Consider the following 115,343-nt stretch of genomic DNA (forward strand, 5'->3'; position numbering starts at 1 on the left):
AAAGACAAACCGTCGATGGCAGGACAGTGCGGTGCGGCGCCCGTGTCCCGTACGGCCTTCGCCGCGCGGCAGGAGCAGTTGAACCGGCAGATCACGCACGCACAGCGTACGACCCGCTTTCTCGAACAGGCACTGACCGCATTCGGCGAACTGAAAACCACACTCAGCCAGAGCGTGGCCGGAAGACACGGTGCGCGTGATGTGCTCCAGGAAACCCTGGGGCGAGCACAGGCGCAGTGGAGCACGCGGCACGCCGCCACCGGCGGAGCGCTGGCACAAGATCTATCGTTTCATGAAGACGGCTCGGCCCGGCAGGATTTTCATATTCGCGCCATGGACCTGCAGAGCCTGCACAACGAACGCCCTGAGTTGCTGACGGTCTACCCGCGCGGCACCGGCAAACCACCGGTGTCACTGTTGATCGATGGCGCCCACCGCTCGGCGCGCGAATGGGTCCGTCGCCTGGACCACACGCTAGCGGCTAGCGGCATCAGTGCCACGCTGGCCGAAGACAACGAGCCGACCTTCAGCACCCTGGAAAGCCGCTGGCCCGAATTGCGCGACCATCTGATGATTCAGGGGGCAGGCCATCGGTTCCCGGCCGGACGCCCCAGCCGTGCCACTGCGGAAATAGTGCCGCCGTTCATCGATCCAACGTCCTGGCAGATCGATGACACGGCAGGGCAACGTGCCGCACTACGCGGTGTGGTACAGGCTATCGACCGCCTGCAGCGAACCCGCGACAGTCTGGATCGACTACTCGCAGAGACTGACTCTGACATGCGCCATGACAGAGCCGCATTGGCTGAAGACGCGAAACACGCTGCCCCGGCCTTCGGCGAGGCGCTGGAGAAAACCAGTGACTTCCAACGATTCGCGACTATCGGCGCTACGTTGCGGGGCTTGAGTGAGCAGCGCGTGCGTGCGGTGAGTGTGTAAGCGGCTCAAATTCCGATAGCACGAGGCAGCACCATACGCACCTCGGTACCGCGCCCTGGCTGGCTTGTTACGGTGATCGAGCCACTGTGCCGCTCAATCACCGCCTTGACGAATGGAAGACCGAGCCCTACGCCCATATTCTCCTCGTGCCTGGTGGCGACCTGGAAGAACGGATCGAACAGGTGCACCAGATCGTCCTCGGCAATGCCGATACCCTGATCGGCCACACAAAGCCCCAATAGGTCCGGCCCGGCATAGGCGATTCGCACCGTGACACGTGTCCCCGGCGGCGAGTACTTGAGAGCGTTGTCAATCACATTGACGATGGCACGGATCAGCATGTCCGCATTCGCCATCGTCAGGGTCGTTTCCAATTCGCACTCGGGCCCCATCAGTTCGATGGACTTGCCCATGGCACGCGGCCAGAGCTGATCGACCGCCTCGGTAGCGAGATCCAGCAGATCGACCGGCCGGAACATGTCGTGATGGATCTGTTCCGCGCGCGAAAGTTGCAGAAAATCCTTGGCCACGCGCAGCGAGTAGTCAGCCTGGCGCCGCAGGTCTTCCAGGAAAGCCCGGTCCTGTGGTCCTGCACGCCGTTGGCCTTCAACCCGATCCTCGATCAACGAGAGAATGGTGGACAGCGGGCTGCGCAGATCGTGCGCGATATGACGCAAGGCCTTCTTGTCGTTCGCGACGCCTTTTTTGATGGCCGCGATGTCGATCAAACACACTAGAAACGAAGCATGCTCATCCGTCGCGTCGGGATGCAGCGTGGCGTCATCCACGGTGTAAGGTACATAAAGCAGCAAACGCTCCTCACCGCCCACCACGACTTCCACGCTGGCGCCTTCCCGATCGTGGCAGTGCTCGACCACCAGACGTTGCACTTCAGACAACGTAACGGCGTTTCCGCTTTCAGCTTGCTCAGACACACGGAGCATGTCCGCCGCGCGCGCGTTCCATACCGAGCTGCGGCCACCGGTGACCACGAACACTGGATACGGCAACTGGTTGAGCATGTTCACGAAGGTGCCTTGCCAGTTGCGGATCTCGCGCATCGCTTGACGCATATCCTCGATCGGGTCATGGCGAGCAGACGTCACCGGCATGCGCTTACCCGCCCCGGCCACACCGATCGCCGCGCTGATCTCGCGCAGTTTGCCAATCTCCTTGCGCAACAGATTCTGCGTACGGCGCAGGCGTTCCCAGGCGAAATGGGTATAGATCAGCAGGCAGGCCAGGGGCAACAGCCCTAGCGCCAGCCAGCGATGCGTGACCCCGAGCAACAGAATCGGGAACAGGAACATCAGGCCGCCCCATGTGAAAGCCGCCACATGCATCCACCATCCCGGAACCAGCAGGCAGATCAATGTCATGCCCAGCGCAATCGCGACATAAATCGGAACAGCCGCTACGCCACCGATCTCTCTGGCCATATTGCCGCGCGCTACCGCGTCGGCCATCAACGCATCGAGCATCGCGCGGGCTACCGGTTCGCTGCGCAGGGCAGACGTGTGATAGCCCGCATCCTCACCCATGGCATCGCCCACGAACACCATGCGGCCCGAAAAAACCGACGACGGTACGCGCCCGCTCAATACATCGGCCATGGAATAGCGCGGCACGCGCGCCGGGTTGCCCATCATGACCAGCACGGCCTCGTCCTCCGGACGCATGCCGCGTGCCGTCGCACTCGCATGCAAACGTGTGTCGGAAAGCTCGCTCGCGTACTCCATGCCACTCACTCGCAGCGCCTCCAGCACGATGTGCGGACAATCGCCCGCTGCTCCATGTACGTAGGGAACGAACCCACTCACCACGCCGTAGTGGCCCATCAACAAATGACGCTGCCCGCTGCCCGCGGCATGCGTATGTAAAGCCAGGGGAAGTGCCTCCGCGCCCTGCTCCATGGCGTCGCAGGCCATCGGCAATACGACCCGGCCGTTCGCGCCCACGGCCTCAGCCAACGCGCCGGTGTGCGCATCGGGGGCGAGAGGATAGTCCAGCGAAATGCTGGCCGCGCGATCCAGATACCGCAGCAAGCTCCGCGTGCGCTCGGTCACGCCGTCGGTGCCGTATTGGCGCAGGGTGCGGCCGTCAATCAGCACCACCGCCACCTGTCGCGAGCCATGGTGGCGAAACAACCTGGAAGATAGGTCAAACAGCACCTTGTCCAACGCACCGGACATGGTGGCGCCGAACGGATGGCCACTGAATGCAGCCAGCGCCAGCACACAGCCGATAAACAGGATTCTCGCCCTGGCCGTGCGAGATAGTCGGCGTACGAACTCTCGAAACGGCAACACGTCGAAGCCCTCGATTCAATATCAGTGCCGAGCGGGGAGCACCAGTGTAGGCGGCGGACTAATTCGCAAAGCCTGCGCGCGCATGCACCGACCGGCGGCCTGCCTGGGGCAGCTCCTCGAGCCGATAACCATGGTTGTATACGGTGGTGACCAGCATGCCGTTCTTCGAACGCAACTGCAGTGAACCGCGCAGCTTGCTGACATACGTGGCTACCGTGGCGTCGTACTTGCGGTCCGCCTCACCCCAGATCTCCTGGCACAGGGCGTCCTTGGTGACCACGCAGCCCACATGGCGGAAGAGATACATCGCCAGTTTGAACTCGCGCGCCGGCAAGGTAACCAGCTTCTGCCCATCCGCGCCGTCCACCAGGACGGTACGGGCATCGCTGTCCAGCGTGTAGCGCCCAACCTTGAGCCTTCGCTCAGCGTGGTCTTCCGGATAATACTTGCGCGCCTGGGCACGGATGCGCGCCACCAGCTCACCCTCGCGTGCAGGCTTGACGAGATAGTCGTCGGCACCACTGTCCAGCCCTTGCACGATGCTCTGCTCGTCGTCGTGCTGGGTCAGCATGATGATCGGCACCCTGGCATGGGAGCGGGTAGCGCGTGCCCACTTCAGCACGTCGATGCCGCACTTCCCCGGCACATCCCAATCCAGCAGCAGCATGTCCGCCGGTTCGTTTTCCAGCATGTCGACGAACTTGTTGCCGTCGTGACGGATCACGCTGTCGTAGCCGGCGCGATACAACCAGCCGGCGACGGAATGGGCTTGCTTCACGACATCTTCAAGAATGGCGATACGCACGGTGTCTTGTCCCTCTACGATGGCGAGCGACCGGTCAAGGGCATGGCCCCAGGTGGTCCGTTCTGAGGCGCCTCTTCGTCTGGCGCCCTACAGGCATAGGACAAGCGTAGATGGATTGGTCCTCCTTCCATATAAGAAGAACCTCAAAAATCGTATTAATAATTCCCCCTTCCGGAGAAGGTCAGGAACGGCCCTCAGCCAAGCGAGCCGACGATATTGACTTCCCGATTCTCGGGAATTTCGTTGTAAGACAGCACGTGCAGGCCCGAAGCGAACAACCGTGCATAGCGGGCCAGGATCGGGCGCAGCCGGGGAATGACCAGCAACAGCGGCGCCGTACCCTGCTGCTTCATCTGCTCGCGCACCGCCGGCATGTTGATCTGCAGTTGGGCCAGCACGTTGGGATCCACCGGATAGTTGTCCAGCGCGGCACGGCCAGCGGCCTGCTCCGCCCGGCCGAGGTCACCGAGCAGCATGCGTTCCAGGTCCGTGGTGAGGCTGAAGGCCTTTACTTCGCGCTGCGCGCCAGCCAGCCCGGCGACAATCTGCCGACGCAATGCGCAGCGCGCCTCGGCCACCAGAAGCATGGGATCCTTGGTGAATTCCGAGGCCTCCACCAATGTGGCGGCAATCGACTCGATGTCCTTTAGCGACACATGCTCGATCAGCAGCAGACGGAACACTTTGCGCAGCTGGCTATGCGTCATGCACTTGCCCAACGCCTCGCTCAGTGCGGGCGCGATCGCTGCCAGGCGCTCCAGCATGGCCGTAACGTTGTCGTAGCTGAACAGCTCCGACAGATGGTCATGGACCATCTTCGATACATGAGTGGCGATGACCGTGGCACCGTCCACCACTTGGTAACCCATGCCAAGCGCGTGCGCCTTCTGCGCGGGCTCGATCCAGATCACTCTCATGTCATAAGCCGGATCCACACCGGGAATGCCATCGAGCTCGCCATATACCGCTGGCGAAGGAATCGCCATCAGGCGATCGGCATGTATCTGCGACTGCGCCACCACGGTGCCGCTGATCAGGACCGAATATTGCGAAGGCGGCTGCCCCAGATCATCGCGGGCGCCGATGGGCGGTACCAGGAAGCCCAGGGTTTCGGACAGGTTCTGCCGCATGCCGCGCAAGCGCTTGGTCAACGTCGCGCCCTGCGCCTCATCGATCATGCCTACCAGCTTGTATCCCAGCGACACCGCGACCGGCTCTACATACGGCAGGCTGCTCCAATCCAAGGCCGGCTGATTTGGCGCCAGCAGCGCTTCCTGCACGTCGCGCGTGCCTTGATCCTCGTTAGCCGGCTGTCGGCGCACCATGCGCCAGCCGATAAAGCCGAGCAGCCCGGCGAAGGCGAGAAAAGTCAGCGCGGGCATCCCCGGCAGCAACGCCAGCAGAAACAATAGACCCGCGCCGCCGAACATGACGTTGGGGGAAGCCAGCAGCTGGCGGCTCAATTGCTGCTCGAAATCCCCGTCGGCACTGATACGCGTCACGATGATCGCCGCAGCGGCCGACAGCAGAAGCGCCGGTACCTGAGCGACCAGGCCATCGCCGATGGTCAACAGGCCGAAGAGACGGAACGCCTCGGCGGCGCTCAGATCGTGCATGCTCATGCCGATCGCAACGCCGCCGATCAGGTTGATGATCAGCACCAGGATGCCGGCGATGGCGTCGCCGCGCACAAACTTCGATGCGCCGTCCATCGCGCCGTAGAAGTCTGCCTCGGTGGTTACCTCCGCACGGCGCCGCTGGGCTTGCTCCTGGGTGATCAGGCCAGCGTTGAGGTCGGCATCGATGGCCATCTGCTTGCCGGGCAGCGCATCAAGCGTGAAGCGCGCCGACACTTCGGAGATGCGTTCGGAACCTTTGGTGACCACCACAAAGTTGATGATCATCAGGATCACGAACACCACCAGGCCAACCACGAAGTTGCTGCCGATCACCACATTGCCGAATGCCTCGACCACGTGACCGGCCGCGTCGGTTCCGTTGTGGCCATTGAGCAACACCGCGCGCGTGGAAGCCACATTGAGCATCAGGCGCATCAGCGTGGCGCCGAGGATCACCGTGGGGAAGGCCGAGAAGTCGAGCGGCTTCTTCACCGTCACGCTGACCAGGATCACCACGATGGCCAACGCGATGTTGAAGGTAAACAACACGTCCAGCAGCACCGGCGGCAGCGGCAGGATCAGCATACCGAGCATGACCAGCAACGCGATCGGCGCGGCGAATTTCTGCCGGCGCAAGCCGGCGAGTAGAGCAGTCATCGTATTCATGGCTGTCGTGGGTCGGAAAGGGAAACGGGAATATCCAGATCGGAAGGCAACGCGGGCGGTGCCGTGCGCAGACCGTGACGAAAAGCCTTGATCTGCAGCACGTAGGTGAGCACCTGCGCCACCGCGCGATACAGCACGACAGGAATCTGTTGGTTGACCTGGCTGCTGTGGTAGATCGCGCGGGCCAGCGGCGGCAGCTCCAAGACTTCTACTTTGTGGTCCTTCGCCACCTGGCGAATGAACAACGCCGTCTCTTCCAGGCCCTTGGCCAGCACGTAAGGCGCCTGCGCCTTGCTTTCGTCGTACTTGAGCGCTACCGCGTAGTGGGTCGGGTTGACCACCACCAGATCGGCATCGGGAACCATCTTGCGGATGCTCCGGCGCGCCATCTGGTGCTGCAGTCGGCGGATGCGGCTTTTCACCTCCGGGCGGCCTTCGTTGTTCTTGTGCTCTTCCTTGATCTCCTGTTTGCTCATGCGCTGCTCGCGCAGATACAGCAACTTCTGTACAGGCAGATCGATCAGCGAGAAGAAAATCAGCACACCACACAGCACCAGCACCGAGTCGATAAGCAGGGTGGCTCCGCCGTGCAGCGCATCGGCCATAGGAGCACCCTGCAAGCGCACGAAGGCATTCACGTTGGCGACGCACAGGTACCACAATACGCCGCCGATGACGGTCGCTTTGAGAAGCGTGGCGGCGAGTTGCGCATAGTGCTTGGCCGACATCAGCCGCTTAAGATTGGTCAGCGGATTGAGCTTGCTGAACTTGGGCATGAAACTTTTTGGCGTGAACACCCAGCCCCCGGGGATCACCGAAGCGGCCACCACGCACAACGGCACCGCCAGCAATGGCGTGACCATCTTGGCCAGCAGCCACAGAATGCTGGGGAACAGCATCGAACTCGCGTTGTGCACCCCATCCAGCCCGGCACCGTCGTAGCGCACCAGAGCCAGGACGAATAAGCGGCGGAAATCGCCCAGCCAGGTTGGCGCCATCGCGATCAGGATCTTCAACGCCACGTACAGCCCCACCGCCGTACCCACATCGCGCGAACGCGCGACCTGCCCCTCCTCGCGCGCCTTGCGGAGTTTCTGCGGGGTGGCCTTTTCGGTCTTGTCGCTCTGCCCGGCCCGGCTCATGTCGCGCTTCCCGCGACAGCCATGCCGTCGAGCAATTCGAGTACATGCGCCATCATCCGGCCGAAGTGTTCCGGCAACGCCGGCACCAGCGCCGTCATCAACAACAGGCCAAACACGGTCGTGATGGAAAAGCCCAGCGAGAACAGGTTGAGCGACGGCGCCACGCGCTGCAGAAAGCCCATGCCCATCTGGATCACCATGATGGCAAACACCAGCGGCAACGCCAGCATCAGCGCCACGGAAGAGACCCAGCCCACACCGTGAGCCAGCCGTTCAAGCGAGACGGCGGCCATGCCCACACCGCCGATCGGCCAGACATGAAAACTTCGCGCCAATACCTGGGTCAGCACCAGATGGCCGTCTACCGCGAAGAACAGCAGCACGAATAGCGTGTAAAGCAGGCTGGACATGGCATCGCTGGCGGTACCGTTGATCGGGTCGTTCATCACTGCCATGGACAGACCCATTTGCGCCGACACCAGTGTGCCCAGCACCAGCAACCCGGATAGCACCAGATGGAAAGCAAAGCCAAGCATGCCGCCGATCAGTATCTGCTCGGCCATCACCTCGACGCCCGCCACGGAGAACGGTTCCAGCGCGGGTAGCGGCGGCAGGCCGGGCTGCGCCACCACCGCCAGCGCGAGTGCGGCCAGCGCGCGCACGCGCATCGGCACCATCGCCTCGCCCAGCACCGGCGCCACCGCGAACGCCGCCAGAAAGCGGCAGAACGGCCACACCACGGTGGCAAAAAGCGCCGGCAGCCGGTGCATCAAGTCTTCCATGTCATCCCACTAGTTGGGCGGCGCGCTGGAAGATATTCACGGTGTACTGCATGAGCTTGTCGCTGACCCAATAGCCAGCCATGCCGATCGCCAGCAGAGTCACCAGCAGGCGCGGCAGGAAGCTGAGGGTCTGTTCGTTGATCTGGGTGGCGGCCTGGAACAGACTCACCAACACACCCACCAACAGCCCCGGCGTGATCAGCACTAGCACGATCAGGGTGACCAGGCGCAACGCATCGGCGGCCAGATCGGCGGCAACATCCGGCGTCACGGCTAGGCTCCCTTCACGCTGGTGATCAGCGTGTTGACAGTGAGCGACCAGCCGTCCACCAGCACGAACAGCAGCAATTTCAGCGGCAGCGATATCACCAGAGGAGAGAGCATCATCATGCCCATCGCCATCAGTACGGAAGCGACGATGATGTCGATCAGCAGGAACGGAATGAACAGCATGCAGCCGATCTGGAACGCGGTCTTCAGCTCGCTGAGCAGAAAGGCGGACAGCTTGACCACGAAGGAATGCTCCATCGGGTCTTCCACCTCAGGCGCATGGGCAAGCTTGGCGATCTGCGCCAGGGTGGTCTTGCTGGTCTGCGCCAGCATGAAGCGCGACAAGGGGTCTTCCGCGGTGTGCAAAGCCTCTTGCATGCTGATGCGATCCTGGTCGTAAGGCATCACTGCCTTTTCCCATACTTCCTGTGCCACCGGGCGCATGGTCAGCATGGTCAGTACCAGTGCCACGCCTGTGATCACGCGCTGCGGCAAGCCCTGCTGCAGACCCAGACCCTGGCGCAGCAAGGAGAGCACGATGGTGTAGCGCAGGAAACTGGTCATGGTAAGCAACAGCGCGGGTACCAGTCCGAGCAGCGTCATCAGGACCAGGATCTGCGTTTTAACCGCGAACGGTTTCTCGCCACCGGCATTTACGGTGAACTCGAGCGGTTCGGCCAATGCAGGCTGCGCCATCAGGCATCCAGCCATCAGCACGGCGAGGCCCAGCCAGGCGCTTCTGCGCAGCAGCGGCTTCATGAGGCCAATACCTCCAGATCGTCGAGCTCGACGATCTTCAGGCCATAGTTCTCGCCTGCCACTACTACTTCGGCGCGGCCGATGTGCGCACCGTTGACCTTGATCGCCAACGGCTCTCCAGCCAGGCGATCCAACTCGACAACGGAACCGTGCGCCAGTCCGGCCAGGTCGGCCAGCGGCAGTGTCGCGCCACCGACTTCCAGCGTCAGACGCACGGGGATCTTGCGCAGCAAACGCATGGAGGGCCCACGCGGGGACTCGCCGGATGCCACATCGGGCATGCCCTCCTCCAAGCCCAGATCGGCCAGGCTGAGGTCCATATCTTCCGCAGATTCGATGCTCATAAAGGGGTTTACTCGGCGTTTTCGAAAGAGGTCAGGCAGAGACTGCCGCCGTGTTCCGCCACGGCAGCCTGGAATAGCAAGGTGTCACCGACGAATACCTCGGCGGTGTCGGGCAGACGCACCGGCATCACGTCGCCGGTCTGCAGGCGCATCACATCGTCCAGAAACACTTCCTTGGTCAGCATGCGCGCCGACATGGCGACAGGCAGCCGTTCGGCCAGCGGTGTCTCGGTCTTGGCGACAGGTGCGGCAGTGACCCGGCGAGGCGAAGCGCTGGCGAAGATCAGGCCGAGCGAGGCATCGTCCAACGCGATTTCGAGAATGCCGCTCAAGGCCAACCTTCCCTCCTCGATCTCCATGCGGATCACGCGATCGCCTGTACCGGGCGTACGCTGCGGTGCCGGCGTTAGCCCACCCTCGGCCACCGTCATGGCGCAGCTGCGCAGCACTTCCAACAGAGCCAACCCGGTGGCTACGCCGAAGCGCTGCTCGGTTTCTGTCTCCGGCACGGTGGCGTCAACTTTCATCGCGCCCTTGTCGCCGTAGTGGTAACCAAGCATGGCCAACAACAGGCAACGGTCCATCCGTATCGCCAGGCTGCCACCGGGGGTACTGTAAGCGCGCCAGGCGGCGTCGCGGTGATTAGCCACATAAGAGCCGATACCTACATGCTTCACCACAAACGCCGCGCCATGACGATGATTGAAGCGCGTCGCCAAATGGCGCTCGAGCTGATGCCCCAGGCGCTGGTTAAAACCTTCAAGGAGATGAAATGGACGTCCCAGGGCGCACGGATCCAACAGGGTGTGCTGGCAGCTGGCGGCATGGCGGCGCTTGGAAATGGTCACGGCGGATCGACTCGATGGTTCGGCAGATCGCCATTCTCGGCCGCGGAAAGGCCGCGACTAAGCATTCTTAAAACAATCTGGAAACGTCCGTATCGGCTGTCGCCAAAGAAAAAAAACCGGCCGCGAGGCCGGCTGAAGGAACGGCGGCGTGATTGCCCCGTACGCCACCCGAGGAGTCATGCTTACCAGAGCACCGCCAGCAACCGCGGCAGCAATTGACACAGCACCAGGACTTCTTCGATATGCCTGGCGAAAGCGATGTTGTGTTGGAAGATGCCGCAGAACGCACAGATCACATCAGCTATTTCGCTCGCTTCCAGCGGAGGCCGCCAACTTCGCATACGGCCCCACCAGGTCGCGAGTTTCACAATGAAATCTGAAAGACGACAAAAAAAGGCCGGCCCTGCGGAGGGCCGGCCATCTGCCTCGTTGGTATCCGCGAAGGCTTACTGGATGAGCGACAGCACCATCTGGTTCATGCTGCTGGCCTGCTTGAGCATGGCCGTACTGGCCTGCATGAGGATCTGCTGCGAAGCCATGTTGGAGCTTTCGGAAGCGTAGTCCACGTCCATGATGCGACCGGTCGCGTCGGTCGTGTTGCCAACCATGTTGGCCAGGTTATTGCTGGTGTGCTCAAGGCGGTTCTGCACCGCACCCAGCGAGGAGCGCACAGCGCCTACCGCATCGAGCTGCGCGGCGATCTCGTCGATCTTGGCGTTCGCGCCAGTGGCCGTGGTGATTTCCGTACCCGGTGCGATGGGGGCAGCGGCAAACTGCGAACTCAGGTTACCGAGATCGGTGGACAGACCCGTGATAGCCGCGCTCACGTCAAAATCGAGCGTTTCAGCGCTGGTCGCACCGATCTGGAAGGTCACCGAGGAAGCGAGCTTGCCGGTTGTGGAATCAAGCAGCTTTTCGTTGCCATACGAAGTGTTGGAAATGATGTTGTACAGCTCCGAACCCAGCGCGTCGAACTCGGCCTGCAGCGCGTCACGGTCGGCGGCGGTCGACGAACCGTCGGCCGACTGCGTGGCCAGATCCTTCATGCGCAACAGGATATTGGTCACTTCGCTGAAGGCACCTTCAGCGGTCTGCAGCATCGAGGTGGCGTTCTGCGTGTTCTGCATGGCGACCTTCATGCCATTCGTCTGCGCCTGCAGACGGGTGGCGATCTGCAGGCCGGCGGCGTCGTCCTTGGCGGAATTGATGCGGTGACCGGTACCCAGGCGGGTCATCGAGGTCGAGAGGTTACTCTGGGTATTCGCCAGATTCTTCTGGATGTTCAGGGCGGAAGCGTTGGTGTGCAGGCTCAGCATGATCGTTTTTGCCTCTAAGAGATGATGAATTCGGTTAGGGATCAGATGCGACCTTGTCGGCCACGATCACCAAGAACGACCAATCATCTGCATGCATTAAATCGGATGGCTAAAATTTTTCTTGCCTTTCATCGAAGCCCCATTTATTGCCAACATGACGTCGCGCGTAAAACAGCTTCCAATCGCAAAACGACGCGAGGCGCGACCAGAAAGCAAGCGCTGTATCACCTGCTTTCTGCCGCACCTCGAACAGCCATGGCACCTATATAGAAGACGCCTCAGGACGTACCGGGCCGGATACGGCCCATCTTCTCGATCTGGCGTGCCACCTTTACCAGCTTGTCCTCGTAAGCCACATCAGTGGCATAGCCGCCCTGCACGAGTCCGCGTACGAATGCCCGCGCATCATGCCCGGCGTTCAATGCGCCGGCGTAGCGGGGATTGTCTTTGAGCAAACGCGTGTAGTCATGAAATGCGTGCGAATAGTCGTCGTAGGCCCGGAAGCGTTGCGGCAGACGTACCGCGCGACCTTCCACATATTCGGTAGTCTGACTGGCCACCGAAGCACCACTCCACAGGTTTCCCGCCTTGATGCCGAACACGTTGTACGCATTACGTCCATGCATCCGCACCGGCTGACGTCCCCAGTTGGATTCGAGTGCGGCATGCGCGACGACGAGATGAGGCGATACACCCAGCTCCGCCGCCGCCCGCTCGGCCCAAGGCGCGATGTCCTCGAGGAAGGCTGTACGGGTTGCTTCATCGACGGGCATGCCATCAACTTTTCCCATTGCCGTGGACTGGCCTGCAAGATAGGCACCCAGCCACGCCCGGCTGCCAGCACTCAACTGCGATGGCAATGCAGCAGCAGCCAGCGTCGTAGTCGACGAAGCCGGTGCGAAGCCGTTCACGATGGTGTCGCGGATCTCCGCGTGAAGCGCGCCATACATGGACGAAAAGCCGGCACCGCCTGCGGCGGACCGGCCCAGCGGCAGCGCGATATCGTCGGCGGCGCTGCCGACACGAAAGGCATGGAGGTCAAGCTGGCGCATAAGTATGCCGCTCCCCCTGCAGTACGCGCTGCATCGCGTCGTACTGGGAAGCCAATAGCTGGCCATTGCGGAGCGTCGCGGCCTTGCAGATCGTTGCCAACTCCTTCAGCTCTGTGCAACGCTGTTCTACCGCGCGATGCGCTACGGTGCCACGCGCCGCCGGAAGACGATTGGCCAGGGTGGAAGCCACCGTCAGCAACTGCGAGCGCTGGCGGCGCCGTCCCTCAAGGCAATGCACCTCTTGGGCGATAGCCTCGCTGACACAGGCCAACGAGGCGGTATCCAAACGCGTGGCGACCTGGAACTGCTTATCAAGCATCGACGACAGCCGCCGGTAGGCGCTGACTTCGCCGTCGAGCTCTTCAAGCGCTTGCTTCAGCATCACAGTCACTTATCTCCCGGATCCGTGCACGGACATGATCAAAGCCGCGACGCGATCCGCATCGAAACGGATCTCGCCACGCTGCATGGCTGCCTTAATCTCAGCCACACGGCCTACATCGAATTCTGGCGCCGTCTGGCGTACGGCATCCTGTGCAATCTGGAGCGTATCCAGCTGCTCGCTCGCACGCGAGCCGGCCTGCTCCACAGCCGCCGGCGGTGCCGGCGGCGAAACGGGTTTGGCCGCCTTGCCGGGTGCGTTCTGAACAGCAGTCTGATTGATGTTGTTATGGATCTGCATGGTATTTACCTTGCCCGTCGGGCATTCGAAGTAGAGAGGAGACCTCGGTGACCGTGCAAAACGACCGCCAGGCGGCTCTCTTTAAATGCCTCGCAGCGGACCCTAGACATCCCCGGCATCCATGGCCTTCGTCGTGTGCACAGCATCGACGCCGTCGATCAGGGGCTTGACCTCGTCGGGCGTACCGAACATCTGCACCAACTGGCGCGCCCGCTGCCTGGTAAGCAACAGGAATTCGATCCGGCGATTCAAAGCGGCGCGCGGATCGGCCATGTCCAATGGCGCCCTGTCAGCCATACCGACCACCTGCAACAGACGCTCAGCCGGCATACCGCCCTTGAGCAAACTATTGCGCGCGGCCATGGCGCGGTCAGCCGACAGATGCCAGTTGGAGCGCATACCGGGATCGCGGAACGGCACCGCATCGGTATGCCCTACTACCAGCAACGGATTGCCCACCTTGGCGAACAGTTCGCCCATTCGACGCATCAGTTCTTCGAAACGGCGCTCCGGAAGGGCACTACCCAGCTCGAAGATGCCGCGACGATGCGTGTCGTGCAGCATCACACGCAAGCCCGACGGCGTCATTACCGCCTGCAAATTGTTCTGCAGATTGGCATCACGTCCGAGCTTTTCCACTTCTGCGGCCAACTGTTTCAGTTCCTCGCCCGATTCGTAGCCGAGACGATCCGGACCGGACAGCTCGCCTTCGCGCGGTGGCGGCTGCGAGTTCAATGGGTCGACCACGCTGCGCTCGAGATGCGGCAGATCGCCGTCAAAAATACCGCTGCTGCGGTCGTAGATCGCACTGATGGCCAGCTTGATCCTGGTCTCCTGCTCGTCGCGCGCACCCAGCACCCACAGCACCATGAAAAGGCATAGCAAAGCCAGACAGAAGTCGGCAAAGGCCACCTTCCAGGTGCCACCATGGTCATCATGGTGGCCGCGGCGGGAGACCTTCTTTACGATGGTTTCCTGTTGCTTGCGGCCGGCTTTGGCGGGCGTCTCGCTCACGCCACCGCTCCTTCGAGCTGGTTGATCCACCCTTCCATCTGCACAAAGCTCGGCTTGCTGCTCAGCGGCACCAGACGGCGGCCCGCATCAACGGCGAGCAACGGCGGCTTGCCACCAGCATAGGCCACCAGCACCACTTTCACGCACTCCAACTCGGAGACCTCGTTCTTCACCACCTGCTGGATCAGGTTGCTCAATGGGTCGAGCAGGCCGTAGCACATGAACACGCCCAGGAAGGTACCCACCATCGCGGCGCCGACTTTGTGGGCAATGATGCCCGCGGTCGCGCCGTCGGCGACGCTGTTCATTGCCATGACCACGCCGAGCACGGCCGCCACGATGCCGAAGCCCGGCATAGCGTCGGAAATCTTGCGCAGCGAACGCGAGGGCTGCTCCAGATCGCCATGAATGGCCTCTAGCTCCTGGTCCAGCACGCCCTCGAGCTCATGAGCGCTGATCTTGCCCATCGCCATCAGACGGAAATTGTCCACGATAAAGGCCAGCAACTTGGGAGATGCGAGCACCATGGGGTAGCGTTTGAACAGCGAACTTTCGTGCGGCGCCTCGACATGCGCATCCAGCGCCTTGAGGTCGCGCCCCACCTGCAACAGTTCATACATCAGCATCAGCAACTGGCGCTCGAACTGATGCTTCTCGCTCGCCTTTCCGCTGCTGACGACCTTGCGCAGCTGGCTGACCAATTCCACCAGCACATGGCGAGGGTTACCCACCACCAGCGCGCCGACCGCGGCACCGATGATGATCATGATTTCGACCGGCTGCCACAGGATGGAAAAACTTCCGCCCATCAATAGGAAGCCGCCGAAGACGCACCCCAGCACAATAAAGATTCCGATGATCTGCTGCATGGTTGTTATCCTTTCGATGCGTATCAGTCGCGCGACAGAAATGCGCCCATCTTGGCCAGCGCGCGTTTGTTGATCTGGCAGATACGCGCGGCCGTGAGATCGAGCACTTCCGCGATCTGACTCAGACTCAACTCGTACTCGTAATACAGCTGGATTACCTGCTGCTCGCGAGGATCCAGCGCACGCAGCGCCTCCGCGAGGCTGGCCTGGTCGATCACCGACTGTTCCGGACCTGCCGTCGCACCTGCCATACCGCTCTGCGTGGCGAACAGTTCGTCAAAGCTGGCGAAGGCCTGAGCGTTGTCCGCCAACTCCAGACGGCCGTGCTCCTCCGGAGTGATCTCCAGTGCCGCGCACAATTCGGCGCGGCGCGGCTCACGCCCCAGCCGCCGGCGCAGCTCGCGCTCAACCTGGCGCAGCTTGTGTGCGGATTGCCTGGTACTGCGCGGGCGCCAATCCTGCCGCCGTAATTCGTCTAGCACCGCACCACGCACACGCACCGATGCATAGGGGCCGAAACCCTCATCGGGCTCGCCATAGCGTCGCAATGCCTCGAGCAGGCCGACAAGGCCGATCTGTTCCATATCCTCGTGGTCCAGTGCCGCTCCCGCCTGGGAGGCCAGGCTCCGCACGACACGTTTGACCAATGGCGCATAGGTAACCAGCCAATGCTGCTCTTGCGCCTTACTCATCGGTGCCGAAGTACGTTGGACACCCACGTAATCGGCCATACCGGCGGTACCCGCCATCGGCTCGGCGCCGCCGTATTTAATGCAGCTATCCATGCCGTGGCCTACTCGAGCATCTGCTTGCCGATCTGCACATCGTGGAACGGGACGGCAGATGGTGTGCCATAGACGCCGCGAAAGGCCGTCTGCAAGACATCGGTGAGTTCATCCACGCTCATCTCGCGAATGTCTTCCGCGGAGTAGTCGGCCAGCGCGCGATAGGCGGTACTGCGCAACAAGGGAAGGTGCTCCTTCACCTGCTTCTCCTTCTTCGCGTCCGTGTGGAACACCAGGTCCATAGCGAGATAGCGTGAGCGCGTCGTTTCGGGAACGCGTAGCATCACCACGAGTTGATCGAGCGTAACGAAGCGCGAATCGGGCAGGGCCACGATCGCATGTGTTTCACTGTGCTTGTTCGCGGAGACATGGTGCCCCTTGGCGAACGGACCCGCGCCAGTCATCCACGCGGTGCCCGCGCCCCCGGCGACCAGAGCCAGCGCCACCGACGCGGCGGCTGTAAGTTTGCCTTTCATGATGCGTAACCTCTCGATGCGATGAAGCGCTTCCATAACGCGCCGAACGTGTCGCCGTCGGAATCCGTGGCCAGTGCACGCCCCGGTTCGTCGCGCGCGCAATCCTGCCCGTCGCGCGACGACTGACCGCCCTGCCCACCTTGCTCGCCGAAACGGCTATGGTGGACCTGCACGGTGACCTCGCCGGGCTGGCGGCCATGCAAATCCTGGCGCAAGGCCTCGCAGATCGTTTGCAACTGCTGAGCAACCTCAGCGTGACTGGCGCTGATGCGAACATGCAGCGCACCAGCGTCATGAGCAAGCTCGATACGCACGCTTCCCGACAGGTGAGGATCGAGCTGGATCACCGCCTGCTGAATACCCTGACGGTGCAGCACCTGGATGCGCTCGCCCAGTACATTGATCAACCGCTGTTCTGGCGCATGGACTGCCTCGGTAGCTGGCAGCTTGCCCGACACCTGCGTAGGGCTGGCGGGCGACGACACAGCCAGCACGTTGATACTCAGATCGGCGATTGACGCGCTGACAACACCGCCTCCTGCTTCACGCGGGGTGGCATGCTGTCCAGGAGAGACCTGCACCCCCGCGGCATTCGGCGCGCCGGTGGCGATGCCTTGCCGAGGCGCCTGCCTTTCTAGATCGGTGGACACCACAGCCAGCGACGATGGACGGCCAGCCGCCAGCACCACTATCTGCGCCGCATCCAGTGGTCTGCCTCTGGGCGATTGAAGGGCCATAGCCTGGTCCATCGATGGCGAGGCGGCTTCCGCCGCGATGGATGATGCGTCGCGCGGTATCCATTGGTGCTCGGCGGGCGCAGTCTGCACATGGGGTATTGCAAGATTCGATTCGATGAAGACCCCGGGCACGGCTACCGGTGCCAGCCACGCCGTCATCTCATTCGGAAACTCCGAAGCATCGTCGCGCGGAAGTTCGTCGCCCGCATCGATCGGCATCATGACTTGAAGATCGGCCTCCATCGATAGCTCAGCACCGTCTGGCGGAGTGAACGGCAATGACACCATCATCCCGGACCGGGCCGACGCTTCAACATTCCCCGGCAGCCCAGCCAGCGGCGTGCCGACACATGCGTGCACGGCCATCGGCGGCGGCATAACGCGGAGCAGATTCATCGCGGCACCATTTCCATAGCATCGTCATGCATCGCATAGGCCATCCGCGCCGAGCGGTGGCGGTTAAAATCGTTCATCTCAGAAACCAGCCGCTGCCGCTCGACCGCAATCAGGTCCAGCGTGGCTCGCAGTTCCGCACGCGCGCGACCCAACGCACGGTACTCGGCGATACGCCATTGCGCCTGGCTGCTCAATTCGCTCGCCAATGCACGCAACTCGCGATCCACCTTGACCGCACTCAGCCAGTCACGCGACGCGGCGACATCGCGCAGGCGGTCGACATGGTGGTCCAGCCGTGTGGCGAGTGGAGCACGGCTCATGCGCTGCGATCCTCCACCTGTTGCCAGGCATCGCGGAGCGTCGATACCAGACCGATCACTTCGTCGACCACGGCGACATCGAGCTGGCAGCCCGCTTCATTGAGACGCAGAGTGCAATAGTCGTAGAGACGTCCGATCTGATTCACCGTATCGCCGCCCAGCTCGTAATCGAGCGAGCTGGTGAGTGCCGCGAACATATGGATGCATTTATTGATGCTATGACCTTTCTCTTCATAGCGTCGGTGCTCGATGTGCGCGCGGGCGCGCGCCATCTCATCGAGAAGGCCGTTCATCAGCACCAGCACCAGCTGCACCGGCGAGGCGCCGGCCACCTGAGCATGGAGGCTGGCAGCGCGGTAATTGCCGTAGCCGACATGATCCATGACTAGTTCTTTCCATTGCGGGGGGTAAGCGCCTCGAGCATCTCCATCGTGTATTTCATCTGCTGATCCACGACATAGAGGCGGTTGAACTGCGCGAGATAGCGCTCATAGGTACGAGTGTATTGATCCTCCAGCGTCGACTGACGCTTGCTCAAGAGATCCTGAATCTTCTTGACGGACTCCTCGCGGCTGCTGATCTGCCCCTTGGTGTCGAGCCATGCCGCCATGTACTTGTCGAACTTTCCGGTGAGGCTCTTATCGCCCTCGCCAAACAGCGCCTCAAGCCGGCTCGGATCGGCGGCCAGTGCCGCATTGAACTTGGTCGTATCGAGAGAAAGTTTGCCATCGCGATCGGCGCCGATGCCGAAATCCCTCAAGCCGACACTTCCTACCGTCTGGCGCAGGATGTCGTTGAGATTCAATTGCAAGGCCCGCACGCCAGCGTCGCCGGCCATCGGACCCGCACTACCCGGCGTTCCGTCGCCCGCGTAGCACAGCTCGTCCAGCACGCTCTTGAGCGCGTTGTAGGCATCGACGAAGGACTGCACGTTTTCTTGTGTCGCCGAGCTATCACGGCTGATCGAAAGCACCAGCGCCGGATCGCCGGCCTGCATGGCGGCGGTGAAGGTGATGCTGACATCCTGAATGCCATCGAAGGTATTGGAGCTCTGCTCGATGCGCGTGCCACCCTGCCCGCCGAGGTAGAACACTGCATTCCGTGCCGCGATCATCTCGCTGGCGCCACCCAGGGAACCAGCGAGGCTGCTATCGCCAATGCCGCTGGTATCCAGTGTGATCGCCCCGTCCGTACCGGTTTTGCCCGAGGTAAGCACCAATTGCTGCGAGCCGTTGACCGTCACCACCGACGCGCTGACGTTGCCTTTGTTGCCCGACGCTTCGTTGACCAGGCGCGCGATCTCGCTCGTCGTAATGTTGCCGTTGGCATCCGGCTTGGCCTTGGTGAGGTCCACGTCGAAACTGGATCCGTCACCGAGGTCGATCATCAGCACACCAGCCTGAGCGACATCCGTGGCCGGGATATTGCCAACGGCAAGCTGGTGCGCGGTGGCCAGCTGCTCCACAAAGAACGCATAACTGCCGGCTTGGGCCGAATCGCCGATCGAGACGCTGCCCAATGCCGGATTCGACAGGATGCCCTGGTATTTGATGATACCGCCCGACGAGGACAACCCTCCGAGCGCACTCTGGAACGCAGATAGCGCGCTGCGAAGTTTGCTGACCGCCTCGCTGGTCCGGGTTGCACTGGCCAACTGAGCGTCGAGCCGCTCAAAGGCATTGTGCATATATAGCTCGGAAAAATAGAGGGCATTTTCGCCCGGCTTGGTGGGATCGATAATCATGATTAGGCTTCGCTGGTTGGATGGTTTCAGGCCTGTAGGCGAGAGCGGGACCATGCCTGTGTCGCAAGCTGGTCCTGTTGTTTCTGTTCGCGCACGCGATGCTGTCTTTCCAGCAGAGCGCGCTTGTCGTGCAGCACGCGTCCCAGCCCCTCATGTTTGAGCGCAGCGATTGTCAGCGCGCCGCGACTCGCGGCAATGACGGTGTCGTGGTGCGCCAGGTCTTGCCGATGGCTGGCGATGAGATCCGCCAGCCATGCCTTGTAAAGCGCGCTATTGCTCGACAACACCGGGCAACCCTGATCAGAGGGCGCTGCCGCATGCAGCAATTGCTCCATGCGCGTCAGGTTGTTTTCGTAGCGTTTCCGCATCGCCTGCTGACCGGCCAGTTCGCCGGTCAGTCGTTCCACCTCGCGCCCACGCAGGTCGACCAGGCGCGCCAGACTATTCACGGTGCGCCCCATACTCATGCCAGCAAGGCCTCCAGCGAAGCGATGCAATCGGCGAACGGCGCAGCCTCGTGCATACCCTGCTGCAGGTAGGCCGCCAGACGCGAATGCAGCGCCACTGCCCGATCGGTCTGCGAATCCGCGCCGGCGACGTAACCGCCAAGCGGTATCAAGTCGCGCACCTGGGTGTACCGATTGAGCAGGTCACGCAGTTCGCGCACAGCCTCCAAGTGCTGCTCGCCGGCTACCAGCGTCATGCAGCGGCTGACCGAACGACTAACGTCGATCGCCGGATAGTGACCCTGCGCCGCCATCTCGCGCGACAACATGATGTGGCCGTCGAGGATGGCACGCGCGGTGTCCACCACCGGATCCTGCTCATCGTCGCCCTCGGCCAGCACGGTGTAGATCGCGCTCATGCTGCCTTCGCCCTCACCATTGCCGGCACTTTCCACGAGCTGCGGCAACAGCCCGAATACGGACGGCGGGTAGCCACGTGTAGCGGGCGGCTCACCCAGCGCCAGCGCCATCTCACGCTGTGCCATGGCATAGCGGGTCAGAGAATCGACCAGCAACAGCACGTTGCTGCCTGCGTCACGAAAGTACGCCGCGATGGCGTGGCATAACTCGGTCGCCATCAAACGCATCAACGGAGATTCGTCAGCAGGCGCAACGACCACAATGGCCTTCTTTAACCCTTCTGGCCCGAGCGCGTGCTCGATGAACTCACGCACCTCTCGTCCGCGTTCGCCGATCAGACCCACTACCACGACATCAGCCTCGGTCTGACGGGTAATCATCCCGAGCAGCACACTCTTGCCCACGCCACTGCCGGCGAACAGACCAACACGCTGACCGCGCCCAAGCGTGAGCATGCCGTTGATGGCGCGCACACCAACATCGAGCACTCCGGCTACCGACCTCTTGCGCATCGGATTGATGCGCGGCGGACGCAGATCAAGCGGCTGCTCGCCCTGCAACGCCCCGAGACCATCGATAGGCTCGCCAAGGCCATCCACAATGCGGCCCCGCCATGCGGGACCGATATGAGGGCGGCGCTCGCCGCCATCGGCGATCACGCGCGCACCGGCAACCAGGCCGGCCTGTTTTCGGAAAGGCATGAGATAGGACACGTTGTTGCGGAATCCCACCACGCGCGCATCCATCCATTCGCCAGAAGCGGTTTCGATGCGCGCGTGCTGTCCGGTCTCGAAGGCGTAACCGGTGGCCTCCAGCAAGATGCCCGATACGCCGCTGAGCCTTCCTACTTCACGAGCGACCGGAACGTCATCAAGTTTAAGCCCGGCGAGTGCGCGCATTACGCTTCTCCCTGCGTGGTCGCATGCAGTAGCGCGTGAACGCGCTCCATGCACGCGGCCAGGCGTTGCCCGCAACCAACATCGAGTTCGCGCTCACCGGCGGAAACACGACATTCGCCCGGCGCCAGTTGCGGATCGGGAGCAAAGCCATAACGCGCCACCTGCTCGGGAACCGCCTCCAGCACACGCGCGTACTCGGCTGGATGCAGGCGCACCTCAACCGTTTCGGAGGGCTTGGGCAACGTCGCCAATGCCTCGTCCACCAGGGCGATCCACTGTTCCGGGCGCGTGTTGAGTTCAGCGCGCACCACTTGCCGGGCCACCTCCTCGACGAGCTCGACCATCTGCTCACGCAATTCCCCACGGTACGCGTCCTGCAAGCGCGCAAAACCAGTGCGCATCGCTTCGAACGGTTCGCCCAGGGCATCCAAAGCGGCACGTGCTTCGCGCGCAACGCCGTCAGCCATGCGCCGAGATCCTTCCGTACGACCGGCCGCATAACCTTCGTCGTAACCGCCTTTGCGACATTCCTCCAGCAGGGCCTCGGTCAACGCCGGATCCTCGGCCTGCACGGCGACCGGTTCATGGATGCCTGCCTGCAGCCGCATGAGCGGTGGAAAAGCGTAACGTCGATAGGCCTTCATCAGACCACGTCCTCAGCGACCAGCTGCAAGGCGATCTCGCCTTCGGCCGCCAGCTCGCGCAACTGGTCCATGATCTCGCGGCGTACGCCTTCCACACGGCTGAGCGGCGCGGCAGGCGTGCGGCGCAGCATGTCGTCGAAAGCGCTGGCCTGCCGCTGGGGCATGGCGCGCATCAACGCATCCTGGAGGGCCGGATGGGCGCCCTTGAGGGCGATACCCCATTGTTCGAACGGCACCTGATCAAGGATGGCGGCAATGGTTTCGGCGTTCTGATGGGCCAGAATGCCAAACTCGTAGATATGGTTTTCCACGGCTGCGACGACATCCGGGTCGTGCGCGCGCAACAGCTCCACTACCTGGGCACGATCGCCCGGCATGCGATTGATGATCTCCGCGGCGCGCTGCGCGCCCTCCACCGCCGTACTCTGCGTGCCGAGGTTCTCGATGCATGCGTCGACCACGGCCTCCACGTCGCGCAGCAATTCGTGATCGATTTCTTTCAGGCGCGCAATCTGCAGCAGCACCAGATCGCAACTCTCCACTGGCAGGGCGTGCAGCACCTGGCTGGCCTGCTCGGCCGGAAGGAACGCCAGGAACATGGCCTGCATGCGCACATGTTCACGAGACAGGCGCTCGGCCAGCCACTGGGGCTGCGCCCATTGCAGGCGAGCTATCTTGGGCCCGATCACATCGCCGTAGATCTGGTTGAGCACGCTGTCGGCGATGACACCACCCAGCGCCATATCCAGCGAGCGCTGTAGGAACTGCCGCGAAGCACCACGCACGCTGCTCTGCTCACGGAACGCATCGAAGAACGTTTGCAGCGTGTCTTGCACGGCATCGACTTTCACGCCGTTCATGCGCGCCATCACCAGAGTGACGTCGAGCAGCTCTTCGCGCGACAGACATCGCAGGACCGCCGAGGCCGCCTCTTCGCCCATGCTGAGCAGGGTGATCGCGGCACGCTCGACGGAACTCAGTTCCGTCGCGGCCAGGGGCAGCCCGGTGCCGGTATTGATGAGCTTATCCATGTTTACGTATCCAGGGCTTGATGACGTCGGCTACACGGCTGGGAGCCTGCGCGGCGAGGATCTTCAGGTGATCGATCAGCACGTCAACGCTGGAACCCACCGGCGGCAGCCGGATGTCGTCTTCGTCCAGCGGAGAATTCACCGGAGCGGTAGTTACGCCCACGGCGTCGGGATCGGCTTCCGAGACGGCTTCGGTCTCAGCCGGCAGCTGCGGCTTCTGGTTATCTACCCACTGGCGCAGGATCCTGAGCAGCGGGCGCAGCACCAGGAGGAATACAAACAGTGCGAGCAACGCATAACCGGCATAGCCGCCCATGGTCAGCATGTGCTCGGGTTGCTTCCACCACGATAGCGGTGTCTCCGTCTTCGGTACCTGGAAATCCAGCGCCGAGACGGTGAGCTTGTCCTCGCGCGCCACATCCATGCCGATGCCGCTCTGCAGGATGGCCTCGATCTTGCCAAGTTGCTGCGGTGTCCATTCCTTGCCATCGGGTGCGGCTGCATTGCTGAGCACCACCGCCACGCTCACCCGCTTGATACGCGTAGGACTGCGCTTGATCTGCACCACGTTGCGGTCATAGACGTACTGGCGCGTGATGGCGTTGCGCTGCGAACGCGGACCAGCCTTCTCACTCGCGGCCGGCGCGTTGCCGGTGGGGGCCGGCCGGTTGGACAACGAGCCGGGTACGCCCAGCGCCATCTGGCTCGCGTCTTGTTCGTCGCGCGTGGCCTCGTTGGTAACCAGCGGCTTGTCCCCGTATTTTTCGTGTGTTTCCTCCACGCGATCGTTGTCGGTCTCCACCATCACGCTGGCGCGATAGTTCCCATCACCCAGGCTTTGGGCGAGCAGGTCGCGAATGTTGCGCAGCGTATCCTCACGCATACGTACGCCGATCTCGTTGTCGCCCACACTGGGATCGTTCGGATCGATGGTGGAAGAGAGGTAGTTGCCCGCCTGATCGATGACCGCTACACGCGCGGGGTCAAGGTTGGCGACGCTGCCGGCCACCATGCCCACAATCGCCCCTATCTGTTCCTTGCCGAGTTTGCGGCCGGGCTTGAGCGTCAGCACGACGGAGGCCGAACTCTTGTCGCCGTCGCTGAGGATGAACGACGAGGACTTGGCGATGGATAGGTGCACCCGGGCCGTTTCGACCGGCTCCAGGCTCATGATGCTCTTGACCAGCTCGCCCTCCAGGCCGCGACGGAAACGCACGTCCTGCACGAATTGGCTGACTCCCAGGGGATCACTCTTGTCGACCTGTTCCAGGCCGTCGGGCAGTTTGGCGACTACGCCCTTGGCGGCGAGCAGCATGCGCGCCTGCCCGAGCTTGGCGTCGGGTATCAGCACCTGGCCGCTCTGCGGGTGAATGCGATAGGGGATGTTCTCCGCATCGAGCACCGCCATGGTCTCGGCGGCGGAGACGTTCTCGCGCGCGCCGAAAAGCGGCTTGTAGCTGGCATCACTTCGCCATACAAACATCATCACCAACGCGGTGAGGCCAATGGCCAGCACGATCATTGGCAATAGCCTTGAGAGCCCCTTGGACGAAGGCAGCCGGGCTCCGGCGAACAGCCCCGAAGCTTTGGATTTGAGCTTGGCCAACATGATTCAGCCCGCCCCTCAGACTTGCATCTTGATGATGTCGTCGAACGCCGCCATCAGCTTGTTGCGCACCTGCATCATCATGGAGAACGAGAGGCTCGCTTCCTGGCTGGACAGCATCGCGCCGACGAGGTCGTCGCTCTGCCCGGTCTCGACCGCGGTGACTTTCGACTGGGCGTCGTGCTGCTGGCCGTCGATGTGCTCGACGGCATGCTTCATGGCCTGCGCAAAACTTGCGCTTCCGCCGCCTTCGGCGTCGGCGACAACGCCGGGCGTCAGGTTGGGGCGCGCGGCGGCGATCGCCTCGAGCATCGGGCTGGACAGTTCGATCTTCATGGGGAATCCGGGTGGCGGACAGGAAATGCCGCGCATTGTCCCGGCCGGGTCGGACCCCAGTAAGCAATCTCAAACGAATATCAAGGCCGGCGACGGCGCGTCACGGCGAGGGGCGTCCGGGATGGGCGCGGACGGCGGGAAGCTGGCTGGCGGTGGCGGCTACGCCATTAACGCCGGGAACACGGCCCTGGAAAAGCAGAAAGGCGCGATCCGTGGATCGCGCCTTTCTGATCGAAACTGGTGGGCGGTACAAGGATCGAACTTGTGACCCCTACCATGTCAAGGTAGTGCTCTACCGCTGAGCTAACCGCCCGAAGCTCGCGCCGGCATGCCGTGCGAGCCGCGCAGTATACGTGAGCCGTCATCCCCCGACAACTCCCCTGCCGGGCGGCCGGCGCCTCAGCGCAAGGCCTTTTCCCGCAGCTGGTGAATCTGGTCGCGCAGCCGGGCGGCGTCCTCGAACTCCAGGTTTTCGGCGTGTTTGTACATCTGCGCCTCCAGTCGCTTGATCATGGCGCTGGCCTGGTCGGCGCTGAGCGCGGCGTAGTCCGCACCTTGCTCGGCCACCGCACGGGCCCTCGCCGCCTTGGCACCACGTCCCCGAGAACCGCCCTCGCTGCGCGCGCCTTCCATGATGTCGGCGATGCGCCGCACCACCGACTGCGGCGTGATGCCGTGCGCCTCGTTGTAGGACACCTGCTTTTCGCGGCGGCGCGCCGTCTCGTCAATAGCAGCCTGCATGGAACGGGTGATGTTATCGGCATACAGAATCGCCTTGCCGCGCACATTGCGCGCCGCGCGGCCGATGGTCTGGATCAGCGAGCCGGTCGAACGCAGGAAGCCTTCCTTGTCGGCATCGAGGATCGCTACCAGCGACACCTCGGGCATATCCAGACCTTCACGCAGCAGATTGATGCCGACCAGCACGTCGAACTCACCCAGGCGCAGGTCTCGAATGATCTCCACGCGCTCGACGGTCTCGATATCCGAGTGCAGGTAACGCACCTTGATGTTGTGCTCGCCGAGATACTCGGTGAGGTTTTCGGCCATGCGCTTGGTCAGCGTGGTGACCAGCACGCGATCACCCATCGCCACCCGTTTATGTACTTCGCCAAGCAGGTCGTCGACCTGGGTACGCACCGGACGCACTTCCACTTCCGGATCGATCAGGCCGGTGGGGCGCACCACCAGTTCGACCACGGCGTCGCCCGACTTCTGCAACTCATAGTCGCGCGGCGTAGCGGAAACATAGATCGAACGCGGCGCTCTGCGCTCCCATTCCTCAAACTTCAGAGGCCGGTTGTCCATCGCCGACGGCAAGCGGAAACCGAACTCCACCAGTGTCTCTTTGCGCGAGCGGTCGCCTTTGTACATGGCACCCAACTGCGGCACGGTCACATGTGACTCGTCGACCACCAGCAAGGCATCGGGCGGCAGGTAATCGAACAGCGTCGGCGGCGGCTCGCCGGGACCACGGCGCGTCAGATGGCGCGAGTAGTTCTCGATGCCCTGACAGTAGCCGACCTCGGCCATCATCTCCACGTCGAAACGGGTGCGCTGGTCCAGGCGCTGCGCCTCGACCAGCTTGTTGTCCTTGTACAACTGCTCCAGGCGATCTTTCAGCTCAACCTTGATCGTCTCGATCGCGTTGAGCACGCTCTCGCGCGTACTGGCGTAATGGGTGCGCGGATAGACGGTGTAGCGCGGCACCTTGCGGATGGTTTCGCCGGTGAGCGGATCGAACAGCGAAAGATTCTCCACCTCGCCATCGAACAGCTCGATACGCAGCGCCTCAATTTCCGATTCGGCCGGGAACACATCGATAATTTCGCCGCGTACGCGATACGTGCCGCGCTTCAACTCCAGCTCGTTGCGCGAATACTGCAGCTCGGTCAACTGGCGGATCAGCGCGCGCTGATCAATGTGCTCGCCACGCGCCAGGATCAGGCGCAGTGACAGATAATCTTCCGGATCGCCCAAGCCATAGATCGCCGATACGGTGGCGACGATCAGCGAATCCTTGCGCGACAGCAACGCCTTGGTCGCGGCCAGACGCATCTGCTCGATGTGCTCGTTGATCGAAGCATCCTTCTCGATGAAGGTATCCGAAGCAACGACGTATGCTTCCGGCTGGTAGTAGTCGTAGTAGCTGACGAAGTACTCCACCGCGTTGTGCGGGAAGAACTCCTTGAACTCGCCATACAGCTGCGCCGCCAGCGTCTTGTTCGGCGCCAGCACGATGGTCGGCCGCTGAATCTTCTCGATCACATTGGCGATGGTGAAGGTCTTGCCGGAGCCGGTCACACCAAGCAGGGTCTGCGCGGCCAGGCCGTTCTCGAAGCCTTCGGTGAGGCGTTGGATGGCCTGCGGCTGGTCGCCAGAGGGCTTGTAGGGAGAAACGAGCTCGAAGCGGTCAGTCATGGCAGTCCACATGCGGTCGCGTGGGGTCATTTTAAATCGGGCCTGCTGACAGGGCGTGTCAGCAGAGCCTCACACCGTAGGACTGTGCAGTCTTGCAGGCAACGCCGCAGACGCTACCTAGCATCAGTCTCCTGCCCACACAGGAGTACTACCGTGAATCTCACGCATGGATGGCCCACCCGCCGCCAGTATCGAGGCGCCACGCTGATTGAGCAGATCATGGTGGTGGTTATCACCGCGATCCTGACCTGCGTTGCCCTGCCCTCGCTGCGGCGCCTGCTGGCCCGCCATGAAGTACGCACGGCGCAGACCAGCCTGATCGCCTCGCTGCAGCAGGCCCGCGCCCTCGCCGCGCAGACCGGTCGCCGCACTGTGGCCTGTCCTACGCGCGACGGCATGCGCTGTAGCGATGAAGCCTCGTGGGATGGCGGTTGGCTGGTCGGGTTTCGAGGCGACCAGGCCAACCAACTGGATGGCCCGCCGCAATACAGCCGCGTGGACACCGCCAGGCAACTGACTATCCAGAGCAACACTGGTCGTCACTACGTCCAGTTCCAGTCCAGCGGCTTTGCCGGAGGCAGCAACCTCACCGTGCTGATCTGCCGCCGCAGCGACCCCAGCCATGTGGTCAGCGTGAAGGTTTCGCAGGCCGGGCGTGTACGCGGCGGCGACGCGACCGCCGATGAAGCCGCACAATGTGCGGGCACCGGATAAATTCGCGGGCACGCTATCCCGCAAAAAAAACAAGGCCTTGCATCGCTGCAAGGCCTTGTCAGATATGGCGCCCGAAGTTGGACTCGAACCAACGACCCCCTGATTAACAGTCAAGTGCTCTAACCGGCTGAGCTATTCGGGCGGGGTGAGCTGCGTAGTTTGAATATTGGACGCCGGGCTGTCAAGCTACTGACAGCCCTGAAAATGATCCGAATTTGTTCAGCTGGTACGCACGCGATAACACGGTACGTAGGCGGCGCCGCCTGGCAGCTTCATCCGATGCTGGACCACGAACGCCTGCAGCAGCTCATCCAATGCACGCATGATGTCAGGCTGGCCGTCGATGTCGAACGGACCGTACTGCTCGATGGCACGCACGCCCTCTTCCTTCACATTGCCGGCGACGATGCCGGAGAAGGCGCGACGTAGGTCCGCCGCCAGTTCGTGCCGCGGGCGGTCGCGATGAATGGCCAGGCCGCGCATAGCCTCATGCGTTGGTCGGAACGGCATCTGGAACGAGAACGGGATATTGAGCGCCCAGTTGAAGAAGAAGGCGTCCTTATTGTCCAGACGGTGGTTACGCACCTTGTCGATACCACGCACCATCGCATGCGCCACGGCCGCCGGATTGTCGACGATGATCTGGTAGTACTGCGCCACACTGTCGCCCAGAGTCAGGCGCAGGAAGCGGTCGATCTGCTCGAAATAAGCGGCCGACTGCTTGGGTCCGGTGAAGATCAGCGGGAACGGGATGCCCGCGTTGTCCGGGTGCAGCAAAATGCCGAGCAGGTAGAGAATTTCTTCCGCCGTGCCCACGCCGCCCGGGAACACAATGATGCCGTGGCCGATGCGCACGAAAGCTTCGAGACGCTTCTCGATGTCCGGCATGATCACCAGATGATTCACGATCGGGTTCGGCGACTCCGCCGCAATGATACCCGGCTCGGTCACGCCGATATAGCGGTTATGGCGGCGGCGTTGCTTGGCATGGGCGATAGTGGCGCCCTTCATCGGCCCCTTCATCGCGCCCGGACCGCAGCCGGTGCAGATATCCATGCCGCGCAGGCCTAGCTGATAGCCCACCTGCTTGGTGTACTCGTATTCGTCGCGCGAAATCGAATGGCCGCCCCAGCACACCACCAGGTTCGGATCGATCTGCGCCTTGAGGATGCGCGCATTGCGCAGGATCTCGAACACTGCATGGGTCAGGCCCACCGTATCGTCCAGATCGAAACCGCCCTGCTCCAGCTGCGTGGACACATAGACGATGTCACGCACGACCGCGACCAGCAGCTCGTTGATACCGCGGATGATCTGCCCATCCACAAAAGCTTGCGCCGGGGCGTGGCTCAACTCGATCTTGATGCCGCGATCCTGCTGCAGCACCTGAATATCGAAATCCGGGAACTGCTCGAACATCGAGCGCGGATCGTCACTGATGTTGCCCGAGGTCAGCACCGCGAGCGCGCAGCGGCGCAACAGCGCGTGCAAGCCCGAACCGCTGGCATCGCGCAGACGGGCCACTTCATTACGGGACAGAATGTCCAGGCCACCGGCGGGCGAAATGCGCGCGCTGACGGTTGACTTGCCGGCCTTGCCGGTCTGAACGTCGTTCATTGGATCTCCTTCGGCCACGTTGTCCGTGGCAAAACACCGGACTCATGCTCGAGTCGGCCGGCTAGCTTCACTCCGGGGTGCCGTGCGGGTCAACCTCTCCCATAAAAAAGCCGGCGCCCTGAGCGGGCGCCGGCTCTCGTTCTTGCGAGAACAGCGTTGGCTTAGAACGTGTAGCGAACCGTCGCCAGCACGGACCAACGCTGGGTCGGGCCGTTCAGCTCGTCCGCACGCGGCAGCGGCAGCGGGCTGTAGTTGCCGGCGCTGTCCTTATAAGCCGCCTTGCTGATGTCGTAGATGTACTTGCCGTTGGCATCCACGCCAGCGAAGTCAGCCAGGTTGCGCGTCAGCGGGAAGCTGGCGCGGTGATCAACACCCCACTTCTTGTTCAGCATGTTGCCGAAGTTATAGATGTCAAGACGGATCTCACCCTTGTTGCCCTTGAAGATGCCCGGGATCTCCTGACGGAAGCTCAGGTCGATCTGGTTGATCCACGGGGCACGGGTGTCGTTGCGCTTGGCGATTTGACCCTGGTGATCACGCAGGTACTCGTTGTTCTCGATGTACTTCCAGAACGAGTCCTGCTGCTGCTGCGAAGTACCCGGAGCAAAACTGATGTCACCCTTGCGCGGGATGTACGCCAGATCCGAGACGAAGCCATCACCGTTGGCGTCGTTGCCGAAGCGCCAGCTGTACGGGGCACCGGAGTGGCCGTCGTAGAACGCGCTGACGCTGGTGGCGTAGTCACCAAAGAAGCGATGCTGCCAGGTCAGGGACGCGATCACGCGCTTCGGCACCGAGTAATTCGACGGGCTAGCGATGTTCTCGTTCGGATTCACCCACACGTTGTTGCTGTAGTTCGAGCGAGCCACGCTCGACGTACCCGGGTTCACCTCGGTCGCACGGCTCCAGGTGAAGCCAACCATAGCGGACCAGTCGTTGGAGAAGGACTTCTTCAACGAGAGGGCCAGGCTGTCAGCCTTGCCACGGCTGGTGTTGGCCAGGTTGATCACTGCATCGCCAAACGCCTGGTTCGATTTTGCACGAGCGGTGTTGCCGACCTGACCACCCTTCGGGTTCAGGTAATAGGTGTTGCGACCATCCGGCAGCACACCGGTCGGAGCGCCAATGTTCAGGTTCTGATACCAGATCGCATTGCGGGTCTTCAGGTGCTCGTAGTCAGCCGTGAACACCAGGCCGTACCACGGCAGCTCCTTGTCGAAGCCCAGCGACATCTTCCACACGCTCGGCAGCTGGAAGCCATCGTCGACCGTGCTGACCGCCATCTGCGCACCCTTGGCACCCGGAATCGGAGCCGAGCCAGCGTTCTGGTGGGCAGCGTCGCTGCTGAAAACGGGGTAACCCGCACTACCCGGCTTACAGGCGGCCGAAGCAGCAGAGTTCGGGCCACAGGCGAACTGCACCTGGGTGATACCGGAGTTCTGGTAGATGTTACCCAGCCACACGCTCGGCGGATTCGAAATGAACAGACCCGCGCCACCACGCAGCTGCGTCATGTGCTCGGTGTCGAAGGTGTAATTGAACGACATACGCGGCTGCACCTGACGGTTGCCGTTGATCGTGTAGTCGTTGCGACGACCGAAACCACCCGCCGCGGACACGCAATTGCTAGCCGTGATGGCCTGGCCGACCGGAGCCGAGTAGCACGGATTGAACAGCGGCTTGTCGCTGGTCATCGGGATATCGACACGGAAGCCATACTGCACGGACAGGTTGTTGTTGACCTGCCAGGTGTCCTGCAGGAACAGGCCGTACTGCTTCAGTTCGAAATTGGCGGCCACGTCATTCAGACCCAGACCAGCCGCAGGCGCGTTCAAGCGGTACAGATTGTACTTGCCGTTGATGAAGTCATTGATCGAGTTGAACTGGTAGCTGCCAAACGCGTTCTGCAGGAACAGGTTGTAGTACTTGCCACGCTCGAAGTCCGCACCAAACTTGACGGTGTGCTCACCCAGATAGAACGTGCCGGCGAAAGCCGCATTCAAGGTCTTCACGCGCAGGATGTTGGCCTGGCTGGAGTACTCCGTACCGAACTCAACACCCGGCGAGCTGGAGGTGCTGGTACAACCGGAAGTCGAGTTCAGACACACGGAAACGTCAGGCATGTTCTGGCCGTTGTACGGGCCACGTACCTGATTGAAATCCGCATACGACAGGGTGGTGTCGGTCGAGAAGATGTCGGACCAGTCGTCGTAGAAATGCAGCGCGTAGCTCTTGTTATCGACGTTGGTCTTGTACCAGCCGCTCGACAGCACGAGCACGTTGTTGCTGCCCGTGATGATCGGCTTGTTTTCCTTGGTCTGGCTATAGGTAAAGCTGGCGCGATGACTGTTCGTGATGTTCCAGTCGATCTTGGCCAGATAGCGCTTGTCCTGCAGGTCCGAACTGCCGCCACCCACACCACCGACATCACCGAAACCCTTGGCGCGGGCTGCGTTGACGATGTCGTTGACGTTCTGCTGGGTCAGACCGCGAATCTCGGTGGTCGCACCCGAACCCTGCACGCCGTACTGGCTCGACGGACCGATCTGCTTGCTCTTTTCGTACGAAGCGAAGAAGAACAGCTTGTCCTTGATGATCGGACCGCCCACCGTCGCACCGGCCGTCCAGGTACGACGATAGCCGCCGTACGGCTGACCGTTGTAGTCGGCGATCATGTCGTCACGGTTCTGGAACGCGTAATAGGTCGAACCGTGGAAATCGTTGGTACCGCTCTTGGTGACCGCATTGACGATTGCGCCAACACCGCGACGGGTCGCCACATCGTAGTTGGCAGTCGAGATGTTGTATTCCTCGATCGTATCCTGCGAGATCGGCGTGCCGAGCGTCGGCAGGCCGTTCGCATTCAGACCGAACGGATCGTTCGCGCTGACCGAGTCGACGGTGATGTTGTTGTAGCGGCTGTTCTGGCCGACGGCCGAAATCTCGCCGCGATCGCGATCGCTGATCACGATGCGGGGATCAAGACGAACGATGTTCTGGATCGAGCGACCCGGGGTCGGGGTGGCTTCGATTTCACGACGCGAAACGTTCGTGCTGAGACCCTTGTTGTCCGGAGTAAAGGTCTGCGACAAAGCGCTGGCAGACACCGTCACGCCCGACAGGTTCTGCGCTGCTTGTGCCGTGGCACCCACGGTCAAGTTGACTGCGGTGTCCTGCGCCAGCTGCAGATAGACATTGTCCTGCTCGGTCGCCGGCTGACCATCCTTCGACACCTTCACGTCGAACGGACCGCCCACGCGCAGACCCTGCGCAGCGTAGCGACCATTAGCGTCGGTGGTGGTGGTCTTGGTGGTGCCCGACGGCTCATGCACGATCTGCACGGTGGCGCCGGCTACCGGCTGACCATTGGCATCGAGCACGCGGCCGCTGATGGAGGACGAGGTGTCCTGGGCGATGGCGGGTACCGACATGGCCAGCATGGATGCGATGGCAAACGGCAAGACTTTGGCACGAATTCGGCTATTCACTGTGATTAACCCCTTGGGCGCGCAACGAAAATATTTACGAATCAGGAATCAAACGTGGCGATGCCCGGCACATGCCAGGCATTCATCGAAAGCTCTGTTTTGATTTCCCCGGAATGTTCTTGCTTGGTCCGAGCTTACTAAGCGGCGAGACCGCCCCGCCTGCCAACAAAGTGTTAAGCGGACTTTAACGACAGTGTAAGACAGTTCTATGACGAATTCACGTCGTTTTTATCTCTGCCCAGCCCTTTGTCATAAAGTGGCTCACTAGGCAAGCGGCGTGAAAACAATCACTTGAAGCCAGAGGTAGGCCTCTCCCCTACCTCCACCCCCAGCAACTCACCCCTAATGAGTCGCTGGGAAGTTAACTCAGGCTACCAGCCCGATCCTGCAGATGGGATAGGAAATGTGCCTAGGCTTTGCCGAGATAACGCGCACGCTTGGCCGGCTTGAGGGTAGCCAGATCGAGCATCACCAGGCCGTCGACGCAACCCGAGAAGCCCGGGTCCTCGCCGAAGTCGAGAAACTGCACGCCCTCGGGATCGACCAGGTCGACGTACTGGCGGTACAGCACCGGCAGACTGACGCCGAGCGCGTCCAGGTGATGCTTGAGCTTGCCCAGGCCAGCAGCGGGATCGAGCCCTTCCAGCGCATGGCGCACCACGTCGATCACTGCGGGGGAGATCACGAACGGCTGACGTGCAGCCGCCAGGCCGGGCGCTCCAAAGTAATGCTGATGCGCGGCTGCGATCCATTCGCGCGCTTCACGCGGCAGGCTTACCGACATGCTGACCGGACCAAACAAATAGCGCAGATCAGGGTGGCGCTGCAGATACAGGCCAATGCCCTGCCATAGCTGATCGAGCGCGCGCGAGCGCCAGTAAGCCGGCGCGATAAAGCTGCGCCCCAGCTCAAGCCCCTGCGCCAAACGTGACTCCAGTGCCGGCGAATAGTTGAACAAACTGGAGGTATAGAGACCGGCCATGCCGCGCTCGCCAATCAGGCGACCGCCATGACCGAACCGGTAGGAACCGACAATGCGCAACGCCTTGGGATCCCACAGCACGAGATGCTCATAGTGGGGATCGTAGGCATCCAGGTCGCGACGCGCGCCCGTGCCCTCGCCGACCTTGCGGAAGGTCAGCTCGCGCAGACGGCCAATCTCGCGCAACACCACGCTGTCCACGGCGCCCTTGAACAGCATGACCTGCTTGCCGTCATTGAGATCGGCCAGCTTCTCCGCATGCGTCGCCAGCTCGGCAACGACGCGTTCGGTCGGCTCGGGATGCGCCAGCGGCGCTTGTCCGCCAAAGATCAGACCGCGACGACGGCCGACGCGGTAAACATGCCGGCGCATCAATTTGGCGACCTGCTCGGTCGAGCCACCACTGCGCTGTTCCAGTTCGTCCGCACCGATCAACGCACCGACACTGAAACCGATGCGCCGCTTGATCGGCGCCACCGCTTCGCGCGGCAGCATGGCCGTGCTGAGGGGCTTGGCCAACATCGACAGGCCATAGAACATCGCGGAGTTGCGCGCGGCGACATGAATCGGCAGCACTGGTGTCTTGCTTCGCAACGCCAGGCGCGCGAAGCCGTCAGACCAGCGCCCGTCGCGCACGCCGTCGGCACGCACGCGCGATACCTCGCCAGCCGGAAACACAATCAATGCTTCGCCGTTGTCGAGCGCACGATAGATCGCGCGCATGCGCGAGGCGGCGCCTTTACCAAATACATCCACGTGCAACAGCACGCGATTCAACTGGGGAATCGAGGCCAGCCAATCGTTCGCCAGCAGGCGCACATCGCTGCGCACCGAGCCCACCAGCTGAAGCAGCGCCAGCGCATCGACCATGCCCAAGGGATGATTGGCCACGATCAACACGCCACCCTCGACCGGGATGTTCTCCCGCTCGCGAGGATTGACGTAATAACTAGCCCCCAGCACGTCGAGCGCGCGCTCGACGAAGTCGAAACCTTCGACGTCGCCTACCGCGGTGAGGACGCGATTGAAACCATCCTCATCCGCAAGCCGCCCCAACATGCCCGCCACGGGACGCATGATGCCGGGATGCTGAGCCAGCCATGGCAGACGTTCATTGAGGGTCTGTTCGACACTTAGCATGATCGTCTCCTTATGCTTTCGCCCATGCTCGCTGCGGATTATGACAGCAAGGTGATCGGCAAAGGGCAAGCCAACGCTTGCCCTACTACACGCGACGCCGTTTCAAACGGCCAGATGCAGATACGCGGCCACGCCACCGAGGAACATCTGCACGGACAAGGCGATCAGCAGCATACCCATCACCCTCTCAAGTGCAGTGAGAACGCTTTCACCTAACCAGCGGAACAAATAGGTTGAACAGAGCAGTATCACCGCCGTGGCCAGCCACGCGCCAAGCAACGCAATTGCCCAGTCCGCCGTGCGGCCCGGTTGCGTGTTGGTGAGCAACAGCAACGCCGCCATGGCCGAAGGGCCTGCCACGCCGGGAATCGCCATCGGCACAATGAAAGGCTCGCCTTCACCCGGCTTGCCGAAGATGCCGCCGCCATCCGCCGGCGGAAACACCATGCGAATACCGATCAGGAACAACACGATGCCACCGGCGATGCTGATCGACTCTTGCCGCAATTGCAGCAACTTCAGGATGAGCTGGCCGCCCATCAAAAAACCCAGCAGCACGCCAAGCGCGATCAGCAACTCGCGCACCATCACATAGCGGCGCCGCTTCGGCGCCACGTCCTTGAGCAAGCTGAGAAAGATGGGGATGTTACCGAGCGGATCCATGATCAGGAACAGCAGGATCGCCGCCGACAGCGTGGTCATCTGCGTTTCCATCTCAGCCCCTTGTGATGCGCATAAAACGAATGGCGTGCACGGTGCGCTCAGTCACTGCGCAGATCAAGCACAGTGCCGCGCGCCGCAACGGCCTGCGGACCGAGCAGATACACGGCGGCTTCTGCCGTGGCATCCGGCAGGGGCTGCTTGCTGGTGTCCTCACCGAAGTACGCCTCGCGGCGCAACGCGGTGCGCATCGGGGCCGGCAACAAGGCATGCACGCGCAACGGACTGCTCTCCGTCTCCTGATGCAGGACTTCAGCGAGCCGCTCCAGCGCTGCCTTGGACACGCCGTAGCCACCCCAGTGCGCCTTGCTCACCCGCTCCGGATCGTCAAGTACGAACACCACCGAGCTGTCGGCGGATTGGGTCAACAATGGCATGCAGGCCTGAGTCAGGGCGAACGGCGCCGACACATTCACGTGCAGCGCGCGCAGCCAGTCGTCCGGCTTGTGCATGGCGAGCGGCACCAGACCATTGAAACTCACTGCCGCATGCACGATGCCGTCCAGGCGGCCAAAGTCGCGTTCCAGTCCCTCGGCCATGTTGAGGTAATCATTGGGGGTAGCAACTTCCATATCGAGCGGATGGATCACCGGCTCGGGAAGCTGCTCGGCCACCATGGCGTCGTACAGCTGCTCCAATTGCCGTTTGCGCTTGCCGGTGATCACCACCGTGGCGCCGGCGCGTGAAGCCGCGCGCGCCACCGCGGCACCAAGGCCACCGTAGGCGCCCGTGACCAGCACCACGCGACCGGCCAGCGAGCCTTCGGCCGGCACCCAGCCGGCGGGCAGAAACGATGGGGCCAGCGTCATGCCTGTGCCGCTCCGCCAACGTCGACCACCATGCGCGCCAGTTCACCGGACGCCTTCAGGTCTTCGACGATGTCGCAGCCACCAATCAGCTCGCCCTGGATGAACAACTGCGGGAAGGTCGGCCAGTTCGCGTAGTGCGGCAGTGCGGCGCGCACTTCCGGGTCGGCGAGCACGTTCACTGCGTGGAAGTCCGCACCCGCCTCCTTCAACGCCTGGGCGGCGCGGCTGGAAAAGCCACACATCGGGAATTGCGGCGTGCCTTTCATAAAAAGCACGATGGGGTGCTCGGCCAGCACCGCCTTGATTCGCTCGTTAACGTCCATAGCTCGGGGTTTCATCATTACAATGCAGGCAGATCGGTAGTGTATCAGTCGTGCATCGGCCACCGTTCGCGGTCGCGTCGATCCGACTCCCCCCTTAGCCAACGCCCAGGAGCCACCACATGGCGATCGAACTCCCTCCTCTTCCCTATGAAAAGAACGCGCTTGAGCCGAAAATCTCCGCCGAAACGCTGGAGTATCACTACGGCAAGCACCATCAGGCCTATGTGACCAACCTCAATAACCTGATCAAGGGCACGGAGTTCGAGAACGCCGCGCTGGAAGACATCATCAAGAAGTCCTCGGGCGGCGTGTTCAACAATGCCGCGCAGGTCTGGAACCACACCTTCTATTGGAACTCGATGCGGAGCCCCAAGGATGGCAACGAGCCCAGCGGCAAGCTGGCTGACGCCATCACCAAGGCCTTCGGCTCGTTCGACAAGTTCAAGGAAGAATTCACCAAGTCGGCCGTGGGCAACTTCGGCTCGGGCTGGACCTGGCTGGTGCAGCGTCCGGATGGCTCGCTCGGCATCGTCAACACCTCCAACGCCGCCACGCCGATCACCGGCAGCGACAAGCCGCTGCTGACCTGCGACGTGTGGGAGCACGCTTACTACATCGACTACCGCAACCTTCGCCCGAAGTACCTCGAAGAATTCTGGACGCTGGTGAACTGGGACTTCGCGGCCAAGAACCTGGCCTGATCCCTGCGCAAATAAAAAGGCGGAGCCATCGTTGGCTCCGCCTTTCTGTTGCTTATGTAGGAGCGCACCCTGTGCGCGACAAGCCTACGAGATGGTCATTGCATCGCAGGTCGCCCACAGGGTGGGCTCCTACAGATGGCCGCCGCGCTCTTCAGCCTTCAGCCTTCAGCCGAGCTCGCGCACCGCCGGATCCACCTGCTGGTCGCGACCAAGCGCATGCGCGATACCACCCAGGCGCTCCACCATCTGTTTCGCGTTGCCCGCGCAAACGGTCGCATGTCCGACCTTGCGCCCGAGCCGCGGCTGCTTGCCGTAGTCGTGCCAATGCGCATCGACAGCAGATAGCACGGGCGCGGCATCCGGCAACTCGCCAATCCAGTTGAACATGGCCGACAAGCCGCGCGCCGCGGTGTCGCCCAGCGGCATGCCCAGCACCGCACGCACGTGGTTCTCGAACTGGCTGGTGAGCGCGCCTTCAATGGTCCAGTGGCCGGAGTTGTGTACGCGCGGAGCCATCTCGTTGCCGAGCAGCTGGCCATCCTTCACGAACAACTCCAGCGCGAACACGCCGACATACTCCAGGCGCTCAGCCAGCGTGCGCGCCAACTGAGTGGCACGCTCCTGCAAGGTGCCGACGTCCGGCGCGGGCGCCAGGCTCAGCGACAATACGCCGTCGGTATGCCAGTTTTGGGTTAGCGGCCAAGTACGGAAGTCGCCATCGCGACTGCGTACGGCGATCACCGACAGCTCGCGCTCGAACGGCACAAAAGCTTCCAGGATCAGGCCATGTGCAGACGCCTGCGCACCCAGAGCAGCCCAGGCTGCGTCGGCATCCGCCAGGCTGCGGAGGCGGAACTGGCCCTTGCCGTCGTAACCGAGCCGGCGGGTCTTGAGGATGGCCGGGGCACCGATGGTCGACAGCGCGCGATCCAGGTCGGCCCGCGTGTCGATCGCCATGAAGTCCGGCGTGGTCAGGCCGCAATCGCGGAACAGGGTTTTCTCGGCCAGGCGATCCTGCGCCACCGCCAAGGCACGCGGCGCGGGAAACACCGCTACGCGCTGCGCCAGCCAGTGCGCGGTCTCGGCCGGCACGTTTTCGAAATCGAAGGTGACCACATCGACCTCGCGCGCAAAGGCTTCCAGCGCGCCGTAGTCGGTCCAGTCCGCCGTAATCAGCGTGGCGACCTGTCCCGCACAGGCATCGGCCGCACTATCGACCACCAGCGTTTTCACCCCGAGCGGAGCCGCCGCCAGGGCCAGCATGCGCGCGAGCTGGCCGCCACCGAGAATGCCCAGCACAGGTTGACGGCGTGAGGTCACGAGCGCGGGTCCGGGTTATCGAGAACGGTCTGGGTCTGGCGTGCGCGATAAGCGTCGAGCGCCGCGGCCAGGGCCGGATCGTTCAAGGCCAGCACGGCGGTGGCCAGCAGCCCCGCGTTCACGGCGCCGGCGCGCCCGATGGCCAGGGTGCCTACCGGAATGCCGGCCGGCATCTGCGCAATGGATAGCAGCGAGTCCATACCATTCAGTGCCTTGGACTGCACCGGCACACCAAGCACCGGCAGGCGGGTCTTCGCCGCCAGCATGCCCGGCAGGTGAGCCGCGCCACCTGCACCGGCGATGATCACCTGGATGCCACGCGTCACCGCCTCTTCGGCATAACGGAACAGTAAGTCAGGGGTGCGATGAGCGGAGACCACCTGTACCTCGTGAGGCACACCCAGCTCGGTCAGCACGCTGGCCGCATGTTCCATGGTCTCCCAATCCGAACGGGAGCCCATTACTACGCCGACACGTGGCGGCTTGGCAGTCGAAGTCATGGTTCGGCCATCCAAAAGGGGATATTGTACGGACTTTCCGCGTTATCACACGACCCTGCGACCCATGGATAAGCGTCTGCTCGACATACTCTGCTGCCCGGTCAGCAAGACCCCGGTGCGGCTGCTCGGCAAGAGCGAACTCGATGCACTCAACGTCGCCATCGGCCAGGGTCAGGTCGACACCGTCGCCGGCATACCGGTGCGCGCCCCGCTGACCGAGGGCCTGATCACCATCGACCGCAAGGTGATCTACCGCATCGACGACGGCATCCCGGTAATGCTGCCCGAGGAAGGTATCGGCACCCCCCAGCTACGCGACTTCCCGGCCGCCGCCTGAGCCTGGCTCCACCCCGGAACCGCAATTTGATGCGGTTCACAGGATGCGGCGTATGCCAACCTGCGCATGACATGATCACGGATTTTCGCGTATCGTTTGTGCCATGCGGCCTGTAGGCCGCCATCGCGCGATGGACACTTCAGGGGTGTGGCGATGAAAGACGCCAGTGAGCCTTCCAATATCGTTAGCTTGAGCCAGCGCCTGGATCCGTCCAGCGAGCGTGGGGGCGCGCTCTTGAATACGGTGCGTGATATCGCCTCGCGGCGTCTGCAATTGTTGGTCAACGGCATGTTCGAGCATGTCGACGATGCGCTGTTCGATCTGGCCGAGAAGGCCGAGAACAATGCGGCCCAAATGCATTACTTCGACGGTATGCGCGAAGTGCGCAAACGCCGGCCGGCGGTGGAGCGCGCGTTTCTAAGCACCGTCACACGCGACATCGCGGACTTCGCGGCGCAGCAACGCCAAACCGCCAGCGGCGTGCCCTTGCCCATCGGCACGGTCGAGCTGACCCTGGTCGCCGATAACGAGCTGGAGGAATCGCTCGCGATCACCAGCATGATCGGCAAGAACGAAACGCGCCTGACCCGCGATCTGTTCGCGGTGAACCAGCGCCTGTCGGTCATCTATGGCGGCACCCGTATCGAGGACGCGAACAATCCGGTTGCGCCGGCCTCGCTCACCCAGGCGTTCCGCCAGGCGATGCGCGAGCTGTCCGCCGAGATGCGCGTCAAGCTGATCATCTACAAGCTGTTTGACCGCTACGTACTCGCTTCGCTGGACGAGCTGTATCAAGAGATCAACGCCGAGCTGGTTCGCGCGGGCGTGCTGCCGCAGCTACGCCACGAAGTGCTGCGCCAGCCGGGTGCGACACCAGGTAGCGCCGGTGAGGCCGTTGCCCAGGCACCGTCTGGCGTACTGCCGGACGATGGCGGGGCATCCGCGGAATTGCTGCAGACACTGCGCACCCTGTTCAGCGCGCGCCGCGGCGACCTGCCGGAGAATCTCCCGATCGGCGGGCCGCTGCAGGTGCCCACGGTTAATGAGCTGATCGGCGCGCTCAGCGTGCTGCAGAGCCAGGCCGCCACCGTCAGCAGTCCTCTGCCTATGCGCGGTGTCCAATCCACCGCCAGCGTGCTGCAGGAAGTAGCCCATCTCAAGGAGCAATTGCTCTCGCAGATCGGCTCGCTGCGCGGCGAGCGCCCTGGCCAGGTGGCCACCATGGACGAGGACACCATCGACCTGGTTGGCATGTTGTTCGAGTTCATCCTCGAAGACCGCAACCTGCCGACGGAAATGCAGGTCATGCTGGCGCGCCTGCAGATTCCTTATCTCAAGGCCGCCATTCTTGACCGCCGCCTGTTCGCGCATCGCCAGCATCCGGCCCGCCGGTTGCTCGACAGCCTGGCGGATGCGGCGAAGGGCTGGTCAGCCGAATCCGATCGCGACCATCGCCTGCACGACAAGGTGAAGTCCATCGTCGACAGTCTGCTGCAGGAATTCGACGATGACCTGAGCATCTTCGAACGTCTCAATACCGAGCTGCAGGACTTTCAGGATCAGAGCCGTCGCCGTGCCGAACTGGCCGAGCAGCGCGTAGCCGAATCCACGCGTGGCCGCGAGAAGCTGGAACAGGCGCGCCGCCGCGCTGCGCGGGAGATTCTCACACGCATCGGCGATCACTCGCTGCCGCCGCTGATCCACGGCATCCTGTCGCGCGCGTGGGCGAACTACATGGTGCTCACCATCCTGCGTCAGGGTGAGGAGTCATCCGAGTTCCGCGATGCGCTGCGTTTCGTCAACGACTTCATCGACAGCACCCGCGCAGCCCGCAGCATTGAAGAACGCCGCACGCTGCGGCAAATGCTGCCCGGCATCGAACGCTCGCTGCGCCGCGGCTTGGCCAATGTCGCTTTCCAGGAAAACGACATCGAGCGTCTGCTGGCGCAGCTCCATACCTACTACCGCCATCAGCTCGGCGAGTCCGTGCCGGCGGCGGAAGTACAGGCGGCGGAAGCCGCAGCCACTCTGCCTATTCCGGAGAGCATCCAGCCGATCGCCGAAAGCGAAGCCGCGCTGGATGCCATTGAGCCTGCGCCCGAGCCTGTCGAAGACACGCCGGAGCTGCGCATGGTGGCCGAACTGAAGCCGGGCACCTGGCTCGAGTTCGTCACCGAAGGCGAGACCCTGGAGCGCGCCAAGCTCTCCTGGATCAGCCCGATGAGCGGCCGCTATCTGTTCGTCAATCGTCGCGGCCTCAAGGTCGCGGACTACTCGCCCCATGAACTGGCCATCGAACTCGCCGCCGGACGCGCACGCGTATTGGAATCCACCGCCTTGTTTGATCGCGCGCTGGATGCCATTGTCGGCAAATTGAGCCAACCAGCGACGGCCTCCACCTCCGATACCGAATGACTTCTTTGCAGCCGCTTGCCCCACCGCCGACCGCACAGGTCCAGGCGGACATCGAACGTGCCTTCGCCGAAGACATCGGCGCGGGTGACGCCACTGCCGAACTGCTTCCCGCCGATGCGCGCGCCAGCGCCACGCTGACTTGTCGCGAAGACGCGGTAATTGCCGGCGGCGCATGGTTCGACGCCTGTTTCCGGCGACTCGATCCCAACGTCCGCATCGACTGGCAATTGGCCGATGGCGACCGCGCCGCCGCTGGCTCCGTGATCTGCCGGCTCGAAGGCATGGCCCGCGCCATGGTCAGCGCCGAACGCTCCGCCCTCAATTTCCTGCAACTGCTGTCCGGCACCGCTACCGCTACCGCCGCTCATGTGAGCGCGGTTGCAGGTACCGCAGTGAAGGTGCTGGACACACGCAAGACCGTGCCTGGTCTACGCATTGCGCAGAAGTACGCCGTCCGTTGCGGCGGTGGCCACAATCATCGCGTCGGCCTGTACGACGCCATCCTGGTCAAGGAAAACCACATCATCGCTGCCGGCGGCATCGCCCCCGCGGTGGAGGCCGCTCGCCGGCTGCACCCCACGTTGTTGCTGGAAGTGGAGGTCGAGAATCTCGACGAACTTCGGCAGGCGCTGGATGCCCGCGTAGACCGCATCATGCTCGATAACTTCACGCCACCGCTAATGCGCGAAGCCGTCAGCATCACCGCTGGCCGGGTGCCGCTTGAAGTTTCCGGCAATGTCGACCTCCATACCATCGGCGAGTACGCACGCACCGGCGTGGATTTCATCTCGGTAGGCGCCCTGACCAAGCACGTGCAGGCCGTCGATTTGTCGCTGCGCCTGCAGTTGGACTAAGAGTCCTTGCAGCGCCCGCCCGTCGCCCACACACTGCGGGCATGGGCAAGTTCTCCGACATGATATGGCTGTTGCTGCTGCTTGGCCTGATCGGCCTATGGCTGAAGCTCAGCCGCGCCCGCGAGCTGGCCATGGCCGAGGCACGCCGCCAATGCGAGCGGCATGGCCTGCAGTTGCTCGACGAGACGGTCGGCCTGCGTAGTCTGCGTCTGCGGCGCCTCGACGGACGGCACGTACTCGAACGCTGCTACACCTTCGAAGTGAGCATCGACGGCAATGATCGCGAACCGGGACGCTTGTGGCTGGTCGAGCGGCGATTGACCGGCCTTAGCTTGCCCACCATCGAAACACGCATTCCTGAGCCGAACAGCGCGACCCATGACACCAGCAATGTGGTTCCCCTGCGCAGATTGAGCCACGACCGGAACAGCGATCATCGCCTTCATTGAGGCGATGACGGGATAACCGCGATTACTTCACCACGCGCAGGAACGGCGCACCACGGCGCGGCTTGTCGCCGGCGTCGTCGCCATCGGACGGCGGCGTATCGTTCGGAGGCTCCGGCGCGGGCGGCGGCGTGTCGCCACCTTCGTCCGCTGGAAACATCATGCCCTGCCCGTTTTCCTGCGCATACAGCGCCAGCACGGCCTGCACTGGAATCAGGATGGAATGGCTCACGCCGGAAAAGCGCGCCTGAAAACTGATCCACTCGTTGCCGAGGTCAAGATTGGCCACCGCGCGCATGGCCAGATTGAGCACGACCTGGCCGTTCTTCACCACCTGCGGCGGCACGCGCACACCTTCGCGTGCTGCATCCACCAGCACGTAGGGCGTGAGGTTGTTGTCGGTGATCCAGTCGTAAATCGCCCGCAGCAGGTACGGGCGATTGGAACTCATCGGAACGTGTTGATCGTTATTACTCATACTTCCTAAGGCGACCTCAAGGTCGCATGGCCTTTTCTTCGGCCGTCATACTGCGCGCAAAACCCTGGCTGTGGAACAAGCGCTCGCCATAGTCGAGGATCGGCTTGCCCTCGCGCCCCAACTCCACCCCCAGCCAGGGCAGACGCCACACCACCGGCGCCACTAGACAATCGGCCAGGCTCATCTCCGGATTCAAGAAGAACTTGGCCGCTTTGAACAGCGGCAACGAAGCCAACAAGTGCTCACGCAAGCGCTTGCGCGCCGCGTCGGCCGGGCGGCCTCCGGCACGAATAGTATCGACCTCGGGCAACCAATCCAGCTCGATACGCAGGGTCGCCAGGCGCAGGCGCGCGCGCGACAACGGATCGATCGGCATCAGCGGCGGGTGGGGGTAACGCTCGTCGAGGTACTCGCAAACCACCGAGGTGCCATAGAGCGTGAGGTCACGGTCGACCAGCGTAGGCGTGGTGCCGTAAGGATTCAGATCGAGCAGGTCTTCCGGTGGCTTGCTCGGATCGACCTGCACCCGCTCATAGCTGACCCCTTTGGCCGCCAGCACCAACCGCGCGCGGTGACACTGGATGTCATCGGCAGTGGAGTACAGGGTGAGTACGGACCGCGAACGTGCGCTTTGAACCATGCGCTGCCTCCCCATCGACTAATCGCGGATGGCGGCATGAAGCCGCCACCCGCTGGCCACGGAGCGACGTCTTAGTGGACGTCCTTCCAATATTCCTTCTTGAGCGCGTACGCAAGCAGCGAGAAACCGGCCAGGAACAACAGCACCCAGATGCCATAGCGCTGACGCTGCAGGGCCGCCGGCTCCGCAACATACTCCAGGAAGCTGGTCAGGTCGCGGGTCGCCTGTTGGAACTGGGCCGGCGTGAGCTTACCCGGGCGGGACAGCTCAAGCTTCTCGACCACTTCGTCGCCGTCGACCTTCTTCATCTCGGCAGTCTGCAACCCCTGCAGTTCCCACAACGGGTTCGGCATGGAAGCGTTCGGGAACACCGTGTTGTTCCAGCCCACCGGGCGGGTCGGGTCGAGGTAGAACGAATTGAGGTAGCCGTAGACCCAGTCCGCACCCTTGGCGCGCACTTCCAGCGACAGGTCCGGCGGCGCCTTGCCGAAGAAGGTCGCGGCGGACTCTTCCGGCATATGCGAGATCACCGGCTCGCCGAACTTGGCGCCCGTGAAGTTCAGGTTGTCCATCACCTCTTTCTCGCTCAGACCGAGGTCTTCGGCGATGCGCGAGTAGCGGGCGTACTTCAGCGAGTGGCAGCCGACGCAATAGTTGAAGAACAACTTGGCGCCGCGCTGCAGGGAAGCCTTATCACTCACGTTGGTACCGGCCGAAGGCAATCCGCCCTCTTCCGAAGCCATGACCGTGGTGCTGCCGACCAACAGGCCAACCGCGAGGGCAATCGAGGAGATAGTGCGCTTCATCAGGGACTGCCGCTTAGTCATGGTCATACACCACCCGCTCCGGGACCGGCTTGGTCTTCTCGAGACCGCGATGCGTGTAGATCCACAGGAACACGAAGTAACCGAAGTAGACCGCCGTCATCACGCGACCGAACAGGTTCTCCCAGAAGGTCACGTCGATGTGGCTGCCGAACCAGGCCGGGATCACTTCCGCCACCACACCAGCGCCGACGGCACCCAGGGCGATGAAGGAGATCACGAACAGACCCAGTGCCACCTTGTAGCCCACACCGCGGTAGCGGATGGAGCGCACCTTGCCAGCGTCGATCCACGGCAGCAGGAACAGCAGCACGATCGCGCCGAACATACCCAGCACACCCCAGATCGCCGTGCTGAAGAACGACGGGATCATGCGCAGGATGGCGTAGAACGGGGTGAAGTACCACACCGGCTTGATGTGCGTCGGCGTCACCAGATTGTTCGCCGGCACGAAGTTGTCGTGCTCGAGGAACCAGCCACCGAAGGTCGGCGCAAAGAAGATGATGAAGGCAGCAATGAGCAGGAAGCAGCTGACGCCGAACAGATCCTTCACCGTGTAGTACGGATGGAAAGGAATGCCGTCGGCCGGCTTGCTGGCATCCCAACGGTTGCCCTTGGGACCCTTCTTGATCTCCACGCCATCCGGGTTGTTCGAGCCTACTTCGTGCAGCGCGGCCAGATGCAGCACCACCAGCAGCAACAGCACCAGCGGCAACGCGATCACGTGCAGCGCGAAGAAGCGGTTGAGCGTGGCGTCGGCAGGCAGGTAGTCACCCATGATCCATTCGACCAGGGTGTTGCCGATCACGGGCACCGTGCCGAACAGCGAGATGATCACCTTCGCACCCCAGAACGACATGTTGCCCCACGGCAGCACGTAGCCCATGAAGGCCTCGGCCATCAGCACCAGGAAGATCAGCATGCCCAGCAGCCACACCAGCTCGCGCGGCTTCTGGTACGAGCCGTACATCAGACCGCGGAACATGTGCAGGAACACCACCACAAAGAACAGCGAAGCGCCCGTGGAGTGCATGTAGCGGATCAGCCAGCCCCATTCCACGTCGCGCATGATGTACTCGACCGAGGCGAAGGCTTCCGCCGCGCTGGTCTTGTAGTTCATGGTGAGGAAGATGCCGGTGACGATCTGGTTGACCAACACCAGGATCGCCAATGAACCGAAGTAGTACCAAAGATTGAAATTCTTCGGCGCGTAGTACTCGGTCATGTGCTTGCGATAGGTCGGCGCCAGGTTCGGCGCACGCTCATTGACCCAATCGCCGATACGCGTGAATACGCTGGCCATCAGCCGGCCTCCTTCGGATCCACGCCAATCTGGATATGCGTGTCATCGATGAAATGGTACGGCGGGATCAACATGTTCTTCGGAGCCGGCACGCCCTGGTAGACGCGGCCCGACATGTCATAGCGCGACTTGTGGCAAGGGCAATAGAAGCCGCCCTTCCATTCCGGATCGAACGGCTCGGGCTTCATCACCGGCACGAAATCGGGCACGCAGCCCAGATGAGTGCACAGCGCGACCATCACCAGCCACTCGGGCTTGATCGAGCGGGTCTCGTTCTGCGCATAGGCCGGCTGCTGCTCAGCGGAGCTGCCGTTCGACTTGGCGTCGACCAGGCGAGCATCCTGGCCCGGCAAGGCGTCCAGCTGTTCTTTGGTGCGATTGACCACAAACACCGGAAGGCCTCGCCACGGATAGGTGACTTTCTGGCCTGCTTCGATCTTGCTGATGTCGATCGTGACCGGAGCTCCAGCGGACTTAGCTCGAGCGCTGGGTTCCCACGACTTAATGAAGGGCACGACTGCCGCGACGACTCCAACACCACCAACCACGGCCGTGGTCGCTGTGAGGAAGCGGCGGCGGCCGTGATCGACGACTTCGTTCGCCATCAGGCTCTCCGGTACTTTGCCATTGAGGTGCGACTTTAGGGGCCGCAAAAATCGCGTTAGTGTAGCGTCAGCCCCTGCCACGTACAATAAAACCGGACAGGCGCCTGCGTCGATCCATCCCCGCCACTCAAGCGCTTCGCCACCAGCCTCCCCACGACATGAAACATGCCGCCGGCACGCTCGCATTTATTGCCCGCTTCGTCATCCTCGGGCTGGCGGTGGCCTTCGTGGTCAGTCTGCTCTGGCCCGGCGTGGGCGATCGCCTGCGCGCCGGCATCGGGTTGCATCCGGCACAACCCGCACAGCGAGCCTCGGCAAGCCCTACCCGCTCAAGCGGCCCCGTCTCCTACGCCGACGCGGTAGCCAAGGCCGCGCCCTCCGTGGTCAACATCTACGCCAACAAGATGGTCACCGAGCAAGGCGTGCAGATGTACTCCGACCCGGTACTGCAGCGCCTGTTCGGCGGCCGTCCCACGGTCTATCAGCGGCGCGAGCAGAGCCTTGGCTCGGGCGTGATCGTAAGCGAACAGGGCTACGTCCTCACCAATAACCATGTGATCGCCAAGGCCGACGACATCCAGGTATTGCTGTACGACGGCCGCGTGGCGAAGGCGCAACTGGTCGGTGCCGATATCGAGACCGACCTCGCCGTGCTGAAGATCGACGTCTCCAATCCGCCGGTCATCCCTCTCGCCGAAGAGCACCCCGCCCGCACTGGCGACGTGGTGCTCGCTATCGGCAACCCGCTCGGCCTCAACCAGACCGTGACCATGGGCATCGTCAGCGCGATCGGACGACAGCTGAGCAGCGCCAACCCGGAAGAATTCATCCAGACCGACGCGGCGATCAACCTCGGCAACTCCGGCGGCGCCCTGGTCAACACCGACGGCGAACTGGTAGGCATTAATACCTTGCTGATCGGCAAGGCTGCCAATGCCGAAGGCATCAGCTTCGCCATCCCGGTGAATAGCGCCAAGAAAGTGCTGGACCAGATCGTCGACAGTGGTCATGTCGTGCGTGGCTGGCTGGGTGTCGACTACGCCTTCGTACCGGTGGCCGCCGACAGTGGCCTGCCCGCCGCCGCGCGTGGCGCGCAAGTCACCGACGTCTACCCGGGCGGCCCCGCCGCACTGGCAGGCATTCAACCGCACGACATCCTACTGCGCATCGGCGACAACGACATTGTCGATGCGGCCGATCTGCGCAAGCGCGAGGCAGCTATCAAGCCGGGCAGCAAAGTGGAAGTTTCAGGCCTGCGCAACGGCAGCCCGTTCCATGTCGAAGTGACGCTGGCCCAACGGCCGCCGATGACACCCACCGCTTCCACGGACAGCTAAAGCTCAACCCCGCCCCGGCCCCTGCGACGACGCCACCGGCGGCCGGATCGCCAGCCCATAGCGTTTGCGCAAGGTACCCACGCGTTCCACGTAAACGCGCGTTTCCGCATACGGCGGCACGCCGCTATAACGCTGCACCGCACCGGCACCGGCGTTGTAAGCCGCCGCCGCAAGTCGCTCATCGCCATTGAAGCTGCGCAACAGCAAGGCCAGATAGCGCGCACCGCCACGGATGTTCTGGCTCGCATCAAAGGCATCGCGCACACCCATATCGCCTGCGGTCGCCGGCATCAGCTGCATCAGCCCTTGCGCACCCTTCATTGACAGGGCACGCGGGTTATACGCGCTTTCGGCGTGGATGATCGCGCGCAGGAACGCTTCATCCAGCCCGAACTCCAAGCTTGCCGCGCGAATAGTGTCGGCATACGCCGTGAGGTTGAGCTGCACGCTGTCCCAATGGATAGGCGAATGCAGGTTGCAGGCAACACACGTTGATATATAGGTGAACAACATGGTGACTGCATGCCCACCCTGCCCGGCGGGCCGCAGGTTGGTGTATTCGACGCTACCGTCCGCGCGCGTCACTCGGTAGACCGCACCACGCAACACCTTGTCGCCCGGAGCCGTCGAAAGATCGGTCTGAGCTACCGCTTCGGGCACTCGCTTTGATTCGCTGTACGTCCATTGCCCAGGCTTGCCTGCCGGCGCGGCCGCATCGACCCGTTTGGCGGAAGTCACCACCGAGCCTTGCACATCGCTCAACGAGGCGACGGGCGGCGCATCCGAAGAAACCGGCCGCCCCGTGGTCTGCACCGCCCCTTGCACACCAGCGAGCGATACCACCGGCGTCGCCGGCGTCGGCTTGCGACGCGGCGCCGGGTCCACCACCGTCGCGATCTTCTGACATCCCTGATAACCCTGCGTGCTGTTGCTATACACCGTCTCGCCGGCCGAACCGGTACAGCGGAACAGGCCACCGGCGTGTGCCGGGGCCGCCGGGAAGCCAAGCAAAAGACCGCACGCCGCCCCCAGCCAGGCCAAGGCCAGGCCGGACCGATACATCCGTGAGGGCGAGCCGCCGATGCTCTCCCCCTGTGGCTCGGCGTCAGACATGGCGCGCAGTGTGCCGCCACCAGCCAGGCAAGCCAAGCACAGAGCTGCCGTTTCGTGCGCGGGGACAAACTTGCCTTCGGGCGAGCCCGGCAAGCCGCCATTGGCAAGCGCAAGTCCCTGATCCCGCTCGCGTCCGTTGCTGGCAGCCCGCCCCGGAGGCGCGTAAACTACGCGGTTCGGCGGCCATCGCCCCTTCTGTCTCGATTCCCGGTACCTCGCCATGAGCGGCAAGCTTTTCATCAAAACCCACGGTTGCCAGATGAACGAGTACGACTCGGCCAAGATGGCCGACGTGCTCAAGGCTTCGCACGGCCTGGAACTGACGCAGGACGAGTCGGAAGCGGACGTGATCCTGATCAATACCTGCTCCATTCGCGAGAAGGCCCAGGAAAAGGTCTTCAGCCAGCTCGGCCGCTGGAAGGAACACAAACAAGGTGGCAAGCCGGTGCTGATCGGCGTGGGCGGCTGCGTGGCCTCGCAGGAAGGCGACGCCATCCTCAAGCGCGCGCCGTATGTGGACCTGGTGTTCGGACCGCAAACCCTGCACCGCCTGCCCGAACTGATCGAAGCCAAGCGCGCCACCGGCAAGTCCCAGGTGGACATCAGCTTCCCTGAGATTGAGAAGTTCGACCGCCTGCCCGAACCGCGCGCGGAGGGTCCGACCGCCTTCGTCTCGATCATGGAAGGCTGCTCCAAGTACTGCTCCTACTGCGTGGTGCCCTACACCCGCGGCGAGGAAATCAGCCGCCCATTCGACGACGTGATCGTCGAAGTCGCCCAGCTCGCTGCGCAGGGCGTGCGCGAAGTGAACCTGCTGGGCCAGAATGTCAACGCCTATCGCGGCGCCACTTACGACGGCGGCATTGCCGACTTGGCCGTACTGATCCACGCCATCGCGCAGATCGAAGGCATCGGCCGCATCCGCTTCACCACCTCGCATCCGCTGGAGTTCTCCGACTCGCTGATCGAGGCCTACGCCAACGTGCCGCAACTGGCCAACTACCTGCACCTGCCAGTGCAGGCCGGTTCGGATCGCATCCTTACCGCGATGAAGCGCGGCTACACGGCACTGGAGTTCAAGCAGAAGATCCGCAAGCTGCGCGCGGTGCGCCCGGATATCTGCATCTCCTCCGACTTTATCGTCGGCTTCCCCGGCGAGACCGACGAGGATTTCGAGAAGACCATGAAGCTGATCGACGACGTCGGCTTCGACCAGAGCTTCTCCTTTATCTTCTCTTCGCGCCCCGGCACACCGGCCGCCAACCTCGCGGACGACACACCGATGGCGGTGAAGCACCAGCGCCTGGAGCGCCTGCAGTCCACCATCAACGCCAACGCCAGGAAGATCAATGAGGCGATGGTCGGCAGCGTGCAGCGCGTGCTGGTTGAAAAGCCGAGCCGCAAGAATCCCAACGAGCTCACCGGCCGCACCGAGAACATGCGCTACGTGAACTTCGCCGCGCCCGCGCGCCTCATCGGTCAGTTCGTGGACGTACTGATTACCGAGGCAATGAGCAATTCATTGCGCGGCCGCGTGGCGACCACGGAAGATCAGCAAGCCGCGTGAAACCCATCCATGTAGGAGCGCACCCTGTGCGCGACCTGACGCATCGCTTCGTCTGGCTCGCGCACAGGGTGCGCTCCTACCAATAGGTCGCTCTTCAATCCAATCGCTTGCGGAAGCGCAGGATCGCCGCGGTCATCATCACTGCGGTGAAGGCCAACAGCGCCAACACATCCACCCATAACTCCCATAGGCTGGCCCCGCGCAACATCACGCCGCGGATCAGGCGCAGGAAGTGCGTGAGCGGCAACACCTCGGCCAGCCATTGCGCCGCCTTTGGCATTCCGGCAAACGGGAACATGAAGCCCGACAGCAGGATTGACGGCAGAAAGACGAAGAAGGTCATCTGCATCGCCTGGAACTGTGACTGCGCCCGTGTCGAGATCAACAGACCCATCGTCAGATTCGCCAGGATCAACAGCCCCGCCGCCAGATAGACGTCCAGCAGACTGCCGCTGATGGGCACTGTGAACAGCCAGCGCCCCAGCGCCAGAATCACCGTGACCTGCACCAAACCAATGGCGATATACGGCAGCACCTTACCCACCATCAGCTCCGCGCTGCTCAGCGGCGTGGCGATCAGCAACTCCATATTGCCGCGCTCCCGCTCTCGCACGATGGCGATGCCAGTGAACAACACCATGGTCATGGTCAGGATCACACCGATCAAACCCGGCACGATATTGATCGCCGAGCGTCGCTGCGGATTATAGAAACTGACGATACTGATCGGCCCACCTTGCGGCGTACTAACCAGCGGCGCGCGCGCGTCCGGCATAGCACTGTCGATCGGAACCTGCGCCAATTGCGCCGCCGCGCTTTGCACTACGTTGTCGCTGCCATCGACCATGACCTGCGCCACCGGCCGGCCGTCGATGCGTCGCCGTTCGAAATCTGGCGGCACCGTCACACCAATGCTGATCTTCCCTCGGCGCAGCATGGCTACCAACTGCTCGGGGGTATCCACACTCGCGACCGGCGTAATCACACCGGTCGCCAACATATCCATCACCAGCGCGCGCGAGCCAGCCGTATTGGCCTGATCCGCAATGCCGGCATCCAGCCCGCGCAGATTGGTGTTGATGGCATAGCCAAACAACACCAGCTGGATCACCGGAATGCCGACAATCATCGCGAGGGTGACGCGGTCGCGGCTCAACTGCCGCAACTCCTTCACCACGATGGCCCAGAGCCGGCGCCAGCTCATGCCGCGCGCTCCTGTGATTCGCGCTTCTCCCGCGTCACTGCAACGAATACGTCTTCGAGATTCGGCGGCACGGATTGCATGACCGCCTGCGGATCAACCTTGGCAAGCGCGGAGCGGAGCGGAGCCAGTGCATCGTCGCCATGCGCATCGTTCACCAATACACGAAGGGCATGCCCCACTTGCGCCACACCGAGCACCTCCGGCAAATCCACCAGCACCCGTTGCGCGCGGCGCGGGTTACCGGAATCAACCACGAAGGTGCGCCCCGCCAGCGCGCCGGCAAGCTCAGTCGGCGTGCCATCCGCCACCAGTACGCCGCGATTGAGGATGGCCAGGCGATGACAACGCTCTGCCTCGTCCATTAGATGCGTGGAGACCAGCAGCGTGGTTCCGCCGTCGGCCAACTCGAACAGCTTTTCCCAGAAATCGCGACGCGACTCTGGATCGACGGCACTGGTCGGCTCGTCGAGGAACAACAATTCCGGATCGTGAATCACCGCACAGGCCAGCGCCAAGCGCTGCTTTTGGCCACCGCTCATGGTGCCGGCCAGTTGTCGCTCGCGGTCGCCGAAGTGGTACTGCTCGATCAACTCACTCACCCGAGCCGGCGTCCGCGTCTTCGGCACACCTTGCACTGCCGCCATGAATTCCAGGTTCTCGCGCACACTGAGGTCTTCGAACAACGAAAACTTCTGCGTCATGTAACCGATGCGACTGCGCAAGGCTTCCGCCTTCTGCGGAATACGCAGACCCAACACGTCGATCTCGCCTTCGCTCGGCGTCAACAAACCGCACAGCATGCGAATGGTGGTGGACTTGCCGGAGCCGTTCGGACCGAGGAAGCCATACACCTGACGGCTCTGTACCTCCAGGTTCACGTGATCGACTGCCACCAGTTCGCCAAAGCGTTTGGTCAAGCCTTGCGCCCGGATCGCAACGCTCGGTCCGTTGGCACTCATTGACCGGCCCCAGGGTAATCGACCCGTACCGGCAGCCCTACGGGGAGATCCGCGGCCTCAGGCCCAAGCGTCAATTCGGCCACATAACTCAGGCGCGCGGCGTCCTCACCAATCAGGGCGTAGTACGGCGTGAACTCGGGTTCGCTGCGGATCAGGCGGATTTTTCCCGCATAGGTTTTGTCACGGCCATTTACATGCACACGCAGCGTATCCCCCACATGCACATGGGCTCGCATCGGCTCTTGCACATAGATACGCGCATAAGGTGCATCACCGGCCAGAAGCACTGCCAACGGCGCACCGACGGGTGCCTGATCGCCAAGCTTGTAGGGAATGCTATCGACACGTCCCGCACGCGGCGCCACCACATCCAGCTTGCCCAGCAGCACCTTTTGCGCTTCGGCCTGCGCCTGCGCGGAAGCGAGCGCGGCTTCGCCCTGCGCAATCTGCTCAGGACGCGTGCCATGCAGCAGCGCATCGAGTGCAGCGCGGGCGGCACCTACCTGTCCGTCTGCGTTGCCCGCCGCAGCGCGGGCGCGATCGAGATCGGCCGCCGCCACATAGTTGTCTTTGCTCAGCGGCAGCAAGCGTTCGTAGTAGGCACGCGCATCACGCGCCTGTGCTTGTGCGGCAGCCAGATCCGCGCGCGCCTTGGCGATATCTTCTTGACGCGGCCCCACGCGCAATTCCAGCAGCGACGCTTGCTGTTGTTGCGCCTGGGCCAGAGCGGTGGCGAGTTCCGCCTGCGTATGCGTCGGATCCAACTTAAGCAATGACTGTCCGGCGACAACCTGCTCACCCTCACGCACACTGACCGCCACCACACGTTCGGCGGCAGGCGCAGGCAGGCTGATGCGGTCGTATTCCAATGTGCCCAACGCCTGCGGAGGCGCTTTTGAGCAAGCAGCGAGCATCGCCACGCAAACCAGCAACAGGATGCGAGTTACAACACGTGCGTTGCCCATCATGGGGAGCCTCCCGAATCACTCACACCAACGCCATCTTTCAGCAGCGCCAGCGTGTGGGTGATCATCGCCTGCGGCCCCAGGTCATCCGCCTGGAACACGCGCCGCCAGATCGGTGCACCCGCGGCGGGAAACAGGGTCAGGCCCACCATCGACACCACCAGCAAACGGGGATCGAGGGCCGGATTCAAACGGCCGGATGCCTGCGCCGCGGCGAACCGCTGCGCCAGCATCTGCGGAAGGCTGGGAATGAGTTGATTGAACAACACCTCGCGCAGCTCACCGCCCTCGCACAGCACTTCGCGCACCCACAGCGGCGGCAGCCACGGATGCCGCGCCACCACTTCACCCACGCCCTGCACAAACCCCGTCACCAGCTCCGCGGGATCGTCGCCGGCGGCGGCCAGATGCTGGCGCATCGACGCCAGCGCCGGCTGCAAGCGTTCTTCGATCAGCGCCTGCTTCAGTTGCGCCTTGTCGCCAAAGTAGTAGTGCAGCATCGCCGGCGTGACGCCGGCATCGGTCGCGATGGCGCGCAGCGGCGTCGCGCCGATCCCGTCGCGGGCAAAGCGCGCGATGGCGACATCCAGCAGATGCGCGCGCAGGTCGCGGTCTTCCCCGCTGGGCCGGCCGGCGCTGCGCCGACGAGAGGTGGCCTGAGTCTTCGGCTTGGTCATGCGATTAAATTAATTAAATGATTAATTACTTACAAGTGCCGCCCGATCCCCGCCATCCCGGTAGCCCTGGCACCTGCTGCGCGCTACTCTCGCGCGCCTATGACTGAGCTCAATCAGCGCGACTTCGCGCTCGACCCAGAAGACAACGCCCGCCTCGCCAATCTCTGCGGCCCATTCGACGAACATCTGCGCCAGATCGAACTGCGCCTCGGCGTGGAAATCGACCATCGCGGCAACCTGTTCCAGGTGATCGGCGAGGACGCCGCCGCCAAGGCCGCGGAGAAAGTGCTGCGCGCGCTCTACGCCGGCACGGAGAACGAATCGCTGACCGGCGCCAAGATCAACCTGCACCTGGCCGAGTCCGGCATCGACGCGATCACCGCGGATGCGGCGGAAAGCGCACAGGAGGTGGTGATCAAGGTCAAACGCGGGGTGGTCAAAGGTCGCGGCCCCAACCAGGCTCGCTACCTGCACGCGATCACGACGCACGACATCAGCTTCGGCGTCGGCCCCGCTGGCACCGGCAAGACGTATCTCGCGGTCGCCAGCGCGGTGGAAGCGCTGGAAGCTAATCGCGTGCAGCGCCTGCTGTTGGTGCGCCCCGCGGTGGAAGCTGGCGAAAAGCTCGGCTTCCTGCCTGGCGACCTGTCGCAGAAAGTCGACCCGTATCTGCGCCCGCTCTACGACGCGCTGTACGAAATGCTCGGCTTCGAAAAGGTCGCCAAACTGATCGAGCGCAACGTGATCGAAATCGCACCCCTTGCCTATATGCGCGGCCGCACGCTCAACGACTCTTACGTGATTCTCGACGAAGCGCAGAACACCACAGTCGAACAGATGAAGATGTTCCTGACCCGCATCGGCTTCGGCTCGGTGGCGGTGATCACCGGCGACGTCAGCCAGATCGACCTGCCGCGCCATGTGCGCTCAGGCCTGCGCCACGCCATCGAGGTGCTGCGCGGTGTGGACGGCATCAGCTTTACCTTCTTCACCTCGCGCGACGTGGTGCGCCACCCATTGGTGGCCAAGATCGTGCGCGCCTACGAGGCCTTCGAGCAGAAAGACGAGGCAGCGAAGTGAGCCCGGCTCGCAAGACGACCTCCGCTACCGCCAAACCGGCGTCCGTGCTGCAGCTCTCGGTCGGCTATGCCGTGGCGCGCGCCGGCGTGCCGTCCTCCGCCAGCTTCCGCCAGTGGGCCGAGGCGGCTCTGCGCGGCGCCCGCCGACGCAAGGCAACGGAATTATCGATCCGCATCGTCGACACCGACGAAGGCCGCGCCCTCAATCGCGACTATCGCGACAAGGACTACGCCACCAACGTGCTGTCGTTTCCGGCCGAACTGCCGCCGGGCATCGACCTGCCACTAATCGGCGACCTCGCCATCTGCGCCCCGGTGGTGGCCCGCGAAGCCACCGAACAGGGCAAGCGTCCGCGTGATCACTGGGCACACATGACCGTGCACGGCGTGCTCCATCTGCTCGGCTACGACCACATCGAGGACGCCGAAGCCGAGGCGATGGAAGCCCTGGAAACCCGCATCCTTGCAGGGCTCGGCATCAGCGATCCCTATGCCTGAGCGGGCATAGCCCTGGGCTTGAGCTCTGAATTGTCACGAATTTTCAGCTAGACTGGGGTTTCCGCCCGAGTTTGGGCTGCATTTACAAGAGTAATGAACGAGGACCCTGGCAGTACCAACGGCCCGGCCCACCGCAAGTGGTGGGATCGACTGGGCCATTTGTTTTCCGGCGAGCCGCGCAATCGCGAAGAGCTGATTGAAGAGCTGCGCTCCGCCCAGGCCAACGGCCTGATGTCGAACGACACCCTCACCATGGTCGAGGGCGCTATCAAGGTCACCGAGCTGAGCGTGGACGATGTGATGGTCCCGCGCGCCCAGATCGTGATGCTTTCCGCCGACGCCCCGCTGAGCGAGATCCTCGCCACTGTGGTGGAATCCGGCCACTCCCGCTTCCCCGTGCACGGCGATGACAAGGACGAGATCCTCGGCATCCTGCTGGCCAAGGATCTGCTGAAGTTCGTCGGCGACGGCAACAGCTTCAGCATCGCCACGATTCTGCGCCCCGCCGTGCTGATCCCCGAGGCCATGCGCCTCAACGTGCTGCTGGCGGAGTTCCGCCACACCCGCAACCACATGGCGCTGGTGGTGGATGAGTACGGCGGCGTCGCCGGCCTCATCACCATTGAGGACGTGCTGGAACAGATCGTGGGCGAGATCGACGACGAACACGATGACGAAGAAGAGCCCCAGCTGATGCACGAGCAGGCTGGCGGTGGCTGGCTGGTCAGCGCACTTACCCCGATCGCCGACTTCAACGAGCAGGCCGGCGCGTCGTTCTCCGACGAAGAATTCGACACCGTGGGCGGCATGACCACCTCCGAGTTCGGCCACCTGCCCGAAGTGGGCGAGGAAATCGCCATCGGCGGCTATCTGTTCCACGTCACCGAGGCGGACGATCGCCGCGTGCAGCAGTTCCGCGTTACCCGTCCAGCGGAAGACTGAGCCAGACCTCCGTCGTAAGGGACCCTCTGGTCTATCCACGCAGGCGTCACCATGGCTGTTTGCGCGCAGATCGCCGTTGCGCTGCCGAAGGCAGACTGGCCGTCTGTTGAGGCAGCGTGGCGGTGAGCTGCGCGCAAACAGCCATGGCCCTCACCTACGAAATTTTCAATGACAGGGTGATATCCAGCAAGGGCGCTACCGCTGCCGCGCGGCTCGACCTGACGGCCAGTCAGGCGCTTCGCCACGCGGCAGCGGTAGCGCCCTTGCTGGATATCATGACACCTGCGTGGAATAGACCAGAGGGTCCCCAGCGCTGTCGCGACGGAGGCCACTCCTGCAAAATGGTCGGACGCCTTAAACCGGAACGCCCGCCGATGAGCCTGACTGCTCGCATCCTCCTGTTGCTCGCCCTGCTGCTGGCCGCGCTGTCGCCAGCCCATGCCGGCGTGGCGAACGCACCAGGTGCGAATCTCGAAGTCTCGCTGATCACCTACGGTCCTGGCGAAACCTACTGGGAGCGCTTTGGCCACGACGCCATCGAGCTGCGCGATACCGTCAGCGGCGAAGCGATCAACTTCAACTACGGCGTGTTCGATTTCGACGAGCGCGGCTTCCTGTTCAACTTCGCACGCGGCCGCATGCATTACCTGATGGATGCAGCGCCGACCGAAATGGATCAGCGCTACTACATCGAATCCGGCCGCTCGGTAACGCGTCAGACGCTGGCGCTCACCGCCGAACAGGCGAGCGCACTGCGCGATTTCCTCCTGTGGAATCTGCGCCCGGAAAACGTGCGCTACGACTACGACTACTACGCCGACAACTGCACCACGCGTGTACGCGATGCGCTGAACCGCGCCTTGGGCGGCATCCTGCAGAAGCAGCTCGAAGCGCGCGCTGGCGGCATGACTTATCGCCAGCAAACCGCCCGCCTGATGAGCGCCCAGCCATGGCTGATGCTGATTCTCGATCTCGGCCTCGGCCCGTACGCCGATCAGCCACTCAGCGCCTGGGAGGAAAGCTTCCTGCCAATGGTGTTGCAACGCGAACTGGCCCACACGCAAGTCAGCGATGGCCAGGGAGGCACGCGCCCGCTGGCGCAGGACGACGGTCAACTGATCTCGCCCAACCGCCTGGACGTACCACCGGATCAGGCTCCCGACCTGCGCCTGCCCTTGGCACTTGCTGGTGTCGTGTTCGCCGCCCTGCTTATCCTCGCCGCCCGCTTCTGGCCCATCGGCCTCGCCTTCCTCGGCTCCATCTACCTCGTCGCCGCCGGTATCGTCGGCGTGCTGCTTCTGGTGCTGTGGACCCTCACCACCCACCACTCCGCCTGGGCCAACGCCAACCTGCTGCTATTCAACCCACTCGCGCTTGCGCTGCTGCCCACACTTTGGCGCACCCGTCGCGGCATGGCCGCTTCGCGCTGGGCCGACAAGATCATCGTGCTGCAACTGCTGGCACTGGTCGTGGCCGTGCTTCTGCATCTGCTGCCGGGCGTCGTGCAACAGAATCAGCCGTGGCTGCTGTTTGCGCTGCCGTGCTGGTTGGCTTTGTCGTGGTCGCTGCGACGGGGGCTGCGCAAACTCCACGTGTAAATTTGCAGCGAAACCAACGAAGTTCCTGCAGGCACTACCCTCGAATGTCACTTGCCCAGACAGCTCATTTAATGAGTCGTCGCAGAATCACCTTGTCCACTCGACAACTGATCCATAGCAAGCCGCTGCTCCACTGCCTTCCCTAGCGACTCGGAAAAACTTGCCGTCATGTGCTGCGAATCGCGGAAGACAATTTTTCCCTGCAGCTCTGCACGGCACACTCCATCGGGACAAACCAGGTCGTTCAGATCCATTGCCGTGGCGTTCCCATAACGGGAAGTGGCCCGTTGCAACCAATGAAAGACCATGTCTGCATGCGCATTGCTCAAAGGTGCGCTGCAAGTTCGCAGAGCGCTCAGCCACTTGGGACGCCCTTGATTCTCCGCGAGGCAATCTGGCCCATCAAAAGGCAGGCTAGGCGTGCCACGCAGCACATAAATGTGCCCAGAAACAGGACTGACAACATTCAGTACCCTGGAAGAACCTTCAATCCACTGCGATTCCGTAAACCCATTTGACGCGGCCGACCCAAGCAGAACTACATCCGGCTTGATCGCCGCCACCTGAGAAAGCGACGCAGCACGCCAAGCTGCGCACTCTGTATATTCGCGTCCAATTCGGCCATAGAAGAAAGATACGTCTACCATCGGACATGCCGACTTGGTCAGAACCAGTAGACGCCAATCAGGTCGATGGAAGGCACTTGCGACTGCCGGAAACCATTGACCAGCAATGCTATCCCCCATCAACACCGCCGTATGTCTAGCGTCCTCGGGTCCAAAAGCGCAGATATTCACCCGACTACTTTGATACCAATCGTCACACCCCTGCGAATAGATGATAGGCGCATCCATATGAGCCCTCGTAAATCGCTGCGTCGCGGGACTCACCATCTGATCGGACGCTTGGTTGAACCAATGAATGGAACCCACATTGGCTGCGACCATGATCGCAGCCGCCCCGATCAACGCTGCCCGCCGATGGGTTAGCCAACCCGACTGGTGACGAATCGGCGCCTCGATCACTACGTAGGAAGCTATAGCCAATACCAGCGAGACAAGCACCTCGACGGCTCGATAGCCAGGGCTGTTGACACCAAATGCAAAACGCCCAAGGAGAAGCACAGGCCAATGCCACAGGTACCAAGAGTAGGAAATCCTTCCAATCATCTGCATAGGCCCCCAGGACAATAGTCTCGAGACACCCGCCATAGAGCGACTATGTCCAGCAGCCAAAACACAGCCCGCCCCTATGGTTGGCAAAAGAGCCCACCATCCCGGATAGGACAAGTTGGCATTGAGCAATAGCCCTGCACCAACGATCAGACCCAAACCTGCCCACCCGGCCAGATACAACCCCTTATATTCGACATTGCCCACATAAGGGCCGACGTTGTTGTTGCCATCCCGTTGAAACTGCAGCCAAACGAGCGCCCCCAGAGAGAACTGCCATGCACGCATTGGCATCATGTAGAACGCCATCTGCGGCGACAGCTTGGTAAGCGCCACACATGACACGAAACTGACGAGAAAAATAATGAACATCGCCACTTTCAGCCGCGCAAAGTTTTTGCTGCCGCTTCTCCCAATAAAAATTGCCAACAACAAGGCCGGCCATAGCAGATAAAACTGCTCCTCAACCCCCAAGGACCAAGTGTGAAGAAACAGGTTGGACTCGCTTCCAGAAGAGAAGTAGTCCAGCTTGGCCAGCGCGAAATGGACATTGCTCAGCCAAACTGCCGCCATAGCAGCAGCACTTGCCTGCCCACGCTGCTCGACAGGCGCCAACAACTGCGCCGCCAAAAGACAGGTAACTAACAACATGACAAGAAGCGCCGGCAAAAGTCTGCGCAAGCGCCTCACATAGAAAGTCAAGAAATCGAGCCGATTGCTACCGACCATTTCCTGCACAAGCAAGCCTGTAATCAGGTACCCAGAAAGGACAAAAAAAACGTCTACCCCGACGAAACCGCCTGCGAGCCAGGGCACTCCGGCATGGGCGGCTACCACCAAGAGAATGGCGACGGCACGAAGCCCCTCAATGTCGCCACGAAAACCCAACCGATACTCTTTCGTCCCCATTGATCGACCATGCCCCTGTATTTTCGATCGGCTAAGACGGGATCTTATCCTTTCTGCCCTTGATGCAACTGGCAGAACATCACAACACCGACCCGGCTCCTGAGCCATCCATGCGAGCACTAGGCCTCCTCTGATTGCCCTTAGCTGCATGAAAACGGCATCATTCCGGTATGTCGCCACCCAATCTGTCCGCCTCGCCAGCCCCATCCGCCGAAACCGGCATGGTCGTCAACTGCGTCGCGTACAACAAACGCGACGGCGAGCGCATTGGCGACATCACGCTGGATGCCATCAGCGATGTGCTGAAAGAACCAGACACCTTCGTCTGGGTCGGGCTACACGAACCCGACGAATCGTTGTTGCTGAAGTTGCAGGAGGAGTTCGACCTGCATGATCTTGCGATTGAGGATGCGCAACACGCGCATCAGCGCACCAAGATCGAGACCTACGGCGATTCACTGTTTATCGTGGTGCAGACGGCGCAACTGGTGAATGGCCACATCGCCTTCGGCGAGACCCATATCTTCCTCGGCCCGCGCTATCTGGTCACCGTGCGCCACGGCGCATCGCTGTCGTATGCGCCGGCGCGACGCGCCTGCGAGCACACGCCCGACCTGCTCGCCATCGGCCCCAGCTACGGCCTCTATGGCGTGCTCGACTTCATCGTCGACAACCTGCTGCCGATCGTGCGCGAGTTCCGTGAAGAACTCCAGGAACTCGAGAAGGACATCTTTGCCGACACCTTCAACCGCGGCACGGTGCGACGTCTGTACGACATGCAGCGCGACCTGATGACCCTGCGCCTGGCTGCCGCGCCCCTGCAGGACATCATCAGTCAGCTGGTACGCATGCATCCGCATCTGATTCAGGACGAGCTGCGCGCCTATTTCCGCGACGTCTACGACCACGTGTTCCGGGTCAACGAATCCATCAGCGCCATGCGCGAAATGTTGGCAGCGGCGATCAGCGTCAACCTGTCACTAGTGACCTTCAATCAGAATGAAGTGATGAAGAAGCTGGCGGGCTGGGCCGCAATGCTCGCCGCTCCCACGCTGATCACCAGCTGGTATGGCATGAACTTCACGCATATGCCCGAGCTCAGCCAGCCATGGGCCTACCCATTGATCGTCATCGTCGTTGCCAGCGTCGTCGCGGGCATTTTCGTTGGATTGAAACGCGCGAAATGGTTCTGAGCAGCTCGCGATAGGCAAAAAAGAAAACGGCGCATCAAGGGCGCCGTTTTCTCATGCATGCCAGCTTACTTGCCGGCTTTCTTACCTGCGTCCTTCGCCGTCCACTGCTTCAGCCAGGCATTCACCGTCTCGTGCCACTGCACGCTGTTCTGCGGCTTCAGCACCCAGTGATTCTCGTCAGGGAAGTGCAGCAATTGGCTCGGAATGCCACGGCGCTGCAGCGCGGTGAACGCGCCAAGCCCCTGCGTATCCGGAATGCGGAAATCCTTGGCGCTATGGACAACCAGCATCGGCACGCGCCAGTCCTTCACATGATTGACCGGATTGAACTTCTCGTAGTTCTGCGGATGGTCATACTGCGTGCCGCCGTTTTCCTTTTCTTCGAACCACAGCTCTTCGGTGTCGTAGTACATGGCACGCGCATCGAACACACCGTCGTGATCCACCAGGCACTTCCACGGTTCGTTCCACACACCAGCCATCCAATACACCATGTAGCCGCCGTAGCTGGCGCCCAGCGCACAGGCGCGATCGCCATCCAGGAAGCTGTACTTGCCCAGTGCAGCCTTCCAGCCGGCCTTCAGATCATCCAGCGGCTTGCCACCCCAGTCGCCCGAGATGGAGTCTGTGAATGCCTGCCCATAACCCGTGGAACCATGGAAGTTGATGGTGACCACTGCGAAACCCTGGCCCGCATACGTCTGCGGATTCCAGCGGTAACTCCATCCATTGTTCATTGCACCCTGCGGGCCGCCGTGGATGATGAAAGCCACCGGGTACTTCTTGCCGGACTTGTAGCCCACCGGCTTGACTACGTAGCCCTGCACCGTTTCGTTATTCCAACCCTTGAAGGTGAAGAACTCAGCATCACCCGTCTGCGCGTTCTTCAGGCGCTGCTCGTTGTAGTGCGTTACCTGCTTGAGGCTCTTGCCGCGCAAATCGGCCACATACAGATCGGCCGGTCGCTTGAGGTCGTCACGCTCCACCAGCAGATGCGACTTGCCTAGCGCATAACCACCGACCGCACCACTGGTGACCAACGTGTCCACCTTGCCGCTCTCAACATCAATGGCAAACAAGGGATGCTGACCGTTGTCGTCGGCGGTTGCGTACAACGTCTTGCCGTCGTCCGAAATCTTCAGACCACCGGCAGAGCGATCCCAATTTGGGGCGACTTCGCGCTTCTGCCCGCTGCCGAGATCCAACGCCATGATGCCGAAACGGTCCGCCTCGGAGCCCGGCTCCTTCATGGCCAGGTAATACAGCGTTTTGCCATCCGGCGAAGGCACCGGGTACGCATCCCAGGCGAGGTTGGCTGCCGTGAGATTCCTGGGCGCAGCCGAACCATCCGCCGGCACACTGAACACGTCGAAGTTGGTCGACCACGGCTCGGTCTTGCCGGCAATGCGCGCATCGAAATACACCGTGCTGCCGTCTGGCGAGAAAGCGAACTCGTCATCGCCACCGAACGGTTTGCTGGGCACATCGCCATCGATACCACGACTCAACAGACGAGGATGCTCGTCGCTACCGCTCAAGTCGGTGATGTAGAGCTGCGCGCGGCGCCCATCGGCCCAGGTGTCCCAATGGCGCACGAACAGTTTGTTGTAAACGGTGCCAGTCGACTTGTCCGCTTCGCGGCCGTCGAGGCGCTCCTTGGTGCAGGCCAGATCGGCGCAATCGGTAAATACGTCGAACGTCAGCAAGGCCTGCTTGCCATCTGGCGAGAGCTTGAAACCGTTGACGTCGATCGGCACGTGGGTGATCTGGCTGGACGTGGCGGCCGTCTTGCCTAGCAGGTCCGACGTTGGCTTGTTCGAGCCCCAGCGCCATAACTGCGACACACCATCTTTTGCCGCCAGGTAGTAGACGGAACCGTCCTCCGCCCAGCGTGGCGAAGAACCCTTCTCCACGATCTTGACCGGCTTGCCGTTCGCCTGCTGCAGATCCAGCACGTAGATCGACGTAACGCCCTTATTGGCGGCGTAGTCGGTACTGCGCACGGTGTACAGCGCATAGCGCCCATCCGGCGACAGCTGCGGATCACCGACGCGATCCATCATCACCAGATCACGGATGGTGAAGGGGTGCGGCGCGTGGTTCTCGACCTCGGCCGCGACCACGGGGACAGTCGCCAGCGCGAGCGCCAGCGCGACAAACAGGGGCTTCATAAGCGGGATTCCCTTGGCGTTGCGAAAGCCAAGACGGTAAGTGCCCGTGCGGCGAGACGCAAGGAATAACGCAGCACGCCAGCGGCGCTTCCGGGCGGCCTGCCATCGCTATACTCGACTCTTTTGTGCCCGTGTGCCCATGACCGACACCGCCACGCTCGCCGCGACATCCGTAGCCACCGACCTTCCCGACGAGCTGTTCGGCCACCCGAAAGGCCTGTACGTGTGCTTCTTCACCGAGATGTGGGAGCGCTTCTCCTTCTACGGCATGAAGGCGCTGCTGGCGCTCTACCTGATCAAACACCACGGCTTCAGCGACGCGGAAAGCCTGTCAGTGCTCGGCGCCTATGGCGGCCTGGTCTATGCCACACCCGTACTGGGCGGGCTGCTGGCGGACCGGTATCTAGGCATGCGCAAAGCCGTCGTGCTGGGTGGCGTACTGCTCTGCCTCGGCCATCTCGGCATGGCCGTCGAAGGACACGCTGCAACCATCGGCGCAGATGGGACCGTGCATCGCGACCTGTTCGCGCTGAGCGTGTTCTATCTGTCGCTGGCCCTGATCATCAGTGGCGTCGGCTTTCTCAAACCGAACATCTCCACCGTCGTGGGCAAGCTGTATCCCGAAGACGATCCGCGCCTCGATTCCGGCTTCACCCTGTTCTATGCCGGCATCAACGTGGGCGCCTTGTTCTCCGCACTGATCTGCGGCTACCTCGGCGACCGCTTCGGTTGGGGCTACGGCTTTGGCGCCGCCGGCATCGGCATGCTCGCCGGATTGACCGTTTTCCTCACCGGCCAGAAGTACCTGCAAGGCCACGCCGAGCCGCCGAACCCGGAGGCACTGCGCCGTCGCCTGCTCGGGCCATTGAATGTGGAGTGGACTATCTACCTCTGCGCCGCGCTCGCGCTGCCTGTGTTGTGGGCGCTGATGCAACTGGGTAGCGCTGTGCTATGGCTGCAATTGCTGACCATGGCCGCATGGCTGAGCTGGCTCGGCTGGTATGTCACCACGCGCTGCACGCCCGTACAGCGACAGCAGATGCTCGCCTGCGTGTTCTTCGTGGCGATCTGCCTGCTGTTCTTCGCGCTGTATGAGCAGACCTACGGCTCATGGGTGCTGTTCAACGATCGCATGCTGACCAAGGACCTGTTTCCTTCGCTGGTGATTCGCGAAGGCCATCCGGTGCCATGGTCGATACTTCCGCTGCTGCTCAGCCCCTTCGTCGTAGCTGCGGCTCTGCGCATGCGCGCCGGCCCGATGCCTACATTCCTGCTGGGCGGCCTTACCTTGCTTGGCACCGTGCTTATCGTCCGAGACTGCATCGTGCTGCCGCAAAGTGCCAGCTCACTCACCTACCTCGGCGCACTCTTCATCGTGCTGCTATCGCCGATCATGGCGTGGCTATGGCCATTTCTCGAACGCCACGGGATGAACCCATCCAAGCCCGTTAAAAGTGCGATCGGGCTTGCCTTTGCCGGGCTCGCCTTCCTGCCATTGATTGCCGGTAACCAGACAGTGGGTGCTGATGGCCTCGGCAGTGTGTGGTGGATCGTGCTGGCTTATCTGCTTATCGAAATCGGCGAAGTCGCACTCTCGCCCATCGGCCTGTCAGCCGTGACGCAACTTTCCGTACCGCAGGTTGCCGGGTTGATGATGGGCGCATGGTGGCTGGGGACATCCTTCTCCGAACAACTTGCATCCATCTTCGGCAAGTTCGCGGCGCTGGATATACCGGCGGATGGGAGGATCGATATGGTGGTGGCGCAGGCGAAGTATGGGGAGCTGTTCCAGCATATGGTCTGGCTGGGACTAGGGGCTGCCGTGGTTGCGCTGGTTTTGACGCCGGTGGTCAGGCGGTGGATGCATGGAGTGAGGTAAGACCGGCAAACACTCAAGCCAGGCCTAGCCTAGAGCGTGCTTCGCATCACGAAATCCTATTGCACCTCTAACTCTAACCACTCAGCCAGCCCCCTTTCTTTCTCTTGGTACAAAACATGCCTTTCCCTTGTCGATACATACAGGGGACTGACATGTTGCGCCAACGTCTTGCCAAGGGCTTTACCTTGATCGAGCTGATGATCGTCGTGGCGATCATCGCAATTCTTGCCGCCATCGCGATTCCCGCGTATCAGGACTACGTCATCCGCGCACAAGTTACGGAGGGAATGGTGCTGTCTACTGGCGCAAAGGGGGCGATATGGGATTTCCTTTCCAATACTGGCCGCTATCCAGGCAACAACCAATCCGCTGGATTGGCTAACAACACGTCAATCAGAGGCGACTATGTGTCTAGCGTCGATGCTAGAGGTGGCGCTATTACCATTGAATATAAGGGGCCGAGCGCTAACGCAGCGATCCAAAACCAGCTGCTCATACTTTCTCCCATTAGCCAAGCGGGGAGTATTTTGTGGACATGCACTCGAAGCACGCTTGACCCTAAATACTTACCGACTGCTTGCCGGAAATAGTACGTAGGCAGATCAGTGAAAAGTGACCAAAAAGGTCACTTGCCGCCCATTCGCGACAACTCTTAGACGTGCTACAGGGTTCACGCTTTTTACGATAAGAATGCCTCTGCGAATAGGCTTGTGGGCTTTCGTGACCATGTGCACAATCCATACACCTATTGCTGTGAGGCAATACACCAGCGGTTGTCATGGCACATATGCTGCTTGAACATTCGCGAGCTTCCTGGTCGTTCCTGACCGCAATTGTGGGGTCCGATCCCGCCTAGGGGGATTCGGGACCGGGGCTCAGGGGGCAATTCAACGGTTAGCTAACCAAAATACAGAGGACCACCATGAAGAAGAACATCCAGAAAGGCTTCACCCTGATCGAATTGATGATCGTCGTGGCGATCATCGCGATCCTGGCCGCCATCGCCATTCCGGCTTACCAGGACTATGTGATTCGTGCACAGGTGTCTGAAGGTTCCGTGCTGTCCGATGGCGCCAAGACCGCCATCTCCGAGTTCTACAATAACAAGGGCTATTTCCCGAGCATCAATTCGTCGGCTGGTCTTGCCCTCGCAGCCCAGATCAATGGCAAGTACGTAAGCCAGGTCGATGCCTCGAGCGGCATCATCAAGGCAAAGTTCGGCAACCAGGCCAACAGCAAGATCAATGGCAGCGTTCTTGCGTTCTCGGCTATCACCGGAGCTGGCAGCATCTCTTGGAATTGCAAATCCACCAACGGTCAAACCAACGTTGACCCGAAGTACCTGCCGACCGCTTGCCGCACTTAATAGTCGCCTAGCGCCTGCATGATCCAAAGGGCCGCCTTGCGCGGCCCTTCTTTATTCGAGGTCGTGGATGTTCTCACTGCGCTCACTCCCCATCTTGCTGCTTATGGCCGGGCTGATCGCACTTGCGTCATGGGCCTATCTGCCTGGCCTGCATGGCGACTTCCTGTTTGATGATTACATCAACCTGCCCGCACTGGGTGCGGACGGGCCAGTTTCCCATTGGGCTACGTTCTGGCGTTATGTCACCTCAGGCCAAGCTGATCCAACGGGCCGCCCCTTGGCGCTTCTGAGCTTTTTGCTCGACGCGCACGACTGGCCTGCTGATCCCTACCCCTTCAAGCGCACCAATCTGCTGGTGCATCTGCTCAACGGCGCCTTGCTTGCCAGGCTGCTCTATCAATTAGGCCGATTGCATTTCGAGCCACTCCTCGAGAAAAAGAACCGCACCGACACGCGTCGCGTCGCGACGGCTGCTGTACTGGGGGCAGCCTTTTGGCTTCTACATCCTTTATTTGTTTCAACCACCCTATACATCGTGCAGCGCGAGGCCATGCTGCCGACCACCTTCACTCTACTGGGTCTGCTTCTATGGCTACATGGGCGCTCCACCCTATTAAGAGGACAGCGATATCTGGGCCTCGCCTGGATGGTCATTGGCCTTTGCGGCGGAACTCTGCTCGGCATGCTAAGCAAAGCCAACGGTATCCTGCTGCCCGCACTGGCCCTATTGATCGAGCATGTATTGCTGCAGGCCACAGGGATCGTCGACGCACAACGCCCATACAGCAACACACACGCCCCCTCATCGAGTAGCGATGCTGCCCCGCTGGGTTCAGTGCAGCAACTTCAGTTCTATCAACACGCCATGCTGCTGCTTGCGTGGTTTCCGACCGCGCTTATTGCAGGCTACTTGGTATACGCGGGCTGGTATGGCTTTACACAGGATATCTCGGCAGTCCGCCCTTGGACGTTAGGGCAGCGACTGCTGACCGAGCCACGCATACTCGTGGACTATCTCAAATTGCTGTGGCTCCCACGCCCTTTCACGGCGGGTCTGTTCAATGACCAAATCCGTGCTTCGACTTCACTCTGGGCGCCAGCAACAACGCTGCCTTCGCTACTCGTGATCTCGACACTGATTGCGGGCGCATGGCTATGTCGCCGACGCTGGCCGATCGTAGCTGTGGCTGTACTATTCTATTTCGTTGGTCAGTCCATGGAATCCAGCACGATTGCGCTGGAGCTCTATTTTGAGCATCGCAATTATCTGCCCGCGGCGCTGATGTTCTGGCCATTGGCGCTATGGTTGTGCAACGTCAAGCTATCCGCTTTTTACTCGTCAGCCTCACTCACGTATCCCATCTCAAACATTCAGCGCAGGCTGAAGATTGCCCTGACGGGCGTACTAATGATCTGTCTTGCCACCATGACGCATGCCAGCTCCGAGCTATGGGGCAATGGTCATGACCAGGCCCTACTATGGGCCGCGCTCAATCCAGATTCGCCACGCGCGCAGGCCAGCGCCGCCATGGCCGAAACTAATGCAGGCCATCCCGAACGGGCCGTCGCACGTCTTCGCCCCTTACTGGCCACACAGCCGGACCAAATCCAGCTTGCGCTGAACTTATTTTCCGCAGCTTGCCTAACAGGCCATGTGGATGTTGACACGCTAGATGCCACCACTAACGCCCTGCGTACTACTCGCGATACTGGCAGCCTGCTGACTAGCTGGTTCGAACGAGCGATCGATCAATCCAGCCAACCGGCTTGTCCCGAACTGACGTTGACAACAACTACCCGCATGCTGGAAGCCACACTATCCAACCCGAACCTCGTCAAGCTACCCGGGCGGAGACAGGACCTCTATTTCTTGCAAGGAAGAATTGCTCTTAAACAAGGTAATGCGGACATCGCTTTGGCCGATTTCAATCGCGCACTCGATCAACAGGTACGTGCGACTGCCGCATTGCGCCAAGCCGCCTTACTGGGAGCCTCAGGCTACCCCAGTCAAGGGCTAGCTCATCTCGACCATTACGAAGCCAATCACCAACATGAAGACCGGCCCGGCTTTGGCATGCCTCGCATTCATGCTTGGGTGCTTCAGCACCAACAATATTGGGAGAAGGAGTTGATACGACTACGCAATACACTTCTGGCAGACGAACGCACAAAGAACCTTTCTACGAAATGACCCTGATCGGACGACTCAGAATTTCTGGCTGGTGGCTAACTTTTGTAGCCATCGCAGTCACGGCACTCATTTACTGGCCAGGGCTGTCTGGCACGTATCTGTTCGACGACTTCCCTAATATTGTCGATAACCGCGGTGTCCACCCCACGGATGCGAGTCTGCCTTCGCTAGTGCGTGCCGCACTCTCTTCGCCTGCCAGCGAGTTCAAACGACCGCTTTCCTCGCTGAGCTTCGCGGCGAATTATCTAATAACCGGCCTTGATCCATTTTGGATGAAGTTGACCAACCTGGTCATTCATCTCATCAATGGATTGCTAGTGTTTATTCTAGTCCGACGACTACTCGCGATAGACCCCGTATCAATAAGACCCGGCCCTTCTGGCATCACGCTTGAAGCTGCTCAACAATGGACTCCATCGCGCCAAAACAGCATCGTCGCCGCCCTGATCGCTACAGGCTGGCTATTGTTGCCGATCAATCTCACCAGCGTTCTGTACGTGGTGCAACGCATGGAGAGCCTGGCGAATCTGTTCGTATTGCTAGGACTTCTGGGCTACGTAACAGGGCGTCAACACATGCTTGCGGGTACTAACCGCTCGGGTTTTTGGTTATGCGCAGCCAGCATCGCGGCGCCAACAGCAATGGGCCTGCTCGCCAAAGAGACGGCTGTAATGCTTCCTCTCTATGCGCTGCTGACTGAGTGGCTATTGTTCCGTTTCAATCTCTTCCACCAGGACCCGGCGAACCACCGCCGCAAAGATCTGCGTATCGTCACATTGTTTGTGATCACGCTAATTCTGCCGTTGACCATCGGCTTGATATGGCTGCTACCGGGACTATTGAGACCCGATGCCTGGGCTGGCCGCAGCTTCACGCTCAGCACTCGCTTACTCAGCGAAGCCAGGATTGTCATTGACTACATCGGTTGGACACTGATTCCAACACCGCAAGCGTTGTCGTTCTATCACGACGACTTTCGCGTCTCGACCGGCTTGTTAACTCCATGGACTACATTGGCGAGCATCATTGCCCTTATTGGTCTTGCCGCATCGGTTTTCCGGTGGCGCACACGTCGGCCTGTCGAAGCACTGGGCATTGCTTTTTTTCTTGGCGGTCAGCTGCTAACTGCAACCATCCTGCCACTGGAACTCATTTACGAGCATCGCAACTATTTCGCCAGCCTAGGCCTGCTATTGACACTTGTACCACTACTAGCGGCCGCCCCCCCCGAAACAATGACCCTGTCCGCCGCAGGCGCAGGAGATGCATTCACATCGAATAAAACAGCTCCCGTTCTTGCCCTGCCGCGGCGCACGTTGCTTGCTTGTTTGACACTATTCTGGATTGCTATGACGACCATGACGGCACAGTCATGGAGCAACCCTTTGGCCCTGGCCCAGGAGCTCGCTGCGCGCGCCCCTCACTCACCTCGTGCCCAGTACGAACTTGGCCGCACCTACATCATCTATTCACACTACGACCCTGCATCACCATTTACGCAACTGGCCTATGAGCCGCTGGAACGAGCCATCGCACTGCCGGGGTCATCCATCCTTCCACAGCAGGCTCTTATCTTCATGAACTCCCACATGCATCTCCCTGTAAAAGATTCATGGTGGAACTCAATGATCGATCAGCTCAAGAATCTCCGTCCTGGAGTGCAGGATGAGAGTTCACTCGCCGCCCTGGTCCAATGTGTACGCGAACACCGGTGCGATTTACCAAAAGAGCGCATGCTTGAAGCGCTTACCGCTGCCGTTTCTCACCCAAATCCCAGTGCACGTCTGCTGTCCACCTATGCCGACTATGCTTGGAACGTACTCAACGACTACCCATTTGGATTAAGCCTGACCCAACAAGCAATCGCCTCGAATCCAAGCGAACCCGCCTATAGGATTACGGAAATCAGGATGCTAATTGCGACTGGGCGCAACGACCAAGCTAACCGGGCTATGGAACAATTAGCGCACCTGAATATTGGTGGCCGGCTGAATAATACGCTTCAAGAACTCCATGCCCAGTTGGATAGACGATGAGCGTCCCTTTGCCCCAGATCACAACTGAGTGCGTGCGCCGTACCAAGGCGCCTGCCATTTCAGATTTGCGATATCCGTGTGCTAACCGTTTATCCTTTCATACCCTGTTGCTGAACAACCTACCTGACCACCCGTGGCCTAGACCATCATGAAAGCAGTCATCCTCGCCGGCGGTCTTGGAACCAGGATCAGCGAAGAAACTATCGTTCGACCCAAACCGATGATCGACATCGGCGGCAAGCCCGTACTTTGGCACATTCTTAAGATCTACTCACAGCATGGAATTAACGACTTCATCATTTGCCTTGGCTACAAGGGCTATATGGTGAAGGAATACTTTGCCAACTATTTTCTACACACCTCCGATGTCACCTTCGATCTGGCGAGCAATCAGATGGAAGTGCACCATCGGCATGCTGAACCTTGGCGAGTCACCTTGGTTGATACCGGCGACCAAACGCAGACGGGTGGACGACTAAAACGCGTCGAGCGATATCTGGACGGGAAGCCATTCTGCTTTACCTATGGTGATGGTCTCGCCGATGTAGATATATCAGCCCTGCTCGAGTTCCACGAGTCAAAGAGAACACTTGCGACCGTATGCGCCGTGCAACCCCCGGGGCGCTTTGGCGCACTGGACATTCAGGACCATCGCATTACGCGCTTCGAAGAGAAGCCGCAAGGTGATGGTTCATGGATCAACGGCGGCTTCTTTGTTTTGGAACCTGGCGTCATGGACTATATCGAGGGTGACAGCACTATCTGGGAGCGCGAGCCGCTCGAAGCGCTGGCCCACAATGGGCAACTATCCGCATACATCCATGACGGCTTCTGGCAGCCGATGGATACATTGCGCGACAAGATCAAACTTGAAGAGCTTTGGCAAAGTGGTCACGCCCCGTGGAAAATCTGGCCTTGAATACCATGTTTGGCGGCACCTACGCCGGACGCAGAGTTCTAGTCACCGGGCATACGGGCTTTAAGGGATCGTGGCTTTGCCTTTGGCTGGTCACGCTAGGCGCGAGGGTTACTGGCCTGGCACTTGATCCCGACACCGCTCCCGCACACTGGTCGCTGCTCGATCTCAATGAGGTAAATGACCTACGCATTGATCTGCGAAACGGCCCCTCCGTTCACCAAGCATTGGCGCAGATCCAACCCGAGATTGTTTTTCATTTGGCTGCCCAACCCCTTGTAAGGCGCAGCTATCGGGAGCCTCTCCTCACATTTGAAACTAATGTCATGGGTCTGGTGCACTTACTGGAAGCGGTCCGGAGCACGCGCTCCGTGCAAGCATTAGTCAATGCCACGACTGACAAGGTTTATCTAGAACAGGTAACCGATGGTGGCTATAGGGAAGACCAACCTCTCGGAGGGCACGACCCTTACAGCACATCGAAAGCTTGTGCGGAGCTTCTTTCGGATTGCTATCGCAAGAGTTTTTTTGCGGAAACGGGGCCGTTGCTGTCGACAGCTCGCGCCGGCAACGTCATCGGTGGGGGCGACTGGTCCGAGGATAGGCTCGTACCCGACATCGTGCGGGCTGCATTCAGCAAGCAGGTTCTACGTATCCGCAATCCAGATGCCATACGCCCTTGGCAGCATGTCCTCGAGCCGCTGTCAGGCTACCTTCGTCTCGGGCAACATCTACTCGCCGGCAAGCGGGTCCAGGGCGCATGGAATTTCGGTCCGACACCCGACGCCACCATGGCGGTAGGAACACTGGTTGCAAAAATGCAGGCGCAATGGACCGAGCTTCAGGTCGAGCGGCAGCCCGGCGATCATCCGCACGAAGCGAAAACTCTTCAGCTCGACAGCTCAAAGGCCCAGAGTGAGTTAGGTTGGCGAGCCGTATGGAATGTGGAGGATACGATCAGGCACACCATCGAGTGGTATCGCGCTTATAGCGAACGCAACGAACTACTAAGTGCCGCGCAACTTCACAGCTACATCGATGCGGCCCGCGCCGCCCGGCTGGACTGGACAGCATGAAGCTCCAACCTACACCACTGCCGGACTTCATGTTGATCGAAACCATGCCGGTCCAAGATGAGCGCGGTCGCTTTCTTCGATTGTTTTGCGAGACCGAACTTGCATCAATACGCCCAGCCCTGCACTTCCCTCAAATCAATCTGTCGACCACCTTCCAACGCGGCAGCGTGCGCGGCATGCATTTTCAGCGTCCGCCTGTAGCGGAGGCAAAGCTGATCCGTTGCATCCATGGTCGCGTATTCGATGTCGCGGTTGACCTGCGCCTAGGCTCACCTACGTTTCTTCAATGGCACGGGGTCGAGCTGACTGAGGACAACCAATTGCAGGCCTTTATCCCGGAAGGTTTTGCCCATGGCTTCCAGGCGATGAGCGACAACGCACAGTTGCTGTATATGCATACAGAATCCTGGAATCGCAGCCACGAGGGCGGGCTTCGTCCGGATGACCCTCGACTGGCCATCAGCTGGCCGCTGCCCATTGCACAGATCTCCGAGCGCGATCGCTCTGCACCGCTGCTCGACAATAGCTTTACAGGAATTCAGCTATGAAGTGCCGCTTCTGCGGAACCCGACTTGATGCCCCCTGTGTCGACGGCGATACCGCCATGCATAGCAAAGAAAGCCACGTGTTTCTCGATCTTGGCACTGCACCTCCATCGAATGCTTTCCTTACCAGCGAAGAGCTTGCTGCACCAGAAACATGGTTTCCACTCAAGCTATACACCTGCCCGACTTGTCTATTGGTGCAGGTCGATGAAGTGCAGTCTCGCGCCGAGATCTTCTCGTCAGACTATGTGTATTTTTCATCATACTCGCGCTCATGGCTGGAGCATGCTCAGCGCTATGTGGACGCCGTAGTAAACCGACTGGACCTAGGCACAAACAGTCTCGTAGTCGAAGTCGCCTCGAACGATGGTTATTTGCTCCAGTATGTCTCGGAACACGGCATTCCATGCGTCGGCATCGAGCCGACCAACAGCACCGCCCAAGCTGCACGCGAACGAGGCATCGAAACCATCAGTGAATTCTTTGGGCAGCGCTTTGCCCAGGATTTCGTTGCATCACGACGCAAAGCCGACTTGATTGTCGCCAACAATGTGCTCGCACATGTTCCAGATCTCAACGACTTTGTTTCCGGCCTAGCCATTACCCTATCGCGGGAGGGTGCGATTACGATCGAATTCCCTCATTTGCAGCAACTCGTTGCGCAACGCCAGTTTGACACCGTCTACCACGAGCACTTCTCGTACTTCTCACTGCACACCGTACGCACCGTGTTCGCCACTTACGGATTGCGGGTATGGGACGTGGAAAGGCTTTCAACTCATGGCGGCTCATTGCGTGTATGGGCATCCCACAATACTAGCCATCATCGGGATACTGACGCCGTTATAGAGGTTCTGGCCGAAGAGCGCGCTGCGGGCATGCTTGAGCTGGACTACTACCGAGGGTTCCAAACTCAAGCAGACGAGGTAAAGGATGACTTGCTTTCGTTCCTGCTAGAACAGCGCCGCCTCGGATGCAAAGTGGTAGGTTACGGCGCTGCGGCCAAGGGCAATACACTGCTCAACTATGCGGGCGTGCGACGGGATCTGTTGCCTTATGTGGTCGACGCATCGCCACATAAACAGGGCCGCTACCTACCTGGCTCGCGCATTCCAGTCGTGACCGAGCGACAACTGCGCACCGATCGGCCGGACATCGTGCTCATCCTACCCTGGAATCTGCGGGAGGAAATCACCTCACAGCTAGCCTATATCCGTGAATGGGGCGGGCGTTTCGCGACTGCCGTCCCGCGTATGGTGATTTCATGAGCGACAAACTGCCCTCGCGCATCCATTACACCAAGCCTTCGATCACCGAACGCGAAACCGCATATGCCGCCGACGCAGCCGCCAATGGCTGGGGAGAGCGCTGCTACGACTACATCTATCGTTTCGAGAGCCTATTCCGCGAACACTTAGGAAGCCGATATGCCATTGCCACCTCCAGCGGCACCGGCGCGCTGCACATGGGCATGGCCGGGCTGGGCATCGGCCCGGGCGACGAGGTCGTCCTTGGCGATATTAACTGGATCGCTTCAGCCGCTCCGGTCGTCCATCTTGGCGCCACGCCAGTGCTGGTCGATGTGCTACCGGATAGTTGGTGTCTCGATCCGGCCGCTGTAGAGGCAGCCATCACGCCTCGCACGAAGGCAATCCTCGCCGTGCACTTGTACGGCAATCTTTGCGATATGAATGCACTGACCAATATCGCCCAGCGTCACGGTCTCTATCTTATCGAAGACGCAGCTGAAGCCGTCGGCTCCTCTTGGTATGGCCGCCGGGCCGGCTCGATGGGCATATTCGGCGCATTCTCGTTCCATGGCACCAAGACCATTACTACCGGCGAAGGCGGCATATTTGTCACCGACGACGAAAGTCTTTACGAGCGCGTCCTGACTCTTTCAAATCACGGTCGTGCTCGCGACGAAAAACGTCAATTCTGGGCGGAGCGAGTTGGATTCAAATACAAGATGTCGAATCTACAGGCTGCTGTGGGTTGCGCTCAGATCGAACGCATCGATGACTTAGTGGCGGCAAAGCGACGCGTCTTCGAACAGTATCACGAGATATTACGTGCGCTCCCCCTGTCCATGAATCCCGAGCCGGCGGGAACTTGCAACGGATATTGGATGCCAACCATCGTTATTGATGACGGGGTACCATTCAATCGTGAAGCTCTACTCGCCGCGTTCAAAGCTGACAATATCGATGGAAGAGTATTCTTCTGGCCACTTTCTACGCTGCCATCATTCGACGCACGTCCAGAAAACATTGTCAGCCACTCCCTATCGCGGCGCGCGCTGAATCTGCCGAGCTATCACGACTTATCGAAAGAAGACATCGCTCGCGTTGCTCGCGTAGTTGCTGGACACGTTAAGGGAGCAACCGCGTGACCGCAGGCATACCACTTTCCAGCGAACAGATAGATGAGTTCAAACGCAACGGTGTGCTGGTCATACCGGGCTTTTACTCTCCCCTCTCAGAGCTTCTACCTATCCAACAAGCGATCTACGCTGTGATCGGTCAGGTAATGAAGCGGCACGGCATCCCAGACACGCGACCAGCTTTCACGCCTGAAAATTTTGATGTGGGGTTCCAGCCCCTGATTGCACGCGCCCGCTCCTACGGGGGTGAAGTCTATGATGCAGTCAAACAGATTCCGGCCTTCATCCGATTGCTTGCCGATCCGAGGCATGACGATGTGTTTCGTGTACTCAGACCCGGCTCGATTCCCGCAATTGCCGCGGGAGGCTATGGCATTCGCATCGACAATCCTAGCGAAGATCGCTACCGGGCTCAGTGGCATCAAGAGTATCCGGCACAGCTGCGAAGTCTGGACGGCCTAGTCTTCTGGAGTCCACTGATTCATATCACACCAGAACTAGGCCCGGTTCAATTTTGCCCAGGCTCGCACAGCAATGGCCCGGTGCCGGTGCTGACAAAGGGCAGCGACGGAAACGGGAGAAGTGGCGCCTACTCCCTTCATCTGAAGGACGAGGAAAATCTCCTCTCGCGATATCCCATAATCGCGCCGCTACCATCGCTCGGTGACTTGATCGTTGTGGACTTCCTCACGTTGCATGCATCTGGCTACAACCGCAGTAACAGATCGCGTTGGTCGATGCAGTTCCGCTATTTCAACTTTAACGATCCTGTAGGCATGGCCCATGGCTGGAAAGGATCATTTGCCGCCGGCGTGGACTTCAGGCAGATCCACCCCGAACTGTGTGCCGACTAAGGTCATTCATGGAAACCATTCACTGCGCGGTATGTAGCAGCCGACTTGACACCCCTCTCTACAAGTCGCCGGGTGATAGATCGCTGACGTCGCTATGCCGCATCAATCCAGTGGCAACCACTGTCTACGTTTGCAGCGTCTGCGGCCACCTGCAGACGCAAGCGCTTTCCGACGTCGACGCATATTACGACGCACAGTACGACATCCTGGTCGATAGCGAAGAAGAGGATCAGATCTACGAGGTTCGCAACGGGAAGCCGATTTATCGCACGCAGCATCAAGTCAAGGTTCTGCTTGAAAAGCTCGAACTCAAGCGAAAGGTTGACCTGCTCGACTACGGCTGCGCCAAGAGTTCGACTATTCGCACGCTTTGCGCCAACTCCTCCTTTGTCAGACCACACCTGTTCGACGTCAGTGCCCGCTACATTCCATTCTGGGAGAAGTTCATACACCCGGATCATTGGGCAATAAACGATATCAAGCCAGAATGGCGCTCTTACTTTGATATCGTGACCTCATTTTTTTCCCTCGAGCACATCCCGTCGATAACCGCAACCATGAGTACCATCGCGAGCGTGCTTAAACCAGGGGGAACGTTCTATGGCGTCGTTCCTGACGTATTCGGCAATATTGCTGACTTCATCGTTGTCGACCATTGCAACCACTTTACTGCCCCCTCGATCAAACGCCTGCTGGCTGATGCCGGCCTGGAGTTGCTGGAGATCGATGAGAAAGCACATCGCGGCGCCCTGATCATCGTTGCCAGAAGACCCTCTGCAACAACTGCTTCTATATTGCCCGCATCCACCAAAGATATTGAGCAAACGCACATTGGGCTAGAGCGTCTGGCCGACTATTGGCAGGAAGCGGCCAGCAAAGTGCAGGCATATGAGGCCTCACTGGTCGGCAAGGGCAAGATCGCCATATATGGCGCAGGATTCTACGGTGCATTCATTTCGGCGAATCTAGCGCATCCGGAGCGTGTTGCCTGCCATCTCGATCAAAATCCCTACCTTCAGGGCAGGCAATTCAATGCGTGCCCCATACTTTCGCCCGATGCTCTTCCTGAGGACATCGACACTATCCTTGTCGGCATAAATCCTTCCCACGCGAAAGCCATCATGGCCGATATTCCATCACTGGCCCAGCGTGACTTGAATTACTTCTATCTATGAGGAATGCCATGCTCCAAGGGGAGAGACTGGTACTACGGGAGTGGCGGGAGTCCGATCTCCAGACTCTCGCGCTCCTTCGCAATGATGTCGAGCTACAGACTCTGCTTTTGGCTCGAGCGAGGCCAAATTCCATAGAAAGAGTACGCAGCTGGCTTTCCGAGCGCTCCTCCCGTGACGATATGGCCTTCTTCATAGCCGCAGCACGAGTCGACGACACGGTATATGGCTATCTGCAGGTCGCGAATATCGACCGATACAATGAGATTGGAGAACTCGGCATTTGCCTTGCCCACAATGCGCAAGGAAATGGCCTGGCGCGGGAGGCCTACCAACTGCTCGAGCCCTATCTTCGCCGGGTGCTGGGGCTACGCAAGCTCACTCTGCATGTACTCGCATCCAATGCACGAGCCGTTGGTTTCTACCTGAAAAACGGCTATCGCCAAGTCGGAAAACTAGAGCGGCATTTCCGCATCAATGATCAATACCACGACGTATTGATCATGGAGCGATTCCTGAGCGAATGATCATCGTTATTTCACAACCGATGTTTTTCCCTTGGGTCGGGATGCTCGAACAAATTCGGGCGGCGGACGTATTTGTGCTTTACCCAGATGTGCAGTTTTCAAAAGGCAGCTTTGTCAATCGGGTACAAATCAAGACAGCTCGAGGAATTCGCTGGCTAACCGTCCCCCTATCCAACTTGCATTTGGGCCAGCTTATCAACGAGGTCAGGATCGGTTATCAACGCCACTGGCGTCATGAACACCTACAACTGCTTGCCGATGCATATGCTGCAGCCCCTTATCGGGACGACATGCTGGATCTCGTGAAATCGGTATATCGACACGACCACGAGGACATAGGTAGCCTGAGCGCGTCATCTCAGATGGCGTTATGCCGCTACTTTGGCCTCGATCATCGGCGCGAATTCAAAAGCTCTGACGCGCTAGGCATCGGCGACTCCAGCAGTCAGCGTGTCCTAAATATCGTATGTTCACTCACAGGCGATACTTACCTCACCGGCCATGGTGCGAGCCGCTACCTAGATCACGAATCATTCGAGCGAGCCAACGTACGCGTCGAATATATGGACTACGCGAAGACACCATACCCGCAGCTCCATGGGGAGTTCACACCATATGTTTCGGCACTCGACTTGGTCGCCAATGTCGGTCCTTCCGGGATTGACTATATTCGCCCAAGATCCATTTACTGGAAGGACTTTCTAAGTGACAAATGAGATTGAAAAATTTCTAGCTGAGGTAGCGGAAAATATAGCCGGCCTAAAGCAGGACACTGATGTGCAGGCGTTATCCCGCATCTGGCTAAGAGAAATCACACGCCACAAATATGCCTACAACTTTACTTGGCTGGGGCGCCCATTGATCCAGTTCCCACAGGACATGGCTGCAATCCAGGAGCTCGTCTGGCGCATCAAACCTGATCTAATCATCGAAACTGGTATTGCCCACGGCGGCTCGCTGATCATGAGTGCGTCACTACTTGCGATGCTCGATTACTGCGATGCGGTTAGTGCAGGCACCGTTATAGACCCGCGAACCGTGCAGCGCCGTGTACTTGGCATCGATATCGATATCCGCTCGCATAACCGCGCCGCCATCGAATCGCATCCAATGGCCCATCGAATCGACATGATCGAAGGGTCATCCATTGCAGCCGACGTCATTGCCAAAGTTCACGAGATGGCCAGGAACTACAGTCGCGTGCTGGTATTGCTCGACTCCAACCATACCCACGAGCACGTCCTTGCGGAGCTGGAGGCATACGCTCCGCTTGCCAGCAAGGGGAGCTATTGCGTCGTCTTTGACACCCTCATCGAGAACATGCCGGCGGAGATGTTCAACAACAGGCCATGGGGAAAGGGAGACAACCCCAGAACAGCAACGACCGACTTCCTAGCGAACCATCCGGAATTCGAGGTAGACGCGAATATTGAAGCGAAGCTTTTAATCACGGTGGCGCCGGGCGGCTATCTTCGGCGCGTGAACTAATAGGCAGACAGAGCATAGACATGGGAACTGACCGAGACTGGGAAAATTGGGGACGAAATGACCCGTACTTCGGCGTGCTAAGCCATGAAAGCTTTCGCGCTGGGAATATTTCGAATGAGAGCCGCACAGCCTTCTTTCTGTCGGGCGAGAAGCATATCGAGTCCCTATTCGATACAATTCGGGCACACTTTAAACCTCAATTTAGGCCCAGCAGATCACTAGATTTCGGATGTGGCGTAGGTAGATTGCTGATTCCGCTGGCTCGTCGTAGTCAACATGCCTCGGGAGTTGACGTCTCCGCAGCAATGCTGACTGAAGCGCGCCGGAACTGCGAGATCCATGCTATCAACAACGTCGAGCTACTTGGCTCCGATGATCATTTAAGCCAAGTCCAGGGCGAATACGACCTGATTCACTCACATATCGTGTTCGCGCATATCGACCCACTTCGAGGTCAAGCCATCATCGAGGCTTTAGCCAGCAAGATAAGCTCTGGTGGCTTTATTGCAATACAAGTCCTCTATTCATGCAATGCTTCACCATGGATTCGATCGCTGGTGAAGCTTCGCTACAAACTGCCGCTATTGAATGCGATTCGTAATCTGATACGCGGACGCCCCTTTCGTGAACCACCTATGCAATTACATGTTTATGACCTGCCGACAGTGTTTCGCGCGCTGAACCACCTTGGTTATAGCAAAACTCTACTGATGACCGATAAATTCGAGAACGAGCAATTTGACTCCGTCACTTTGATTGCGCAGCGCATACCTGCGCCGACAGCCTAATCATGGGTTCACCTTGAGCAATGCCACGTCTGCGCAACAATGTCTTGGCCAACTACGCTGGGCAGATATGGGTCGCCTTCATGGGATTTGCCTTCGTGCCTGTATACCTGCAAAGGTTGGGCACAGAACAGTTCGGCTTAATTGCATTCATGCTGAGCTTACAAGCCATGTCACTTCTGCTGGATCTGGGGGCGGGGATTTTTCTAAATCGGGAACTAGCTCAGCGTGCCCATGACCCCGCACGACGCGACAGTATTAGACAACTGATACGCAGCTTCGAATGGCTAGTTTGGCCCATGACCATCATCATCGCGACATCGATCGTCTTTGCAAGTGATGCCATATCCACCTACTGGCTGAATCCGCAGCAGCTGACACGCGCCGACGCCTCCACTGCCGTAAAATTCATTGGCATGGTAGTGGCATTGCTGTGGCCTACAAGCTTCTATGCGGCAACATTGTCCGGCCTGGAGCAGCAACCACGTCTCAATGTGCTCGTCATGATCTTCGCGACCTTGCGTTATGCCGGCGTGATACCAGTCTTGTACTTCACCAACGCAGGCCTCAGTGGCTTCCTCTGTTGGCACGCTGTCATCGCAGCAGCACAAACCGCCTGTACCGGATGGCTGTTGTGGCGGAACCTTCCCCATGCTGCACAGCCACCACGTTTCGATCTAAAGGAGATATTGGCAGCACGTCATTTCGCACTTAGCGTTTTCGCAGTTACCGCGCTAGGCCTGCTATTAAGTCAGCTCGACAGACTATCCATGTCTGCGCTGCGCCCACTTCGAGAATTTGGCTGCTACGCCGTCGCCCTAACCATCAGCAGCGGATTGGGCAGACTCGTCCAGCCAATGTTCAATGCGATCTACCCCAGGCTAAGCCGGTTCGCCGCGAGTAATGAGAGCCAGGAACTAGCCAAGCTCTATCACCTAGCTAGCCAGATCTTGGCTGTACTGGTAGCCACCATAGCGGGGCTGATCTGTGTCTACTCAGGAGCCGTGCTGCGGTTGTGGACTGGAAACGCAGCATTGTCTTCCGAGCTTGCGTTACCTTTAACGTTGTTGTTTGCCGGCGCGGCGGTGAACGGAATCATGAACATCCCTTATGCTCTACAACTGGCCTATGGATGGACCAAGTTGGCGATGCTGAGCAATATAACGTCCTTATTGATAGCTATCCCGATATATATATTTGCGACAAAATGGTACGGCATGGTTGGTGCTGCATCGACATGGTTGATGATCAATCTTGGAGGACTCCTCCTCGGCCTTCCGCTGATGCATCGACGCCTCTTACGTGGCGAGCTGCGGAGTTGGTATCTGCACGACATTCTGCCTCCCATCGCGGCGGCAGCCTTCGTCGTCTTATCTGCAAAATGGCTGGGTCCAGAAGTGGATCGCAATCCGGCTGGAATAGCTTGGCTTGCCACTGTAGGCATGCTTACGCTTACGGCGGCGACTGCCGCCTCGCGCGATGTAAGGCTCCTATTACTAGGCTATATCTGGCGCTTATCAGCAAAACGCTAAGCCTCATGCTGATACTAAGGCCGTAACAAATGACCGTAGCGCACTTGTAGCTCCTGGCGTGAGCGCACTATCCGCCGCTCGACGGCCCGGTAGATCCCGGTCAGCACGTGCTGTGCAACAGGAACCCTCTCACATATATAGGCCAATACCCGAAGCATGTTTGCGCGCCAAGACTCTGAGTAGTCACTATCCAGAGCAAGAGCTGCATCGCGCGCGAATTCGTAGCGACCTAAAGCTAGCGCATTTCCCCCACGCCTAAAGAGCATACGCCGAGCATCCAAGTGCAACGCCATAAGCAGTCGTTCACGATCTAAAACGCTAAGCATGTCTAGCGCCTCGATATTCCGAAACATTTTCTGCCATCCCGGCCAAAATGACGAGAGAGGCTGCGTTGCACTCGCTGATTGGGCGTTGAGCGTAAACACTGCGGATGGATACTTCTCGACCACGTACGAGTATCTCGCAGCTAGGCGTAGGGTGTAGTCGAGGTCTCCGGGGCTTAGAACTTCTGGATCTAAAAAACCAACCTGTTCCAGCACCTCACGACGAAACACGATTCCAGTCCAAGCTGGCGCCATACCAGCCGTCATCGCAAGCGCCCCCTCTGGCGGAAAAAATACACCATCCCTTCGCCAACGCTCGACACGAGCATCCCAGATTAACCCCTCCGGATCGACATTAAGGGTAATTCCAACCCAGAACATCGCCTGCGGGTGTGCATTCAGAGCAGCCAACGCTCGCTGATAAAAGCCGGGAAGCAAGTAGTCATCGTCCGACAGCAGCGAAAAAAACGGAGTCTCGATATTGCGCACCCCGAACTCGAAATTTGCGCCGCTCCCAATGTTCTGCGGGTGACAGTGATACTCAACCTGGGGGTGCAGCTGGGTCAGACCAGCCACCATCCTTCCGGTGTCATCCCCTGATGCGTTATCACATACACGAACCCGGACACCTACTGTCTCCTGCTGCAAGGCGCTGATGATTGCTCTCCGCAGCAAATGCGGGCGCCGGTAGGTTGGTATAACCGTTGTTATCTGGGGCAGAGTGGGCTCTAACATGCGCAACTATAATCGGGAGATGAATAGAAAAGGACCTGACAAAGATTGTTGCCTACCCTCGACAAATAGAGGTAACCAAACTTGGATCGATGTGCATAGCAAGCCATCAAACTCCATTTGGGAATACTGCGTGAAACGATTGTTCACTGTCGCGGAGGACAAGACACCAGCGTCATGCGGTATACCCTCAAGATGAAGTCCCTAAGCCAGATATTCACAGCATCAACATAGACACCTGCACTATTAGGTCAATCCACTGATAATTCTCGCTGCCGCCTTCCCATCGCCATATGGCGACGTCCCTTTGGCCATACGCGCATAAGAAGACGCGTCATCGAGCAGATGCATCGCGGCCGCAACGATTCGCCCCGTATCAGTACCGACCAATTTCGCTACACCTGCATCTATAGCCTCCGGGCGTTCCGTTTGCTCCCTGAGCACCAACACCGGCTTAGCCAACGCGGGAGCCTCTTCCTGCACACCTCCGCTATCAGTAAGGATCAGGGAGGATTGGCGCATCAGATCAACGAAATCGAAGTAGTCCTGTGGAGGTAAGAGCTTGATCCGCGGATGGTTCGCCAAAACACTCCGAGCGGATTCCTGCACATTAGGATTGGGATGCACTGGGTAGAGGATTTCGATATCAGAATAGCGATCAGCTAACTCGCGTGCTGCTGCCAAAATGTTCCGCAAAGGTAACCCGAAATTCTCACGCCGATGCGCAGTTAGCAGAATCGCTCTCCCTTGTCGAGCCGGCGCAGGCCCGAGTTTACGCACCGTGTGCATTAATGTATCGATACCCGTGTTACCCGTAATGTAAATGCTGGCGTCGGAGATTCCTTCCGCGCGCAAGTGTTCAGCCGCTCCTGAGGTAGGTGCGAAATGCCAGCGCGCAATGCGAGCCACCATCTGCCGATACCCCTCCTCGGGGAAGGGCTGGCCGAGATTCTGGGTGCGGAGACCCGCTTCAATGTGACCAAATGGAACTCGCCGATGGAAGGCAGCTAGCGCAGCGGCCAAAACCGTGGTGGTGTCGCCCTGCGCCAGAACAATACTAGCGTGCTCTTTTACTAGCACGCGATCGAGCGCCGGCAACATCCTGGCAATCAGGTCTGTCGGCACCTGTCCCTCAGTCATGAGATTCAAATCATGATCGACAGGAACTTCCAGGCGGCTGAGCATCTGATCAAGCAAGTCCCGATGCTGGGCAGTCGCCACAACAACGCATCGAGCCCATTCCGTGGCCCGCAATGCCGCAACCACTGGGGCCATCTTGATGGCTTCCGGGCGAGTACCTATGACGCACACCACGCAACGCAGTTGACTCACTGCCCTACTCCCTCATCGCTGGATTGATCACTCTTAAGCGACAAATCAGCAGCCAGGGTCGCCGCAATTCCAGGCCAATCCATGCCTTTGGGAAGATCCACAGTAATCCGTCGTGCTAGCTGCTCACGAATGACTCGCCGCAAATCGGCTATATCACTTGGTTCTGCTAGAACTGACCTGAGCTGTGCCGCCTGCAACGGAAAGTTATCAATGAGATTAGGGGTGCGCGTGGCAACAAGCGGCCGCCCACATGCAATCGCCTCAGCTATCTTGTTGGAAGCCCCTGCATCCATGATGGCAGAGCGGCGATAAGGCACCGAAAGTAGATCGCAACAAGCGAGCATCGTCGGCATATGCTCAAACGGCACATTCCCAACATAGCGAATGCCCGGCTGCCGAAGATCCATGTCAGGCCGCACCCTGCCGCCAAGCAGCAGTTCAATGGCCATACCCTCGCCACGCAATTCCTGCACAGCAGCAATCAGGTCATCAACACCACGATCAGGCTCCATGCTGCCGAAATAACCAATGAAGATCACCTCTAGAGGGAAACCCAACAGCTTTCGACTCTCTTGCATATTCAGCGGACGAAACCTTTTCAGATCGACGCCATTGGGCACGATGAAGTCATCCCCCGCTCGATGCCCAACACGGTCCATCAACGGCTGACTCGCAAACAATCGACTGTCAGATCTATCCAGGAGATAGGCGAACAGATCAAAACCCGGCAAACGCTTGTAACCGGCAAACTCGTCGTACTTGTCATATACGTCGAATACGAAGCGTGCCCGCAAACGCCGCGCCAACCGATAGGCCACCAAACCGATGTAGCAGTCGCCACTGGCAACCACCACTTGCGGCTTTTGACTAGTAAAAGCTTCAATACCCCACTGCCGTAGCGCGGCCCAACCGAGTAGCGGAGTGGAAACAATTTCAAGGCGACCGTCGCGCAGGCTATGAATCTCGCGCGTGTGATAATCCAGGAGCCACAGTTTTGTGCGCATACCGTTGTGTGCCCAGTGCACGGGCAGCTGATAGATCCGACCAAACTGCTCTCTTAGAGCATCACGATTCGTATAAAAACGCTTGCCAACGAATAGTACGCTCATGGGTTCGCCGGAAGAGATGACAAGCCTTCATCGGCAAGAAACTGGGCTATGCAGTGCGATGGTCCTTCTTGATGGAGATCCATAGCAGGTTGGCGCAGTTGAACAAAACGCTCTTCCTGGACGAACTGGGCGACCCCTTGAGCAATGCTGGCCTCCATGACTGCATTAGACCCAAGCCCATCCGGGCGCTCCGTTCGCTCTCGCATTACTAGCGTAGGAACGCCCAGAGCCGCCAACTCCTCCTGGTTGGATCCTCCATCGGTGAGCACGCAAGCAGCACCGGCAGCGAGCCTGAGAAAATCGCGATAACCCATGCGCGGCATGAGATTTAGATTGGGCACACTGGAAAGTCGCGCCATGAAGCCGCCCGCCTCCAGACGTCGCCGGGTAGCCGGGTGCAAGACAAAATGAATCAGATAAGTTTCCGCAAGGCTCTCAACCAGACCCACCAAATTTCGCAATCGCTGAGCAACGTATATGTTCTGAAAACGATGTAGCGACACGACCAAATACGGGCGCTTCGATTCTCGACCTATAGAAGCAGCACCAGTCAGAATGACGGAATCGATAATCGTATTGCCTTTCGTGTCGATGACCAGAGCGTCATGATGAAGGCGCATATAGTCGGCAGCCTGTGCATTCGGACACATGGCGACGTCAGTCATCCTAAATACCAGCCTACGGCAAAATTCCTCAGGAAATGGATCAAAAATCCTCCCTGAACTTAAGCCGCTCTCCAAATGAACAATACGTGCGCCGCAACGCCGACCGGCCAACGCCCCAACCAACGTTGAAAGCGTGTCGCCATGAACAAGTACATCCAGCGAGACACCTGGCTTTGCCAACAACTTTAGCTGCCGGCTCACCCCGCGATAAGCGGCGGGAAGCCAGGACAACAAAGACCTCACTGTAGAACGCTCTGAGGCTGGTAGTGCCGACACTTGAGGCGACTTGATCGAAAACTCCTCGATCAGATCCTGCATCGTTTCCTGATGTTGACCTGTCATGAGCAGGATTGCTGCCAATCCAAATCTTTCGCAAGCAACAACGACCGGTGCAACCTTAATCAACTGTGCACGAGTGCCAATAACGAAAACCAGATGACTCTGCATTTGGGTCACGCGTCTCGACGATAAGTCAGCGCCGTAATCTGCTCAGACACCAATCCGATCAGGAACACAATCACACCCGCACTCCACATCAGGGTACTCATATTGGTCAGCCGTCCACCGTGACTGAACGTCCACGCATAGTTCGCAAGCCCCAACAGAAAGAACACCGCACTTGCCGGCGCAAACAACTTCAGCGGGGAATACAACGTTGCAATCTTGAAAATGATCAGCAAGAAGCGGATGCCATCCTTCAACGGCTTGATGTGGCTCTTCCCTACTCGCTGCCCTGCCTTGATGGGTAGATACGCCACCGGGTAGGCACTGCGAAAGAACGCCATCGTGCTAGTCGTCGGATAAGAAAAGCCATTGGGCAGCAAGTGCAAAAACTCGCGAAATTTGTCTGCACGCACCGCGCGAAATCCAGAAGTAAGGTCAGCCACTTCATGTCCGGTCATTTGAGTGGCGAGCCAGTTGTAGATGGTGTTGGCCACCCCGCGACCAACGCCAGCCTGGCTATCCCAGTCCCGCGCCCCGACCACCATGTCATAACCTCGGTCCAACTGCTCCAGCAACCGGGCAACGTCCGCCGGATCATGCTGCCCATCGCCATCCATGAAGACCAGAAGCTCGCCTGTAGCTGCTCGAGCGCCGCGCTTGATCGCAGCACCGTTGCCCATGGAATAGGGTGAAGCTAGGTGTTGCACACCTGCTGATGTACATATCTCCGGCGTGTTATCGGTGGAGCCATCGTCAACCACGATGATCTCGGCGTCTGGCTGGGCTGTCCGCAGACGCGGCAGCAAAGTGGCGAGTGCACCCGCTTCATTCTTGGCAGGTAAAACGATACTGAGGCGGCTCAAAGCAACTCCCCCGAGAGTGAACGCTGATGATAACGCGGCCCCGCTGCTCCAGTTGTGGTGAATTTGACGAAACGAGCAGACCTATCGCCAGTTCCAAGCCTCCATTCCCATTGAGGAAATTGTGCGCGCCGTCACCACTAACAACCCGGAATCCAGGCAGCGAGTGACCCGCCACCCCATCTGGAGTAAATTCCCCTCCAATCAGGGGGCTGGGTGAATTTCTGAACATGTCGACGCAGATGCAACCGTCATTGGCAGGCCTGTCGGGTATGGCCCGCCGGTTGGTGTCCGACGGGGTCCTCCCCGAGGCGGACGTGCGTAAGGCGGTGCTGGACTCCGCCCAGCACAAGACCAATCTCGCCGCTTGGCTGCTGGACAATAGCCTGGTCGAAAGCGCCCGGCTGACCCAGGTCGCCTCGGCCGAGTTCGGCATGCCGGCCATGGATGTGTCGTCGCTCCAGCCCTCCAGCATGCCGCTGAACCTGATCAGCGAGGCGCTGATCAACAAGCATCACGCGTTGCCTCTCTTCAGACGCGGTAAGCGGCTGTTCGTCGGCATTGCCGATCCTATGCAGTCGCATGCCCTGGATGAGATCAAATTCCACTCGAACTGCATGGTGGAGCCGATTCTGGTCGAGCGTGGCCAGCTCCACCGGGTGATCGAGAACGCCCTTACTTCCATGAATGCCGCGGTGCCCGATATGGGTGGCGGCGATCTGGATGAGCTAGCGCTTGAAGCCGGCGACGACGAGGCCGAGTCCACTGGCATCGACGCCAACGCGAATGACGATGCCCCGGTGGTGAAGTTCGTCAACAAGATCCTGGTAGATGCCATCCGTCGTGGCGCCTCGGACATCCATTTCGAGCCGTTCGAAACCCAGTACCGGGTTCGCCTTCGCATGGATGGCATGCTGCGCGCGGTCGCCAGTCCACCGATGAAGCTCGCCGCCCGTATTTCCTCGCGCCTCAAGGTGATGTCGGGCCTGGATATCGCCGAACGCCGCGTACCGCAAGACGGTCGCATCAAGCTCAATCTATCCAAGAGTCGCGCGGTGGACTTCCGCGTCAGCACGCTGCCGACGCTGTTCGGCGAGAAGATTGTGCTGCGTATCCTGGATGGCTCGTCGGCCAAACTGGGCATCGACAAGCTCGGTTACGAGGAAATCCAGAAGCAGCTCTATATGGATGCTATCCACAAACCCTATGGCATGGTGCTGGTCACCGGCCCTACCGGCTCGGGTAAAACGGTTTCGCTGTACACCGCACTGAACATCCTCAATACCGCGGAACGCAATATTTCCACCGTGGAAGACCCGGTGGAAATACGCGTCGAGGGTATCAACCAGGTACAGCAGAACGTAAAGCGCGGCATGACCTTCGCCGCAGCCCTGCGCTCGTTCCTGCGCCAGGATCCGGACGTGATCATGGTGGGCGAAATCCGCGACCTGGAAACGGCAGAGATCGCCATCAAGGCCGCGCAGACCGGCCATATGGTGCTGTCCACGCTGCACACCAATGACGCGCCGCAGACCATCGCGCGACTGATGAACATGGGCATTGCGCCCTACAACATCACCTCGTCGGTGACCCTGGTGATCGCACAGCGCCTGGCACGACGCCTGCACGACTGCAAGAAGCCAATGGATCTGCCGCCCCAGACCCTGCTGGCGGCCGGCTTTACCCAGGAAGAGATCGACGCAGGCATGACCATCTACGAAGCTGTCGGCTGCGATAACTGCAACGAGGGCTACAAGGGTCGCGTGGGTATCTACCAGGTGATGCCCATGCTAGAAGACATCCAGAAGATCGTGCTGCAGGGCGGCAATGCCATTCAGATCGCTGAGGTCGCGCGCAAGGCAGGGGTTAATGACCTGCGCACCTCAGCTCTCCTGAAAGTGAAGAACGGTGTCACCAGCCTGGCTGAGATCGATCGCGTGACCAAAGACTAAGGGGAGCCGGCCAGGCCAGATCGGGATGCAAGTGGCATTCGAGTTGCGTCTCTCGGCACGGATTGACCAGAGTAGATAGCCTAAACTGCTGAAAATTTTGCCGTCCGGCGCTCGTCACAGCCGGACAGCCTTGGAAGGGGGAATTCCGCATGGCCACCGTAACGGCAATTACAAAAGACGCGCGCACCCGAGGCGCTGAGCGCGCCGCGATCAGCCAAATGACCACTTACGACTGGGTGGCGCTGGATAAGCGCGGCAAGCGCATGAAAGGGGAAATGCCAGCGAAAAACGCTTCGCTGGTCAAGGCGGAGTTGCGTCGCCAGGGCATGAATCCCCAAACAGTGCGTGAGCGCGCCAAGCCTCTATTTGGCGCCAGCGGAAGCACGGTCAAGCCGCGCGATGTGGCCATTTTCAGTCGCCAGATCGCCACCATGATGGCCTCCGGCGTGCCAATGGTGCAGGCCTTCGACATCATCGCCGACGGCCAGAAGAACGTCCGCTTCAAGAATATCCTGGTCGATGTAAAGCAGGGCATTGAGGGGGGCTCCGCTCTGCATGAAGCACTAGGCAAGTATCCGGTGCAATTCGATGAGCTTTACCGCAACTTGGTCCACGCTGGTGAATCGGCCGGCGTACTCGATACCGTGCTCGATACTGTGGCGACCTACAAGGAGCGGATGGAGGGCATCAAGAGCAAGATCAAGAAAGCGCTGTTCTATCCCGTCATGGTACTGGTCGTGGCGCTGCTGGTCAGCATGGTCCTGCTGCTGTTTGTGGTGCCGGTGTTCGAGCAGACTTTCAAGGATGCGGGTGCTGAACTGCCCGCTCCTACGCAGATCGTGATCAGCGCCTCGCAGTTCATGCAGCACTACTGGTGGCTGGTGATAGGCGTAATCGTCGGCAGTATCGTCGCACTCGTTGCCGCTAAAAAACGCTCGGTCAAAGTTGCCCATTTCCTCGATCGACTTATGCTTCGGCTGCCGGTAATCGGCAACATCCTCCGCCAATCCGCCATCGCCCGCTTCGCCCGCACCCTCGGCGTTACCTTCCGCGCTGGTGTGCCCTTGGTGGAAGCGCTGGAGGCCGTGGCAGGCGCTACCGGCAGCATCGTTTATGGCGATGCAGTTCGACAGATGCGCGACGATGTCTCGGTCGGTCACCAGCTCCAGCTGGCCATGCGCCAGACCGGCCTGTTCCCGAACATGGTGGTGCAGATGACCGCCATAGGCGAGGAATCCGGCGCCCTGGACAACATGCTGTTCAAGGTGGCCGAGTTCTACGAGGAAGAGGTCAACAACGCCGTCGACACCCTTTCCACGCTGCTTGAACCGCTGATCATGGTGATCCTTGGTGTACTGGTGGGCGGCATGGTGGTGTCGCTGTATCTGCCGATCTTCAAGCTCGCAGGCACGGTGTAATCTTTGGTTTCCCAGGCCCCTCTCCCGATGGGAGGGGGGCTTTTTTTATAGCAATCGAGACAAGGCATGGCTGAACTTCCCCTCTGGGCCTGGATCGCCGCGGCTGCCGTGCTGGGCTTGCTGGTTGGCAGCTTTTTGAATGTGGTGATCCTGCGTTTGCCTGAGCGGATGACGGCGATGTGGCGCCAGGAAGCACGCGATGTGCTTGAGCTGGATGCAGAGGAGGCCCCCCTCCCTCCTGGCATCGTGCGCGAGCCGTCGCATTGCCCGCATTGCAAGCATCCGTTGTCGGCAATGGACAATATCCCGCTGTTCGGCTGGCTTCTGCTGCGCGGGCGTTGTCGTTATTGCAAGACGCCTATCTCCATTCAATACCCGCTGGTGGAACTACTGAGTGGGGTGCTCAGCGCCATCATCGTCTGGAAGTTCGGCCCGACCTGGCCGGCGCTGGCGGGCCTGGTATTCACCTGGATGCTGATTGCGCTTTCCGGCATCGATTTCCGCACTCAATACCTGCCCGACCAGCTCACCTATCCCTTTCTGTGGATCGGCCTGCTGCTCAGTCTGCTGCCCATGTTCGTGCTGCCCACGTCGGCGATCCTGGGCGCAGCCATCGGTTACCTGAGCTTGTGGAGCGTGTACTGGCTGTTCAAGTTGCTTACGGGCAAGGAAGGCATGGGCTATGGCGACTTCAAGCTGCTGGCGGCCCTTGGCGCCTGGATGGGACCGACGGCGTTGCTGCCGGTCATCCTGCTTTCGTCCTTGGTCGGCGCGCTGCTGGGTGGTGGTCTGATCCTGCTGCGCAAGCATCAGCGTGAGGTACCGATGCCGTTCGGTCCGTTTATCGCCGTGGCCGGCTGGTTCTGGTTTGTCGCTGGCGACTGGCTGCTGCAGAGCTACCTGCAGATCACCGGGCTGCGATGACGGCGCATCATAACCCTTACGTTGTTGCGCTCACTGGCGGTATCGCCGCCGGCAAGAGTGCGGTCACCCGGCGTTTCGAAGCGCATGGCATTGCTGTCTACGACGCCGATGTCGCCGCTCGGGAAGTCGTGAAACCCGGCAGCGAGGGCTTGCAGGCCATTGTCGATAGCTTCGGCCCCGATGTGCTGGACGCTGGCGGCCAGTTGGACCGCGCCGGCATGCGCCGCCGCGTCTTCGCGGATGAAACGGCGCGCCGCACGCTGGAAGCCATCACGCATCCTCGCGTACGCACCTGGCTGCGCGAACATGCGGAATCTGACCGCGGCCCCTACTGTCTGCTCGCTATCCCTCTCCTTGCGGAGAACATCGATCACTACCGCTGGGTACAGCGCATCCTGGTCGTGGATGCACCGGAAACTGTCCAACTAGAGCGGCTGATGAAACGCGACGGCATCGACGCCGCACTGGCCCAACGCATGATCGAGCGGCAGGCCAGCCGCAGCCAGCGCCTGGCACTGGCCGATGACGTGATCGAAAACGGCGGCGACGAGGCCGCGCTCGATGCGGCGGTGGCCGAGCTACATGCGCGCTACCTGGCTCTTGCAGCGGCCATCTGATTTGAGCAGCACGCATTCATAGGGCGATCAGCCCCGACTTGCGAACCCGTCACCAAAGAAACCGCGAATGCCGGCGACACCCTGCCCGCCCACCGCTCTGGCCTGATCTGCATCGGCAGCTTGCATGCCCCCCAGGGCATACACCGGCAGTGACGCCACTCCGACCAGACACTGGAACTCATCCCAGCCCATCGGCGTGACATTGGGATGCGAGGCCGTCGCTGCCACCGGCGACAAGGTGGCGAAGTCGATGTGCAACGAAGATGCGTGGGCCAACTCAGCGGCATCGTGACAGCTCGCACCCACGAGCTGGTTCAGCGGCAAGGGGCGCTCGTTCAAGACCATCAACTGTGAGGCCTTGAGCTGCACGCCGACGCCTTGACCGAGCTCGCGCACGCCCTCCACGTCCGAGTTCAGTACGAGCGTGGCGCCCAGCTGCCGCGCCAAGGGCGCCAGTTCTGCGGCCAGTTTCCGAACCAGTGGCAACGGCCACAACGGCAGGCGCAGCTGAACCAGCCGCTCGCCACGCACAAGGCCGTCCCTGAGCATCTGTGCGCATATCTCGGAGGCTTCCGGCGCCAGATCGGCAGGCGTGATGAGGTAACGGGAAGGCAAACGCAACGCTTGCAGGATCGGCCGGTCGGCGGGCGCCAGCATCGCCGGGTCCACCGCGGAAGGCGCGAGCCATTGCAAAGCCTGCCCTTCGAGCGATCCTGCCTCGCCTTCCCAGCGCCGCACCATCCAGGCATCCAACAGAAGGTGCCGGCCATCGTACTGCCATGGCACCCGGATCAATGGCTCGGCCACCTCGGCAGTCACCCCAAGCTCTTCCTGCAGCTCGCGGATCAGACCCGGCCCCGGTAGTTCGCCGGGCTCCAGCTTGCCGCCGGGGAATTCCCAAAGGCCCGCCAGGTGCTTGCCCGGCGGTCGCTGTGCCAGCAGCACGCGACCGCCGGCGTCCACCATGACGCCGGCCATCACATGGATCACAGGGGAGTCCAGCGGCACGCTTAAAGGCCGCGGATGTACTCGACCATATCGAAGTCGTAGGCGTGGTCGCCATCTTTCTTGTGATGGACGCGGGAGACTTCGGTCCAGTCACTGAAATGTACGCCCGGGAAGAAAGTATCGGCGCCATCTACCGCCGCATTGACCCAGGTCAGATAGAGGCGGCGTGCCTTGGGCAGCGCTTCGGCATACACCTCGCCACCGCCGATCACCATCAACCCGGTGCCACCTGCACGGGCAAGACCTTCGTCGACCGAACGCACGGTGACCTGTCCCGGAAAGGGCGCCTCATGCTTACGGGTCAGCACCAAGTTCGTGCGATCCGGCAAAGCACGCCCCACCGATACCGCGGTGTTATAGCCCATCAACACGTACTTACCGAGCGTGAGCTGCTTGAACCAGCGCAGATCGTCCGGCAGATGCCAGGGCAACTGGCCCTTGCGGCCAATGGCAAAGTTCTCGTCAAGCGCGGCAATCAGCGAAATGGCCATGGAATCTCCGAAATAAACGTCATGCAAAGTGACAATCGGCGCATTGCGACCCAAGCCTTCGGCCGCCACGCTAACGGGACATTCTAGCGAGGATCGCTGCCTTGACGATGACTTTGATCCTGCTGGCGGCCACCGCGATGGCCGCCGCGCCAGCGAAGTCCCAGGTGTTGCCCACGGTTTATGAAGCAGGCCATTTCTACGCGGTGCCTGAAACACCCACCGGGCAGCGCATGAAATTGCTGGTGGACACGGGCGGTGGTGGCGTGGGTGGCCTGTACTGGATCACGCCCGAGGCAGCAAAACGCCTGAACCTGAAAACCCATACCTGTCATGCGCATGGAGCGTCGATGCCGATGGCCTCCGCCCCGGCCTTCAAAGCAGGCCGAGGCCTTCCGGCTACCGACGATCCGTGCCCCGGCATCATGCTGGTTGAGCACTCTCAAGGCGCCATGGACGGCATGCTTGGCTCGAACTATCTCGGTGGTCGCATCTGGACCTTTGACTACCCTACGCAGCGCCTGGTGCTCAATGCGACACCCTGGCACCCCGTGCCGGGCAGTCATGCCACACCGCTGGGCTTCCAGAAGAACGCGGCGGGCAAGGCTACGCGGGCGTTTCCCCGCATCGTCATCAAGGTTGACGGCCAGCCGCTGGACATGTTGCTGGATACCGGCGCCACGGCGCATCCCACCGAGGCTGGCCGCCAGGCCGCCGGCACGCCTACTGTCGATGGCACTGGCGTCGCCAGCTACATCACCACCAGCCAACTGGAGCGTTGGCACAAGGCGCATCCCGATTGGCGCGTGGTGGATCAGGGCGACGACCTGTTCCCAAAACATCCGGTCCGCCTGATCGAAGTACCCGCGCTGGAGATCGCCGGATGGAGCGTGGGGCCCGTGTGGTTTACCGAGCGCCAGGACAGTAGCTTTCACGGCATGATGGCCGAGCTAATGGATAAACCGCCGGAGGGCGCCATCGGCGGCAATGTGCTCCAGCATTTCGTGATGACGCTGGACTACCCGAACGCCACCGCTTACTTCCAGTGCGGTGGCGCCTGCCGATCAGTTACACCGCCACCGGTGCCTTGATCGCCGGGTGCGGCGCGTAGTCCACGATGGCGATGTCCTCGTAGCGGAAATCTTCCAGCGCCCGCACCTCGGGATTGAGCTGCAACCTGGGTAGCGGCCGTGGCTCGCGAGTCAGCTGCAGTCGCGCCTGCTCGACATGATTGCTGTACAGGTGTGCATCGCCCAGCGTGTGTACGAAATCACCCACACCCAGACCGCAGACCTGGGCCACCATGTGGGTGAGCAACGCATAGCTGGCAATGTTGAAGGGCACGCCGAGGAAGATGTCGCCCGAGCGCTGGTACAGCTGACAGCTCAGCTTGCCGTCGGCCACATAGAACTGGAACATCGTGTGGCAGGGCATCAACGCCATCTTCGGCAGCTCGCCCACGTTCCACGCGCTGACGATCAGCCGGCGCGAATCCGGATTACGCCGGATCTCTTCCACCACCCAGCGAATCTGGTCGATCACGTGGCCATCGGCGGTCGCCCACGCACGCCACTGCCTGCCATAGACCGGACCAAGATCGCCGTTCGCATCCGCCCATTCGTCCCAGATGCTGACGCCATGTTCCTTGAGGTAGGCGATGTTGGTGTCGCCGCGCAGGAACCAGATCAGCTCGTGGATGATGGATTTCAGATGCACCTTCTTGGTGGTGACCAGCGGAAAGCCCTGGGCTAGATCGAAGCGCATCTGCCAGCCGAACACGCTGCGCGTGCCGGTGCCGGTGCGGTCGGCCTTGACGGCACCGTGCTCTAGCACGTGACGCAGCAGATCAAGATAGGCACGCATCGTTTACTCCTTCGCCGGCAGCACGACGGTATACGGGCGCAGCGTCGGCGCCCTGCGCGACAACGCCAGCAGCACCACGCCGACCAGCACCAGCGGCAACGACAAGATCTGCCCCATGGTCAGCCAGCCGAACGCCAGATAGCCCAGCTGCGGGTCCGGCAGGCGCACAAACTCCACGGCGAAACGGAAGCAGCCGTACAGCAGTGCGAACAGGCCCGAGATCAGATAGCGCGGGCGTGGCTTCATCGACACCACCCACAGCACGGTAAACATCACCACGCCCTCCAGCAGCATCTCGTACAACTGCGACGGATGACGCGGCAGGCGGTCTGGCGCATTGGGAAAGATCATGGCCCAGGCCACGTCGCTCGGCTTGCCCCACAGCTCGCCATTGATGAAATTGCCCAGCCGCCCCAGGCCCAGGCCGATCGGCACCATCGGCGCGATGAAATCCACGGTGTCGAAGAAATGCAGTTGGTGCCGGCGCGACCACCACAGCACGGCAGTGAGCACGCCAAGCAGCCCGCCGTGGAAACTCATGCCGCCGTCCCACACCCGGAACAGCGCCAGCGGGTCGGTCCAGATCCAATGGATGTCGGTATAGAACAACATGTAGCCGACGCGACCGCCGATGATCACCCCCATCATCACGTAGAACGCGAGGTCACCCAGGGCGTCCCGCGACACCGGCAGGCGGCCAAGGCCGCGGCGATACTCGGCCAGCAGCCAGGCCCCCAGGAAACCGCCCAGATACATCAGCCCATACCAATGGACATGAATCGGACCGAGGCTGAAGGCGATCGGCTGGATGTCTACGGTGTAAGGCAGCGACATGGGCAAAAAGTGTGGCGGCAAAGGCACAGTGTAGCCGGCCCGGCCGCCGTCGCGGGCAGCCCCCTTCCCGTCTGCTTCACGCCGTGGCTACACTCGCCGCCGGATGGCAACCGCCGGTTACTGGGGAGTGACGGCGGCCTGCGGGGCGTAGCGAAGAGCCCGCCGATCACGCAACCGTCCACCGGGCCGCGATGCCCCGCCGGCCGGTAGCGCACACAGGGGCGTGTTCAGGGGGAAATACATGTCACACCGTCTGATGCGGACCGCGTTGTCCGCAGCCTGCCTGTTGTTGCCCGCCATCACCTATGCGGCCGACCTGATACCGGTCGAGGACTTCGCGCGCCGCCCACAAATTTCCGATCCCACGCTATCGCCCGATGGTCTGCACATCGCGGTGCGCATGGATGACTACGACAATCACAATCACGCGGTGATGGTCTACAACGTCACCGACATGCAGAAGCCGATCAGCATGCTGCGCATGCCCAAGTTCGAGATTCCGCTCGACATCATCTGGGTCAGCCCCACCCGTCTGGTGGTGCAGAAGGGCAAAGAGAACGGCTCGCTCGACAAACCCGCCTTTTACGGCGAAGTGCTGGCCACCGATCTGGACGGCAAGCACGTGGATTACATCTACGGCTACGACAACCTCGGCACCCGCGCCACCACCCGTTCGGGCGACAAGGGCTGGGGCTATATCGTCGGGCGGCCCAGGCCTTCCAATGGGCACGTCTACATGGAAACCGAGTCGTGGGACAACAAGGGGCATTACGCGCTGTATGACGTCGATGCGGTGAAGAACTCCCGCCGCCTGATCGGCGACATCAGCGTGAGCGGGATGAGCTTCATGGTCGGCAACGACGGCGAAGTGCATTACGCCTACGGCACCAACGACAATTTCGATTTCGTGGCCTACCGCAGGCAGAACGGCGCCTGGGCACCGCTGGATACCAGCAAGGACTACCGCAGCTTCGCACCGCTCGCCAACACACCGGACCAGAAGCGCGTCTATGCGTTCTACTCACGGGAAGGCGGTCCGATGTCACTGGTGGAACAGGACGAGGACGGCGGCAACCGCAAAGTGCTGGCTCAAGACAGCTTCAGCAACATCCGTTCGATCGAATGGACGCCGATGCCGCGCCAACCGTTCGCAACCATTCTCGACACCGGCATCCCCAAAGCCAACTACATCGATCCCGGCCTGCCTGCCGCCAAACTGCACATGGCCCTGAGCCAGGCTTTCCGCGGCTATGTGCGCTTCATCAACTACAGCGAGGATGGCGGCCAACTGCTGTTCTCCGTATCCAGTGACCGCGATCCCGGCACCTACTATCTGCTCGACACCAAGACCAACAAGGTCAACAAGCTTTTCACCTCGCATCCCTGGATCGATCCCGCACGCATGGCCGAACGGCGGCCGTTGCGCTTCAAGGCCAGCGACGGCATGGAGCTCGAGGCGATCCTGACCATTCCGCCTGGCCGCGGCGAAGCCAATCTGCCGATGGTGCTGCTGCCTCATGGCGGCCCGCATGGCATCAACGACGACTGGTTCTACGATCGCGACGCGCAGTTCCTCGCCAGCCGCGGCTATCTGGTGTTGCAGGTCAACTACCGCGGTTCCGATGGACGCGGCCGCAACTTCACTGAAGACGGCTATCTCAAGTGGGGCACGCGTATCCAGCAGGATCTGATCGATGGCGTGAAATGGGCGATTGCTGAGAACTACGCCGATCCGAAGCGCGTCTGCGTCTACGGCGCGAGTTTCGGCGGCTACTCGGCGATGATGACCACCATCCGCGCGCCGGACATGTTCAAGTGCGCGGTGGGCTACGCCGGCGTCTACGACCTGGCGATGATGTACAAGAAGGGCGATGTGCGCGAAGAAAAAACAGGCCGCAGCTATCTGCGCGCGGTCATCGGCAAGGATGACGCCGATCTTGTCGCCAACTCGCCCGACAAACTGGCCGACAAGATCTCCGTCCCCGTCCTGTTCGTGCACGGCGAAGATGATGTGCGCGCCCCGTTTGCCCAGGCCAAGGCCATGCGTGCGGCGATGGATGCCGCCCACAAGCCGTATGAATGGCTGTCCAAGCCTGGCGAGGGTCACGGCTTCTACGATGAAAAGAACATCGTTGAGTTCTATAAGACCCTGCAGGTCTTCCTCGACAAGCACATCGGAAACAGCCCGAATACGGCCAGCAATTAGCCGTCGCAAAACTCACGAGAATGGCATCAGAGGGGCGCCTCGGCGCCCTTTTTTGCGAATCAATCCCAATCTGCGCAACTACTTGCGATCATGGGAATCTTCGAAACTTAACTTGCACCAAACTGTCACCTTGTTTTAACTTCGGACTCACATCGACCGTTTCCCCCAAGCTTCGGCGATGCCGGGGCACGCGAGCTTCCCCAGCTTGGCGTGCCATCCCAGATATCCAGACAACCAGCGACAACGCTGGTAGCTGGCTATTTTTTGTTCGGAGTTTCCAAAACAATGAAGCAAAAGACACTGCTGGCCACCGCCATCGCTGCAGCGCTCATGCTGCACACCTTCGCGGTCACTGCACAGGACGCTACCCCAGCCCCCTCCGCCGATGAGTCCAAGGCCAAGAGCCTGGATACCGTGACCGTCACCGGTTCGCGCATCCGCAGCGTGGACGTCGAGACCGCACAGCCGGTCTTCACCATGAGCCGCCAGGAAATTCAGAAGCAGGGCTACGTGAGCGTCGGCGACATCCTGTCGCACATCACCGCATCCGGCTCGGCCGGCTACAGCCGCTCCGCTTCGCTGACCTCGAACACCTATGCCGGTAGCGCCACCGTCGAACTGCGCGGCCTGGGTGCTGCGCGCACGCTGGTGCTGGTCGACGGTCGCCGCTGGGGCACCAACGCCGACGGCTTCACCGACCTGGACACGATCCCCTCCTCGATCATCGAGCGCATCGATGTGCTGAAGGACGGCGCCTCGGCCATCTACGGTTCCGACGCGATCGCCGGCGTGATCAACATCATCACCCGCAAGAACATCCAGGGCGGCGACGCCAACGTCTACTACGGTCAGTTCGGCCAGGGTGACGGCGCCAAGCAGCAGTACGACTTCACCTGGGGCAACAAGATCGGCAAGTTGTCCTACGTGTTCAGCGGCTCCTACGCCAAGGACGATCCGGTGTGGGCGAAGGACCGCGACTTCTCGCGTTACCCGCTGGGTCCGCGTCATTCGAACTCCGGCCTGTCCGGCTTCGGTCCGGGCGGCCTGATCCTCAATGACCCTTCGGGCAATGGGCTCAAGCTCAACCCGGGCGGCGATCCGACCAAGCTCGGCGACTACCACACCTACGACCCCAGCGTTGATAATTTCAACGCCAACCAGCAGATGATGCTGATCAATGGCGCGAAGCGTAAGTCGCTGTTCGGCAAGGCCGACTACGCCATCACCGACAACGTCAACGCCCACGTCGATGCGACCTACACCGAGCGCACGGCGAACATCCAGATCGCCGGCTATCCGCTCGGCACTGGCACCACGGGCCTGGTGGTGGACAAGGACAGCTACTACAACCCGCTCGGCAGCCGGCAGGGCTACACCACCCCACAGGACGTCGAGTTCCTGCGTCGTGGCGTCGAAACGCCGCGCCTGACCAAGAACACCCTCAAGACCTACCGCGTCGGTGCAGGCCTTGACGGCGTGTTCCAGATCGGCGAGCGCAACTTCAACTGGGACGTCAGCGGCTTCTTCAACAAGAACAAGGGCGACGTCTTCGGTACCGGCAACTACAACCTGATCAACCTCGCCCAGGGCCTCGGCCCGTCCTTCAAGGACAGCGACGGCGTGATCAAGTGCGGCCGTCCGGGCGCAGTGATCGCCGGCTGCACGCCGGTGAACGTCCTGTCGGGTTGGGGCGGCATGACCCCCGACATGCTCAACTACGTCGGCGTCAACACCAACGGCACCTACGGCACCCAGACCAGCGGTCTTGCCGCCAACATCGGTGGCGACGTGGTGCAGCTGCCGGCTGGCATGGTGCAGTTCGCCGCTGGCCTGGAATACCGTCGCGAAGCCGGCTACAACCGTCCGGACGGGTTCTCGCAGACCGGCAACTCCACCGACCTGGCTTCCGACTCGTCGTCGGGCAAGTACAACACCAAGGAAGCCTACGCGGAGTTGAACATCCCCGTGCTGGCTGACCTCCCGGGTGCCAAGCTGCTGTCGGTCGACCTGGCCAGCCGCTACTCGAAGTACAGCACCTTCGGCAGCACCACCAATAGCAAGTTCGGTATCCAGTGGAAGCCGATCGACGACCTGATGTTCCGTGGCAGCATCTCGGAAGGTTTCCGTTCGCCGACCATCAACGACCTGTACGGCGGCCAGTCGCAGACCTTCGACAGCTACACCGATCCCTGCGATTCGCGCTTCGGCGCCGTGGCCAGCGGCAACGCCAATGCTATCGCGGCTTGCCGCGCAGCTGGCCTGGCACCGGGCTTCGTGCAGACCGACTCCACCGGCAAGCCGGTCAGCGCGGCCGACTCGCAGTCGACCACGCCGTTCCTGTCGGGCTCCAACGAAAAGCTCAAGCCCGAGACCTCGCTCAGCAAGACGCTGGGCTTTGTCTACAGCCCGAGCTACGTCGACGGCCTGAACGTGTCGCTGGATTGGTACAACATCCGCATCACCAACGTCATCACCAGCGTCACCTCCAACGACGTACTGGACGACTGCTACCTGCGTGGCATCCAGTCCGCCTGCGGCCTGTTCTCGCGTGACACCAAGGGTCAGGTGGTCGGCCTGGTGCACACGCTGAGCAACCGCGGCAAGCTGGAAACCGAAGGCTACGACCTGAGCCTGACCTACCGCCTGCCGAAGTTCTCGTTCGGCCAGTTCCGGGTCAACGTGGATACCAACTACGTCAGCAAGTACAACCAGACGCTCAGCAACGGCGTGATCTCCTACAACGCCGGCCAGTACTCCACCTGGCGCATCCGCAGCAATGCCAATCTCGACTGGAGCTACGGCGACTTCGGTGCCACCTGGGGCATTCGCTACTACTCGGGCCTGAAGGAAGATTGCTCGTTCGATCTGAACGGCGGTCCGGAGTGCTCCCTGCCGAACTACGTTTCGCCGGGCCAGGGCGTCACGCCGAAGCGCCAGGTCGGCGGTATCGCCTTCAACGACCTGTCGGTGCGTTGGAACGCTCCGTGGAACGGCACGTTCTCGGTCGGCGCCAACAATGTGTTTGACCGCAAGTCCCCGATCTTCTACACCGCATCGAGCAACACGATCGGCAACAGCAGCTTCGTGGGCAACCCGGCGTACGACATCGGCCGCTTCTGGTACGTGCGTTACAACCAGAAGTTCTGATCGATCGTTACAGGCAAGACGAAAACGGCGGGCCTATGGCCCGCCGTTTTTCTTTTCTTCCATGTAAATCAGGAAATGGACGGCTATAACAAGACCGGCCGGTCCGGCAACTCATCGGGTTGATCCTTGTCATTCCCCGGGAAATGCCGCGTCAGCAAGGCATGTGCGGCAGCTATCCCATCCAGACAACCTTCGCGCCAGTCCCCGCGCGCGAAACGCTCACGCATCTGCGCGCAGACCGCATCCCATTCCGCCTTGGCGACCTCTCGCGCAATGCCGCGATCGGCAACGATCTCGATGCGATGCTCGGCCAGCAACACGTAGAACAGCACGCCACTGTTGTGCTCGGTGTCCCATACACGTAGCTGGGTGAAGACCTGCTCGGCGCGGCGACGTGCGTCCAGGCCCTCCAGCACGGCCAGCGGCGCCAGCCGCGACTCGATGGCAAAACACACTTCGCCTCGATGCAGACGCTCGCCTTCCGCGATAGCGCGCGTCATCTCGTCGAGCAAGCTTTTTGGAAAGCAGCGGCGCAGCTGGAACCAGCCACTGAACGTATTGGTGAAAAAGCGTTGGGCGCGTCCCATGTCACCAGCTCCCCGACGAACCGCCGCCGCCAAAACTGCCGCCGCCGCCACTGAAGCCGCCGCCACCGCCACCAAAACCGCCACCGCCTAATCCACCGCCGCCGCCCCAACCGCCGAAGCCGCCCCAGCCACCTCCACCGATGGAACGCCCTGCGCCAGCCGGCAACAACATAAGCACGCCGCCGATCACGACACCCAGCATCGCCGCTCCAGCGGTCGCTGCCAGCAGCCACAACAAGCCGCCGGTGATCGCCGCGCCGAGCGGCGTACGTAGCCACACGGCGGCGCGTCCGAAGATACCGCGCAGGAAGAAGGCGACGAACACACCGATCAACAGCACGTCCTGGAAGCCAAGTCCGTTGCGTTCGCGATGCGGCCCTTCCACCGGTGGCGGCAAGGCTTCGCCATCGATCAGTTGGGTCAAAGCACCGACAGCATCGGTGATGCCGCCGAAGTAATCGTTGGCGCGGAACTTGGGCGCGATGTATTCGCGTGTGATGCGTGCGGTAGCAGCATCGGGAATGGCGCCCTCCAGGCCGTAGCCGACCTCGATGCGCACACGCCGGTCGTCCTTGGCGATCAGCAGTAGCAAACCGTCGTCCGTGCCCTTGCGCCCCACTTTGTTGGACTCAGCCACCGCCAGCGAATAGCTCTCCAGGTCCTGCGGTTGCGTGGTGCCCACCATCAGCACTACCAACTGCGCGCCCTTGCGCTTTTCCAGTGCAACCAGTTGAGCATCCAGTTGGTCGACCTGTTGCGCAGTGAGCGTACCGGTCAGATCCGTAACGTGACGGGTGAGTTTGGGCAGCGCCGTGTCCGCATGCGCCAGGGAAAACCCTGCTGCGAAAAGCAGCAGGGTCACCAGAAGATACGGCAGCCGCAGCAGGCGCCGGGTCATCTCAGTGCGTCGCAGCCGGCGCCGGGCTCGCGTTGCCGCCGAAATCAACCGTCGGCGCGGTGGAAATGGCTTTCTCGTTCTCCACCGTGAAGTTCGGCTTGACCTGGTAGCCAAAGATCTTTGCGGTGAGGTTATTCGGGAAGGTGCGGATCATCGAGTTGTATTCCTGCACCGACTGCACGTAGCGATTACGCGCCACGGTGATGCGATTCTCGGTGCCTTCCAGCTGCGCCTGCAGATTCTGGAACAGACCGTCGGCCTTCAGCTGCGGGTAGTTCTCGCTGACCACCATCAAGCGCGACAGCGCACTGGACAGCTGACCCTGAGCCTGCTGGAACTGCTGCAGTTTCTGCGGATCGTTCAGCGCATCCGGCGACATCTGCATGGTGCCGACCTTGGCGCGCGCATTGGTGACTTCCGTCAGCACCTTCTCTTCGTGCTGCGCGTAACCCTTCACCGTGTTGACCAGGTTGGGCACCAGGTCGGCGCGGCGCTGATACTGGTTGAGCACTTCCGACCAGGCGGCCTTGACGGCTTCGTCCTGGCGCTGCATGGCGTTGTAACCACAACCGGAGAGACCGGTGACGACCAACAGCAGCGCGATTGCGCGAAGGAATTTCATGGGTGTGCTCCGATCCGGTGGAAGACGCCATTGCAGCATTCCTCTCCGGCCGGTGCAATCTGAATCAGAACCAGCGCGGCCCCAGGATAAGACCCCAGCTCAGCATCACCATCACAAGCAGCAGAAACACGGCAGCGGAGCCCATGTCCTTGGCACGGCCAGCCAGCTCGTGGAATTCGGGACTCACTTTGTCCACCACGGCCTCCACCGCGGAGTTCAGCAGTTCGGCCGACAACACCAGCACGGCGGGCAACACGAGCGCGATCTTCTCCAGCGCGCCCTGCCCCAGCCACAGCCCCAAAGGGATCAGCACCACAGCCAGGCAGGCTTCCAGCCGGAACGAAGCTTCATGCTGCCAGCCAGCGCGCAAGCCCTTCATCGACCACTTGAAGGCGCTCCAGATTTGCTTGGGTCCGCGAATGCCGCTGGCAGCCATGGGATTGTCCGTGATCAATGGGCCGCGGGCGCCGCGGCGGTAAACCAAGTCGGGCGGTCTTTCCGAAACGTCCGAAAAGTACCGGCAATAAGCCTGTAATGATGCCACAGGGCCCTTCGGGGCAAGGATCCCGCCCACCGACTCACGCAAGCTGTTGCTCCACCGCAGGATTTCGCGTACTGCAGCGCAACCACGCCCTCATGACAGATGCGTTACCCTTGATCGGTTGTGGTTTTCGTAAGGCCCACGACAGGGTCGGCCGCAACGCGGTCGCAGTGAGAGCCTGTTCCATATCTCCGCATGGCCCGCGCCGGCTCTTTTTGCGCGCAGGGCAAGGAAGAGCGAGGGCGTGTACGTCCGTACACAACCGAGTGATGACGCCGCCATGCGGGCAAAAAGACCCGGCCCGAAGGGTTGAGTCCCAGAGCGCACCGGCTGGCGGCGCGCAGCTTGGCCTGACGGCCAGTCAGGCACTGCGCTACGCGCCGCCAGCCGGTGCGCTCTGGGACTCAACGCGGGCTATGCGGAGATATGGAACAGGCTCTATAACCGTGTTCGGAATCGTTCGTATGGCAATCCAGAATCCGCCCGTCTCCCAGACGCGCTCCTTCAGTACCGTCTTCCTGATCGAAATGTGGGAGCGCTTCGGCTTCTACGGCATGCAGGTGCTGATGGTCACCTACATGATGAAGAAGCTGGGCTTCGTCGATAGCAAGGCCAACCTCGTCTGGGGCGCCGCCGCGGCGCTGATCTATGCCACCCCCGCCATCGGCGGCTGGGTCGGCGACAAGCTGATCGGCACGCGCCGCACCATGATCACCGGCGCCATCGTGCTGGCCCTGGGCTACGCGATGCTGTGGATACCCTCGAACAATCCCACCCTGCTGTACTGCGCGCTGGGCGTGATCGTGGTCGGCAACGGCTTCTTCAAACCCAATGCCGGCAACCTCGTGCGCAAAATCTACGAGGGCGACGACACCCGCATCGACAGCGCCTTCACCATCTACTACATGGCGGTGAACATCGGCTCGATGGTGTCGATGACGGCTACCCCGTGGATCCGCAACTACGTCGGCGAACACTATGGCGATGCCCTGGGCTGGCACACCGCTTTCGGCTCATGCGCCATCGGCCTGCTGTTGGGCCTGGGCAACTATGTGCTGATGCACCGCACGCTCGCGCACATTGGTTCGCCGGCCGACGAAAAACCGTTGAGCCTGGGCCGCGTCGCGGCAGTGCTGGTGGCGTCGGTGGCGATGGTATTCATCGCGGCCGCGATTCTGCAGAGCCTGTCGATTGCCAAGGGCGCGGTGATTCTGGCCGGCGTGGTGATCCTGGGCATCTTTGCCTACCTGATCTGGATCAGCCAGAAGAGCGAGCGCGCCGGCCTGATCGCCGCGCTGGTGCTTACGGTGCAGACAATCTTCTTCTTCATCTTCTACGCGCAGATGGCGACCTCGCTGAACCTGTTTGCGCAGAACAACGTGAACCTGTCGTTCGAGATGTTCGGCGTCCACCTGTTCACCTGGATTCCCGAGCAGTATCAGAACCTCAACGCGATCTGGATCGTGATCCTCAGCCCAGTGCTGGTCTTCATCTATAACGGCCTCGGCCGCGCGGGCAAGGATCCCTCGGTAGCGTTCAAGTTCGCGCTCGGCTTCGCCGCCGTGGCTGTCGGCTTCTTCATGTACGGGCTGGGCGCGATGAGCGCCGTCGATGGTCAGGTGTCCTCCTGGACCATGATCTGGGGTTATGGCCTCTACTCGCTGGGCGAACTGCTGGTGAGCGGCCTGGGCCTGGCCATGATCGCCCGCTACGTGCCGGCACGCATGGGTGGTTTCATGATGGGCGCGTACTACGTCGCCGTCGGCATCTCGCAGTATCTGGGCAGCGTGGTAGCCAACCTGGCCAGCATTCCGGAGCACATCAGCAATCCGGTCGAATCGCTGTCGATCTACATCAGCCTGTTCAACAAGCTCGGCTTTGTCGGCATTGCCTGCACCGTGGTTGCCGTGGTGATGCTGCCGCTGATGAACAAGCTATCGGCCAGCCACGCTGAGTCACGCACGCCACTACCTGCCGTGCATAGCGAAGAGTGAATTCCGGAGACCCGATGTCGCAGACATCGGGTCTCTTGCCATGAGAGAGCGGCGGACACCGTAGAATCCCGCTCCATGAACCAGCGCCGCTTGAAGCAACGCATCGGGCCCCGCGCCCTTACCCGCACCCTGGCCTGGCTGCGTATCTGCGCCATCGCGGGACAAAGCGTGGCCGTGCTGGTCTGCGCCCTGTGGATGCAACTGGCGATTCCACTGCTGCCTTTGCTGGTCGGCATCGGCATGCTCGCGGTCTTTGCGGTATTCGCCGCGTGGCGCCTGAGCCAGCCCTGGCCGGTGCGCGAATGGGAAACGGTGCTGCATGTCGCCGCCGACACCTTGGTGCTGGGCTACTTGCTGTACTTCACTGGCGGCGCCAGCAATCCGTTCGTCACGTTGCTGCTGGTACCCATCGCCTTGAGCGCGGCGGCGCTATCCGTGCCGGCCATCCTCGAAGTGGCCGCACTCGCTGGCGTGGCCTACGTGGTACTGCTGCTTTGGTACGTACCGCTGCCGGTGCCGATACAGCACCACGCTACCGCCGGCTTCTCTCTGCATGTCGCCGGGATGGGCGTGAACTTTGTCATCACTGCCTTGCTGCTCGGCTTCTTTATCAATCGCCTGGCGCGCGCCGTGCGCCTGCAGCAGCTCGAAGTGCAGCGCGCACGCGAGCGCGCACTGCGCGACGAAGGCATTCTTGCCATCGCCACCCAGGCGGCCGGCGCCGCGCACGAACTCAACACGCCGCTCTCCACCATGCGCACGCTGCTGCCGGAGCTGCGTCGCGAGCACGCCGGCGATACCGCGCTGGGCGAAGACCTGCAACTGCTCGAAGATCAGGTCGAGCGCTGCCGTACCATCCTTCGCGAAATGGTCGCGTTCGGCAAAGCACAGCTTTCGCAGGAACCCGAGCTGCTCAGTCTCGCCAGCTTTATCCATAGCTGCCTGGAACGCTTCCAGCTGCTGCGGCCCGAAGCGGAGCTGACCCTGCAGCTGGATGACGATGCCGCACGCACCGTGCTGCGCACGCCGCCGGGCCTGCGCCATGCCCTGCTCAATCTGCTGAACAACGCGGTCGACGCTTCCGCGCTCAATCAATCGCAAGCGGTATCGCTCAGCGCGCACCGCGAAGGCGGCTGGCTGGAGCTGGTCGTCGGCGATCACGGCCCCGGCTTTGCCGCTACCGGCGAACTGGCCGTGATCGGCGAATCGCATAAACAGACTGGCCTGGGCATCGGGCTCGCCCTGGCCGAGGCCACCGCCGAACGCCTGAATGGCGAACTGACCGCCAACAACACCCTGGATGGCGCAGAGATGCACCTGCGCCTGCCGCTGGCTGTGATCGCAGCCCGCACCGAGGATTAACCCCTCCACACAACTCAGTAGGAGCGCACCCTGTGCGCGAAAGCCCTGCAAAGCAGGGCCGTTTTCGCCACATGGAAAAGCAGATGGCCCTGCTGCGCAGGGCTTTCGCGCACAGGGTGCGCTCCTACGGGTGGGGTGCAGGCTTTTGCAGTTGACTCATAATGCAGGACACTTCGTCGCGCCTCCCCCTCCCTGCGTCAACGATGCGCGACAATAGTCCGCACTGTTCCGGAGGTCCCATGACCGATCAGCCTGCCCAGCCTCTGCTTATCGTCGACGACGACGCCACCTTCGCGCGCGTTCTGGCGCGGGCCCTGAGTTCGCGTGGCTTCGAGGTAATCACCGCCAGCAATGCCGACGAAGCGCGTGCGCTGACCCGGCGCCATCATCCGCGCTATTGCGTGTTGGATCTGAAGCTGGGCGAAGAGAACGGTCTGCGGCTGATCCCCGAGCTGCAGTCGCTGGTACCCGACATGCGCGTGTTGCTGCTCACCGGCTACGCCTCCATCGCCACGGCGGTCGAAGCGATCAAGCGCGGTGCGCACGACTATCTCGCGAAGCCGGTCGACGCCGACGCAGTGGTGCGCGCACTGCTCGATGGCGACAGCGCTACCGGTGACGATGAAGTCATGGATGCACCGGAAGCTCCACTGGCCCTGCGCCGCCTGGAATGGGAGCACATCCAGCGCGTGCTGACCGAATGCGACGGCAACATCTCCGAGACTGCCCGTCGCCTCGGCATGCATCGCCGCACGCTGCAGCGCAAGCTGAGCAAGCACCCGGTACGCGAGCGGCCCGACGGCGAAAGCTGATCGCGTCACATCATCGCGGCACCGCTGCGACATCGCGCCACCTTTTCCGTCATTGGCGGAAGGCTATGCTGCCAACCCTTGACCATGGTCCAGGGTATGCCGTTGAACACGTCTCCGCACCGCCTGTGCACGCTGGCGCTCGCCATCGCAGGCAGTTTCTCCGCAACGGCGTTTGCCGCCGATCCCCAGCAATCGACCACGCTGGAGGCGGTCCATGTCCACGCCAGTGACACACATGTGACGGAGACGCCGGCGGTGCAGGTGCGCGTCACGCGTGATCAACTGCAGAAGCACAACGTCACCGACAGTTCGGACGCGCTGAAGTACGCGCCCAATATCCAAGTGCGCAAGCGCTACATCGGCGACCCCAACGCGGTCATCAGCGGCCGCAACGCCGGCACGCTGCAAAGCGCACGCAGCCTGGTCTACGCCGACGGCCTGCTGCTTTCCAACCTGATGACCAACGGCTGGGACGGCGCGCCGCGCTGGGGCATGGTGGCGCCGGAAGAGATCGGCGCCGTCGACGTGCTGTACGGCCCCTATTCCGCGTTGTATCCCGGCAACTCGATGGGCAGCACGGTGCTGATCCATACCCGCTTGCCGGAAAAGTTCGTCGCCAGCGCCAGCGCGCAATTCATGAGCCAGGATTTCAGCGACCACTACGGCAGCAGCGGCCGCTATAACGGCCGCAACATCGCCGCCACGCTCGGCAACAAGCAAGGCCGCTGGAGCTGGATGCTCGCCGTGAACAAGCTGGACAACAACGGCCAGCCGATGCAATACGCCACCGCCAAAGCTGGCGGCAACGCGAAACTTGCCGTGCCGGTGCAGGGCGCCACGCTCGATCGCAATCCCAACGGCACGCCACGCCTGGTCTACGGCGCCAACACCATCGAGCACACCGAGCAGACCCAGGCCAAACTCAAAGTGGGCGTGGATATCACCGATCACATCGCCGCGCAGTTCACCCTGGGCTGGTGGCACAACCATGCTGAAGACCGCACGCGCAGCCTGATCCGCGATGCCGGCGGCCACCCCGTTTACACCGGTGTGATCAGCGCCTTCGGTCAGACCTGGACGTTGCCAACCAGCGGCCTGGCTCCCTTCGCTACGCATGAAACCCACGCGCTGTACGGCGTGGAGCTCAACGGCCGTTTCGACAACGGCTGGCGCTGGACGGCGGTCGGCAGCAAGTACGACTTCCTGCGTTCGCAGCAGCGCACTGCCAGCCTTACGCCACCGGTCGGCGCAGTCGGTGGTCCCGGCACGGTCGCGGATCTGGGCGGCTCGGGTTGGGAAACCTGGGATCTGCGCAGCTCTGGCCCGCTCGGCGAACAGCACATGCTCTACGCCGGCCTGCATGGCGATCGCTACATTCTGGATTCGCGCGTGAACAACGCCAGTGATTGGCGTGGCAACGCAGATGGATCGCAACAAAGTGCCTTCGGCGGACGCACACGCACTTACGCCGCCTATCTGCAGGACGTATGGAGCTTCGCTCCAGCCTGGGCGCTCACCCTCGGTGGACGCTGGGAGCAATGGCGCGCCTACGACGGCCTGCGCGCCAACGCCAGCACCCGCCTGCGCTACGCCGACCGCCAGCGCACCGACTTCTCGCCCAAGGCCGCACTGAGCTGGGACTTCGCCGAGGACTGGCAGCTGCGCCTGGCCAGCGGCAAGGCGGTGCGCTATCCCACCGTCAATGAGTTGTTCCAGGGCAGCATCTCGGCCAACGCCATCGTCAACAACAATCCCAACCTGCGCCCCGAACGCGACTGGTCGACCGATCTCACCTTGCTACGCCATCTCAGCAACGGCCATTGGCGTGTATCGGTATTCCAGGATCGCATTGCCGATTCGCTGTATTCGCAGACCGACATCACCGTCACACCGACGGTCACCAACATCCAGAACGTGGACAAAGTGCGTGTGCGCGGTATCGAAGGCGAAATCGCCCTGACCGATGTATGGACACAAGGCCTTGACCTGCAAGCCAGCGTCGCCTTCAACAACGCCAAGACGCTCGACGATCGCCAGTACCCGCTGGCAAACGGCAAATGGTTCCCGCGCATCCCCAAAGTGCGCGCCACCCTTGTCGCCGACTATCGCTTCGCTCCCGGATGGGATGCATCGCTCGCCATCCGTCACTCCGGCCGCCAGTACGGCACGCTGGATAACAGCGATTTCGTGAACACCTATGGCGCGGTCAGCCGCTTCACCGTGGCCGATGCCAAGCTGCGCTGGAATTTTGCGCCGCCATGGACGGTATCCATGGGCGTGGACAACCTCACTAATGAGCACTACTGGGTCTACCATCCTTACGCCGGCCGCACGTGGTTCGCCGAAGCGCGCTGGGACTATTGACGCCATCGCACCGGCCGCGAAACCAGAGACCATCCATGCGCAAACTCATCGCCACCCTGCTCTGCCTGATCGCTCCCGCGCTGATGGCGCATGAAGGTCATCAGGGCATGGCTATGCCTAAGGGACCGGAACTCGGCGCCAGCGCCGCCATCGACGGCAAAGGCCGTCTGTGGCTGGTGGATGCCGCGGATGGACACATCAGATTGCGCCACTCGGACGATTTCGGCCGCACGCTGAGTGCGCCCCTGCTGGTCAATGCCGCCGCCGAGCCGATCTACGCCGAAGGCGAGAACCGGCCGAAGATCGCTTTCGGCAAGCAGAACGAGTTGTACGTGAGCTGGTCGCAACCGCGCGCCAAGCCATGGACCGGCTTCGTGCGCTTCGCCCGCTCCACCGATGGCGGTGCGCATTTCTCCACGCCGATCACGGTGCACCATGACCGCGCCGAGATCACTCACCGCTTCGACGCGATGGCAGTGGATGGGCAAGGCCGCATCGTGATGGCCTGGATCGACAAGCGCGATCTCGAAACAGCCACGGCAAAGGGCAAGCCCTATCTCGGCGCCGCGATCTACACCAGCGTCTCCAGCGACGGCGGCCTCAGCTTTGCACCGGAGCAAAAGCTGATGGACCAGAGCTGCGAATGCTGCCGCATCGCCATGGCACGTACGCCGCAGGGCGATATCGGCGCATTCTTCCGCGGCATCTACGGCGACAACATCCGTGACCATGCCTACGCCGTGCTGCACGGAGACGGCCGCTCCAGCGAAGCCCAGCGCACCACCTTCAGCGAGTGGCAGATTGCCGGTTGCCCGCATCATGGCCCCGGCCTCGCCATCGACAGCGATGGCGTACGCCACGCGGTGTGGTACGAAGCGAAGAACCAACCCACCGTCTGGTACGGACAGCTCGATCCTGGCCATGCGCCCAAGCACGCCCTCGCCATCGCGGGCGCTGGTGCGAGCCATGCGGATATCGTGGTCAGTGGCCGTCAGGTGTGGGTGGTGTGGAATCAGGTGAACGCGCATGGTTACGAACTCATGCTGCGTACCTCGCACGACGGCGGCGAGCATTTTGACGAGGCACGGCAGATCGCCAATACATCGGGCGCCACCGCTTCGCCGCAATTGCTGTTGTGGCAGGACCGCGCCTTCGTCGCCTGGAATACGGCGGCGGGCTTCCGTCTGGTGCCTACGGAGGTCTTATGAGCCGCCGGCTTCTATGCCTGCTCGTCCTGGCCTTGCCGATGCTTGCGCAAGCCGCATCACCCAGCGCGCTACGTGCCGAGGATGTCGCCCAACTGCTGAAGCCGCCAGCGCACGGTGTGCGCGTGCTGGCGATCTGGGCGCTGGACTGCGCCTACTGCGAATCCAACCTGCAAGCACTGGGACGATTGCAGCACGCGCAACCTGATGCGATCGAGCTGATCACCATCGCCACCGACAGCATTGACCAAAGCGACATGATCGCCGCGCGCCTGCACACCACCGCCATGGATGCGTGGCCGGCACGCGCCTATGCCGACGCCACGCCCGAGCGCATCAATTACCTGATCGATCCCAACTGGGGCGGCGAAACGCCCCGCACCCTGGTGATCCGTGCGGATGGCACGCGACTGGGCATCAGCGGCGAACTCACTCCAGCCAAGCTGAAGTCCATCCCGTAGGAGCGCACCCTGTGCGCGAAAGCACTGCGTTAGCAGTGCCGCTTCTGAATACCGCGATTTTATGAAGCGCACGGCCCTGTCGGGCCGTTTCATCCAGGCTATCCATAGCCCTCGCCCCACAGGCGAACCACTCCGTGCAAACCGGCCATCCTGCCGGTTTGTCGCGCACAGGGTGCGCTCCTACAGTGAAATTTATTGGCCGCTGCTCGACTCGGAGGCGGGCAGCGGGTCTCCGGTGCCGTCGTCTTCGTCACCGAATATCGCGACGTGCGGCACGCCATCCGCGCCAATCCAGCCGCGATACATACCGTCGGTGTTGAACGGCATGGCGAAATTGCCGTTGCCATCCAGCGCAATGGCGCCGCCGTTGCCGCCCATCGACGGAATTTCCTGATTGATCACTTCAGCCGCTGCGCGCTTCAGCGGCACGCGCATCTGCGTCACGCGCATGCAGATTTCATGCGCGGCCACCGTGCGGATGTAGTACTCGCCCCAGCCCGTACCTGACACGGCACAGCCGCTATTGGCATAGGTGCCTGCGCCGATGA

At 61.1% G+C, this 115,343-nt stretch carries 107 protein-coding genes and 2 tRNA genes (2 of these 109 running past the window's edge); 45 read left to right on the forward strand and 64 right to left on the reverse strand.

Translation table 11 applies throughout. From position 1 onward, the window contains the following. Positions 1–939: the 3' portion of a hypothetical protein gene (locus ISS97_RS12810; RefSeq protein ID WP_379983897.1), read on the forward strand. The gene continues 93 nt to the left of window position 1, outside the view; 939 of the gene's 1,032 nt are visible here — the last part of the coding sequence; the start codon falls outside the window, past its left edge; the stop codon is at positions 937–939. Positions 940–944: 5 nt separating this feature from the next. On the opposite strand, the gene ISS97_RS12815 is transcribed toward ISS97_RS12810, so the two are convergent. The 9 genes from ISS97_RS12815 to ISS97_RS12855 form a co-directional block, all read right to left on the reverse strand. Beyond that, positions 945–3,248, reverse strand: a complete 2,304-nt coding sequence (locus ISS97_RS12815; protein ID WP_379983898.1) for an ATP-binding protein — start codon at positions 3,246–3,248, stop codon at positions 945–947. Between the two features lie 58 nt (positions 3,249–3,306). After that, positions 3,307–4,053: a response regulator transcription factor gene (locus ISS97_RS12820; RefSeq protein ID WP_379983899.1), complete on the reverse strand. Its 747-nt coding sequence runs from the start codon at positions 4,051–4,053 to the stop codon at positions 3,307–3,309. A gap of 194 nt (positions 4,054–4,247) precedes the next feature. Continuing rightward, the gene (locus ISS97_RS12825) at positions 4,248–6,338 is read right to left on the reverse strand and encodes a flagellar biosynthesis protein FlhA (RefSeq protein ID WP_379983900.1); all 2,091 of its coding nucleotides are present in this window, start codon (positions 6,336–6,338) and stop codon (positions 4,248–4,250) included. Further along, on the reverse strand, positions 6,335–7,480 hold the full coding sequence (gene flhB / locus ISS97_RS12830) for a flagellar type III secretion system protein FlhB (protein ID WP_379983901.1): 1,146 nt from the start codon (positions 7,478–7,480) through the stop codon (positions 6,335–6,337). Before flhB ends, ISS97_RS12825 begins: the two co-directional genes overlap by 4 nt. Continuing rightward, complete coding sequence (fliR, locus tag ISS97_RS12835; RefSeq protein ID WP_379983902.1) at positions 7,477–8,250, reverse strand: flagellar biosynthetic protein FliR; 774 nt, start codon at positions 8,248–8,250, stop codon at positions 7,477–7,479. The genes flhB and fliR overlap by 4 nt, the downstream gene beginning before the upstream one ends. Before the next feature lie 13 nt (positions 8,251–8,263). Continuing rightward, the gene (locus tag ISS97_RS12840; protein ID WP_379983903.1) at positions 8,264–8,533 is read right to left on the reverse strand and encodes a flagellar biosynthetic protein FliQ; all 270 of its coding nucleotides are present in this window, start codon (positions 8,531–8,533) and stop codon (positions 8,264–8,266) included. A gap of 2 nt (positions 8,534–8,535) precedes the next feature. After that, complete coding sequence (gene fliP / locus ISS97_RS12845; RefSeq protein WP_379983904.1) at positions 8,536–9,291, reverse strand: flagellar type III secretion system pore protein FliP; 756 nt, start codon at positions 9,289–9,291, stop codon at positions 8,536–8,538. Beyond that, positions 9,288–9,635 (reverse strand): flagellar motor switch protein FliN, encoded by a 348-nt coding sequence (gene fliN / locus ISS97_RS12850; RefSeq protein WP_379983905.1) that lies wholly within the window; start codon positions 9,633–9,635, stop codon positions 9,288–9,290. Before fliN ends, fliP begins: the two co-directional genes overlap by 4 nt. 8 nt (positions 9,636–9,643) lie before the next feature. Continuing rightward, entirely contained in the window at positions 9,644–10,315 is a 672-nt protein-coding gene (locus ISS97_RS12855) for a FliM/FliN family flagellar motor switch protein (RefSeq protein ID WP_379983906.1), read from the reverse strand. Here ISS97_RS12855 and ISS97_RS12860 point away from each other — a divergent pair. Further along, positions 10,304–10,702: a hypothetical protein gene (locus ISS97_RS12860; protein ID WP_379983907.1), complete on the forward strand. Its 399-nt coding sequence runs from the start codon at positions 10,304–10,306 to the stop codon at positions 10,700–10,702. The genes ISS97_RS12855 and ISS97_RS12860 overlap by 12 nt on opposite strands. A gap of 227 nt (positions 10,703–10,929) precedes the next feature. On the opposite strand, the gene ISS97_RS12865 is transcribed toward ISS97_RS12860, so the two are convergent. The 20 genes from ISS97_RS12865 to uvrB all read right to left on the reverse strand — a co-directional run bounded on the left by ISS97_RS12865 (position 10,930) and on the right by uvrB (position 27,677). Then, entirely contained in the window at positions 10,930–11,799 is an 870-nt protein-coding gene (locus ISS97_RS12865) for a flagellin N-terminal helical domain-containing protein (RefSeq protein ID WP_379983908.1), read from the reverse strand. A 278-nt stretch (positions 11,800–12,077) separates the two neighbouring features. Beyond that, entirely contained in the window at positions 12,078–12,851 is a 774-nt protein-coding gene (locus ISS97_RS12870; protein WP_379983909.1) for a glycoside hydrolase family 73 protein, read from the reverse strand. Further along, complete coding sequence (gene flgN / locus ISS97_RS12875) at positions 12,838–13,233, reverse strand: flagellar export chaperone FlgN (RefSeq protein ID WP_379984053.1); 396 nt, start codon at positions 13,231–13,233, stop codon at positions 12,838–12,840. Before flgN ends, ISS97_RS12870 begins: the two co-directional genes overlap by 14 nt. A gap of 9 nt (positions 13,234–13,242) precedes the next feature. Continuing rightward, on the reverse strand, positions 13,243–13,533 hold the full coding sequence (gene flgM / locus ISS97_RS12880; protein ID WP_379983910.1) for a flagellar biosynthesis anti-sigma factor FlgM: 291 nt from the start codon (positions 13,531–13,533) through the stop codon (positions 13,243–13,245). 102 nt (positions 13,534–13,635) lie between these two features. After that, on the reverse strand, positions 13,636–14,547 hold the full coding sequence (locus ISS97_RS12885) for a flagellar motor protein MotB (protein WP_379983911.1): 912 nt from the start codon (positions 14,545–14,547) through the stop codon (positions 13,636–13,638). Next, positions 14,544–15,416 (reverse strand): flagellar motor stator protein MotA, encoded by an 873-nt coding sequence (motA, locus tag ISS97_RS12890; protein ID WP_379983912.1) that lies wholly within the window; start codon positions 15,414–15,416, stop codon positions 14,544–14,546. The genes ISS97_RS12885 and motA overlap by 4 nt, the downstream gene beginning before the upstream one ends. 23 nt (positions 15,417–15,439) lie before the next feature. After that, positions 15,440–16,201 (reverse strand): FliA/WhiG family RNA polymerase sigma factor, encoded by a 762-nt coding sequence (locus ISS97_RS12895; RefSeq protein WP_379983913.1) that lies wholly within the window; start codon positions 16,199–16,201, stop codon positions 15,440–15,442. A gap of 8 nt (positions 16,202–16,209) precedes the next feature. Further along, the gene (locus ISS97_RS12900; RefSeq protein ID WP_379983914.1) at positions 16,210–16,677 is read right to left on the reverse strand and encodes a flagellar basal body-associated FliL family protein; all 468 of its coding nucleotides are present in this window, start codon (positions 16,675–16,677) and stop codon (positions 16,210–16,212) included. Continuing rightward, positions 16,674–17,810: a flagellar hook-length control protein FliK gene (locus tag ISS97_RS12905; RefSeq protein ID WP_379983915.1), complete on the reverse strand. Its 1,137-nt coding sequence runs from the start codon at positions 17,808–17,810 to the stop codon at positions 16,674–16,676. Before ISS97_RS12905 ends, ISS97_RS12900 begins: the two co-directional genes overlap by 4 nt. Beyond that, the gene (locus ISS97_RS12910; protein ID WP_379983916.1) at positions 17,807–18,130 is read right to left on the reverse strand and encodes a hypothetical protein; all 324 of its coding nucleotides are present in this window, start codon (positions 18,128–18,130) and stop codon (positions 17,807–17,809) included. The genes ISS97_RS12905 and ISS97_RS12910 overlap by 4 nt, the downstream gene beginning before the upstream one ends. Further along, the gene (gene fliS, locus ISS97_RS12915; protein ID WP_379983917.1) at positions 18,127–18,513 is read right to left on the reverse strand and encodes a flagellar export chaperone FliS; all 387 of its coding nucleotides are present in this window, start codon (positions 18,511–18,513) and stop codon (positions 18,127–18,129) included. The genes ISS97_RS12910 and fliS overlap by 4 nt, the downstream gene beginning before the upstream one ends. A gap of 2 nt (positions 18,514–18,515) precedes the next feature. After that, on the reverse strand, positions 18,516–19,874 hold the full coding sequence (fliD, locus tag ISS97_RS12920; RefSeq protein ID WP_379983918.1) for a flagellar filament capping protein FliD: 1,359 nt from the start codon (positions 19,872–19,874) through the stop codon (positions 18,516–18,518). A 26-nt stretch (positions 19,875–19,900) separates the two neighbouring features. After that, positions 19,901–20,341, reverse strand: a complete 441-nt coding sequence (locus ISS97_RS12925; RefSeq protein WP_379983919.1) for a flagellar export protein FliJ — start codon at positions 20,339–20,341, stop codon at positions 19,901–19,903. Next, the gene (locus ISS97_RS12930; RefSeq protein ID WP_379983920.1) at positions 20,338–21,639 is read right to left on the reverse strand and encodes a FliI/YscN family ATPase; all 1,302 of its coding nucleotides are present in this window, start codon (positions 21,637–21,639) and stop codon (positions 20,338–20,340) included. The genes ISS97_RS12925 and ISS97_RS12930 overlap by 4 nt, the downstream gene beginning before the upstream one ends. Beyond that, on the reverse strand, positions 21,639–22,283 hold the full coding sequence (locus ISS97_RS12935; RefSeq protein WP_379983921.1) for a FliH/SctL family protein: 645 nt from the start codon (positions 22,281–22,283) through the stop codon (positions 21,639–21,641). Before ISS97_RS12935 ends, ISS97_RS12930 begins: the two co-directional genes overlap by 1 nt. Beyond that, positions 22,283–23,314 (reverse strand): FliG C-terminal domain-containing protein, encoded by a 1,032-nt coding sequence (locus tag ISS97_RS12940; protein WP_379983922.1) that lies wholly within the window; start codon positions 23,312–23,314, stop codon positions 22,283–22,285. The genes ISS97_RS12935 and ISS97_RS12940 overlap by 1 nt, the downstream gene beginning before the upstream one ends. After that, positions 23,307–24,923 carry a flagellar basal-body MS-ring/collar protein FliF gene (fliF, locus tag ISS97_RS12945; RefSeq protein WP_379983923.1) on the reverse strand — a complete coding sequence of 539 codons (1,617 nt, stop codon included), beginning with the start codon at positions 24,921–24,923 and terminating at the stop codon, positions 23,307–23,309. The genes ISS97_RS12940 and fliF overlap by 8 nt, the downstream gene beginning before the upstream one ends. Positions 24,924–24,938: 15 nt before the next feature. Then, positions 24,939–25,256, reverse strand: a complete 318-nt coding sequence (fliE, locus tag ISS97_RS12950; RefSeq protein ID WP_379983924.1) for a flagellar hook-basal body complex protein FliE — start codon at positions 25,254–25,256, stop codon at positions 24,939–24,941. A 238-nt stretch (positions 25,257–25,494) separates the two neighbouring features. After that, positions 25,495–25,569, reverse strand: a tRNA-Val gene (locus ISS97_RS12955). An 86-nt stretch (positions 25,570–25,655) separates the two neighbouring features. Beyond that, positions 25,656–27,677, reverse strand: a complete 2,022-nt coding sequence (gene uvrB / locus ISS97_RS12960; RefSeq protein WP_379983925.1) for an excinuclease ABC subunit UvrB — start codon at positions 27,675–27,677, stop codon at positions 25,656–25,658. A gap of 153 nt (positions 27,678–27,830) precedes the next feature. Here uvrB and ISS97_RS12965 point away from each other — a divergent pair, with 153 nt between their 5' ends. Beyond that, positions 27,831–28,391: a GspH/FimT family pseudopilin gene (locus ISS97_RS12965; protein WP_379983926.1), complete on the forward strand. Its 561-nt coding sequence runs from the start codon at positions 27,831–27,833 to the stop codon at positions 28,389–28,391. Positions 28,392–28,456: 65 nt separating this feature from the next. On the opposite strand, the gene ISS97_RS12970 is transcribed toward ISS97_RS12965, so the two are convergent. The 7 genes from ISS97_RS12970 to grxD form a co-directional block, all read right to left on the reverse strand. Next, positions 28,457–28,533 (reverse strand) — tRNA-Asn (locus ISS97_RS12970). 77 nt (positions 28,534–28,610) lie between these two features. Then, positions 28,611–30,008 (reverse strand): nucleotide 5'-monophosphate nucleosidase PpnN, encoded by a 1,398-nt coding sequence (gene ppnN / locus ISS97_RS12975; protein WP_379983927.1) that lies wholly within the window; start codon positions 30,006–30,008, stop codon positions 28,611–28,613. 161 nt (positions 30,009–30,169) lie between these two features. Beyond that, a complete protein-coding gene (locus ISS97_RS12980) occupies positions 30,170–33,496 on the reverse strand; it encodes a TonB-dependent receptor (protein ID WP_379983928.1) in 3,327 nt (1,108 codons plus the stop codon). Positions 33,497–33,905: 409 nt separating this feature from the next. Then, positions 33,906–35,618 (reverse strand): GNAT family N-acyltransferase, encoded by a 1,713-nt coding sequence (locus ISS97_RS12985; protein ID WP_379983929.1) that lies wholly within the window; start codon positions 35,616–35,618, stop codon positions 33,906–33,908. 102 nt (positions 35,619–35,720) lie between these two features. Beyond that, positions 35,721–36,320, reverse strand: coding sequence for a YhgN family NAAT transporter (locus ISS97_RS12990; RefSeq protein ID WP_090450747.1), 600 nt, complete (start codon positions 36,318–36,320; stop codon positions 35,721–35,723). A 59-nt stretch (positions 36,321–36,379) separates the two neighbouring features. Continuing rightward, on the reverse strand, positions 36,380–37,147 hold the full coding sequence (locus ISS97_RS12995) for an SDR family NAD(P)-dependent oxidoreductase (protein WP_379983930.1): 768 nt from the start codon (positions 37,145–37,147) through the stop codon (positions 36,380–36,382). Beyond that, positions 37,144–37,470 carry a Grx4 family monothiol glutaredoxin gene (gene grxD / locus ISS97_RS13000; RefSeq protein ID WP_379983931.1) on the reverse strand — a complete coding sequence of 109 codons (327 nt, stop codon included), beginning with the start codon at positions 37,468–37,470 and terminating at the stop codon, positions 37,144–37,146. The genes ISS97_RS12995 and grxD overlap by 4 nt, the downstream gene beginning before the upstream one ends. 119 nt (positions 37,471–37,589) lie before the next feature. Between grxD and ISS97_RS13005 the strand changes: the two genes are divergently transcribed. Beyond that, entirely contained in the window at positions 37,590–38,171 is a 582-nt protein-coding gene (locus tag ISS97_RS13005; RefSeq protein ID WP_379983932.1) for a superoxide dismutase, read from the forward strand. Between the two features lie 165 nt (positions 38,172–38,336). On the opposite strand, the gene ISS97_RS13010 is transcribed toward ISS97_RS13005, so the two are convergent. Together ISS97_RS13010 and purE are read right to left on the reverse strand one after the other, a co-directional pair. Further along, entirely contained in the window at positions 38,337–39,491 is a 1,155-nt protein-coding gene (locus ISS97_RS13010; protein ID WP_379983933.1) for a 5-(carboxyamino)imidazole ribonucleotide synthase, read from the reverse strand. Then, positions 39,488–39,991, reverse strand: coding sequence for a 5-(carboxyamino)imidazole ribonucleotide mutase (purE, locus tag ISS97_RS13015; protein WP_379983934.1), 504 nt, complete (start codon positions 39,989–39,991; stop codon positions 39,488–39,490). The genes ISS97_RS13010 and purE overlap by 4 nt, the downstream gene beginning before the upstream one ends. Before the next feature lie 64 nt (positions 39,992–40,055). Here purE and ISS97_RS13020 point away from each other — a divergent pair, with 64 nt between their 5' ends. The 4 genes from ISS97_RS13020 to ISS97_RS13035 all read left to right on the forward strand — a co-directional run bounded on the left by ISS97_RS13020 (position 40,056) and on the right by ISS97_RS13035 (position 44,046). After that, the gene (locus ISS97_RS13020; protein ID WP_379983935.1) at positions 40,056–40,328 is read left to right on the forward strand and encodes a Trm112 family protein; all 273 of its coding nucleotides are present in this window, start codon (positions 40,056–40,058) and stop codon (positions 40,326–40,328) included. Between the two features lie 153 nt (positions 40,329–40,481). Then, positions 40,482–42,743, forward strand: coding sequence for a DUF1631 domain-containing protein (locus tag ISS97_RS13025; protein ID WP_379983936.1), 2,262 nt, complete (start codon positions 40,482–40,484; stop codon positions 42,741–42,743). After that, a complete protein-coding gene (gene nadC, locus ISS97_RS13030) occupies positions 42,740–43,597 on the forward strand; it encodes a carboxylating nicotinate-nucleotide diphosphorylase (protein ID WP_379983937.1) in 858 nt (285 codons plus the stop codon). Before ISS97_RS13025 ends, nadC begins: the two co-directional genes overlap by 4 nt. Positions 43,598–43,638: 41 nt before the next feature. Next, the gene (locus tag ISS97_RS13035; RefSeq protein ID WP_379983938.1) at positions 43,639–44,046 is read left to right on the forward strand and encodes a DUF3301 domain-containing protein; all 408 of its coding nucleotides are present in this window, start codon (positions 43,639–43,641) and stop codon (positions 44,044–44,046) included. 22 nt (positions 44,047–44,068) lie between these two features. On the opposite strand, the gene ISS97_RS13040 is transcribed toward ISS97_RS13035, so the two are convergent. The 5 genes from ISS97_RS13040 to petA all read right to left on the reverse strand — a co-directional run bounded on the left by ISS97_RS13040 (position 44,069) and on the right by petA (position 47,893). Then, entirely contained in the window at positions 44,069–44,494 is a 426-nt protein-coding gene (locus ISS97_RS13040) for a ClpXP protease specificity-enhancing factor (RefSeq protein ID WP_379983939.1), read from the reverse strand. 43 nt (positions 44,495–44,537) lie between these two features. Further along, positions 44,538–45,161, reverse strand: coding sequence for a glutathione S-transferase N-terminal domain-containing protein (locus ISS97_RS13045; protein ID WP_379983940.1), 624 nt, complete (start codon positions 45,159–45,161; stop codon positions 44,538–44,540). A 71-nt stretch (positions 45,162–45,232) separates the two neighbouring features. Beyond that, positions 45,233–45,967 carry a cytochrome c1 gene (locus ISS97_RS13050; protein ID WP_379983941.1) on the reverse strand — a complete coding sequence of 245 codons (735 nt, stop codon included), beginning with the start codon at positions 45,965–45,967 and terminating at the stop codon, positions 45,233–45,235. A gap of 13 nt (positions 45,968–45,980) precedes the next feature. Continuing rightward, positions 45,981–47,288 carry a cytochrome b gene (locus ISS97_RS13055; protein WP_379983942.1) on the reverse strand — a complete coding sequence of 436 codons (1,308 nt, stop codon included), beginning with the start codon at positions 47,286–47,288 and terminating at the stop codon, positions 45,981–45,983. After that, positions 47,288–47,893 carry a ubiquinol-cytochrome c reductase iron-sulfur subunit gene (gene petA / locus ISS97_RS13060; RefSeq protein ID WP_379983943.1) on the reverse strand — a complete coding sequence of 202 codons (606 nt, stop codon included), beginning with the start codon at positions 47,891–47,893 and terminating at the stop codon, positions 47,288–47,290. Before petA ends, ISS97_RS13055 begins: the two co-directional genes overlap by 1 nt. 158 nt (positions 47,894–48,051) lie before the next feature. Between petA and ISS97_RS13065 the strand changes: the two genes are divergently transcribed. Next, a complete protein-coding gene (locus tag ISS97_RS13065; protein ID WP_379983944.1) occupies positions 48,052–49,230 on the forward strand; it encodes a S1C family serine protease in 1,179 nt (392 codons plus the stop codon). A gap of 3 nt (positions 49,231–49,233) precedes the next feature. On the opposite strand, the gene ISS97_RS13070 is transcribed toward ISS97_RS13065, so the two are convergent. Continuing rightward, the gene (locus tag ISS97_RS13070; RefSeq protein WP_379983945.1) at positions 49,234–50,343 is read right to left on the reverse strand and encodes a lytic transglycosylase domain-containing protein; all 1,110 of its coding nucleotides are present in this window, start codon (positions 50,341–50,343) and stop codon (positions 49,234–49,236) included. A gap of 220 nt (positions 50,344–50,563) precedes the next feature. On the opposite strand from ISS97_RS13070, the gene miaB reads away from it, so the two are divergent. Further along, on the forward strand, positions 50,564–51,910 hold the full coding sequence (gene miaB / locus ISS97_RS13075; protein ID WP_379983947.1) for a tRNA (N6-isopentenyl adenosine(37)-C2)-methylthiotransferase MiaB: 1,347 nt from the start codon (positions 50,564–50,566) through the stop codon (positions 51,908–51,910). A gap of 94 nt (positions 51,911–52,004) precedes the next feature. On the opposite strand, the gene ISS97_RS13080 is transcribed toward miaB, so the two are convergent. Genes ISS97_RS13080 through ISS97_RS13095 form a run of 4 tightly spaced genes read right to left on the reverse strand, consistent with a single transcriptional unit; the run spans position 52,005 to position 55,715 of the window. Continuing rightward, the gene (locus ISS97_RS13080) at positions 52,005–53,114 is read right to left on the reverse strand and encodes an ABC transporter permease (protein WP_379983948.1); all 1,110 of its coding nucleotides are present in this window, start codon (positions 53,112–53,114) and stop codon (positions 52,005–52,007) included. Then, positions 53,111–54,046, reverse strand: coding sequence for an ABC transporter ATP-binding protein (locus tag ISS97_RS13085; protein WP_379984054.1), 936 nt, complete (start codon positions 54,044–54,046; stop codon positions 53,111–53,113). The genes ISS97_RS13080 and ISS97_RS13085 overlap by 4 nt, the downstream gene beginning before the upstream one ends. Before the next feature lie 23 nt (positions 54,047–54,069). Next, on the reverse strand, positions 54,070–55,038 hold the full coding sequence (locus tag ISS97_RS13090; protein ID WP_379984055.1) for an HlyD family secretion protein: 969 nt from the start codon (positions 55,036–55,038) through the stop codon (positions 54,070–54,072). Beyond that, positions 55,038–55,715: a TetR/AcrR family transcriptional regulator gene (locus ISS97_RS13095; RefSeq protein WP_379983949.1), complete on the reverse strand. Its 678-nt coding sequence runs from the start codon at positions 55,713–55,715 to the stop codon at positions 55,038–55,040. The genes ISS97_RS13090 and ISS97_RS13095 overlap by 1 nt, the downstream gene beginning before the upstream one ends. 99 nt (positions 55,716–55,814) lie before the next feature. On the opposite strand from ISS97_RS13095, the gene ISS97_RS13100 reads away from it, so the two are divergent. The 4 genes from ISS97_RS13100 to ISS97_RS13115 all read left to right on the forward strand — a co-directional run bounded on the left by ISS97_RS13100 (position 55,815) and on the right by ISS97_RS13115 (position 59,832). Next, positions 55,815–56,795 (forward strand): PhoH family protein, encoded by a 981-nt coding sequence (locus tag ISS97_RS13100; RefSeq protein ID WP_379983950.1) that lies wholly within the window; start codon positions 55,815–55,817, stop codon positions 56,793–56,795. A gap of 44 nt (positions 56,796–56,839) precedes the next feature. Continuing rightward, positions 56,840–57,292, forward strand: a complete 453-nt coding sequence (ybeY, locus tag ISS97_RS13105; RefSeq protein WP_379984056.1) for an rRNA maturation RNase YbeY — start codon at positions 56,840–56,842, stop codon at positions 57,290–57,292. Between the two features lie 93 nt (positions 57,293–57,385). After that, positions 57,386–58,234: an HlyC/CorC family transporter gene (locus ISS97_RS13110; protein ID WP_379983951.1), complete on the forward strand. Its 849-nt coding sequence runs from the start codon at positions 57,386–57,388 to the stop codon at positions 58,232–58,234. A 374-nt stretch (positions 58,235–58,608) separates the two neighbouring features. Next, on the forward strand, positions 58,609–59,832 hold the full coding sequence (locus ISS97_RS13115) for a lipoprotein N-acyltransferase Lnb domain-containing protein (RefSeq protein WP_379983952.1): 1,224 nt from the start codon (positions 58,609–58,611) through the stop codon (positions 59,830–59,832). A 68-nt stretch (positions 59,833–59,900) separates the two neighbouring features. Here ISS97_RS13115 and ISS97_RS13120 read toward each other — a convergent pair whose 3' ends face one another. Then, the gene (locus tag ISS97_RS13120; protein WP_404580112.1) at positions 59,901–61,892 is read right to left on the reverse strand and encodes an acyltransferase family protein; all 1,992 of its coding nucleotides are present in this window, start codon (positions 61,890–61,892) and stop codon (positions 59,901–59,903) included. Between the two features lie 191 nt (positions 61,893–62,083). Here ISS97_RS13120 and ISS97_RS13125 point away from each other — a divergent pair, with 191 nt between their 5' ends. Then, positions 62,084–63,106 carry a magnesium and cobalt transport protein CorA gene (locus tag ISS97_RS13125; RefSeq protein ID WP_379983954.1) on the forward strand — a complete coding sequence of 341 codons (1,023 nt, stop codon included), beginning with the start codon at positions 62,084–62,086 and terminating at the stop codon, positions 63,104–63,106. Positions 63,107–63,171: 65 nt separating this feature from the next. Here ISS97_RS13125 and ISS97_RS13130 read toward each other — a convergent pair whose 3' ends face one another. Then, positions 63,172–65,277: a dipeptidyl-peptidase 5 gene (locus ISS97_RS13130; protein WP_379983955.1), complete on the reverse strand. Its 2,106-nt coding sequence runs from the start codon at positions 65,275–65,277 to the stop codon at positions 63,172–63,174. Positions 65,278–65,416: 139 nt separating this feature from the next. Between ISS97_RS13130 and ISS97_RS13135 the strand changes: the two genes are divergently transcribed. The 17 genes from ISS97_RS13135 (at position 65,417) to ISS97_RS13215 (ending at position 84,027) form a co-directional block, all read left to right on the forward strand. After that, positions 65,417–67,156 (forward strand): peptide MFS transporter, encoded by a 1,740-nt coding sequence (locus tag ISS97_RS13135; protein WP_379983956.1) that lies wholly within the window; start codon positions 65,417–65,419, stop codon positions 67,154–67,156. A 152-nt stretch (positions 67,157–67,308) separates the two neighbouring features. Beyond that, positions 67,309–67,746, forward strand: coding sequence for a pilin (locus ISS97_RS13140; protein ID WP_379983957.1), 438 nt, complete (start codon positions 67,309–67,311; stop codon positions 67,744–67,746). Positions 67,747–68,078: 332 nt separating this feature from the next. After that, positions 68,079–68,522 carry a pilin gene (locus tag ISS97_RS13145; protein ID WP_379983958.1) on the forward strand — a complete coding sequence of 148 codons (444 nt, stop codon included), beginning with the start codon at positions 68,079–68,081 and terminating at the stop codon, positions 68,520–68,522. Between the two features lie 67 nt (positions 68,523–68,589). Then, entirely contained in the window at positions 68,590–70,713 is a 2,124-nt protein-coding gene (locus ISS97_RS13150; RefSeq protein WP_379983959.1) for a tetratricopeptide repeat protein, read from the forward strand. Then, positions 70,710–72,749: a hypothetical protein gene (locus ISS97_RS13155; RefSeq protein ID WP_379983960.1), complete on the forward strand. Its 2,040-nt coding sequence runs from the start codon at positions 70,710–70,712 to the stop codon at positions 72,747–72,749. Before ISS97_RS13150 ends, ISS97_RS13155 begins: the two co-directional genes overlap by 4 nt. Positions 72,750–72,897: 148 nt before the next feature. Continuing rightward, a complete protein-coding gene (gene rfbF, locus ISS97_RS13160; RefSeq protein WP_379983961.1) occupies positions 72,898–73,668 on the forward strand; it encodes a glucose-1-phosphate cytidylyltransferase in 771 nt (256 codons plus the stop codon). A gap of 5 nt (positions 73,669–73,673) precedes the next feature. Further along, positions 73,674–74,741 (forward strand): CDP-glucose 4,6-dehydratase, encoded by a 1,068-nt coding sequence (rfbG, locus tag ISS97_RS13165; protein ID WP_379984057.1) that lies wholly within the window; start codon positions 73,674–73,676, stop codon positions 74,739–74,741. After that, positions 74,738–75,289: a dTDP-4-dehydrorhamnose 3,5-epimerase gene (gene rfbC / locus ISS97_RS13170; protein ID WP_379983962.1), complete on the forward strand. Its 552-nt coding sequence runs from the start codon at positions 74,738–74,740 to the stop codon at positions 75,287–75,289. Before rfbG ends, rfbC begins: the two co-directional genes overlap by 4 nt. Beyond that, the gene (locus tag ISS97_RS13175; RefSeq protein ID WP_379983963.1) at positions 75,286–76,554 is read left to right on the forward strand and encodes a methyltransferase domain-containing protein; all 1,269 of its coding nucleotides are present in this window, start codon (positions 75,286–75,288) and stop codon (positions 76,552–76,554) included. The genes rfbC and ISS97_RS13175 overlap by 4 nt, the downstream gene beginning before the upstream one ends. Further along, positions 76,551–77,678, forward strand: a complete 1,128-nt coding sequence (locus ISS97_RS13180) for a DegT/DnrJ/EryC1/StrS family aminotransferase (protein ID WP_379983964.1) — start codon at positions 76,551–76,553, stop codon at positions 77,676–77,678. The genes ISS97_RS13175 and ISS97_RS13180 overlap by 4 nt, the downstream gene beginning before the upstream one ends. After that, positions 77,675–78,523 (forward strand): phytanoyl-CoA dioxygenase family protein, encoded by an 849-nt coding sequence (locus ISS97_RS13185; RefSeq protein ID WP_379983965.1) that lies wholly within the window; start codon positions 77,675–77,677, stop codon positions 78,521–78,523. The genes ISS97_RS13180 and ISS97_RS13185 overlap by 4 nt, the downstream gene beginning before the upstream one ends. A gap of 8 nt (positions 78,524–78,531) precedes the next feature. Continuing rightward, positions 78,532–79,698: a class I SAM-dependent methyltransferase gene (locus ISS97_RS13190; protein ID WP_379983966.1), complete on the forward strand. Its 1,167-nt coding sequence runs from the start codon at positions 78,532–78,534 to the stop codon at positions 79,696–79,698. Positions 79,699–79,706: 8 nt separating this feature from the next. Next, the gene (locus ISS97_RS13195; RefSeq protein WP_379983967.1) at positions 79,707–80,222 is read left to right on the forward strand and encodes a GNAT family N-acetyltransferase; all 516 of its coding nucleotides are present in this window, start codon (positions 79,707–79,709) and stop codon (positions 80,220–80,222) included. Continuing rightward, positions 80,219–80,938 (forward strand): WbqC family protein, encoded by a 720-nt coding sequence (locus ISS97_RS13200; RefSeq protein WP_379983968.1) that lies wholly within the window; start codon positions 80,219–80,221, stop codon positions 80,936–80,938. The genes ISS97_RS13195 and ISS97_RS13200 overlap by 4 nt, the downstream gene beginning before the upstream one ends. Next, entirely contained in the window at positions 80,928–81,710 is a 783-nt protein-coding gene (locus tag ISS97_RS13205) for a cephalosporin hydroxylase family protein (protein WP_379983969.1), read from the forward strand. The genes ISS97_RS13200 and ISS97_RS13205 overlap by 11 nt, the downstream gene beginning before the upstream one ends. 20 nt (positions 81,711–81,730) lie before the next feature. Next, a complete protein-coding gene (locus tag ISS97_RS13210; RefSeq protein ID WP_379983970.1) occupies positions 81,731–82,498 on the forward strand; it encodes a class I SAM-dependent methyltransferase in 768 nt (255 codons plus the stop codon). Positions 82,499–82,518: 20 nt separating this feature from the next. Further along, positions 82,519–84,027 carry a lipopolysaccharide biosynthesis protein gene (locus tag ISS97_RS13215; RefSeq protein WP_379983971.1) on the forward strand — a complete coding sequence of 503 codons (1,509 nt, stop codon included), beginning with the start codon at positions 82,519–82,521 and terminating at the stop codon, positions 84,025–84,027. A 14-nt stretch (positions 84,028–84,041) separates the two neighbouring features. On the opposite strand, the gene ISS97_RS13220 is transcribed toward ISS97_RS13215, so the two are convergent. The 5 genes from ISS97_RS13220 to ISS97_RS13240 form a co-directional block, all read right to left on the reverse strand. Next, the gene (locus tag ISS97_RS13220) at positions 84,042–85,085 is read right to left on the reverse strand and encodes a glycosyltransferase family 2 protein (RefSeq protein ID WP_379983972.1); all 1,044 of its coding nucleotides are present in this window, start codon (positions 85,083–85,085) and stop codon (positions 84,042–84,044) included. Between the two features lie 243 nt (positions 85,086–85,328). Then, positions 85,329–86,414 carry a non-hydrolyzing UDP-N-acetylglucosamine 2-epimerase gene (wecB, locus tag ISS97_RS13225; protein ID WP_379983973.1) on the reverse strand — a complete coding sequence of 362 codons (1,086 nt, stop codon included), beginning with the start codon at positions 86,412–86,414 and terminating at the stop codon, positions 85,329–85,331. Beyond that, entirely contained in the window at positions 86,411–87,523 is a 1,113-nt protein-coding gene (locus ISS97_RS13230) for a glycosyltransferase family 4 protein (protein ID WP_379983974.1), read from the reverse strand. The genes wecB and ISS97_RS13230 overlap by 4 nt, the downstream gene beginning before the upstream one ends. After that, positions 87,520–88,635, reverse strand: coding sequence for a UDP-N-acetylglucosamine 2-epimerase (locus ISS97_RS13235; protein ID WP_379983975.1), 1,116 nt, complete (start codon positions 88,633–88,635; stop codon positions 87,520–87,522). Before ISS97_RS13235 ends, ISS97_RS13230 begins: the two co-directional genes overlap by 4 nt. A 5-nt stretch (positions 88,636–88,640) precedes the next feature. Next, positions 88,641–89,495 (reverse strand): glycosyltransferase family 2 protein, encoded by an 855-nt coding sequence (locus ISS97_RS13240; protein WP_379983976.1) that lies wholly within the window; start codon positions 89,493–89,495, stop codon positions 88,641–88,643. Between the two features lie 227 nt (positions 89,496–89,722). Here ISS97_RS13240 and pilB point away from each other — a divergent pair, with 227 nt between their 5' ends. From pilB to coaE, 4 genes are all read left to right on the forward strand, one after another. After that, a complete protein-coding gene (gene pilB / locus ISS97_RS13245; RefSeq protein ID WP_379983977.1) occupies positions 89,723–91,444 on the forward strand; it encodes a type IV-A pilus assembly ATPase PilB in 1,722 nt (573 codons plus the stop codon). Between the two features lie 149 nt (positions 91,445–91,593). Then, the gene (locus ISS97_RS13250) at positions 91,594–92,862 is read left to right on the forward strand and encodes a type II secretion system F family protein (protein WP_379983978.1); all 1,269 of its coding nucleotides are present in this window, start codon (positions 91,594–91,596) and stop codon (positions 92,860–92,862) included. Between the two features lie 66 nt (positions 92,863–92,928). Further along, positions 92,929–93,786, forward strand: coding sequence for a prepilin peptidase (locus tag ISS97_RS13255; RefSeq protein ID WP_379983979.1), 858 nt, complete (start codon positions 92,929–92,931; stop codon positions 93,784–93,786). Then, a complete protein-coding gene (gene coaE, locus ISS97_RS13260; RefSeq protein ID WP_379983980.1) occupies positions 93,783–94,403 on the forward strand; it encodes a dephospho-CoA kinase in 621 nt (206 codons plus the stop codon). Before ISS97_RS13255 ends, coaE begins: the two co-directional genes overlap by 4 nt. A 27-nt stretch (positions 94,404–94,430) precedes the next feature. Here the strand turns inward: coaE and ISS97_RS13265 are convergent, their stop codons facing one another. Together ISS97_RS13265 and ISS97_RS13270 are read right to left on the reverse strand one after the other, a co-directional pair. Further along, positions 94,431–95,393 carry a Nudix family hydrolase gene (locus ISS97_RS13265; RefSeq protein ID WP_379983981.1) on the reverse strand — a complete coding sequence of 321 codons (963 nt, stop codon included), beginning with the start codon at positions 95,391–95,393 and terminating at the stop codon, positions 94,431–94,433. A gap of 20 nt (positions 95,394–95,413) precedes the next feature. Further along, on the reverse strand, positions 95,414–95,902 hold the full coding sequence (locus ISS97_RS13270; RefSeq protein WP_379983982.1) for a dihydrofolate reductase: 489 nt from the start codon (positions 95,900–95,902) through the stop codon (positions 95,414–95,416). 107 nt (positions 95,903–96,009) lie between these two features. Between ISS97_RS13270 and ISS97_RS13275 the strand changes: the two genes are divergently transcribed. Beyond that, positions 96,010–96,990 carry a hypothetical protein gene (locus ISS97_RS13275; RefSeq protein WP_379984058.1) on the forward strand — a complete coding sequence of 327 codons (981 nt, stop codon included), beginning with the start codon at positions 96,010–96,012 and terminating at the stop codon, positions 96,988–96,990. Here the strand turns inward: ISS97_RS13275 and ISS97_RS13280 are convergent. Together ISS97_RS13280 and lgt are read right to left on the reverse strand one after the other, a co-directional pair. Further along, positions 96,968–97,762, reverse strand: coding sequence for a thymidylate synthase (locus tag ISS97_RS13280; RefSeq protein WP_379983983.1), 795 nt, complete (start codon positions 97,760–97,762; stop codon positions 96,968–96,970). The two genes, ISS97_RS13275 and ISS97_RS13280, sit on opposite strands and share 23 nt — an antisense overlap. A gap of 3 nt (positions 97,763–97,765) precedes the next feature. Further along, positions 97,766–98,596, reverse strand: coding sequence for a prolipoprotein diacylglyceryl transferase (lgt, locus tag ISS97_RS13285; protein WP_379983984.1), 831 nt, complete (start codon positions 98,594–98,596; stop codon positions 97,766–97,768). Positions 98,597–98,837: 241 nt separating this feature from the next. Here lgt and ISS97_RS13290 point away from each other — a divergent pair, with 241 nt between their 5' ends. Together ISS97_RS13290 and ISS97_RS13295 are read left to right on the forward strand one after the other, a co-directional pair. Further along, positions 98,838–100,802, forward strand: a complete 1,965-nt coding sequence (locus ISS97_RS13290) for an alpha/beta hydrolase family protein (protein WP_379983985.1) — start codon at positions 98,838–98,840, stop codon at positions 100,800–100,802. A 285-nt stretch (positions 100,803–101,087) separates the two neighbouring features. Then, positions 101,088–103,949: a TonB-dependent receptor plug domain-containing protein gene (locus ISS97_RS13295; RefSeq protein WP_379983986.1), complete on the forward strand. Its 2,862-nt coding sequence runs from the start codon at positions 101,088–101,090 to the stop codon at positions 103,947–103,949. Positions 103,950–104,032: 83 nt separating this feature from the next. Here ISS97_RS13295 and ISS97_RS13300 read toward each other — a convergent pair whose 3' ends face one another. From ISS97_RS13300 to ISS97_RS13315, 4 genes are all read right to left on the reverse strand, one after another. Then, positions 104,033–104,536: a TPM domain-containing protein gene (locus ISS97_RS13300; RefSeq protein ID WP_379983987.1), complete on the reverse strand. Its 504-nt coding sequence runs from the start codon at positions 104,534–104,536 to the stop codon at positions 104,033–104,035. Position 104,537: 1 nt separating this feature from the next. Then, positions 104,538–105,434: a TPM domain-containing protein gene (locus ISS97_RS13305; RefSeq protein ID WP_379983988.1), complete on the reverse strand. Its 897-nt coding sequence runs from the start codon at positions 105,432–105,434 to the stop codon at positions 104,538–104,540. A 1-nt stretch (position 105,435) separates the two neighbouring features. Then, positions 105,436–106,056 carry a LemA family protein gene (locus ISS97_RS13310; RefSeq protein ID WP_379983989.1) on the reverse strand — a complete coding sequence of 207 codons (621 nt, stop codon included), beginning with the start codon at positions 106,054–106,056 and terminating at the stop codon, positions 105,436–105,438. 64 nt (positions 106,057–106,120) lie between these two features. Beyond that, positions 106,121–106,492 (reverse strand): diacylglycerol kinase, encoded by a 372-nt coding sequence (locus ISS97_RS13315; protein ID WP_379983990.1) that lies wholly within the window; start codon positions 106,490–106,492, stop codon positions 106,121–106,123. Positions 106,493–107,061: 569 nt separating this feature from the next. On the opposite strand from ISS97_RS13315, the gene ISS97_RS13320 reads away from it, so the two are divergent. The 6 genes from ISS97_RS13320 (at position 107,062) to ISS97_RS13345 (ending at position 114,795) form a co-directional block, all read left to right on the forward strand. Then, positions 107,062–108,591: a peptide MFS transporter gene (locus ISS97_RS13320; protein ID WP_379983991.1), complete on the forward strand. Its 1,530-nt coding sequence runs from the start codon at positions 107,062–107,064 to the stop codon at positions 108,589–108,591. 75 nt (positions 108,592–108,666) lie between these two features. Continuing rightward, complete coding sequence (locus ISS97_RS13325) at positions 108,667–109,953, forward strand: ATP-binding protein (RefSeq protein WP_379983992.1); 1,287 nt, start codon at positions 108,667–108,669, stop codon at positions 109,951–109,953. 239 nt (positions 109,954–110,192) lie between these two features. Next, positions 110,193–110,765 carry a response regulator transcription factor gene (locus ISS97_RS13330; protein WP_379983993.1) on the forward strand — a complete coding sequence of 191 codons (573 nt, stop codon included), beginning with the start codon at positions 110,193–110,195 and terminating at the stop codon, positions 110,763–110,765. Between the two features lie 102 nt (positions 110,766–110,867). Further along, positions 110,868–113,129, forward strand: coding sequence for a TonB-dependent receptor (locus tag ISS97_RS13335; protein WP_379983995.1), 2,262 nt, complete (start codon positions 110,868–110,870; stop codon positions 113,127–113,129). A gap of 35 nt (positions 113,130–113,164) precedes the next feature. Beyond that, positions 113,165–114,337: a sialidase family protein gene (locus ISS97_RS13340; RefSeq protein ID WP_379983996.1), complete on the forward strand. Its 1,173-nt coding sequence runs from the start codon at positions 113,165–113,167 to the stop codon at positions 114,335–114,337. Then, on the forward strand, positions 114,334–114,795 hold the full coding sequence (locus ISS97_RS13345; RefSeq protein WP_379983997.1) for a thioredoxin domain-containing protein: 462 nt from the start codon (positions 114,334–114,336) through the stop codon (positions 114,793–114,795). Before ISS97_RS13340 ends, ISS97_RS13345 begins: the two co-directional genes overlap by 4 nt. A gap of 192 nt (positions 114,796–114,987) precedes the next feature. Here the strand turns inward: ISS97_RS13345 and ISS97_RS13350 are convergent, their stop codons facing one another. Continuing rightward, positions 114,988–115,343 carry the final stretch of an isoaspartyl peptidase/L-asparaginase family protein gene (locus ISS97_RS13350; protein ID WP_379983998.1) on the reverse strand. The gene runs 637 nt beyond the window's last position, so the window shows 356 of its 993 coding nt (coding positions 638–993); its start codon lies off the right edge, out of view; the stop codon is at positions 114,988–114,990.

Source organism: Dyella koreensis (genome assembly GCF_044904565.1).
Taxonomy (GTDB): domain Bacteria; phylum Pseudomonadota; class Gammaproteobacteria; order Xanthomonadales; family Rhodanobacteraceae; genus Dyella_D; species Dyella_D koreensis.

Excerpts from the sequence above, each read along its gene's own strand:
- ISS97_RS12825 (WP_379983900.1), bottom strand. The coding sequence starts at position 6,338 with ATGAATACGATGACTGCTCTACTCGCCGGCTTGCGCCGGCAGAAATTC.
- flhB (WP_379983901.1), bottom strand. The coding sequence starts at position 7,480 with ATGAGCCGGGCCGGGCAGAGCGACAAGACCGAAAAGGCCACCCCGCAG.
- fliR (WP_379983902.1), bottom strand. The coding sequence starts at position 8,250 with ATGCACCGGCTGCCGGCGCTTTTTGCCACCGTGGTGTGGCCGTTCTGC.
- fliP (WP_379983904.1), bottom strand. The coding sequence starts at position 9,291 with ATGAAGCCGCTGCTGCGCAGAAGCGCCTGGCTGGGCCTCGCCGTGCTG.
- fliN (WP_379983905.1), bottom strand. The coding sequence starts at position 9,635 with ATGAGCATCGAATCTGCGGAAGATATGGACCTCAGCCTGGCCGATCTG.
- ISS97_RS12860 (WP_379983907.1), top strand. The coding sequence starts at position 10,304 with ATGCTTCACCACAAACGCCGCGCCATGACGATGATTGAAGCGCGTCGC.
- ISS97_RS12865 (WP_379983908.1), bottom strand. The coding sequence starts at position 11,799 with ATGCTGAGCCTGCACACCAACGCTTCCGCCCTGAACATCCAGAAGAAT.
- ISS97_RS12870 (WP_379983909.1), bottom strand. The coding sequence starts at position 12,851 with ATGCGCCAGCTTGACCTCCATGCCTTTCGTGTCGGCAGCGCCGCCGAC.
- flgN (WP_379984053.1), bottom strand. The coding sequence starts at position 13,233 with ATGCTGAAGCAAGCGCTTGAAGAGCTCGACGGCGAAGTCAGCGCCTAC.
- flgM (WP_379983910.1), bottom strand. The coding sequence starts at position 13,533 with ATGCAGATCCATAACAACATCAATCAGACTGCTGTTCAGAACGCACCC.
- motA (WP_379983912.1), bottom strand. The coding sequence starts at position 15,416 with ATGCAGCAGATCATCGGAATCTTTATTGTGCTGGGGTGCGTCTTCGGC.
- ISS97_RS12895 (WP_379983913.1), bottom strand. The coding sequence starts at position 16,201 with ATGGATAGCTGCATTAAATACGGCGGCGCCGAGCCGATGGCGGGTACC.
- ISS97_RS12900 (WP_379983914.1), bottom strand. The coding sequence starts at position 16,677 with ATGAAAGGCAAACTTACAGCCGCCGCGTCGGTGGCGCTGGCTCTGGTC.
- ISS97_RS12905 (WP_379983915.1), bottom strand. The coding sequence starts at position 17,810 with ATGAATCTGCTCCGCGTTATGCCGCCGCCGATGGCCGTGCACGCATGT.
- ISS97_RS12910 (WP_379983916.1), bottom strand. The coding sequence starts at position 18,130 with ATGAGCCGTGCTCCACTCGCCACACGGCTGGACCACCATGTCGACCGC.
- fliS (WP_379983917.1), bottom strand. The coding sequence starts at position 18,513 with ATGGATCATGTCGGCTACGGCAATTACCGCGCTGCCAGCCTCCATGCT.
- fliD (WP_379983918.1), bottom strand. The coding sequence starts at position 19,874 with ATGATTATCGATCCCACCAAGCCGGGCGAAAATGCCCTCTATTTTTCC.
- ISS97_RS12925 (WP_379983919.1), bottom strand. The coding sequence starts at position 20,341 with ATGAGTATGGGGCGCACCGTGAATAGTCTGGCGCGCCTGGTCGACCTG.
- ISS97_RS12930 (WP_379983920.1), bottom strand. The coding sequence starts at position 21,639 with ATGCGCGCACTCGCCGGGCTTAAACTTGATGACGTTCCGGTCGCTCGT.
- ISS97_RS12935 (WP_379983921.1), bottom strand. The coding sequence starts at position 22,283 with ATGAAGGCCTATCGACGTTACGCTTTTCCACCGCTCATGCGGCTGCAG.
- ISS97_RS12940 (WP_379983922.1), bottom strand. The coding sequence starts at position 23,314 with ATGGATAAGCTCATCAATACCGGCACCGGGCTGCCCCTGGCCGCGACG.
- fliF (WP_379983923.1), bottom strand. The coding sequence starts at position 24,923 with ATGTTGGCCAAGCTCAAATCCAAAGCTTCGGGGCTGTTCGCCGGAGCC.
- fliE (WP_379983924.1), bottom strand. The coding sequence starts at position 25,256 with ATGAAGATCGAACTGTCCAGCCCGATGCTCGAGGCGATCGCCGCCGCG.
- uvrB (WP_379983925.1), bottom strand. The coding sequence starts at position 27,677 with ATGACTGACCGCTTCGAGCTCGTTTCTCCCTACAAGCCCTCTGGCGAC.
- ppnN (WP_379983927.1), bottom strand. The coding sequence starts at position 30,008 with ATGAACGACGTTCAGACCGGCAAGGCCGGCAAGTCAACCGTCAGCGCG.
- ISS97_RS12985 (WP_379983929.1), bottom strand. The coding sequence starts at position 35,618 with ATGCTAAGTGTCGAACAGACCCTCAATGAACGTCTGCCATGGCTGGCT.
- ISS97_RS12990 (WP_090450747.1), bottom strand. The coding sequence starts at position 36,320 with ATGACCACGCTGTCGGCGGCGATCCTGCTGTTCCTGATCATGGATCCG.
- ISS97_RS12995 (WP_379983930.1), bottom strand. The coding sequence starts at position 37,147 with ATGACGCTGGCCCCATCGTTTCTGCCCGCCGGCTGGGTGCCGGCCGAA.
- grxD (WP_379983931.1), bottom strand. The coding sequence starts at position 37,470 with ATGGACGTTAACGAGCGAATCAAGGCGGTGCTGGCCGAGCACCCCATC.
- ISS97_RS13005 (WP_379983932.1), top strand. The coding sequence starts at position 37,590 with ATGGCGATCGAACTCCCTCCTCTTCCCTATGAAAAGAACGCGCTTGAG.
- purE (WP_379983934.1), bottom strand. The coding sequence starts at position 39,991 with ATGACTTCGACTGCCAAGCCGCCACGTGTCGGCGTAGTAATGGGCTCC.
- ISS97_RS13020 (WP_379983935.1), top strand. The coding sequence starts at position 40,056 with ATGGATAAGCGTCTGCTCGACATACTCTGCTGCCCGGTCAGCAAGACC.
- ISS97_RS13025 (WP_379983936.1), top strand. The coding sequence starts at position 40,482 with ATGAAAGACGCCAGTGAGCCTTCCAATATCGTTAGCTTGAGCCAGCGC.
- nadC (WP_379983937.1), top strand. The coding sequence starts at position 42,740 with ATGACTTCTTTGCAGCCGCTTGCCCCACCGCCGACCGCACAGGTCCAG.
- ISS97_RS13035 (WP_379983938.1), top strand. The coding sequence starts at position 43,639 with ATGGGCAAGTTCTCCGACATGATATGGCTGTTGCTGCTGCTTGGCCTG.
- ISS97_RS13040 (WP_379983939.1), bottom strand. The coding sequence starts at position 44,494 with ATGAGTTCCAATCGCCCGTACCTGCTGCGGGCGATTTACGACTGGATC.
- ISS97_RS13045 (WP_379983940.1), bottom strand. The coding sequence starts at position 45,161 with ATGGTTCAAAGCGCACGTTCGCGGTCCGTACTCACCCTGTACTCCACT.
- ISS97_RS13050 (WP_379983941.1), bottom strand. The coding sequence starts at position 45,967 with ATGAAGCGCACTATCTCCTCGATTGCCCTCGCGGTTGGCCTGTTGGTC.
- ISS97_RS13055 (WP_379983942.1), bottom strand. The coding sequence starts at position 47,288 with ATGGCCAGCGTATTCACGCGTATCGGCGATTGGGTCAATGAGCGTGCG.
- petA (WP_379983943.1), bottom strand. The coding sequence starts at position 47,893 with ATGGCGAACGAAGTCGTCGATCACGGCCGCCGCCGCTTCCTCACAGCG.
- ISS97_RS13065 (WP_379983944.1), top strand. The coding sequence starts at position 48,052 with ATGAAACATGCCGCCGGCACGCTCGCATTTATTGCCCGCTTCGTCATC.
- ISS97_RS13070 (WP_379983945.1), bottom strand. The coding sequence starts at position 50,343 with ATGTCTGACGCCGAGCCACAGGGGGAGAGCATCGGCGGCTCGCCCTCA.
- miaB (WP_379983947.1), top strand. The coding sequence starts at position 50,564 with ATGAGCGGCAAGCTTTTCATCAAAACCCACGGTTGCCAGATGAACGAG.
- ISS97_RS13080 (WP_379983948.1), bottom strand. The coding sequence starts at position 53,114 with ATGAGCTGGCGCCGGCTCTGGGCCATCGTGGTGAAGGAGTTGCGGCAG.
- ISS97_RS13090 (WP_379984055.1), bottom strand. The coding sequence starts at position 55,038 with ATGGGCAACGCACGTGTTGTAACTCGCATCCTGTTGCTGGTTTGCGTG.
- ISS97_RS13095 (WP_379983949.1), bottom strand. The coding sequence starts at position 55,715 with ATGACCAAGCCGAAGACTCAGGCCACCTCTCGTCGGCGCAGCGCCGGC.
- ISS97_RS13100 (WP_379983950.1), top strand. The coding sequence starts at position 55,815 with ATGACTGAGCTCAATCAGCGCGACTTCGCGCTCGACCCAGAAGACAAC.
- ISS97_RS13110 (WP_379983951.1), top strand. The coding sequence starts at position 57,386 with ATGAACGAGGACCCTGGCAGTACCAACGGCCCGGCCCACCGCAAGTGG.
- ISS97_RS13115 (WP_379983952.1), top strand. The coding sequence starts at position 58,609 with ATGAGCCTGACTGCTCGCATCCTCCTGTTGCTCGCCCTGCTGCTGGCC.
- ISS97_RS13125 (WP_379983954.1), top strand. The coding sequence starts at position 62,084 with ATGTCGCCACCCAATCTGTCCGCCTCGCCAGCCCCATCCGCCGAAACC.
- ISS97_RS13130 (WP_379983955.1), bottom strand. The coding sequence starts at position 65,277 with ATGAAGCCCCTGTTTGTCGCGCTGGCGCTCGCGCTGGCGACTGTCCCC.
- ISS97_RS13135 (WP_379983956.1), top strand. The coding sequence starts at position 65,417 with ATGACCGACACCGCCACGCTCGCCGCGACATCCGTAGCCACCGACCTT.
- ISS97_RS13140 (WP_379983957.1), top strand. The coding sequence starts at position 67,309 with ATGTTGCGCCAACGTCTTGCCAAGGGCTTTACCTTGATCGAGCTGATG.
- ISS97_RS13145 (WP_379983958.1), top strand. The coding sequence starts at position 68,079 with ATGAAGAAGAACATCCAGAAAGGCTTCACCCTGATCGAATTGATGATC.
- ISS97_RS13150 (WP_379983959.1), top strand. The coding sequence starts at position 68,590 with ATGTTCTCACTGCGCTCACTCCCCATCTTGCTGCTTATGGCCGGGCTG.
- ISS97_RS13155 (WP_379983960.1), top strand. The coding sequence starts at position 70,710 with ATGACCCTGATCGGACGACTCAGAATTTCTGGCTGGTGGCTAACTTTT.
- rfbF (WP_379983961.1), top strand. The coding sequence starts at position 72,898 with ATGAAAGCAGTCATCCTCGCCGGCGGTCTTGGAACCAGGATCAGCGAA.
- rfbG (WP_379984057.1), top strand. The coding sequence starts at position 73,674 with ATGTTTGGCGGCACCTACGCCGGACGCAGAGTTCTAGTCACCGGGCAT.
- rfbC (WP_379983962.1), top strand. The coding sequence starts at position 74,738 with ATGAAGCTCCAACCTACACCACTGCCGGACTTCATGTTGATCGAAACC.
- ISS97_RS13175 (WP_379983963.1), top strand. The coding sequence starts at position 75,286 with ATGAAGTGCCGCTTCTGCGGAACCCGACTTGATGCCCCCTGTGTCGAC.
- ISS97_RS13180 (WP_379983964.1), top strand. The coding sequence starts at position 76,551 with ATGAGCGACAAACTGCCCTCGCGCATCCATTACACCAAGCCTTCGATC.
- ISS97_RS13190 (WP_379983966.1), top strand. The coding sequence starts at position 78,532 with ATGGAAACCATTCACTGCGCGGTATGTAGCAGCCGACTTGACACCCCT.
- ISS97_RS13195 (WP_379983967.1), top strand. The coding sequence starts at position 79,707 with ATGCTCCAAGGGGAGAGACTGGTACTACGGGAGTGGCGGGAGTCCGAT.
- ISS97_RS13200 (WP_379983968.1), top strand. The coding sequence starts at position 80,219 with ATGATCATCGTTATTTCACAACCGATGTTTTTCCCTTGGGTCGGGATG.
- ISS97_RS13210 (WP_379983970.1), top strand. The coding sequence starts at position 81,731 with ATGGGAACTGACCGAGACTGGGAAAATTGGGGACGAAATGACCCGTAC.
- ISS97_RS13215 (WP_379983971.1), top strand. The coding sequence starts at position 82,519 with ATGCCACGTCTGCGCAACAATGTCTTGGCCAACTACGCTGGGCAGATA.
- ISS97_RS13220 (WP_379983972.1), bottom strand. The coding sequence starts at position 85,085 with ATGTTAGAGCCCACTCTGCCCCAGATAACAACGGTTATACCAACCTAC.
- ISS97_RS13230 (WP_379983974.1), bottom strand. The coding sequence starts at position 87,523 with ATGAGCGTACTATTCGTTGGCAAGCGTTTTTATACGAATCGTGATGCT.
- ISS97_RS13235 (WP_379983975.1), bottom strand. The coding sequence starts at position 88,635 with ATGCAGAGTCATCTGGTTTTCGTTATTGGCACTCGTGCACAGTTGATT.
- pilB (WP_379983977.1), top strand. The coding sequence starts at position 89,723 with ATGTCGACGCAGATGCAACCGTCATTGGCAGGCCTGTCGGGTATGGCC.
- ISS97_RS13250 (WP_379983978.1), top strand. The coding sequence starts at position 91,594 with ATGGCCACCGTAACGGCAATTACAAAAGACGCGCGCACCCGAGGCGCT.
- ISS97_RS13255 (WP_379983979.1), top strand. The coding sequence starts at position 92,929 with ATGGCTGAACTTCCCCTCTGGGCCTGGATCGCCGCGGCTGCCGTGCTG.
- coaE (WP_379983980.1), top strand. The coding sequence starts at position 93,783 with ATGACGGCGCATCATAACCCTTACGTTGTTGCGCTCACTGGCGGTATC.
- ISS97_RS13270 (WP_379983982.1), bottom strand. The coding sequence starts at position 95,902 with ATGGCCATTTCGCTGATTGCCGCGCTTGACGAGAACTTTGCCATTGGC.
- ISS97_RS13275 (WP_379984058.1), top strand. The coding sequence starts at position 96,010 with ATGACTTTGATCCTGCTGGCGGCCACCGCGATGGCCGCCGCGCCAGCG.
- ISS97_RS13280 (WP_379983983.1), bottom strand. The coding sequence starts at position 97,762 with ATGCGTGCCTATCTTGATCTGCTGCGTCACGTGCTAGAGCACGGTGCC.
- lgt (WP_379983984.1), bottom strand. The coding sequence starts at position 98,596 with ATGTCGCTGCCTTACACCGTAGACATCCAGCCGATCGCCTTCAGCCTC.
- ISS97_RS13290 (WP_379983985.1), top strand. The coding sequence starts at position 98,838 with ATGTCACACCGTCTGATGCGGACCGCGTTGTCCGCAGCCTGCCTGTTG.
- ISS97_RS13295 (WP_379983986.1), top strand. The coding sequence starts at position 101,088 with ATGAAGCAAAAGACACTGCTGGCCACCGCCATCGCTGCAGCGCTCATG.
- ISS97_RS13300 (WP_379983987.1), bottom strand. The coding sequence starts at position 104,536 with ATGGGACGCGCCCAACGCTTTTTCACCAATACGTTCAGTGGCTGGTTC.
- ISS97_RS13305 (WP_379983988.1), bottom strand. The coding sequence starts at position 105,434 with ATGACCCGGCGCCTGCTGCGGCTGCCGTATCTTCTGGTGACCCTGCTG.
- ISS97_RS13310 (WP_379983989.1), bottom strand. The coding sequence starts at position 106,056 with ATGAAATTCCTTCGCGCAATCGCGCTGCTGTTGGTCGTCACCGGTCTC.
- ISS97_RS13315 (WP_379983990.1), bottom strand. The coding sequence starts at position 106,492 with ATGGCTGCCAGCGGCATTCGCGGACCCAAGCAAATCTGGAGCGCCTTC.
- ISS97_RS13320 (WP_379983991.1), top strand. The coding sequence starts at position 107,062 with ATGGCAATCCAGAATCCGCCCGTCTCCCAGACGCGCTCCTTCAGTACC.
- ISS97_RS13325 (WP_379983992.1), top strand. The coding sequence starts at position 108,667 with ATGAACCAGCGCCGCTTGAAGCAACGCATCGGGCCCCGCGCCCTTACC.
- ISS97_RS13330 (WP_379983993.1), top strand. The coding sequence starts at position 110,193 with ATGACCGATCAGCCTGCCCAGCCTCTGCTTATCGTCGACGACGACGCC.
- ISS97_RS13340 (WP_379983996.1), top strand. The coding sequence starts at position 113,165 with ATGCGCAAACTCATCGCCACCCTGCTCTGCCTGATCGCTCCCGCGCTG.
- ISS97_RS13345 (WP_379983997.1), top strand. The coding sequence starts at position 114,334 with ATGAGCCGCCGGCTTCTATGCCTGCTCGTCCTGGCCTTGCCGATGCTT.